Genomic DNA, 104,772 nt, shown 5'->3' on the forward strand with positions numbered 1-104,772 from the left:
CCATGCGGTTTGCGCGGAGCAGTCGTTTCGCTCGGTTCCGTGGCCGACCAGGAGCAGAGCGACATCGCGGGAGTCGGTGTTCCGGATCACCGCCAGGGCCTGCTCCACGATCGCATCCGCCATGCGCGGATGGCAGCCGGGCGGCTCGCAATAGCGGATCTCGAAGGAGCCCCGGCGCGTGACGGGCCCCCGCAACCCGAACTCGCGCGGCAGAACCTCTCGGGTAAAATAGCCATGGCTCAGAAAGTCGGGCACAAGGTAAATGCACTCCTCTTCCACTCCGTAAAGAACCGTCCGATAGGATGGCTCCTCTTTCCAGAAGCACTCGTAGACAGCCGCGAACGTGCCGGACAACCGCAGTGAAGCGGCATGCCGGTAGATCGGCAGGGCGGATTCAGGGCTGAACATCGATCCGTGGCCTGCCAGGATGAGCGCCCGATCGCGGAATTTGCTTACCTTCCGCATGCGGTTGTCCTCAGCGTCGAGTCCGCCATTTCGCACTTGCCCAGCAACCGAGGGGAACGTAGTCTGCCTATTGCTCGACAGGGGCTAAGACAGCGGTATGGCTCCCGACCGGCCAAGAAGAAGGAGGTAGAAATCATGATCGTCACGACGGCGGAACTCTTTCGTTGCGCTTACGGAAAGTACGCGATCGGCGCGTACAATATCAACAACATGGAGCAATCCCTCGGCCTCTTCCGAGGGGCTGTGCAGGCGCAGGCTCCGTTCATCATCCAAATCTCGAGAGGGGCCAGGAAGTATGCCGACAAACGGATGCTCGAGGCCATCATCCGAGCCTCCGAAAGCATCTACCCGGAGTGCATCTTCGCGGTCCACCTCGATCATGGCGACGAAGAGACTTGCTATGACTGCATCGACTCGGGCTTCTACAGCTCCGTCATGATCGATGCCTCGCACCACCCGTTCGAGGAGAACGTAGCCATCACGCGCCGTGTGGTCGAGCGCGCCCACGCCAAGGGTGTCAGTGTGGAGGCCGAGCTCGGGATGCTCGGCGGAGTGGAAGAGGACGTCAAGGTCGAGGAAGGGCACGCCTGCCTTACCGACCCGGACCAGGCAAAAATCTTCGTCGAGCAAACGGGTTGCGATTCTCTCGCCTGCGCCGTGGGCACCAGTCACGGTGCGTACAAGTTCAAGGGGAAGCAGTCGATCCATTTCGAGGTGTTGGAAGCGATCTCCAAGCGCCTTCCCGGTTTTCCGCTCGTAATGCATGGAAGCTCCAGCGTTCCCCAGGACGAAGTGCGGCGGATCAACGCAGCCGGCGGCAAGCTGGATCCGAGCGCATCCGGCGTCGATGAGAATGAATACCTTCCGGCGGCAAAGCGCGGAGTCACCAAAATCAACATCGATACCGACGGCCGCTTGGTCTGGATGCGCGTGCACCGCGAGTACTTGCGCGACCATCCGGAGGACTTCGACTTTCGCGGGCCGGGCCGCATCTTTATGGCGGAGTACGCGAACATGATCGCGCACAAGAGCGAAAAGCTCGGCTGCGCCCGCCAGCTCGAGCCGGTCCGTAAGGAGATTCTCGCCCAACGGGGTGCCAACGGGTAGACTTGTCGCCGGATCGGCGGTCTCCGATTTCTTTGCCCGGTGGTGCCCAGCCGCACAACCGATGAACGGGTATGGCAGCATCCGCGGGGTGCGCAGCCCTAGCGGCCATTTCTCACAAATTTCGTAGCCGAGGCGCCGCAAATGGGCTTGGGTGCGAGGCGGGCGCAGGTTTTCCACCGGAGCTGTATGAAGACATACTGCGAGGATGGAAAACCAAGCGGGAGCGAAGCAGACGAGCCCGTTTTGCAAGCCGTAGGAGAAAGCTTGTGAGAAATGGCCGCTAGGTGTTGGGGTTCGCATGATTACCTTCTAGAAAATCGCCGTCCGTTGCTGATCGGGCGTGCGGTGCTTCGGGAGGTTGTGGCAAGCTGGAAAGCCGAGGTAAAGATATGAGAATCACCCTGCACAAAAATGCGACGACTACGCCGGCGATCCGCACGGCGATTCAACGGGCGAAGGGCAGCGATTACGAGTTGGCGAGGCAGTTTCGCGTGACTCGGGAGACGATTCGTCGGTGGCGGAAGCGGGATTTTGTCGAGGATGCCAGCCACACCCCGCATCATCTTCCGACGACACTCAATCCGGGACAGGAAGAGCTGGTGATCTACTTGCGCACGCAGCTCCGGCTGCCGCTGGACGATCTGCTGGCCGTCATCCGCGAATTTATCGAACCCTCCATGACCCGCTCGGCCTTGGGCCGGCTCCTGCGGCGCCGAGGCCACTCCCGGCTGCCTCAACCGGAAAAACCGGCCAATCCCACTCAACCCTTTAAAGTTTACCTGCCGGGCTACTTTCATGTGGACCTCAAATACCTGCCCCAGATGGCCGACGAGACGTCTCGCCGTTATGTCTTCGTCGCCATCGATCGAGCCACCCGTTGGGTCTTCTTGGCGGTCAAGCGTGCAAAGACCCCAGCGGCCGCCCGCAGCTTTCTCCAGGCGCTGGCCAAGGCGGCACCCGTGAAAATCCGAACCATCCTCACCGATAACGGCAAGGAGTTCACCGATCGCGTCTTCGGCCAAGCAGCCAAGGATGCTACCGGAGCCCATGAGTTCGACGCGCTCTGCCAAGCATTGGGAATCGAGCACCGCCTGACCAAGCCAAAGTCGCCTCGCACCAATGGCATGGTGGAGCGCTTCAACGGAAGACTGGCGCAGATCCTCCGTACTCATCACTTCCAAAGCTCCCTCGACCTGAAAACCACGCTCCACCGCTACGCCTGGCTCTACAACGAACACCACCCTCAAAAATCGCTCAATCACCAAACCCCACTTCAGGCCCTAAAAACATGGCAACAATCCCATCCGCATCTCTTCCAAAAAGCAGTACGCAATCATGCGGGACCTGACAGCTAGGCATCGGGAACGTGCGCGCGGTCGATTCGAATATATCGGCGGTACCCGCGCCTCCGAGGCCGAAGTACGCCGCTCTCTCCGGAAGCTTTCGGGCTTCTGCCAATACCGTCGGTCCCCTGCTTACAGGCCAAGGATCTCTTCGTTTCGGATCGCCGTGCCGGGAGCGATCCCCGGAGCCGCTATCCCCCTTGCGAATCCTCACCGAGGGGGCAAACTGCATCCGCCTCGGATCCGTACTTCCTGCAGCTCTCCGGAACGGAGACCCCGGCAGTTGACCATTCTCACAGGGCCGGCGGTCGCCGCATACCGTTGCCATCTTCCTTCTTCGCTCAGGGGTAGCCCACGGCGCGGCTAGGAGTTGGCTACGTTTTGCCGGAGGGAGCCGGAGCGAGTAGTTTCGTTCGGGGGGCCTTCATGGAAGCACGTCTTTCCCAGTCTCTTCTCCGGGAGCCGGCCGCCCGGGAAGCGGAACGGCTGCTGCGCACCTGCGTTCATTGCGGTTTCTGCCTGCCGGCCTGCCCGACCTACGAGCTCTCCGGGGATGAGCTCGACAGCCCGCGAGGCCGCATCTATCTGATCAAGGAGGTGCTCGAGGGGCGCGGCGGAAAAATCGCCCGGCAGCACCTCGATCGTTGTCTTCTCTGCCGGGCCTGCGAACGTGCCTGCCCGTCCGGCGTCGAGTACAGCCGTCTGGCGGCCGTGACGCGGCGCCTTGTTGCGGCCGCAAGCCCCCGGAACCTAAAAGACTGGCTTCTCCGCCGGTTGATCGGCGCCGTTGTCCCGTATCCCTCGCGACTCTCCCGCGCGGTCGCGGTCGCGCGACTGCTTCGCCCGCTTCTTCCGGCGCCTTTCGCGGCTACGCTTCCGGCTCGCCCGGCGGCAACCGGCTTTCCTCGCCGTAGCCTACCGCACCCCAGGCGCATCCTACTCGTTCCCGGCTGCGCTCAATCGGTCTTCTCGCCCGCGACGCATCTCGCTTTAGCTCGTGTCTGCCACCGGCTCGGGATCGAGCCGGTTTTCTCCCCCGGTTCCGGCTGCTGCGGGGCCCTCTCCCACCACCTCGGCTTCGAGAAACGGGCTCTCGGCCAAATCCGGCGGAATCTCGACCTCTGGTGGCCGGAGCTGCAGGCGGGTGCTGAGGGGCTGATGATTCCCGCAAGCGCCTGCGCGCTCATGGTACGCGAGTATCCGGCCATTCTTGCAAGCGATGGACAGTACGCGGAGCGCGCGCGCCGGATTGCGGACGTGGTGAAAGATCCCGCCGAGCTGCTCCTTTCCGAAGGAGGGAGGCATCCGTTCCTCCCCCCAAAAAAGGCGGTCGCCTTCCACTGCCCGTGCACACAGCGGCCGGGAACGGTCGAAGCCCTGCTGCAGAAACTAGGCGTTCCCTTGATTCCGCAACAGCGATCGCCGGCTTGCTGCGGCGCCGCCGGAGCCTATGCGCTCTTGCAACCGAAGATCTCGAGCCGGTTGTTGGATTGGAAGGTATCCGCCTTGGAAGAGGGCGGGCCGACGGAGATTCTCACGGCCAACATCGGCTGCCAGCTCCATCTGGCCGGAAGGAGCCGGGTCCCGGTCCGCCACTGGGTCGAGCTGATCGACGAATGTCAGGCTGCGGGCCTCCGGCTAGAAACTCCTGCCGGCAATCGGACACAGCACAGCGGAGACTCGTCGGCGGAGCGCTTCCCGCCCTTTCCATGATCCCCCCTTTCCTTCGCTCGCTTCTCCGTCGGCGAGCCGCGCAGTCGAAGGCGGCGGGCGCTCCATGCGGCTTGACCGGTTCGCCGGAGCCTTCACTCCGACCGGAAGCCCTCTTGCGTCGATTGCGGACGAGTCTCTCCGGCTGTACGCTACTGACCGAGCCGGAGTCCTTGCGGCCGTACGAATGCGACGGCTTGACCGCCTATCGGCGGCTTCCTTTAGCGGTAGCGATTCCCGAATCGGTCGACCAAGTCCGAGAGATCCTCCGGGTTTGCCACGCTCTCCGGGTACCTGTGGTTCCCCGCGGGGCGGGCACCGGCTTGTCGGGCGGTGCCCTTCCGGATCGTTCCGGGCTGGTACTGAGCATGACACGCCTTCGCAGGATCCTTGCGATCGACCCCCTCAATCGGACGGCCCGAGTCGAGCCGGGTGTAACGAACCGGGCGATCTCGGAAGCCGCCTCGCCCTTCGGGCTCTTCTACGCTCCGGACCCCTCGTCGGATATCGCCTGCACCATCGGGGGCAACATCGCCGAAAATGCGGGCGGACTCCACTGCCTCAAGTACGGGCTGACCGTGCACAATGTCATCTCCGTCAAGATGCTGACCGCCGAGGGGGATCCGCTCGTGCTGGGAACGGAAGCTCTGGATTCCGCCGGCTTCGACCTTCTCGCTTTGTTTATCGGATCCGAGGGATTGCTCGGGGTCGTTGTGGAGGCGACGGTCCGGCTTCTGCCACGCCCTCCCTCGGCCCGTCTGGTCGTCGCCGGCTTTGCTTCCGTGGAAGCCGCCGCTGCGGCCGTGGGAAAGGTGATCGGAGAGGGATTCGTGCCGGCGGGCTTGGAGATGATGGACAATCTGGCGATCCGCGCGGCGGAAGCCTTCGTTCCTGCGGGCTATCCGGTCGAGGCGGCCGCCCTCCTGCTCTGCGAGTTCGACGGCCTGCCCCAGGAGGTGGACGAGCAGATCGCCCTCGCGGAAAGTCGGTTGCGGGAGAGCGGGGCTTTCTTCCTTCGTGTCTCCTCATCGGAGGAGGAGAGAATCTTGCTCTGGAAGGGAAGAAAGTCGGCGTTTCCGGCCGCAGGTCGGCTCGCTCCCGACTACTATTGCATGGACGGAACCATCCCGCGTCAAAGCCTTCCGGAAGCTCTCCGCCGCATTGGCCGACTTTCGAAAGAATTCGGGCTGCCGGTCGCCAACGTCTTTCACGCCGGAGACGGCAACCTCCACCCCCTGATCCTTTTTGATGCGAGCCGACCCATGGAGCTTCAGCATGCCGAGCGCCTAGGGCGCCAAATTCTAGAGATCTGCGTGGAGCTGGGAGGAACGATTACCGGGGAGCACGGCGTCGGCGTGGAAAAGCTCGACTCGATGTGCATCCAGTTCGGCCCGGCCGAACTGGCGCAGTTTCATCGCGTCAAAGAGGCGTTCGACCCCGAGGGAATCCTCAATCCGAGGAAAGCGATTCCGCTGCTTCATCGCTGTGCCGAGCTCGGCGCAATGCGTGTCCATCGCGGAAAGCCGCCCTTTCCGGAGATCCAACGGTATTGATGTCTGACCGCTCCCCTCTTTGCTTGCTGGTTTTCTCTTCCGGAGAAAAGAGGAGCCTCCTTCCTCTCCGGACGGATGCCGGCACACGCCAAGGCCGCTTGCGCGGAGCGGACGGCCGATCCCCGGGAGGGAAACGGTCATGATCGACCAAGATCGGGACCTTACGGATGTCTTGGTGGAGGAGGTGAGGAGCGCCCACGACTCCCGCACTCCGCTCTTTATCGTCGGCGGCGGGACCAAGGCTTTTCTGGGGCTCCCCGTTTCGGGTCGGCGCCTTGCTCTCGGAGAACACCGGGGCATTCTTCGCTACGAGCCCACCGAACTCGTCCTGACCGCCCGTGCCGGCACACCGATGAGTCGGATCCACCGCCTGCTGGCCGCCCAGGGCCAGTGGCTTCCCTTCGAACCCCCATCCTTGGGAGATTCGGCCACGCTCGGCGGAACCATCGCCTGCGGTCTATCCGGACCCGCGCGCCCCTTCAGCGGCGCGGCTCGGGACTTTGTCCTCGGCGTGCGGCTGCTCGACGGAAGGGGCCAAGCGCTCCGCTTCGGCGGCGAGGTCATCAAAAACGTGGCGGGATATGATGTTCCACGCCTGGTCACCGGAGCGCAGGGAACCCTGGGCATCTTGCTGGAAATCAGCCTTAAGGTGAGCCCCAGACCGCCCTTCTCCGAAACGCTCTCGCTGGAAGCAAAGCCGGAAGCGGCCATCCACTGGCTCTGCCGGCTCGCCGCGGAGCCCTTGCCCCTCAGCGCAGCCTGCTACGACGGAGAGCGGCTCTTCCTGCGCTTAAGCGGCTCAAAAGGGGGGGTACGCGCTGCCGCAAGCCGCATCGGAGGAGAGCGCCTGGCCGATCCGGATGCCTTTTGGCAGTCGGTTCGCGAGCGTACGCATCCATTTTTCCTCCGGCCCGGTCCGCTTTGGCGACTCTCCGTGCCTCCCGCAACCCTGCCGCCGGCGCCCGGAGAAGGTGTCCTCTTTCTCGACTGGGGCGGCGCCCAGCGCTGGTGGAAGGGATACCTCGAGCCCGCCGCCGTTTGGGAATGGACTCGTTCGCGCGGCGGACACGCGACTCTCCTCGAGGCGGGCGGATCCCGGCAGCAACCCCTTGAGCCGGCCCTACTCTCGCTTCACCGGAGGCTCAAGGCGGCCTTCGATCCTAACGGCATCCTCAACGCGGGACGCCTTTACCCGGAACTGTGATTAGCCCATGGTTCGCTTCGCGCCCGAATGGTGCGGATCGCCCGCAACTTGTCGAACGACACCGCTTGCGCCGAAGGGAGAACTCATGCCCCGGCACATCTTCTCTCTGGCTCGCTCCGGGCATGCGCCGGAGCCGCCTCCGACTTTCCGGCTTTCTACTTGACTCTTTTCCGGGTTCTGGGATCCTACTGAGGATCTGCGAGAGCGAGCCGGACAGCGAGGGTTGAACGTGCTCCTTTCAATCGCCATGGAAACGGCGATCGGGAGAGACCCGGCAGAAGTGATGTGTTTGCATTGAGGGAAGATTGCATGAACAGAAGACTGTATGTCGGGAACCTCCCTTTCTCTCATCGAGAGGAAGACGTTCGCGAGCTCTTTGGCCAGCACGGCAAGGTCACCGAGGTCAATTTGATCATTGACCGCATGACCGGCCAATCCCGCGGCTTCGCCTTCGTCACGATGGAAACGGCGGAAGAGGCGAAGGCGGCGATTGACAAGTTGCACGGAACGAAAGTAGAAGGCAGAAGCCTTGTTGTTAACGAAGCGAAGCCGAAGGAGGAACGGTTCGCTCCCTCCGGGTCCAGCTCGGGAGGTTTCCGCAAGCGGGATCGGCGCTAGCGGAATTTCCCATTCCAGTGTATAGAGAGTAGTCGCTCTTCTCGTGCTTCCCTTGTCGGCGGAGTCTGCGAGAGACGACGCCGCATCGGTGAAGGTATTATTTCTGGGTGACGTCGTCGGCGAAGCGGGACGGGAGGTTGTCCGCATCGCCGTTGCTCGCTTGCGCCAGGAACGGACGATCGACTTCGTCGTCGCCAACGGAGAGAACGCCGCCGGCGGCAGCGGCATCACCCCGAAGATTACCTATGAGCTTCTCCGTTACGGCGTGGACGTGATCACCTTGGGCGATCACGCCTGGGATCAGCGCGAAATCATTCCGTTTATGGCGGATGAGCCCCGTCTGCTCCGTCCTCTCAACTACCCGCCCAATACGCCGGGGAGCGGATCGATCGTCGTCCAGGGCAATGGAAAAAAGCTGGGCGTGATCTGCGTGCTCGGGCGAACATTTATGACGCCGCAAACGGACAACCCGTTTCTTGCGATCCGCCCTGCCTTGGAAGCGATGCGACGCGAAACCCCTTGCATCCTCGTGGACTTCCATTCGGAGGCGACCTCGGAAAAAATCGCCTTCGGCCGCTATCTCGACGGACAGGTTTCGGCCGTATTGGGAACACATACACATGTACAGACGGCGGACGGCACCATTCTTCCGGGTGGGACTGCCTACTTGACCGATGTCGGCTTCTGCGGCGCGCATGATTCGGTGATCGGGCGCGATGCGCATTCGGTCATCCAGCGGTACGTCACCCTCCTCCCCCAACGGTTCGGGCTGGCCACAAAGGGGCTTCAAGCGGACGGGGTCCTGCTCACATTGGAGGATTCCTCCGGCCGGGCGACCGCCCTCGAACCGATCCAGCTTCCGATTTAGCCAAGCCTATGCGGCTCGCCGCGTGGAGGCCGCCTCGGGGTTGCGCAATCCTCCTTTCTTGGTGGTGGTTCACCGCACCAGGATTGGATCCGGCCAGGGCTCAGCCTATCCGCCCACCCCCGGAGATTCCTCCGGTCGCCTCGATCGTCGATCGGATGGTGGAGAAGCAAGAGGCGCTGGCCCATGAGCTGAATGCCTACGAGTTCTTGGAAAAGATCGAGATCGACTCCCTCGGTCCCGACGACCGTCCGCGACGCCGATCGCACGTCGTGGTCCGGATCGGCCCCAACGCCCACGCCTTAATCCTCACCGATGCCCCCGGTGATGAGCAAGCCAAGCGCGCGACCGCGGAAGCGGAGGTCAAGCAGGCTCGGCGCGGGATTGAAACGGTATACTCGTTCCGCAAGGCGGTACCCCGGTTCCACGTGGAGCTCCTCGGCCATGGAGATTGGCAGGGAGAGCCTGCGTACCACCTCGCTTTTCGCGGCAAGCCCGACGAACCCTACCGGACTTCCCTGGAAAAGCTCCTCAATCATGTGCATGGAGAGATGCATATCAGCGCTCGTGACTACTCCATCCTGGCCGCGCAGGCCCATTTGGTCCGGCCCGTCAGCGTTGCCTGGTTCCTGGTCCGCTTCGAGCGTCTGGCTTTTTCGTATATTGCCCAGCGCATCCCTCTCGGCTACGTTCCCAAGACTGTCGTGTTCCATTATCGAGTTCGGATTCCGTTCGCCTCCCGCCACGAACGACAACGCATCGATCTTGTCGATTATCATCTCGCCCATCCCAACCGAACGTCATCGACCCCGTGATCCCAAGCACCCAACGATGCCAGACCGGAGGACGCCGCTGCCGCGTTTCCCCCGCGCCAGTCTACGGGCGGAAGCCTTCCCCGCCCAGGCATCGCATCAAGAACGGCCCCGGCTTGGCTGCGGCAACCTTGACGGTTCTCCTACTCCTTCACCCGCCCGCCGTGGAGAGCCGCCGCGCGGCGATGACACCTTTCGTAACGGAACGGCTGGCCCATTTTCTCAACACTTTGCCGGAGGGCAAGCAGCTCTTTGTCCGGAGCTACCTGGCCTTCGACTGCACGCATGACCTCGTCGGACCATCCGCGTGTGGAAACTGCAATTATTTCTTCGTCGTCGAACGCGGCAACGAGCGGCGAGGCAACCTTCTGTTCCGCATCAGCGGAAATGACGTCCGCTTTCTCCGCTACTTCTCCTTCTCCGCTCCTTACGCCGAGCTTCCCTGTATCGGCCTTTCCGAAGAAGAAGCTCTCTGCGTGGCTCTCCTCTGGGCGGAGCATGAGATAAGCAGCCAGGGGCGTGAGACTCTTCAGGCCACGATCGCGAACCGGCAATTTCCTTTGGCACCTCTGCAGAAAACCGCCTACCGCCTGCTGGGATTATCCTGTCCCTAGACCGCCACTTCTTGCTACGGTTCTCTTGATCCTCTTTCCCTATCGCCCTAACGTGAGGCGGCTGGTCGGTTGGTGAAGTGATGACGCCAAAACACGGAGCAGAGACGCCGCGCGTCGGCGCTTTCCGCTATCTATGAATCCTGACAGTGATCTTTGCGCACTCTCGGCGCGCTGCGCCCGTACGGCGATCGATGCCGCTCTGGTTGCCGGAGATCTGCTCCGGCGCAGCTTTGGACAACCGTTCGTCGTTTCCGAGGAGATGGCCTACGACATCAAGATCGAAACCGATCGACAGGCTCAGGAGTTGATCTGCCGCACGATCTTGCGCGATTTCCCCGACCATCGCATCGTGGGCGAAGAGGGGAATGCGGGAGCCGCTACTGGACCTGTCGAATGGATCGTCGATCCACTCGACGGAACGGTGAATTTTGCTCACGGAATTCCCCACTTTTGCACCTCGATCGCCGTGCGTCGGGAAGGAGAACTGCTCGCGGCCGTGATCTACGATCCGATTCGTCAGGAGCTTTTCACCGCCGAACGCGATCGCTCGCCCCGCCTCAACGGCAGGCCGATCCGCGCAAGCCGGCGAACCCGTCTTTCCGAGGCGATCTGCGTAGTCGGCTTTTCCCGAAGCCGCGCAGGCATCGAGCAGGGGCTGCGCCTTGTCCAATACCTCGTGCCGCGCGTCCGCAAGGTCCGGCTCACCGGTTCGGCAGCCCTCGATCTCGCCTACGTATCCGCCGGGAGGATCGACGCCTACTTGGAGCAGGAAATCCGCCTATGGGATATCGCTGCGGGGATACTGCTCCTGCAGGGAGCCGGAGGCCGCATTGACCAGTTCCCGAATCCCGGATCCGACACCTTCCGCGTCACGGCAACCAACGGTCTGATCGACCTCGGCGGCCCGGACAACGGTTGATCCTACGCGCTTTGGAGAAGGGCGCTCCGCTCGGCAAGCGAGCGCAGGAGATCCTTCCAAGAAGCGACGAAGGCGTCCGCCCCATCCCGCTGAAGCCGCTCGGCCAAAGCCGGCACATCGATTCCCGCTTCGCGGAATTCGGCAAGGACCGCGCTCGCATCCCCGCCGTCGGCCGGCAGGAGCTCACCGATCTCACCATGTTCCGCAAATGCCAAGAGGGTCTCCTCCGGCATCGTGTTGATGGTCTTCGGGGCAGCAAGCGCCCGGACATAGAGGATGTCGGACGCCTGCGGATCTTTGGTTCCTGTGCTGGCCCAGAGAAGCCGCTGCGGGCGCGCGCCCGCCGACTCGAGCGAGCGCCAGCGATCCGAAGCCAGAATTTCGCAATAGGCCTTATAGGTCTGCTTGGCGACAGCGATCCCAAGGCGGTTTCGCAGCCGCTCCGGCACCTTACCCATGATCGCCTTGTCCCAACGGCTGATGAAAACGGAGGCCACCGAAGAGACCGAACCCAGGTCGAGCCCAGCCGCCTTTCGCCGCTCCAAGCCCCTCATATAGGCGTCGGCCGCGGCCGTATAATGATCGGTGGAGAAAAGGAGCGTCACGTTAACCGGGACCCCTTCGGCTATCGCTCCTGCGATGGCGGGCAGCCCTTCCCGGGTGCCGGGAATCTTCACATAGAGGTTGGCACGCTCCGTGGCTTTGTAAATTCTCTTCGCCTCCTGCAGGGTGCGGTCCGCGTCGTAAGCCAAGAGCGGCGATACCTCTAGGGAAACCCAGCCGTCGATCCCTTGGGTCTCTCGGTAGATCGGCTCGAACAAGTCGGCCGCCCGGCGGAGATCCTCCATGGCCAGCGCAAAGAAAAGCGACTCTCCTTCGAGGCCGTGCGCAGCGTGCTCCTGAATCGCCTCGTCGTATCCATGCCCCTTCGCGATCGCGTGGTCGAAGATTGTCGGATTCGAGGTCAACCCAGTGACGGCATACTCCCGGATATACCGCTCGAGCCGCCCGTCATCGAGCATCTGTCGCGAGATATTATCGATCCAGAGACTTTGACCGAGATCGTGAAGTTTTTGCGTCGCCTTCATGGGTTTCTGGGGGGGGTTGCGGTTAGCCGCCTTCGGGCTCTAGCACAATACCCTAGGAGGTAGGCCACCTTTTTCGTACAAGCGGTAAAGCCGACCTAGGATGAAGCTACTCCCTCTCCCGGCAAACAGTCAAGTTCTTCATGGATCCCCCCGGCAAGGCCAACGACCAAGCTGGCCAGCTAAAGCTTCCAATAATGGGCGAAAATGCCGATGACCAAAATCGCCAGGACGTTGACGACTTTGATCATCGGATTGATGGCAGGCCCGGCCGTGTCCTTGTAGGGGTCGCCCACGGTGTCGCCTGTCACGGCCGCCGCATGCGCGTCCGACCCCTTGCCCCCGTAGTGGCCTTCCTCAATATATTTCTTGGCGTTGTCCCAGGCGCCGCCGCCCGAGGTCATGGAGAGCGCCACGAAGAGCCCGGTCACGATCGTGCCGATAAGAGCCCCGCCCAGGACGATCGGACCGAGCCCGGGGATCGCCGCGATGGCGATCACCAGGATCAGCGGAAGCAGCGCCGGAACGATCATTTCGCGCAGCGCGGCCTTGGTTACGATATCGACGCACCGCCCGTAGAGAGGCCGAGCCGTTCCCTGGAGCAGGCCGGGAATTTCCGCTATTTGCCTGCGAACTTCCTCCACCACCGCTCCGGCCGCGTTTCCGACCGCCGCCATGCTCCGCGCGGCAAACAGATAAGGGAGCAGAGCACCCAGGAATAGACCCACGATCACCTTGGGGTCCTGGAGCCGGAACTCCAAGCCTTCGGCAGCCGGCTGCGTGCTGTAATGACGGAGCTCTTCGACATAGGAGCCGAAAAGGACCAGGGCGGCCAATCCCGCCGAGCCGATCGCATAGCCTTTCGTGACGGCTTTCATGGTGTTGCCCACCGCGTCGAGCTCATCGGTGACCTGCCGCGCTTGCTTCGGCAGCCCGCTCATGACGGCGACGCCACCCGCATTGTCGGTGATCGGCCCGAAGCTATCCAACGAGATGATAATCCCCGCCATGCTCAACATGCAGCGGACCGCGATAGCCACGCCGTAGAGTTGGTCCAGCCAGAACGTCACGAGGACAGCAATGGCGATGAAGAGGACCGGAACGGCTGTCGCCTCCATCCCCAAGGCCAGCCCCGCGATGATGTTGGTTGCATGGCCGGTCTGGGAGGCTCGAGCGATCTTCTGCACCGGAGAACCGGTCATCTTCGTGTAGTAGTCGGTGATCATCACCATGGCGGCCGTCATCAGAACCCCGATCACCGAACAGCTATACTCTTGCGGCCACCGGTCGGGAAAAAGCAACCAGCAGAGCGGCAGGAAAAGAACGGCCGCCACGATTCCGTTGACAATGACCCCTTGAACCAGGGCCTTGCCGGCCGGCGCTTTGGAGAAGCTCACATAGGCGATCCCGCAAAGGGCCCCCAGGATCGTGATGCAGCCGACCAGAAAGGGATACATCATCGCGGCGGGCTTGCCGTCCAAGCTGATCGCCGCCACCAGAACCGCTCCGATCAGGCTCACCACGTAGGTCTCGAAAACGTCCGCCGCCATCCCCGCGCAGTCGCCCACGTTGTCGCCGACGTTATCCGCGATGGTGGCCGGATTGCGAGGGTCGTCCTCCTCCAGCCGCTGCTCGATCTTGCCCGTGAGATCGGCGCCCACGTCGGCCGCCTTGGTGTAGATCCCGCCTCCCAGGCGCGCGAAGACACTGATCAAGCTGGCGCCCAGAGCCAATCCCACGAGGGCGGAGACCGTCTCCCGTAGTCCTTGGTAGGAAACCGAAAGGAAATAGAACGCCCCGACCGAAAAGAGAGCGAGCCCGACGACGAGCAAGCCGGTGACCGCGCCGCCTCGGAACGCGGCATGCATAGCCGGCTCCGGCCCTACCGTGGCGGCCTGGGCGGTGCGCACATTGGCAAGGACGGCCACCCGCATCCCGATAAAGCCCGCCAAAAAGGAGCAACCTGCTCCCAGGAGAAATCCTCCTCCGGCCCACCAGCTCTTGAAGAAACCGATGAGAAGAAAAAGAACGATGGCGATTCCCGCCACCGTCCTCATCTGCCGGCTTAAGTAAGCCGCAGCTCCCTCTTGAATAGCGCCGGCGATCGCGCGCATCCGCTCGTTGCCGGGGTCCATGCCGTACACTTGCCAGGCTAACGCGAAGGCCGCGATCACCCCCAGCAAGGCGAAGCCGATGGAGAGCCCAAGGGCATGATCAATCAAGTACTGCTGCATGGGCCGCGATGGTAATGCTCCGCCCCCGAGAGAAAGCAATCCCGTTTTTTTTTCTCCGCCGCTTTTTCCTGGCCGTGGGCAGTGAGGGATTCGAACCCCCGACCCTCTCGGTGTAAGCGAGACGCTCTGCCTCTGAGCTAACTGCCCGCTCCGTCGCCGGAATCCATTACCCGCCAATGCCGGACACCGCCCCGGCCGCCAAGGTTAGAATCGGTTTCGCATAAAACCCGAAGAGAACGCTCGCCAGGTTCAACGCCAGAAGCAACGTCCGTGTCGCCGGATGGAGGACCACGGGTCCATGCTGGAGGGGATCGCACCAAAACATCGCCCGGATGACCGCTACGTAGTAGTAGATTCCCGTCGCTGCCGCAACCACTCCGATGATGACCAAGAGGTGAAGTCCGCTCTGCCAGGCGGCAAAAAAGACCAGCAGCTTGCCGAAGAACCCCATCAGCGGCGGAATCCCAGCGAGCGACACCATCGCCAACGCCATCGACCAAGCGAGAAGCGGGCTCCTTTGGGCGAGGCCGGAAAGATTGCTGATGGAATCGCCCGGTTTCTCCTGCTCCAGCAGCACCAGCACCAGGAACGCGGTAAAGGTCGCCACCAGATAGGCTGACAGATAGTAGAGCATCGAGACAAGCCCGAGGAAACTGTGCGATGCCATCCCCAGGAGGAGGAAGCCCGCGTGGCTGATGCTCGAATACCCGAGAAGACGCTTTATGTTCCGTTGCGGCAGCGCAGCCAAGTTCCCCAGAATAACGGAAAGAGCGGCCAGCAGGCTGACCAAGGGCACCCAATGGCTTCGGAGGCCGGCGTTCCAAAAGGGCAGGAGAAGGACCCGGATCAGCACCACGAAGCCCGCCGCCTTGGAGCCGACGGAGAGATAGGCGGTGATCGGGGTAGGTGCGCCTTGATAGACATCGGGGGCCCAGATATGGAAAGGGACCGCCGCCGCCTTGAAGCCCAATCCGACCAAGAGGAATGCCAGGCCGAGGAGAGCGGCCGGCCCTACGCCCTCGCTTTCCACAGCCCGAAGGATTCCATCGAACTGGGTCGAGCCGGTGGCGCCGAAGAGGTAGGCGATCCCCATGACAAGGAAAGCCGTCGCCAAGCCTCCGACGATGAGGAACTTCACGCCGGCTTCCAAGGAAGCGGCATCGGTTCGCCGATAGGCGACCAGGATGACGAGGGTCACAGTCACTAGCTCGAGCCCGACGAAGAGCAGGACCAAGTCGCGCACCGAGCAGAGTAGAGCCATGCCGGCCGTGCAAAAGAGCGGCAGCACGTAGAATTCCGCTCGCGCCGCCGGGATGTTCTCCTCCCCTTCCAGGCTAAGATAGGTGACGAGCATGCCGACCAGAAGGAAGAAGGCCTTTCCGGAAACCGCGAACCGATCCCAAGTGTAGAGCCCGTCCCAAATCACCCCCTCGGTCGCCGCAAAGGGCAGGAGGCAGAGCCCGGCAATCAAATAGACGGCGAGGACCAGGACCCCGATCGACTTGGATGGGAGCTTCAGCAGCGCCTCGGCGAGCAAGAGGCAAACCCCACCCGCCGCCAGAATTACTTCCGGCGCTGCGATGATCCATAATGCCTCGTGCATCCCGTCTCCTTCCGCTTTTTTCCCTTTCCCGCTGCCGCGCGTGGCTTTATCAGGGGGCGAGAACCCCGCGCACGCTGGACCCGACAACGTCAAGGAGCGTCCCGGGCCAGATTCCCAAAATCAATAGCGCGGCCATCAGCAGGGCGTAGGGAATCCGTTGCGCTCCTTCCACGTCAGCAGTCTCGCTCAGATGCGACGGCAGATCGCCGTAAAACACCGTCCGCACGGCCCGTAGCTGGTAGACGGCCGAGATGACGATCCCCCAGATCACCACCGCGGTGAGGAGCGGCTGGCTCCTCCACGAGCCGAAAAAGATCAAAAGCTCTCCCGGAAAATTCGCGAGTCCCGGAACACCGATCGAGGCGAAGGAGCCGACCAGAAAGGCGACGGCGACAAACGGCATTCGGCGGGCCAAGCCGCCCAACTCCGCAAAGCGGATCTCTCCTGCCCGCTCCCTCACTTCCCCGGCCACGGCGAAGAGGAGGGCGGCGCTTAGGCCGTGAGCGACCATCAGAAAGACCACCCCGCTCACCCCCAGGGTGTTCCAGCAAGCCAGCCCGAGAAAGAGGTACCCCATGTGCATCACGCTCGAAAATCCCAGCATCGCGGGAAGCTCCTTCTGTGCGATCGTCGTGAGCCCGATGAAGAGGATGTTGCCCAGAAGCAGGGCCAAGATCCAAGGCTTCCATGCCTCCGCCCCGCCGGGAAGCAGCGGCATCGCCACGCGCAGAAGACCGTAGAGCCCGAACTTTTTCAGGACCCCGGCGTGAAGCATGGCCGCCGACGCGGGAGCCGACGCATAACCGTAGGGCGCCCAGGAATGGAAGGGGAAGAGCGAGACCAGCGTGCCGAAGCCGACCGCCAGAAGGAGGAAGGGGACCAGCTGCTGGCTCGTTGCCAGCGGATTTTCCCGCAGGTAGCCGGTCAAGCGGGGAATGTCGAAGGTCCGCGCCTCCGCAGGCAGAGCCCCCAAAAGGGCAATGATCCCGGCCAGAAGGATCAGGCTTCCGAGCCCAAGATAGAGCGTCAACTGCAAGCTCACGAACTGCCGATTTTCCGCGCCCCAAATCCCGATGAGCAGAAACGTCGGGATCAAAGCGAACTCGTGAAAGGCGTAAAAGAAAAAGAGATCGAGGGAGGCGAAGGCGCCCAGCGCGCCAAGAGAGATGAGAAGGAGATAGCTATAGAACTCGCCGGCACGCTTGATCTTGGCGGGCGCTACCCATACCGCCGCCAGCGTCACCAGGGTCGTGAGCAGCACCAGAGGGAGGCTGATCCCATCAACGCCGACATGATACCGGATTTCCGGCAGCCCCCTCACCGCGATCCAGCTGTGATCCTCCACAAATTGGTACCCGCCGAGCCCCGCCGGAAATTGGGCATAGATCCAGAGGCTCAGGAGAAAGTTCACACCCCCGGCGAGCAGGGAGACCTTTTTGGGGGGAGCGCCGAGGAGAATCAACCCGATGGCCCCGGCTTCCACAAGGAGCAAGATCGTTAACGGTGACATGAGCGAGTGAGTCTCTGATGCTTCGATGATATCCGATCCGCAGGCCGACCTCCGTTAGCGACCGAAGAGCAATAGGAGAATCCCTCCCGCGCCGAGGGCGAAGAAAAAGGCATATTCCCGCAAGTTGCCCGCCTGGAGCAGGCGCAGCATCTCTCCTCCCAGACTGACCATAAAAGCCCCTCCGCGGACCAGGACAAACCCCACAATCCATTGATCCACCCAGGACAGGACCCTGGCGGATTCGTCCTGGAGCTTGAGTACGGTCCAGTCGTAGATCTCGTCGAAATAGAACTTCCTTTGAAAGACAGGAATCGCGATCCGCTCGCCGGTGGCTCGCCCATACGTGACGGCCCCGGCGGCGAAACCTAGGAGGACCGCGATCAAGGAGGCTGTCGGAACCAGAGAGTTTTCGGCCTGCGCCTGATGGCCCCCGAGGTACTCTTCGATCCCGAAAAAGGGATACCCGGCGATGACCGCCGGCACGGCCAGGATGACCAGAGGGAGGCCCATGACAAGGGGCGACTCCTTCGCATGCTCGGCCACCTCCGTCCGCGGCTTCCCCAGGAAAGACACCAGGGTGATCCGGGTCATGTAGAAGGCCGTCAGGCCCGCAGTGAAAGCCGCCATCCAGAATAAGATGGGTTGGCTGCGCGCCGCCGCCTGGAGAATGGCCTCCTTGCTGAAGAATCCCGACAAGCCCGGGATCCCCGCCAACGCGGCCGCCCCGATAATGAAGGTAAGGAACGTCAGCGGCATCTTTCGGCCGATCCCCCCCATTTTCCAGATGTCCTGCTCGTGATGGAGAGCGTGGAGCACCGAGCCTGCGCCCATGAACAGGAGGGCTTTGAAAAAGCCGTGCGTCGTCAAATGGAACATCGCCGCCGTGGTATCGGCGCATCCCACGGCGAGCACCATGTATCCAAGCTGCGACATCGTCGAATAGGCGAGCACCCGCTTGATGTCGTTCTGCTGCGTAGCGATCAAAGCCGCCACCAGCGCCGTCACTCCGCCGGTCCAGGCGATGACCGAAAGAGCCTCGGGGGAGAGCTCGAGGACAAAGAAGATGCGGCAGAGCATGTAAACGCCGGCTGCCACCATCGTGGCCGCATGGATAAGCGCAGAGACGGGAGTCGGGCCTTCCATCGCATCGGGAAGCCAGACATGCAGGGGTATTTGCGCCGATTTCCCGATGCAGCCGCAAAAGAGAAGGAGGGCCGCCGCCGTCGCCAGCGGATTCCCGGCCAGTCCGTGCGCTGCTCCGGGGTCGAAGGCGACGGTCCCGCAGGTCGCCCAGAAGGTCAAAATTCCCAGGAGGAATCCGAAGTCACCCACTCGGTTCGCCAGGAACGCCTTTCGGGCGGCATCCGCCGCCGAGTTCTTCTCGAACCAGAAGCCGATAAGCAGATAGGAGCTTACGCCCACGAGCTCCCAAAAGATGTACATCATGATGAAATTCGTCGAAACGACGATCCCGATCATGGAAGCCAAAAAAAGGGAGAGCTCGCCGAAGAACCGGGCCCTGCCCGGATCTTCCGCCATGTAGCCGATCGAATAGACGTGGATCAGAAAGGCGACCCCGGTCACCATAAGCAGCATCAGGCGCGCCAGCGGGTCGAGGGTCATTCCGATCTCGATTCGGAGCCCGGGCAGATCGATCCAGGAAAGCGCGGCGGGCGGCTCGACCTTCCCGAGGGCGATGCCCAAGGCGGTCAAGAAGGTGACCAAGCTCGCCGCAAGGGAAACGCCTTGGCTGAGCCGGGGATAGGGCCGGAGTGCAACCCAGACGAGCAACGCCGAAGCCAGGGGGGCCAGTAGAAGCAGCCACGCCATAAGCGATGGGAATCGGAGGATTAAAATTTCAGAGCGGTGATCTCTTCGGCCTTTGTCGTCCGCTTCATCCGGTAGAGGGATACGAGAAGCGCCAGACCGACGGCGACCTCGACGGCGGCCACGGTTATGACAAAAAAGACGAGCGCTTGCCCTTCGGAGTGCTGGGAAAACCGGCTGAAGGCCACCAGCGAGAGGTTTGCGGCGTTGAGCATGATCTCCAAGCACATGTACATAATGAGCAGATCCCTCCGTATGATGACCCCCGCCAAGCCGACGGCGAAGAGCAACCCGCTTAAGACCAGATAGTGACCAAGAGTAGGCGCGCCCATCTCCGCTTAACTCTCCTTTTTCTACACGTCCTTCTTGCTCAGCACGATCACCCCCACCATGGCGATCAGGAGAAGCAGGCCAACCGCCTCGAAGGGAAGCACATAGGCTCCGAAGAGCAGATGCCCGATGCTCGCCGCATCATTCCCTTCCGCGGCGCGCGCCCCGGTCGTCTCCCAAGCGGACGAGGGGATGGCCCTCCAGAAGCCCACCCCGAGGAGGACGAGAGTGAGCAGACCGGCCCCGACACCGAGCGGTCGGAGCGGAGCCTGCTCCTCGGACTTTAGATCGAGGAGCATGATGATGAAAAGGAAGAGCACCATGACGGCTCCCGCATAGACCCACACTTGGACCGCCGCGAGGAAGTAGGCCCCCAGGAGGCCGAAGAGTCCGGCCAGAGCGAGAATCATGGTGACCAAGCTCAACGCCGAAGCCACCGGGCTCCGGTTGAGGACAACCGCCGCCGCGCTCCCCAGGAGCACGATGGCCGCAAACCAAAACAAAAATCCTTCCATCGTTTCTTTCCGACTGTTCCGTGGTTAGCGACTCTCCACAGAAAAGCAAGAGTGATTCCGAAAAACCCTCCGCTTTCCAGGGATGCGCATTCGCCGCCGCATTCGGCCTATTTATCGGCCCACTTCCGGATCGGCAACGGCAGGATCCCCCCCATTTCATAAAGCTTGGCTTTATCATGGAGGAGCTCACTGCGGCTGCGGCCGTTGAGCGAGTAGTACTGCGGCAGGAGAAAAATCGCCTCCTCGGGGCAGACCTCCTCGCAGTAGCCGCAAAAGATACACCGCGTCATGTCGATCCAGAACTCCTCGGGAGCCTTCTCCACTTTGGCGTAAGGGGAATCTTCCGGGATCTCCCCCGGCACGATCCGAATGGCCCGAGGAGGACAGATGAACTCGCAGAGCTGGCAGCTCACGCATTTTTCCCGCCCCTCCTCGTCCTTCACCAATACCGGCGCCCCCCGGTATCCGGGCGGGATCGGAGGCCGCTCCTCGGGGTATTGCAGGGTGACGCGCGTTTTCCCCGTAAGCCGATCCACGAAGTGGCGCCATGTGACCTTCAATCCTTCCCAGAATCCGGGAAGAAAGAGCCGCTCCGCCCAAGACAGTTCCGGCCTCCGAACGACGATCATAGCCCTACTCTACCGGCAAACGCCCTTCTGTCAGACTTTTTTCTTTTCCTGCCGGACTAGACAGATCCATGATAAGGATATGAAGTATCGTCGTCTAGCGCAGACAGGACAAAACGTTTCCGAGGTCGGCTTCGGCGTCTGGACGCTTTCGACTGGCTGGTGGGGGAAATACACCGAAGAGGAAGCGCTCGCGTTTTTGCATCGGGCGCTCGACCTTGGAATTAACTTTTTCGATACGGCGGACGTCTACGGATACGGATACGGAGAAGAGCTGCTCGGGAAGGCTTTCGCCAAGGACCAACGGGAGGTGGTGATCGCGACCAAGGTCGGGTACGACTTCACGGGCAGCAACCGGGGTCACAGCCAGCGTGAGCTTCCCCACAATTTTTCCGAGCGCTTCCTCCGCCAGGCCGTAGAAAACTCCTTGCGTCGCCTCCGCCGGGAGACGATCGACAACCTTCAGCTTCACAACATCCGGATGGAGCACGTTGTAGACGACGATATCTGGGAGCTTCTCGAAGCGCTCCGCCGGGAAGGGAAAATCCGCTCCTATGGAATCGCGCTCGGGCCCGCGATCGGCTGGCTCTATGAAGGGATCGAGGCGCTTCGACGCCGTCGCCCGCACGTGGTCCAGCACATCTACAACCTCCTCGAGCCCTTCCCCGGCCGGCCGCTCATGGATGCGGCACCAGACGCGAGCCCCCGTTTTCTGGTGCGTGTTCCCCACTCGAGCGGACTGTTGGAAGGAAAATATACGGCTGCCACGACCTTCCCGAAGGGAGACCATCGGAATCATCGGCCGGCGCACTGGCTTCCGAACGGGCTGAAAAAGGTCGAGCAGCTTCGCTTTTTGGAACGACCCGGCAGGACATTGGGGCAAGCGGCTCTGCAATGGATTCTCCAAGAGCCGCGTGTCCTCTCTTGCTTGCCCAATATCTATACCATGGACCAGCTTGAGGAATTCGCCGGAGCTTCCGACGCTCCTCCCCTATCCCGGGCCGAGCTCGAACGCATCGACGCGCTTATCGCCGCCAACTTCGGGATGGAAGAGCCTCCGGAAGCCTACAAAGGCACGATGACCCCGGCGATGTCCGCATAGGCGTCCTATCCGACGGCTCCGGCTCGATTATCCCCTCGTCGGCGGCGTCGCCGCCGCCCTCTCTTCCGAGACCGCAGCCGGAGGCGCGTTCAAGCGTCGCTCCCGATGAGCGAAGTAGAGGTTCCGGATATAGGGGATCCAGGTGAAGAGGTAGGCGAAGACGAAGACCGAGTCTCTTCGGGAAAGCGCATAGATCAAGAGCAGCAATGACCCGCCCAGGCTGCAGTACCAAAAAGCCAACGGGACGACGACCGTTCGCTTCCGCTCCGTAGCCAGCCACTGAATGACGAAGCGTATAAAGAAGAGGAGGTTGCCTGTCCAGCCGACGACCTTCATCACACTCCAGTGCACTCCCAGCCAGGAGTTGTCCGCCAAGAAGAGCCCGCTCATTTCCCTTTTCCTTCCTTCTACCCGGCCTCTCGCCCTGGTTCGGGGCATCCCGCATCCAACGCCGCAGCCCGAAGCACTTCCTTTTCCCGCAAGGCGAATGCCTCATCAGGCACTACCGGGTCTAATCGTTCACTCCACGGATGCCTCACCGTTATCCAAGAGCGGCATCCGCCGAACCTGCGATCCCATGGACACGCCACTTTACTGCTCCGGAAGATCCGCAGCATCAACAGATGCAGCCCCTCTTTCTTCCCGAAGGCGAACCTCTCTCGAAGCAGCCCTTCCTCCCAGAGCTGAAAACCCGCAAGCCGGCGGACGGTCTCCCAATCGACCAAAAATCGGGACCAGAGCAGCTTGGCTACGAATTGCAGCTCCACCACCTCCTCCCTCTCCCCTCGTTCGTCCGGTGCCGCCAGGAAGCGAAATTCCGGACGGATCTTTTCGCGCTGCGCATGAAACCGAGTCGGGAAAAGCCAGAAATCGGGATAATCGGCTGCGAACCCGCGGCGTCCTTCGGCTATGCCGCCCTTCCGAAGGACGAAGATTTGCCATCCCTGCCCCAAAGCCTGAACGACCGGCGCCGCCTCTTTAAGAGCGGGCCATCCGCTTTTCCGAGCCGGGGGAATATCGTCGGCGGCCAAGGTCTCCTTCTCCTCCCTCCCTCAAGTTTTCTCCGGGAAAAGCCAGCGTGCGGCAACGATAAAAATAGAGCACGCCGGAGGCGAAGGTGGTCGCTACCGCCAGCCAGAGGAACACAGTCACAGGGACCTGCAACATCGCCCCGGCTGCTTGCCTCCCCCCCGCCAGTTCGGTCACGGTCATCTGCCCGAGCGCCAACAGAACGCAGAGCATTTGCGCCAGGGTCTTCCATTTCCCGGACGGTGAGGCCGCAAGAATCGCGCCTCGGGACGCCATCAATGCGCGCAGACCGGTAACCAAAAACTCCCGAGCGATGATGACGACAACGGCCCAGAGCGGAACCGCTCCCCGCTCTAGCAGAACCAAAAAGGCTGCGGAGATGAAAATCTTATCGGCGAGAGGATCGAGGAGCTTCCCCAAATCGCTGACGAGATTGTGCTTCCGCGCAATCCAACCGTCGACCCAGTCCGTGAGGCTGCCGATAGCGAAAAGACCCAGCGCCGTCGTGGCGGAGTAGGCCCAAGGCACGCTGACATCCGCGACGAAGAGGCCGCAAATGCAGAGCCGGGCCAGGCTGATCCGGTTCGGGAGATTCCAGTGTTTGGCCGTTGCCACCGCGTTACGCAGTAAGCCCCCGATGCACCTCCACGGGCAAGAGAAACCTGCCGCCGGGCGGACAAGAAAGAATTAGACGTCGCTCCCCGCCGACGTAAACTTCGATTTGGTGAAACGCGCGATCGTCTGGCTCGCCTGGTTGCTCGCCGCCGTTCCGGCATGGAGCATCGACGTGAACCCCAGCAAGAACACCCATCCGAACATCATCGACCAGACGCCGAGGCGGCATTGGAGTCTTTTTTCCTTTCGCTTCGGAGACCCGAAAAGGATCGAGAAGGCGAACCAGGTGAATGTGCGCAACTTGGAGGCACGTTTGCAGGTCGACCGGAATCCGTTTTCGCTCGCCATGCTGCATGATCGGCTCGACTCTGCTACCATACGGCTCACCTTCCAGGTGTTCAACAAGGGGAAGCGGACCTATTCATTGACCTTTCCCAACGCCCAACGCTACGATTTCGTCTTGCGGGACGCAGCCAACCAGCCGCTCTATGTCTGGTCGGCGGATAAAGAGTTTCTTCCTGTGGAAGGGATGTCGATGCTCGACCCGGGTGACTATCTGACGTTCACCGACGTCCTGCCGATCCAGGATCTCGACCGCCCGCTTTCTCCGGGAATCTATCGCATCGAGATGACGCTGGCCGGCTATCCGGGCGTCACGGCAGCCACCAACCTCACTGTGGTGCCTTAGCCGCCGACCCCGCCCCTTCCGTACATCCCCTCCCAGTGGGTCCGGCGGGAGTCGAACCCGCATCCAAGGGATTATGAGTCCCCTGCTCTACCTATTGAGCTACAGACCCTCTTGCGGGATCCCGCAAGGCCGGGCCGTTTAGTTCCTCTTCTCGGGCTCGGACCGCCGGCCTTCCCGCGTCTTAACGACCGTAATGGCGGCTCCCTCTTCTTTCGCCCGGTCGGGAGGGCTTAAGACCACCCGCTCCCCCGCCTGGATGCCGGACAGAATCTCTACTTTGTATCCGTCGTTGTTCCCAAGATCAACCTTCCGGAGATGACATCGATCGGACGCATCGACGACGACGACATAACGACCGTCGGCGCGCTCGAAGACCGTATTGACCGGCAGCGTGAAAGCTGCTCGACTGGGCACCTGGAAGCTGACCACTACGTAGAGCCCCGGCAAGAGCTTCTGATCGGGATTAGGCAAATCGACCTCGGTGAGCAGGGTGCGGGAGGCCGACTCGAGCCCCATCGCGGTGCGGACGACCAGACCATTCCGAATCTCGTTCGGCATTTCCGGGATCATCACCTTCGCCGCCATCCCCTCCTTGACCGCCAAGGCATAGGCCTGCGGGACAGCGACGTAGATGCGCAAAAGGGAAATTTCCGCTATCCGGAAGAGCTGCCGCAACGCCCCGAAGGGAAATTCGCCTTGGCCGGCGACCAGGGTTCCGACGTCGATGTTTCGAGCCGTGATCACTCCCGAAAAGGGGGCGGTGACCTTCTCGAACTTTTGCCATTCGAGCCACCGGTTGAGCTCCGCTATGGCGGCTTCATAGCCGGTACGCTGGACATCATATTCTTCCTGCGAGACGGCCCTGGTGCGCACGAGCGCCTTCCAGCGCTCGTAGTTGATTCGGGCGATATCGGCCTTCGCTCTCAGGTTGGATACCGTCTGGTCGACTTCCGGCGCGTCGATCTCGCAGAGCAGCTCGCCTTCCTGCACCCGCTCCCCGATATCATGGTACCATCTCTTGATATACCCGCTCACCCGTGCCCAGATCGGCGTTTCGTAAAAACCCTGCGTCGTGCCCGGCAACACCAAGGGGAAGGAAGCCGGCGTCGGTTCCGGGGTGACCAGTTCCACATAGATCTTTCTTCCCTCCGCGACGACTCGTTGGAGAGCCATCCATTGGATTCCCCGCTTCGCCATCCCGACTGCCAAGAGGAGAATCAAGAACGCGGCTGCGAGCCACCCGGGATGCCGCTTTCCTGCCAAGCGGACCACGAACTTGGCAACGCGGCCCCACACGGCCGGAAGCGCGCCCCGCCGCCAGGGGGGCATAAAGCGGAGGAGGATCCGCCGGGGGGAGGATGGGTCTTTTCGCAACGTGTCTCCTTTTTCCTATCGACCGCTTCTCGGCTTACGGCTTCTAATCGAAACGAACACGGCCGGCACGAAGATCAAGGTGCCGACGGTCGCCAGGGCTAGTCCTCCGATGACCGCACGCCCCAGGGGAGCGTACTGCTCTCCGCCCTCCGCCGCTCCCAGCGCCATCGGAAGCATCCCCACGATCATCGCACCGGCCGTCATCAGGACCGGCCGCAGCCGGATCCTCCCTGCTTCCACAGCCGCCTCGACCGCTGTCGATCCCTCGGCCATCCGCTGATTGGCAAAGGTGATCAACAGGATGCTGTTGGAGCTCGCCACCCCTACCGTCATCAGCGCGCCCATCAAGGCGGGAACGCTGAAGGTGGTGCCGGTCAAAAAGAGCATCCAGACAATGCCGCATGCTCCGATCGGCAACACCGAGAGGATGATGAAGGGCTCCCGCCAAGACTGGAAATTCGTGACCAGCAGCAAATAGACGAGCACGATGGCGAAAAGAACGCCGGATCCGAGCCGGGCGAACGCGTCCTGCATGCTGACTACCTGCCCCATGACCTCCGCGCGATAGAGAGGAGGGAGCTTCTGCCGCACGTCCCGCAGAAGCTTTTCGATATCCACCGCCACGCCTGCCAGGTCCCGGCCTTGGACGTTGGCCAAAACGTCGAAGACCGGCTTCATGGTCGAGCGGCTCATCATGGCCGGTTGGAGCGTTTCGGTCAGCCGGGCTACGTTGGCCAGCAGCTCGGCATTCTGCACGTTGCCGAGGAGCGTCTGCACCGAAGCGGCCGGGGGGACGGTCTCCGTCGTCGTGGGGGCCAGCGTCATGTTGAGAAGATCGTTGATCGAGGAGATCTTTCGCTGCTGGGTGAAGACCAGGAACGGATAGTTGATGGTCGTGCGCGGGTCGACCCAGTAGGTCGGGCTCACCATGAAGCTGCTGGAAAGATTGTTGAGCACGTTGTTGGTGATGTCCACCTGCTTGAGGCCCATTTCGACCGCGCGGACCCGATCAACTTCCAGATGCAGGGTGGGGTAATCGATCCGCTGGTGGATATGGACGTCGACCGCCCCGGGCACCGATCGAACCCGGTCCCGGATCTCGGCCGCAAGCTTGTAGGCGAGATCGAGATCCAAGCCGCTGACGTGGATATCGATTGGCGCGGCGATCCCGAAATTGAGCACTTCGTTGACCATGTCCGCGGGCTGGAAAAAGAAGTCGCAGCTGGGAAACCGCTTCGGAAGGAGATCCCGCAGGCGCTTGGCGTATCGGGCGGTCGGATGGTGGTGTTCCCGGAGCTGAATGAAGATCTCGCCGTCGAAGACCCCCTCGTTCATCGAATCCGAAAGGGCCAGCGTCGCCATGAAATAGATGGGAATTCCCATATTGTCGACTATCGTCTCTAGTTCTTCGGGAGGAATGACTTCTCGAATCACCTTCTCCACGTCGGCAAAAATGCTTTCGGTGACCTCGATCCGGGTTCCGGTCGGAGCATAGACATGAAGCCGCAAAATGCCCGCGTCGGCGACGGGGAAGAAGTCCCGGCCGATCCAGAGCGACGCGAAGAGGCTGAAGAGGAGCAGAACAGCCGTGGTTTCGAAAACGCGCCTACGATGAGCGAGAAGGAAACCGAGCAGTCGTGCATACCGTTCGCGGAACGCATCGAAGGCGCGATCGAAGGCCGCAATCCACCCCGCTCGGGCCGAATCCGGTCTTTTTTCCACGCTCGCCGACTCCTCGCGGAGCAGGAGCACCGCCATGGCGGGAACGAGGGTCCGCGAGAGAAAATAGGAAAAGAGCATCGCGAAGACGACGGCCAGCGCCATCGGGATGAACAGGAAACGGGGCGGGCCGTCGAGGAAGAGAACCGACGTGAAGACCACGCAAATCGACAGAGTGGCCATGAAGGCGGGCGCGGCGATCTCTTGGCTCCCATCGAGGATCGCCTGCCGGAACGGCTTGCCCAGCCGGAGATTGCGGTGAATGTTCTCGATCGCCACTGTCGCATCGTCCACCAAGATGCCGACGGCGAGGGCCAGTCCCCCGAGAGTCATCAGGTTGAGGGTATGCCCGAGGCTGCTGAGCACGAAGAGCGAGAGCAGAATGCACAAAGGTATGGAGGTCACGACGATCAAGGTGGTCCGGACGCTTCCCAAGAAGAGAAAGATCATGATTCCGGTGAGCAGAGCCGCGCTTGCGGCTTCGCTTACGACCCCTTGGATCGCCGCCGCCACGTAAACGGACTGGTCGAAAAGCTCTCGGATTTCGACTTCGGGGTTCGCCCGCCGGATCTCGGGCAAGAGCGACTTGATCTGATCGACGATCTGGATGGTGGACCCTCCTGCGATCTTGAGGGCCGTCATAAGGACTCCTCGGCGTCCGTTGAGACGCACCAGGCTCCACTGGGGCACGCCGCCGTCATGGACATTGGCCACGTCGCGTACGTAGACGACGCGGTCGTTGATGTTCTTCCGGACGATCGAGGTGTTGGGATCGGGAACGAGCTTTACGGGGAAGTTATTGACCTCGAAGATGTCCTTTGGAACGTTGTTGAGCGTGACGAAGTAGTCGCGATCCCCGATCTTAACATCGCCTGACGGGTAATCGATGATCTGCCCGTTGACGACGTTGAGCAGATCCTGGGCCGTCAAGCCCCGGGCCAAGAGCTGGTTGGGATCGCAATCGACGGTCATCCACCGGACGATCCCTCCCCATGGGGGAATGAGAAGGGTTCCCCGAACCGCGAGCAGATCGCGGCGGAGCTGCCAGACGGTGTAGTCGTAGAGTTTCGCTTCCGAAAGGACCGGGCTCGAAACGGCGATCTGCACAACCGGCACCGAGGAGGCATTGAAGCGAAAGATCAACGGAGGGGTCGTCCCTGGGGGCATCCGCTTGATGATCGGTTGGAGGACCGCCGTAATCTCGGCGACCGCCATGGAAATGTTGACGTTCGGCTGGAAATAGACCTTGGTGACCGAGAATCCGAAGAAGACGTTGGACTCGACCCGCTTGACGCCGTCGACAAAGTTCGCAATCTGGTAGTCGCTGAACGTCGTGATGTAGTTGGTCATATCCGTAGGCACCAAGCCCAGGTATTGCCAAGCGACGATCACGACCGGGATATCGATCTCCGGAAAGACGTCGGTGGGTGTTTTTTGGATCGCGAAAAACCCGAGAAAGACGATGAGGACCGCCAAGACAGCAACGGAATAGGGTTTCTTGAGGGCCGTGCGGACAAGCCACATATCCGACTCTATTGCGATCTTGCGATGGCACTCGCCTGATCCGAACGATGGTAGGCCAAGGCGGCGTCGGCAGCAACCGCCGATCTCACGCCGGTAAGCGTCCCTGTCGTCCTCCAGCTCCATGCGCCGCTCGACAGCCGGCCGGGAATCGGATAGAAGTTGGCTTCATGGCCGACCCCGAACCCGCTCCTACAGAGGACAAGCGGGCGAAATCGGAGCCCTTGGCTTGGCTGGACAAGTGGATCTCCCCGGAAGTCCTGCGGCTTGCGGCCGATTCGGCTCTGGATTGGCTTCACCGGCTCTACCCCTTCACCGGACATCTCGGAGTGGAGGTGGAATGGAAAAAGGAGCGATGCTGGTGGGTCGGGCTCGTCCCCGGCAAGAGCGAGATTTCCTATCTATGCGCCGGCGGGACCCTGCTCAACCACACGCGAAAGCCCATTCGGCTGCTCGACGTCCGGCTCGTCTCGTCCCGCGTCGGCGCGGATCTCTGCTATCGATCGATCCTCTCCTCGCCTACACCGGCTAATCGGGAGATCGAGGTTCCGCCGCAGGGAGCCGTCGATCTCTCCTTGGAAATGAGCTTGCGCGGGACGCCGCCGGCCGGAACTACCGATTTCTGGGTTGCCTTCTCCCTGCGAAGCGAAGGCAAGCTCCACGTGCCCGTCCACCTGGTTCTCCGTCCCCTTTCCGCGATTCTCAACGATGTGGAGCTGCCTCAGGAGCCCGGATTCCAAATTTCCGACCCGATTGAAAAGAATGCGACCTCGGTGCTCCAATTCGAGCTCGTCGAGCTCCGGTCCTGCGGCCCGGCACGGCTCGGCACCGTTTCCGCACCATCGGAAGAATCGGCCGACGGTTCGCTCGCGGAGCAGGACCGCCCTCGGGATTCCGCCCAGCACCGGGTTTCCTCTCCGAACGCGGACGCCCTCCTCCGTCTTTTTTCGCGACTCCCTTCCGATGAGGAGCGCGAGCGCCTCCGCGCCACTCTCTGCCAACGTCTCCAGGGGCCGCGAGGTTATGGGCCCGTCGCCTACCTGATTCTGCTGGTTTTGTTCCGGATGGGCTTTCTCTCCGAGGGGCTGAACGCCGCCCAATCCGGACTCGCAGCGGATTCACTGGCCCTTTTCGGCATCCGCCGTCTCCTGATGCTTTTGTTGAAGTGGGAGTGGCGCTCGTTCTCCGAGAGCCTGCTGGACGACGTGGAGCGCTTCGTCTGCCAGCTCGGGGATCCCTTTCGAACGACCGAGCGGATCGCTGCGATCCGCACCTTCCGCCTCTCGGCGCCGGAGTCCGCTCAACGGTAGCGCTCTACGGGAGGATCGGCCGATTGATTCCGCTTCGAGAGGCGGTGGGGGCGATAGCGCTGATCCTGTCGGTCTCTGCGGCGCGCGCGTCCGGCCCAGGCTGGATCGACCTCCTGACCGGCGATCCCGTTTCGGACGCCGGCCTGCTCTCCGAGCTGCGGAACGCCCGCATCCTCTACCTGGGCGAGGCCCACACGGTTCCCTCTCACCACCGGGTCGAGGAGCGTCTCCTCCGTTCGCTCGCCTCCGAGACACCCCCGCTCACGCTCTTTCTTGAAGCGCTCGAATCGAGGGATGCGCCCGCCCTCTCCCGCTTTGCAGCCGGAGAACTCTCCTTCGAGGAGCTGGCGCGAACGATCGACTGGCCGAGAAGGTGGAGCAACTTCCGGGATTACCGCGGCCTCTGCCTCTTGGCCCGGGAAAGGCACGTTCGAATTCTCGGCATGGACGGACCCTCCCTGCTTTTCCACCGGATCGCTCGACAGGGTTGGGCTTCCGTTTCTCCCGACGAGCGGAAGCAAATGAGTCTCACCGGAGTTCGTTTCGATCCGCTCTATCAGCGCCTGCTCCAGCTTTTCCTGCCTATCCATCCCGGCAAGGGCCGATCCTGGCAAGTCCGGGCCGCGGAGGCGCAGGAAGTGCGCGACGACTGGATGGCCGAGCACATCGTCCGATCCCTTCGAAAAACCGGCGTGAACCAGGCTCGCGCGCTGGTGATCTGCGGCGCGGGCCATCTCCGATTCGGCTTGGGGTTGCCGGAACACGTGGCCTCCCGCCTGCCGCTACCTCGGCGGATCCTTCTGCTGGCAGCCCCTGCAGAGCGACGGACGGCTTCCGGGGCCGACTCCGCCGGGAAGACCACCGGCGCGCCGTCCATTCCTCATGCTTCCTTTGAATTCGTCGCCCGGCCTCTTGCCGACTATCTCTGGCTTCCTCCCGACTCGTTCCCCGTCAAGGACGAGCCGGATCACGCCGGCGAATGCCCACTGGGCCGCCGGCAAAATTATTCCCAGAGGATGCCTCTCAGGGAAATCTCCCCGGAACCGAGCAGGCAGAAACCGCGCATCTACGGACGGCTTACACCGGACGCGTCTTCGGCAACCCGAATACGCGCATCCCGTCTTTCCATCGGCCCCGCTTCTTAAGAAGGCTGATCCGCTCAAAGCGTTTCAGAACGTTCCGCTTCGTGGCAAGCTGTGAACTCCTGCGAAGACTGCGATGTTGCGACATGTCCTTTGCCCTCAAAAAAGCCAGAGTGCCTACTTGTTGCAGGACCAAGCGCGCTTGTCACGAAAAACCTGCCTCCGCGCAAAGCCGGTGGCGACGGGCGCGGCGGAAGGATCGCGAACCCTCAAGGGCCCTTGCGGACGGAAGCTTTGGCCAAATGCTTCTGTCGGTGCGCGCGGCTCTGGTGAGGATGCTGCCGGTCCGGAACGTGGTGGCTGAGGGCATGGTGTCTGCGCACCGCAGAGGCGGCGGGCCTCCGTCGCGGGGCCGGTGAGGCCGGTTGCGGACGAGGACGGGCTTCGATTGGTAGCGCTTTAGGCGGAGGAAGCGGGGAAGGAGTTGCGACGGCCGGGAGGGTCGTCGCCGCAATAGCCGGGCGCGCCGCAGCCGTTGCCCCGGCGGTTCGAGAAGGGGGATACAGAGGTTCGCGCTGGATCAGGACAAGGCTTCCCACCGGCACGCAGTCGTAAAGCACGAGGACATCCCGGTTGCGCATGCGGATGCAGCCGTAGCTGGCGGGCCGGCCGATCAAGCTCTCCTGGTTTGTTCCGTGAATATAGATCCCACGGCTGTAAGCGTTGCGATTCTGCTCTTCCAGACCGCGAAGCCAGAGAATCCGGGTGAGCAGGCTATCGTGGTCGGATGCGCTTGCGCGCTTTAAATCGACCCGCTCCCCGGTATACTTGCGGTGGTAAAACTTACCTCCCAATGGGACCCCGTCGCCGATCTTGTTCTGGACGACGAACCGGCCGAGCGGCGTGCGGAAGCTGTTCGGCTGATCCCCCAATCCGAACCGGGAGGTAGATACCGGGAAGCGGTGCGTCGGAATCCCGTTTTTGACCACTTCGAGGGCCTGATCGTGCACGCTCACCCTCACGACCGTATCCGGCCTGTAGCTTGTGGTTCTTGTCGCGCAACCGGCAAGCAGAACCGCAAGGGTGCCGATGCAAAGCTTACCGCCCAGGCCGACACGTCGCATGAATTGCGGGAATTCTATACAGGGAGGACAGCCTCTCCGGAAAGCCTTTTTTCCGGGTCGTGCAGCGATCCGCCTGCAGGGGGGGAAGCCGCTTGAGCCTCAACAAGGCTATCGTCACGACAGCTTTCGCCCGGTACCCACGAAACGCCGTGGGCGTTACATGGGCGTTTCTCCAATGGGCTCTCGGCTTCCGGTCGCTCGGATGGGATACCTGGCTTGTCGAGGAGCTTCCGGCCTCGGCTTACGTCGACGCCGACGGGAACCGCGTTTCCTCCGACCGTGCCGTCAACGTGGTCCGGTGGCGGGAAGCGGTGGAAGAATTCGGCTGGAGCGGCAAAGCCACGCTTTTTCAAGAAGGAAAAGACGAAGAGTGGGAAGAGCTGCGCGATTTCGCACGAGAGGCCGATCTGATATTGAACATATCCGGGGTCTGCCGACGAAGAGACCTCCTGGCGCTGCCCAAACGGCGCATCTACCTCGATCTCGACCCGGGATTCACGTCGATCTGGACAAGAAAATACCGCTGCGATCTCGGCCTCGGCGGCCACGATCTTTTTTTTACCGTAGGGCTCCGGATGGACGCCCCTGGAGTCCGCGCCCCGAGGTTGGGCGTGCGCTGGCTGCCCACCTTGCCGCCTGTATCTCTCGACTATTGGAGTGGAGTTCCGGGCGGCGGAACGCATTGGACCACCGTCACTCATTGGCGTGCCTACCCGGAGATCCGTTGGGGCCGCTGGAATTTCACCAACAAGGCGCCGGAATGGGAAAAGTTCCTCGATCTGCCCCGGCTGGCCGGCGTTCCCTTCCGAATCGCTTCCGACTTGGCGGAGGACGATATCGCACAAAGGTTCCGTGCGGCGGGATGGGATCTGGTGCCCAGTCACGCGGTCGCGAGCGATTGGAGGCGGTACCGTGATTTCTTGGCCGGGAGCCGCGGAGAATTTTCCGTCGCCAAAGGAGGATATCGGATCTCCCGATGCGGCTGGTTCAGCGATCGGAGCGCCTGCTATCTTTCTCTTGCCAAGCCGGTGGTGCTCCAGGATACCGGCTGGAGCTTGCAGATCCCGTCCGGCCGCGGACTTCACTCCTTTTCCTCGATCGACGATGCGGTCCGGGCCATCGAAGCGGTCGAGGCCCATTACTTCGAGGAAGCGAAAGCGGCGCGCGCCTTTGCGGAAGAGAGGCTTGACGCTCGAAAAGTCGTCGGCGGCCTGCTGGAGCGGTTGTGATTTGCGGTTTCCTCGTTCCCGCTCTCGCGAGGGAACGGACAGCGCACGGACTCCCGATTGTCGGCGGCGGGAGAGATCGGGGCCCGGAGAGGAGGATCAAAGAACGGAACGACGGACTCCACGCGGACCCATCCCGAGCGGCCACCCGTAAGGTGCACTCGGACCCATCCGAGAAACGGTTTTCCGATCCGACCGAGTGCGGGCACGGTTACCGCCCTGCCGTGCGGTTGGGCATCCGTCGGCAATGCCTGGAGAAAAGCTCCTTCAGTCACGAGGCCCGCCCGAGGATCGCACAGCGGTCCGTACAGAGCTACCGCGCTCGCCGCTAATCCCGATAGCCCCAGGCCGCATGCCAGCAAGATCCGCCGAAGAGAACGCACCGGCGGAATCAAGCGATAGAGCGCGAGCAGGTGGAGCGCTCCACCGAGGCAGGCTGTCAAAAGAGCCGTTGCAAGAAGGATCTGCCATTCCGCGGGCGATCCGATGCCGATCCAGCGAATCCAGAGCGGTCCGCCCGCCAACGCCGAAAGCCTCTCGTCAACCTCCGGACAGCGGGAGAGGCCCAAGGCGAAGTTCCATCGGACGGCGGAATCGCGCGGCATGAGCAGAAAGGCGCCCGACCATTGGGCGAGGGCTTCGCTCCAGCGTCCTTCCTGGGCAAGCAGCGCCCCGAGATTGTTGCGAGCGATCCAGTCCGTCGGACAGCTTTGCAACCTGCGCTCCAGAAGCGCCCCGGATAGCGCCGATTTCCCCGCGCGCTCCGTCGGTGGATCGCCGATCCCCCAAGCCGAGAAAAGAAAGAGGCCCGAGAGCAGCAACAGAGGGAAGAAATGACGCAGGGCGAATGTTTTTTTCCACGGCGGTCGAGGAATGCGGAGGGCGCGGGCCAGCGCCTCGGAACGATCGACCCAATCGGGCGCAAGCTTCGCATCTTTTGCATAGAGATGGATCTCGGCCTCCCGCCAGAGCGCCGTCCAAGCCCTCTGCACCGTCGGGTCGGCCCGGGCGCGCTCCAGGGCGGCCTGCAGTTCCGCCGTTTCCGGGACAGCGGGAAGGACAAGCCAGGCATCCCGGGTCGCCGATTGCCACCGAAACAGTTGCTTCTGCCGCTCCTCCGGAGAGACGGATCGACGAATTTCCTGATGAATCCGCCGGAGACGCCGCAACCCGGCGCGTCGGCGTTCCAGCGGGTCGCCGAGCCGAGCGTGTCGGCGCGCCAGGAAGAGCCATAGACCGAAAAGCAGGACGCCCAGGCCGCCCGCCTCGACCAACAACCAGCTGTTCGTTATCGGAACCATGCCGCGGGCGGCGCCGGAAAGGGGTGCCTTCGGCATCCTGCTCCTTCCGGGCGCTTCGGCGGCCGGGAGGTTCCCCCGGGTCGAAGAGGAGCGTTCCGGCGGGGCGCCGGTTGCGCCCGCGGGCCCGGGCGTTACGTTTAAGACGGCGGGGGGGGTCAGAGCCGTCCGATACACTCCGGCCAGAGGGTCGAAGTAGGTGAACCGGTAAGGAGGAATCGTATATCGGCCGGGCCGATCGGCAACGAGGATCCGCTCCAGAATGAGGGCGGCGCAGAAGAGGGAGTCGGGATCGTTTTCCCGCCGGGGGGCCGGCTCGATCAGGCGCAGCCCGGAGGGGATCGCCGGGGGAGAGAGCTTCCAAGGAGACGTCCAGTTGCCCATTCCTTCGATGCGAAGAATCCAGGTGGCCGGTTCCCCGACCTGAACTTCGGAGGGCGAGATCCGGCTGGAGAGCCGGAAGGTGCCGACAGCCTGGCTGAACTCGCCGTCCGTCGGGGGGGGCAACGGCTTGACCCGGAAGGAGAAAGAGGAGGAATGGAGAATGAGCGGACGAATGATCGCTTGCGAGAAAAGTCCCTGGCCGAACTTTCCCGTTTCCATGGTCACGTGCTGGCTGACCGGGGGAAGGGAGATCGTACCGGGATTGAGGGCGATCGCGAGGGCCGAATAGCGGAGGCCGCTGAAAAAGCCTCCGCGCGATTCGCCGCTCACCCTATCCGGCCGACTCCAGCGGTCGACGAGCAGATCGGCCGGGGTCCACTCCGGTTGGCCCGTGATCTCGAGAAAAACGCCCGCATGCGCCAGAAGCCGATATTCGACGGGGAAGGGCTCCCCCTGCCACACCTCGTTTCGAAAGACGGTGAGCGACGCTTCCGCCGAAGAGCTGAAGGAGGGAGCCGAAGGCCGCCCTCCGGCCCAGAACGTCAGCGACGGCACGGAAGCCACCCCGCGATCGGTCTCCAGGGAAAACGAGGGCACCGTATACGCCCCGGCGCGCAGCGGCTGCACGGTGTAGATATAGGCGACACCGGCCTCGCCTCCATGCCCCCGCCCGACGCGAACCTCCCTCTTCGGGCCGCTGACCTCCAAATACGGGACGGCCGGAAGCTCGGGATCGGAAACGGGAACCCCGCCCTCGACAAACAGCTCCAGCCGACAGGGCGAATCGAGGCTCGCCTTGCCCTCGGGAGGGATCCAGTAAGCGCTTTGGCCGCAGAGCAGGGCGCCGGGAAAAAGGGCGGCGAGCACAAAAAAAACAAAAAGCCGCTTCACCGTCACCAATCCACCGGATCCGGCGGGGCATCCACCTGCTCCGCCTCTTTTTGCCGCATTCGTTCAAAGAGGAGCGCCGGGCGGTCGAGACGCTCCACCTGGCCTAGCCGCGCCCCGGCTCCGTTCCTGGTCTCCGAAGGCGACGGGCGGGCTAGCGGCTCCTCCCCTTCCTTGGAGGCCGGGGACGCCGGTGTGGATTTCCACTCCCTTTCCAAGGTGCCGCCGGCCGAGGGGCTGCGGCGCCCGCTCTCTTCGGGCCGGACCGGCCGACCGGCGGGCTGCGGGCGGAACCGGGATCGTTGAGCCGAAGGGGCACCTTGGCTGCGCGATAGAGAGGATACTTCCGGTGGGGCGTCCGGGGGCCGGGCGGCTTTCAGCAAAGCCAGTAAGTCGGTCCGGAGCTTCTCCCAAGGCAAAAGGCCGGGATCGAGCCGTTCCCCTCGATCGACCGCAGCCAAGCCATCCAGAATCACACCGGCAGAGAATCCTTCGCCCTCCCGGCTCCGGCACCAGGAGATCGTTTCCCGGGCGAGAGCTCCGTAGTCGGAGGCGGAAAGCCGATCCTTGCGCGCAAGGGACCGGACGCAGTCGACGAGAGAATTCCTTGTTTCCGCGTCGGGTGCGCGGGCTTGTCGGGAATGGGCAGGAGTGAAGCCGAGAAGCCCGAGAAGTCCCGCCAGCCCGAGAAGCGGGGCAACGGGAACTTTCGCTGCGGGAGAGCCGGGACGGACCGGCGAACGGACCCGAGGAACCGAACGAAAGGCCGGGAGTTCCCAAAGGATGGCCGCCGACCATAAAAGGACCGCGGGCAGCAGGAAATAGGCAAAACGCTCCGCGCGGCCGAGGGTCTTCTCCAAGCGCGATGGGTCCGCGGCCGCGTCGAAGCGGAAGACTTCGGACAAGGTAACCCACCTGTCCCCGCGAAAATAGTGCCCTCCGGTGGCCGAAGCCAAGGTGCGCAGCGATTCCGGCTCCAGGCGGGAAAGAACCGGATGCCCACTGTCGTCCTTGAGGAATCCTCCCTTGGGATCGGGAACCAACCCGCCCCGGTCCGTGCCCAGGCCGACGGCATAGACGCGCACTCCCTCGCCGAGCAGCCGCGGCAGCCGCTCCTTCCAGCCTCCTCCGTGATCTTCGCCGTCACTGAGGATGAGGAGAATCCGGTGCGTCGCGTCGCTCAGGGAAAAGGCATCGCCGGCCTCGTCGAGAAGCGCGGAGAAGTTGGTCCCCGCTTCCGGAAGACTGCCGGGGCCGAGCTCGCCCAGCAGGTCTTCGATTGCGGCATAGTCGCTGGTCAGAGGCACAGCAAGCTGAGCGGAGCTCGAAAAGACCAGCAGACCGATTCGTTGGCCCACGGCTTCCTGCAGAAACGTCCGAATCAAGAGCTTGGCCCGATCGAGCCTGGACGGAACCAGATCGGATGCGGTCATGCTCCGGGAGAGGTCCAAGGCGATGATCACGTCGGTCGACGGCCGAAGGAGTCGCCGATGGCTTTGCCCCCACTGCGGCCCGGCGAGCGCAGCCACCGACAAGAGGCCGGCGAGAATCAGCAGCCAAGGACGCCGATGCAAGACGCGCGGGCTGCTTTGTAGAGCCCATTGCCCTTCCATGGGAACCAAGTTCACGAAGAGCCTCCTCTCGGAAGGCCCCGCTTTCCACCGTCGGAAAAGCAGCACGGCGGCCGCCAGGAACGGAACCCCGAGGATGAGCCATGAAGGAGATCGCCACGTCATAACCGGCATAGCAGCTAACGCTCTCGGCAGGCGGAGGCGTTTTCGCCGGACGGCCCGCTTGCCTGCGAGCGCAAGAGCCGCCATCGCTTCAGACGATCGGCGATCTCCTTTTCCGCGCCGCGATCCGTAGGCTGATAGAAGCTGCCGGCGGCTACACCGTATCCTTGCGGGGCGATCGCTTCCGGATAGTCATGGCTGTATTGATAGCCGACACCGCGTCCGATCCGGACCGCTCCTGCGTAGTGGCTATCGCGCAGCGCCGCGGGGACCGGGATGGTCTCTCCTTTTTCGATCCTTTCCATCGCCCGGTTGATGGCCGCATACGCGGCGTTGCTTTTCGGGGCAGCTGCCAGGTAGACGGTCGCCTCCGCCAGCGGAATCCGGCCTTCGGGCATGCCGATCTGCTCGACGGCCTGCGAAGCGGCAACCGCCAGGGGGAGGGCCGAGGGATCGGCCAGTCCGATGTCTTCGGCTGCCAAGATGACGAGCCGTCGGGCCAGAAAGCGGGGATCCTCTCCGGCGACCAGCATCTTCGCCAGCCAGTAGAGGCTCGAATCCGGGTCTCCGCCTCGGACCGCCTTGATGAACGCCGAAATCGTATCGTAATGCTCATCCCCGTCTCGATCATAGCGGGGCATCTTCCGCCGGCAGGAGTCCTCGGCGGCGGCCAGATCGATCTCGATGATCCCTTGCCCGGAAGGGGGGGTTGTGAGAACAGCCACCTCCAGGGCGTTCAGAAGCCGTCGGGCGTCCCCTTCGGCCGCCGCGATCAGGTGCTTGCGGGCTTGCGGATCCAGGCGGCAGCGGAACCGGCCGAGGCCGCGCTCGGAATCTTCCAGAGCTCGCGCGAGGATGCGCTCCAGATGGTCCGCCGAAAGCGGGGCGAATTCGAAGACCTGGGAGCGGGATAGCAGCGGCGCGGTCAGCGCGAAGCATGGGTTGTGGGTCGTCGCGCCGATTAGGCGGATCATCCCCTCCTCCACCCCGGAAAGCAGGCTATCCTGCTGCGCTCGATTGAATCGATGGATCTCGTCCAAGAAAACGACAGTCGGCTCACCTCGCCGGGAATAGTGAGAGGAGGCTCGCTCCAGGATCTTGCGAAGCTCCGGGACACCGGAATCCGCCGCGTTCAGACGCGCGAAAGGCCGCTTCGACTGGATGGCGACGGCCTCGGCGAAAGACGTCTTCCCGCTGCCCGGAGGGCCGAAGAGAATCACCGAACCGAGCCGGTCCGCATCGACGAGCCGTCGGAGCGGCTTGCCGGGAGCAAGCAGGTGCTCTTGCCCGACGATCTCCTCCAACCTGCGCGGCCGAAGCCGGGCGGCCAAGGGAATGATTGTCGTGTCAGAGGATCGGGTGTCGGGCGCGATCGGAAAGAGTTCGTCCACTCTACAATGATACCTCACGTGGGTTGCGGCGACAAAGAAAGAGACTGGGCGGCACCCGGACGACAGGGAAGTCCCGGAGGCCCTATCGTACAATGACTCCCAACTCTACTCGGCGATTCCGGGCGTAGTCCGCCTCGGTGTGGCCGGGGGACACCGGCCGATCCTTGCCGTAACTGATCGTATGGAGGCGCTGAGGCGAGATGCCGAGACCGATGAGATATTCGCGGACGGCGAGCGCCCTCCGTTCTCCCAGGCCGCGATTGTATTCCTCCGTGCCCCGCTCGTCGCAATGACCCGCCAACAGAAGAGAACTCTCGGAGTTCTCGGTCATCCATTGCGCCGCCTTTTCCAGCTTGCCCCTTTCGCTGCTCGGGATCGCCGAGCTGTCAAAGGCGAAATAAACGGTCTCGGCGCGAAGCGGCGCATAGTTGACATCGGTTTCCGGATTGAAGTCCCCGCGATTCGGCAGCGGGGAGGTGGTCAGGGATTCCTCTTCCGGAGCGGGAGTTCCTCGGTCTTTCTTCGGTCTTGCGCAACCGGCTACACCGACGAGAAGCGCCAGGATCAGAAAGAGTTCGGGAGAGTCGATCGCGAGAAGGAGACGGCGGATGAAGAGGAAGGATTTCATCTGGGTTCAAGGGGAAACAGACGGCTCGCTGCAGCGGGACAGACCGTTGGGCAGGGCCGCGATCTGCTTGGTGACCGAATCGAGGAGATAGAGAGAACCGCCGTGAGCGAAGACCAGATGGCGGGAGTTTCTTGTCCAGGAAGGGTCTTGTCCGCCGCCGCTGGTGAGGAGCGTCGCGGTCGAGGAAGCGAGATCGTAAAGGCCGATTTGAAATTCTCCGGCGATCCGGGCGGCATAGGCAATCTTCTTTCCGTCCGGGGACCAATCCGGCTCCGAGCTGTAGGCGTTCCCGGTCAGCAGGCGGCGCGGCGATCCTCCTTGGGCGGAGATCACGAAGAGCTGGACACTTCCCCTTTCGTCCGAGGTATAGACAATCTCTTTTCCGTCGGGAGACCAGCTTGGAGAGGTGTTGGTCGCACGATTATGCGTCAATTGCCGGGGAGATCCCCCCTCGACGGGCATGAGATAGATTTCCGGATTCCCATCCTTGCTGAGCGTGAGCGCGAGCGTTAGATCGTCGGGCGAAAAAGCGGCGCCCGAGTTGATCCCAGGGAAGAAGGCCACCCGGCTACGCGTCCGTTTTTCGAGCTTCACGATGTACACATCCGGGTAGCCGCTGCGGTAAGAGGTATAGGCGAGCAGCGCGCCGTCGTGGCTCCAGCGGGGATGCGCGCTGATCGACCGATCGGCAGTAAGGCGCTGAACGTTCGCTCCATCGATGTCCATGATATAGAGTTCCTTGAACCCCGTGTCTTGCGAAATGAACGCGACGCGGCTGGTTGCGAAGCCGGAGACGCCCGTCGCCTGCTGCGTAATCATGTCGGCAAACTGATGCGCGATCGTACGCAGATCCCCCGTGAAAGTCCGTTCCGCCGGCGGCCCTTTCTGACGCCGGTCGATGATGCGGCCGGTCAGCGATCCGGAGCCCATCGCCGCCGTCGCTTCGAAGCGCGCATGCGCGCCGGAAGTCACTTGAATGAGAAGGGTTCGGATGAGATCGGCGCGGACGATGGCCTGAGCCCTGGCGCCCTCCGGCCCGCTGAACGGCAGCAGCTCGACGTCGACCTTCCCGCCGGTCACCTCCACCTGACTCCAGGACAAAGGCGGCGACCACGCTGCCAAGAGGAGGAACCAAGCGCCGAGAGCAAGCGGCAATCGCCGGGAACCGACCCGATCAGCGCACCATCCGGAAGGTAACCGTAACGATCTGCGGCACGTCCGAAGGACGAGGCTCCCCCAGCGCATCGACTCGATGGGCCGCTGCCAAAACGCTGCGGTCAAACTCCTCATTCCCGGACGAGCTGAGGAGGACAGGTTTAGAGATGCGGCCATCCTTGGCAACGAAAATCTGGACCTTGGCGACAAGGTTTTGGCCCGAGAGTTGAAGAGGCTGATCCCAGGCCGCGTAGAGCCGATCGCGAATCAGCGAGTAGTACCAGGCGGGACCGGATGAAGAAGGATCCGACGATAAGGATCCGGCTTCCTCGCCCTCGCCGGAGGGGCTCTTCCGCGCAGAGACCGGTATTGGCGACGATTCCGCGTGCCGCAGCTCGGCCGACGCCCGGGCAGGCGGCTCGTCCGCGGGGAGAGTGCGTGTGACCTCGTGCAGGTTGGGCCGAATCGAAGGCTTCCGGGACGGGCTGGCCTGCTTTCTTGACGCCGCGACCGGCAGAAGCTTCCCGGCGGCAGGAACCTTTCCCGCCGCGGAACCCCCTTTTGGGGCCGATTCCGAGCCGGATGCCGAAGAAAGCTCCGGTACCGGATGGCTCCGCACCGGTGTAGCCGAGCCCGGCCCTATATTGCCTGCGGAAACAGGGGAAAAGAAGTTCGGGGCGGGCGGGCGGCTCGCCGAGAACTTCGCGAGCAGGATGAAAAGCAACAGTGCGAGAAGGTGGCCGGCAGCAACCAGCAGATAGGTACGCCGGAAGGAACGGATCGGGAGGGACTCCCGTAGCGGAGTGGTTTCCTCACCGAAGATCGAATCGCGGGCCACGAGCCACCATTCTGAGCGCCACGGCCGAGCCGCGTCAAGGAGCGGAAGGAGGGCGTCCAGGTTTCCCCTCGGCATGCACAAGAGCCACTTGTGGCACCCCACCGGTTTGCAGCGCATCAAAGACCGCCACCAAGTCCTGGTATCGGAGATCGGGATCCGCCCGGACCGCGACCGCCAGATCCGGGTGAGCACGGAGCGCTTCTGCAATCTTAGCGGGGAGCTGGGCGCCGGTGATCGGTTCCTGATTCCAATACAGGGCCCCCGTTCTGGTGACCGTTACCGTCTGCACGAAGCGGGGATCGGGAGGGCGGCGATTGGCGGACGCTTGCGGCAGAGCGACATCGATGCTGTTTTCCAGGAGCGGGGTGGTGATCAAGAAGATCACCAGCAGGGTAAAAGCGAAATCGAGCATCGGGGTCAGGTTCAGCTCGGAGAACCCGCGCGTCGCCGATCGCTGGGAGAAGCGCTTCACCGTTCCGGTTCCAGGAACAAAAACTCGAGCTCGCTTTGGAGTTCCGCGGCGAAATTTTCCATGCGGATGACCTGCGAACGAATGGTCGCCACCAGGAAATTGTATGCGAAGAGAGCCGGAATCGCCACAAGAAGGCCGGTAACCGTGCAGATCAAAGAGCCGGAGACTCCCGGCGCCATCGCGGCAAGGGAGGCTTTGCCCGTGAGGGCAATGTCGCTGAAGGCATCCATGACTCCCCATACGGTTCCCAAAAGACCGAGAAAAGGCGCTCCGGAGGCGGCGGTGGCTAAAAGCACCATCTGTTCCTCCAGGCAGAGCCCCTGCGCGCCCAGCTCCCGTTCGATGGCTCCCTCCACCGCCTTCATCGCCGGCGGCTTCACCACGATCTCGGGAAGCCGCGTTTTCCAGGAGGACTCCCCGGCCGCGGAGAGGGACTGGACCTGTCGAACCAGCTCCCGGAAGGCGGCGGAATAGACGGCGTGCTCCGGAGAGCCTGGAAACCGCTCCCGGTTGACAAACGGGGCATAAATCGCATCGCCGCGCAGCCTTTGGAGAAAGCGCCGCGTCTGCCGACGCGCATAGCGAAGCTGGCCGAGCTTCACGAAGATGACCGTCCAGCTCAGCGAAGACGCGAGGAGGAGCAACAAAAGAATCAACTTGCTCGCCGAGGTCGACTTCTCAAAGGCGTAGACCAGGCCCCCGGCGGCAAAATAGTTGACCAAACCGAGGCTTTCCATAATCTGGATGGAGCATGCGCGTTTGACGTCTCGCCGTCAAACGGACCGAGCATGCTAACTGCGTCGCTCATGGCAGGATGGCAACTTCGGAAGAGATCGCCTAGTCTCGGGTCGCGCGGCAGGACCAGGCTCCGGCGGCCGGCTTTCGAAAACCGAACGATCGGCCGATCCCGCCTCTTCTTTCGGAAAGGCCGGCCGGATGGCTTGTGTGCGTAACGGAAGGGACCCTGCGAACTTGCAAAACGGAAGCTCCTGTCTACGGCGGTCCCGCTTCCGGGTTCGCTCCTCCCGATCTCTCTGCCAGCCCTGTCGTTCCCTTTTGCTGGTGGATCAGCGAGCGGCCCGCAAAAGCTGGGAGGAACGCTACCGGGTCGTCCTTCAGCGGCTCGGGCGGGTGCGCGAAAGAATCCGCACGTTTCTTTCCGAGGAGCGGGGTCGGTTCCGCTCCTGGATAGGAAGGCGCTTCCCCGGGCTGGCTCGGGAAATCGAGCAGGCGGAACGGAACCTGCACGCTCTGCGGCAACTCGTCTTCGAAGTCGAGTCATTAAGCTGGCTTAAAGGACATGGACTCGCCTTTGCCTACCGCAAGATTTTGGAGAAGCACTCCGCCGGGCGATCGGCGCGGAAGGCCGAGCCCATGAGGGATCCGCGGGAGGAGTCCCCCGACCCGGGCCTCCGGGATGCGGGGCAGGCCGAGGAAAGGAGGCGGCGGCTGAAAAAAGCCTATCGAACCCTGGCCAGAAGGCTCCATCCGGACCTCAACAGCGACGGAGACGGGAGACGCATCGAGCGGTGGAGAGCCGTCCAGCTCGCCTATCAGTCGGGCGATTTGGCGCTCTTGGAGGCCTTTTGCCTGGAAGACGACCACACCTTCATCCAAGACGAACCCCTTTCCCGGCTGGCGGAACGGGTGTCCCAGGAGCGGAAGACGCTGGCCCGGTACCTGCGCAAGCTCCGGAGCTATCGAAAGGATCCGGCGTGGGGCTGTCGGAAAGGTAGCTGGGAATCGACCGTAGGCCCGAAGGTGGAGGGCTGGCTGCGGGCGCGCTTGGCCGAGATGAGAAAGGAGACGCGCGAACTCAAGAACCGCATCCGGCAATGGCAGCAGGAGTCAGAGCGGATGTTCGCCCGCGGAGTCAAGCCGTGAACGAGCACGGATCGCGGACCTGGACGGAGAAGGAGCGCCCCTCCCCGACGGCGAGCCGGCCGCCGCAGGATGCCAAAAAGCGGTTGCGGATCGCCCTGCTGCTCTCTTCGCTCTGGTCGATTCTTCTGGCGGTTTTCGCCTACGAAGGATTCTTTTCCGATTGGGAGGACACGATCGCCCGCAAGCAAGACCTTTTCCCTTCCGAGTCGAAGAGCAGCCAGTTCGCCCTCATCGTCATCGACCATATTCCGGCGGACCGTCCTTGGCCTTGGCCCCGCCTCGAGTACGCCCTTTGTCTCCGGGGTCTGCTCGCGCAATTGCCCCAAAGCGTGGTCTTCGAAGTCCTCCTTAGCGAAAAGGGGACGAAAATGAGCTCCTTCGATCAGACTTTCGCCTCCCTCATCCGACGCATCAATCGTGTCTGTTTTGCCGCTGATGCTCTTCTGGCCGAGCAGCAGGGCGAGCCGCTCCCCGCAGGGGCGACACGCCTTCGAGGATTGCCGAACATCGATTATCTGACCGAATACCGCTCCGTCATCTGGCCGGGAGCGACGTTCGTCGGCGACTGCCCGGTGGGACTGGCCAATCTCGAAATCCCCTCCGGGGAAGTCCGCTCGCTCCCGCTTGTATTTCGGATCCAGGACGCGCTGGTCCCTTCGCTCTCCCTGCAAGCCGCCGCCGTCTTTCTGGGAGCCGATTTGCGCCAGACGACCGTCCGCCTGGGCCATGCCGTCATTCTTCGCGACCAGCAGGGAAAACGAATCCGCACGATTCCGATCGACGCCGATGGACGGACGGCCGTGCGTTATCGCCATTCCCCTGCTACGATCCCCAGAGTCGACTACGACAGTTACTTGGTGTACGCCAACCAGGCGGCCCACGGAGAGCCGACGAGCGACGAGCTTCCTTCCTTTCGCGGGCGGCAGGTCTGGATCGGAGTGACCGACGGAGATATCGCTCCGAAACTTTCCACGCCTGTCGGAAAGATGACGCCGGTGGAACTCCATATGCAAGTGGCCCGGCAGATCGTCGAGGGAGAATTTATTCGCCCGCTGCCCTGGTATCTCAGCGCGGCGCTCGCGTTTATCCTCTGCCTATGGGGAACGCGCCTTTTCGTCCGATTGCCCCCTCTCTGGGCCGTCACGATCATGGGGGCGGTCTTCGCGGGCGCCGCCGGGGTGTCCATCGCGAGCTTCCTTTTCCTGGGTCTGGCCTTTCCTCTTGTCACCCTCTTTTTCTCCCTCCTCGGCGCCATCATCTGCGGAACATCGGTTCGCCTCTGGAACTTTCCTTTCTCGGCACGAAAACCGCCGGTTGGGCGGTCACCGATCGTCGTCGAAGTCGCTCCGCCCGTGTCGCCATCCGGCCGCTCGTCTGAGCCGATCGAGGCGAAGCCGGCCTACTACCCTCCCGGCCCGGCCGGACAACCTCCCCCCCTTTCTCCTTCCTTGATCCGCCTGCAAGGCGCCTTGCAGCGGCTGGAAGAGCGCCGGCGGCGGGAAAGGTCGTCCGGCAACAACGGCCTCCCCGGTCATCCGTGAGCCGGGTGCTTCCGTGATCGCCGGCCCCGCACGGTGGAAACGGGGCAGGCTCCTTGAGTTCCCGGTCAGGCTCTTGCCTTGCCGCGGGGACGAGAGCATGGCAGGAATGCGGGAGGGGATGGAAAATCGAATGGATGGTCTTTCCGAGATCTTCGACGTCGTGGATGCCGACGATCGCGTCGTGGGCCAGGAACCGCGCCACCGGGTGCACCGTTTCGGCCTGCGCCATCGTGCGGTTCACGTGCTTCTCTTCAACACGCGCGGGGAGCTCTTTTTGCAAAAACGCTCGCTCTGGAAAGACCTCAACCCGGGCCTTTGGGACTCGTCATGCAGCGGGCACGTCCACGCGGGAGAATCCTACGAGGAAGCCGCCCGCAGAGAGTTGAGCGAGGAGCTCGGCTTGCGCGAGCCGATTCTGGTTCGACCCGTCGGCAAGCTCGCCGCCGGACAAGAGACCGGCAATGAATTCATCTGGGTTTATCAGGTGGAACGCGACGGCCCGTTCGCCCTGGATCCGGAAGAAATTTCCGAGGGTCGCTTCCTAGGGATACCCGCTCTGGAACTGGAGCTGGGGACGGTTCCGGATCTCTTTTCTCCGGCGTTCGTCTACCTGTGGAGTCGACTACGACACCGATTTCTCCTTCGCGGCGCGAGATAGGACCTTTCCGCGCGCGACCGGCGCCGAGCGCTGTTGTCCGGCTTTTTGCCCTTCCTTTCGCTTTCGCGTTGAGCGCTTGCGCGCCGCTTTATCTCCATTCCCCAAAGCCCCTCCTCTTCGATGTCGACCTCGATACCGAGATCCGGAGCCCGCCGCTCCAGTCCGGAGCTGCGGCTCCCGCCAATCTGCAGGAGAGAAGGCGAACGCACATGGCGGAGGTGCAAGCCTTGAAGAATGCCCGCATCATCGGCGAGACGAGCAACGGCTACCTCCAAATTGTGGCCGAACCGGCGGAAGCCGGCTATCGCTCCTACATCCATCGGATCGTCGAAGAAGAGAATCGAGCCCGCTACCTCCTATATGCAAGCGAGGCCAAGAAGCTCGGAGAAACCCTCTCCGGAGTGGAGGCACGCTACGCAGAACGGTGGCAAGATAACGCTTTTCCCGGAGAGCTGATCCAGAAGCCGGATGGCAGTTGGATCGCGAAGCCCGATCCGGCAGAAGGATAGCCTCCACCGCGGAATCACCGGAGGGCGGAGGGCACCTGGATGGTCGGATCCACCGCGTTGACTGCAGACGCGGAATCCGGCATCCGGACGCGATGGGAGGGAGCTCCGGGATGCTCCGGCGGCGGAGAGGCCGGACCGATCGGTTCCACCCGCTCGGGAACGAAAACAGCCAGAAACTCGTCGGTGTGGGGATCGTACACGGTGAAGGGAGCCAGATAGCCGCGGAGCCGATATTCGACGTCGTTGTCGGCCGGAGGCTTCTTCTTGAGCAGACGCCAGGGGGCCACTATGCCGCCGGGCGTCTCCTTCAACACCACCCACTTGGCCGCGGACCAGGGTTCATTGACACGCCGCACCCAACCCCAACCGCTCCCATCCTTGTCGTAGGTTCGGTGTCCGATGAACTCTTCTACCTGAACACCGGGAGGGGGAACAAGCGGTTCGGGAGCCTGCTGGGGAGGTGGCAACACCGGTTGCGCCGGCGCGACCGCTTCCGCGGGGGGTGCGGGAGCGGGGGCGGCATCCGGCCCGGCACCGGGCGAGCCACCTACCGGCGGCCGCTCTTCGCCGTGGACGGAAGCTAGGGAAAGGAAGCAAGCAGCCACTCCCGCCGCCAGGGAAAGTCTCGAAGCCATGCCCGCTATTGGGTCCATTTGGCGCCCTTCGACAGATAGGGCAGGCTGGCCGTTGCATAGTCCGTGCGCCCGACCGCCCCGACCATGGGAACTCCGAACCGACGCTTCCACCATTGTGCAAAATCCTCTCCGGAATGGCATCCCCAGCTTTTGACAACGGCGCTCCGGAGGAAGGCCTTCTTCTCGATCTTCCGCAGCTCCTTTTCATGGAGGCACTCCTTCGACATGTTGTCGAAGTAGGTGCTGTAATCGAACATCAAGCAGGCTCGATTGGAATGACCGAAATAATCGAGTCCCCCAATCGGCATCGTCTTCCGATCATGCCCGGCGTTTAGGTAGTTGATGAGCTGTTCGGTGGTGTCGAACCAGAACAGAGGGACCCCCAGGGCGTTTGCCTGATCGACGATGTTGGAGAGGATGTCGAGCTTCTCCTCCCGCCCGCGCGAGACATACGCGGGTCGATAGACGAGCCAAGTGAGGATAATGCCCGGCTTTCTTTCCGATTGCAATCGGAGCTGTTCGAGGCGCGCGACCGCCGCTCGGATGAAGTTGCCCCAGTACTTGTCATGAGAGTCGGACTTGCCGTGCTCGAAAAATCGGAGCGCCGGTCCGCCGCTGATCACGATCCATTCCTGTTGTGCGGGATCCCGCGCAAAAAGGGACGGGGATCCGCTCATCCATAGGAGAAGCGGCAGGAGCGCCAGTCCGAGCCGGCGAATCCTCCGGTTCCACCGCCGACGGAGAGGGAGAGCGGAGAAGGACCCAACCATCGCCCGGCTTCGCCTCAGGGAACGCGACCTTGGAAAAGCTCGGCGGGAATGAGATGACCGAGCTTGTCCACCTTGGCCTGAAGGTAGCGTCGATTGTAATGATTCGGCTTTCCGTGGAGGGGGATGCGCTCGACGATTTCCAAGCCGTAGCCTTCGATCCCGATCCTTTTGATCGGGTTGTTCGTCAAGAGCCGCAGCCGATGCGCGCCCAACGCGCGGAGAATCTGGCAGCCGATCCCGTAATCCCGGTTATCGGGAGCGAACGCAAGGGCCGCGTTGGCCTCCACAGTATCGAGCCCCGCCTCTTGGAGCTTGTAGCTTTTCAGCTTGTTCAGCAGCCCGATTCCCCTGCCCTCCTGCCGCAAATAGAGAAGCACGCCTTTCCCCTCCTGCTCGATCCGTGCCAAGGCGAGGGCCAATTGTTCCCCGCAGTCGCAGCGCAACGAATGAAAGACATCTCCGGTCAGGCATTGCGAGTGGACACGGGTCACCACGGCCTCGTCGGAAGACCAGCTTCCCTTCGTGAGTGCCAGCTGTTCATCGCCCGTCAAGACGTCGCGGAACGCGGTTAGAGAAAAATGGCCGAAGACAGTCGGGAGAGAGACCGTGATGACCTTTTCCACCAGGGATTCCGTCCGCAACCGATATGCGATCAGGTCCTTGATCGTCACGATCCGGAGCTGGAACTCGGCGGCGACACGCATCAGATCGGGCACCCGCGCCATTGTCCCGTCCGCGTTCAAAATTTCCACGAGCACGCCCGCCGGAAAGAGACCGGCCAAGCGCATGAGATCGACAGCCGCCTCGGTGTGGCCGGCGCGTCGAAGCACCCCCCCCTCGGCCGCACGCAGAGGGAAGATATGCCCTGGGCGGCAAAAATGAGCCGGGCCCGCATGGATATCCGCCAAGGCACGCACCGTCCGGGCACGGTCGGCTGCCGAGATGCCGGTGCTGGTGCCGATCGTGTAATCGACAGAAACCGTAAAAGGGGTGCCCTGGAGAGCCGTGTTCTGCTGCGGGGATACCATCCAAGGCAGGTTGAGCTCGTCTGCCCGTTGATTCGTGATCGGGACACAAATCAGCCCCCGTCCATGCTGCGCCATGAAGTTGATCGTCTCCGGCGTGCAAAGCTCCGCCGAAGCGACGAAGTCCCCTTCGTTCTCCCGCTCCTCGTTGTCGACGACGATCACGATCTTGCCTTGGCGAAGATCGGCGAGCGCTTCTTCGATCGAAGAAAATGAGGAGCTGGTCATAGCAGAAGCGCCTGCCCGGATGGCACCGCCCGAAGATCGGACAAAGAGTTTCCGAACCAGACAGCGGAAGCGGCACCCATGGCAAGAAGGCCCCTTTGAGAGGTTGCCTACTATATAGCGGAAGAGTATCCTCGGGGCAAATTGATGCGTACGCTTTCGCTCCTGTCCGCCTGTTTCTTGTCCTTGTGGGCAGCGTTTCCCGCACCGGGCCGAGCTCAAGGTTCATGGGAGCGGGATTTTGCGCGGATCGCCGTGCAGGATCATGGCAGAAGGAAGCCGCTGACCAGCTTCGCTACCGAAAGCGTTCTCTTCCTCTCCGGCAGGCCGAGCATCGTTCTGCCCGATCGCGGCGGCAAGATGGGTTCGCTCGCCGTGCTGCTCGCGCTCTGGCTTTCCCCAGATGGATGGGAAAAGGAACCCATCCTTCTGATCAGCGAACCGAGCCTCCGCGAGGCGCTTGGCCTTCCGTCCTCCCGCACCCGCTTTTCGTATGAGGAATTGAGGAACAATCCGGCGCTGCGGGAGATGGCTCTTCGCCTGGGAGCCAGGGGAACGGGGGACCCGACGGAGGATCCGGCCAAAGCGCAGCGGGATCGGGCGGTTCGCGGCTTGACGGAACGCATCGATCTTTTCTCCCGCCTCGTCACCGGCCGCGCGCTACGCATCGTTCCGCCGCCGCCGGGAACGGAGGGCCGATGGCTCACCCTCTCCGAAGCAAAAGCGGCCTATCCTCCGGAGGCGGCGTCCAAGCTTGACGGCGCTTGGGAAGCGATGCGAACCGCTTTTCTGGCAGGCAAGAACGAGGAGGCGGGTGCCGCCGCCGTCCGCCTTGCGGAGGAGATAAGAAGTTTGAACCCCGGCGCGTATCCGGATGCCGCGAAGCTCCTCTTCGAGCAACGCTATCACGAGCTCCAGCCGTGGCGGTGGGCGTGGATCTGCTACGGCGCGGCGGCGATCTGCCTCGCCCTGACCAGCGGCTGGGGTCGGCGGATCGGCTACGGGATCGGATGGGGCTTGGCCCTGACCGGGTTCCTCTTCCAGGCTTACGGGTTCTACTGCCGGATCGTGCTCGCCGGCAGGCCTCCGGTCACGAACATGTATGAATCGGTGATCTGGGTGGCCTTCGGAGTCGTCCTTTTCGCGCTTGTCCTCGAAGCCGTCTACCGCTCTCGCTATATTCTGCTGGCCGCGCTTCCGATAGCAGTCCTCTGCCTTCTCTTCGTCCAAACCCAGCCGTTGATTTTCGATCCCTCTCTGCAGCCGTTGGTGCCGGTTCTTCGGAACAACTTCTGGCTGACCGTCCACGTCTTGACCGTCACGCTGAGCTATGCGGCCTTCGGCCTGGCGCTCGGATTGGGGGATCTCTATCTCTGGCGATGGCTGCGGCGGGGGCCGGACGGCCGAAGCGTCGATCCGCTTCTCCGGCAATATATTTACCGCTCTCTGCAAATCGGGGTCTTCTTCCTCGCTTCCGGAGTGGTGCTCGGAGCGGTTTGGGCCAATTATTCTTGGGGGCGCTTTTGGGATTGGGATCCGAAGGAAACCTGGGCGCTCGTCGCCCTTCTCTGCTACCTGGCCCTGCTCCATGGTTCGATCGCCGGCTGGTGGGGAGAATTCGGCCTCGCCCTGGGTGCGGTGCTCTGCTTTCTCAGCGTTCTGATGGCTTGGTACGGAGTCAACTTTGTGCTCGGCAAGGGATTGCACAGTTATGGCTTCGGCAGCGGGGCGGTCGGCCCGGTGGCGGCTTTTGCACTCGCGGAGCTTCTTTTCGCCGCCTGGTGCGGTTGGGTCCGGCGAAAGCGTCGAGCCAGGGAGGGAATGCCGATCGCCCCTTCCCCGGCCTCGCGGGCCGGACGTTAGAGAGGCTCCGCGCTCCATTCCCGCCGCCACCGCTCGATTTCGGCCCGCACGAAGCTCGGGCGGGACGACCCTTCGGTACGTCTCTTGGCGATCGCTGCCGTCGGGTTCCAAAGCTGCGCCCACTCGGCGGGAAGATCCGGGTGGAGCGGGGCGACATCCTCGGGAGCAAGCTCGGATAGGGCAACGTTTCGCGACTCGGCCAGCGCAACCAGCCGTCCCACCGCGTGGTGGGCGTCGCGAAAAGCGACGCCGTGGTTGACGAGCCAATCGACCAAATCGGTGGCGAGCAGCGCGGGATCGGACGAAGCCCGATTGCACCGGTCTCGATGTACGACGATTCCGGGAATGAGCGCGGCCAGGATCTGCAGGGAGCCGAGGATGGTGTCGGCGCTATCGAACATGGGCTCCTTGTCCTCTTGAAGATCGCGATTGTAGGTGAGCGGGAGCCCCTTGAGCAGGGTCAGCAGCGAGAGAAGGTTGCCGGAAAGCCGGGCCGCTTTCCCGCGGATAAGCTCCAGGACGTCCGGATTCCGCTTTTGCGGCATCAGGCTCGATCCGGTGGTGAATGCTTCGGGAAGCGACACGAATCCGAACTCGCTGGTCGACCAGAGGATCAAATCCTCCGCAAACCGGGAGAGATGGGTTCCCAGGAGAGCGAGAGCGGCCAGGTACTCCACCGCGAAATCACGATCGCTTACCGCGTCCATCGAGTTGCGGGCCACCTGCGAAAAATGGAGTAGCTCCGCGACGCGCCGCCGATCGAGAGGGAGGGTACTGCCCGCCAGCGCACCGCTCCCGAGGGGAAGCACATCCGCCCTCCGGCGGGCATCGCGCAAGCGGTCCGAGTCACGGGAGAGCATCTCGACGTAAGCAAGCAGATGATGGGCGAGGAGAACGGGTTGCGCTCGCTGAAGATGTGTATATCCCGGGATGAGCACATCGCTGTCCCGCTCGGCCCAATCGAGAAGAGCCTGCTGGACGGCACGAATCGCCTTGCGATCCTTGTCGATCTCATCCTTTACCCAAAGCCGCAACGACGTGGCCACCTGATCGTTGCGACTCCGTCCCGTGTGCAGCTTGGCGCCGGCGGGCGTTCGGGCGGTCAAGGCCCGCTCGATGTTCATGTGAAGATCCTCCCAATCGATCGACCAAGGGAAAGCGCCCTGTTCGATCTCCTGTTCGATCTGCCGCAACCCACGCACGATCTCATCCCGCTCCTGGATGCTGAGCAGCCCCGCTTCCTGCAGCATCGTCGCGTGGGCGATGCTCCCACGAATATCCTGCCGGTAGAGACGGCGATCAAAACTAACAGACTCGGAAAAGCGTTTGAGAAGGGCGTCGGGCTTATCGTGAAACCGGCCTCCCCATGGCGGAATTGCGGGATTCATAAGGAACGGTTCTAGGCTTTTTCCCGGGAAGCCCGCGCGTTCGGAGCCATGGCGCGTATAAGGGCTTCGGTTTCCGCCCCGGAAAGAAGCCGGTATTGGCCTGCGCGGAGCGAGCCCAGGAGGAGCGGGCCATAGGCAATGCGCACCAGTCGAGTCACCGGAAAGCCGATAGCAGCGAACATCAACCGGATTTGACGCTTGAGCCCCTGATGGAGCACCACACGGACGCGCCGAGGTCCCAGAACCCGGAAGGAATCGATCCTTGCGGTCCGGCCCTCGATGCAGCGACCACGGAGAAGGGTGGCGATACGGCAGGCCTCCAAGGGACGATCGCTTTCCACCTCGTACACCTTGGGAATCTTATAGCGCGGGTGCGCCAACCGCTCGATGAGGAGCCCATCGTTCGTAAAGAGCAGCAGTCCTTCGCTCTCCCGATCCAAGCGACCCACATAACGGAGATTTCTCCACCGTGTCGGCAGGAGATCGTATACGGTTGGACGTCCACGAGGGTCCAAGCTGGTACAGAGAAATCCCTTCGGTTTATGCAGAAGGACGGTCAAGCCGGCGGAGGGGCGAAGCGGCCGGCCGTCGAGCGCGACGGCATCCGTTGCGGAGACTTGGAAGGCGAGGCGACCGGCGGGGAGGCCGTTTACGGTCACCCTTCCCTCCAGGATGAGCCGTTCTACGCCTCGGCGGGATCCGAGACCGCAGCGAGCTAGGTATTGGTTGAGGCGCACGGGAGAGTCTGATGCTGGAGACGGATTTCTCCGTCTCTCCGGACGGCCTGCCACCCGCCGGTCAGGGAATATTGCCTTCCCTCGCGGCCTCCGGAAGCGAGTCCCCGGACAGCTTCGACATCGGACAGGGAAATGTCACGAATGCCTTGACGGCGTAGCCAATGATGCACTATCCGCCGCTGCCGACCGATTGGAGAATTCCGTAGGTCTCCGACGGAGAGGCCGGTTCCTTCGGCCGCTTGACGAACCAGCTCCGTCATCCATTCCTCTTCTGCGATGCGAACCCGACAGAAGCGAAGCAGAGATTGCCGGACGTGAGGCGAGAAGCGCTCTTCAAGAAAAGGGAGCAGCTCGTGACGAATCCGGTTTCGAAGATAGCGCCTGTCATCATTCGAGCGATCCTCCCGCCAGCGAAGTCCGCGAGCTTGGGCGTGCTCCCGGAGCCGGCTGCGATCGAGCCAGAGAAAAGGACGGTGGAGACGAAAGCCGTCGCGCACTTCCGCCTCCCGCATCCCGCGCGCCAGCGAACCGGCGCCGCGCAGAAGCTGCAGGAGCAACGTTTCCACTTGATCATCCGCGTGGTGCGCCAAGGCCAGATCGTGAACCCCCGAGATCTGGGCCGCCCGGGCGAAGAACTCGTACCGCCGCTTCCGCGCCGACGTCTCTGTCGCGGCGTCCGCAGGCGCACTCCTCTCCTCCAAGTACTCGAGCCCGTACGATGCGGCCAGCTCCCGGACGAAGACCGCATCCTCCACACTCTCGGGACGCCAACCGTGATCGAAATGCACGACCGTAGGACGTTTGCCGGTGAGAACCAGCGCATCGAGGAGCACACACGAATCGAGCCCACCGGAAACGGCGGCCAGAAGCCGAATCGGGAGTTCGGCGACGGCCGAGCATGTCGCATGGAGAGCCGGGAGAGGGAGGGATGCCGAGTTCACCCTAACGGCGAAAGGATAGGCAGTGTCGCGAAGGGTCGCAAGAGCCGAAGTCGACCTCGGATTCCCTCTCCGCAAAGAGGAGATCAGGAGCCGGGAGGCGGCGCCGAACCTTCGCCGAGCGAAAGAAGATAAGAGTAGGGATAGATGCCCGTTGCGTGGCCGTCGGCCCAGACGATCTGGAGAGCATATCCTCCGACCGGCTGGAGCGAGCGGACGATGAAGCTCGCGGGCGAGTAGGTCTTCGGCTTAGGAGCATACGCCGTCGTCGCCGTGCTTTCCCCTTGGCAGAGAGCGCAGGGACAGTGGCGGCGGAGATCCTCCAGCGGGAGGTAGCTCTCCCTTCCGTCTCGCCACCGGATCGCTAACTGAGATCCGATGACTTGCGCATCGGCCAGATCTAGGGAAGCGGGCACGGGACGGAAACCAAGCCTAACCCGGGCGATGGCGACGCTTGACCTTGAGCTGCGCGAGCGAGCGAGCCAGCAGGGCCGCCGTGGCCGCTTGCTCCTCCTCTCCTAGCTCCTTCTGGCGCAAGGCCTGCTGAGCCCGCGCCACGGCTTCGGCTACTTTAGCCTCCTCGATCTCTTCCTCGTAGAGCGCCATGTCGCAGAGAATGATGAGCCGTTCTGCCGAGATCTTGGCGAACCCTTCGCCGATGGCCATGATCTTGCGCGCCCCCCCCGCTTGCAGGACCAGCTCCCCTGGCACGACGCGCGTGATAAGCGGTTCGTGGTTCGGATAGACGCCCATTTCCCCTTCCTCTCCAGGAAAGGTCGCCATGTCCACGTCTTGGGCCAGTCGCACTCCCTCCGGCGTGACAATCTCCACATGGAGTTGGCTCATTTGCTGCTACCGACGACCTGATCGATCGTTCCTTTCATGTAGAAGTTCCCTTCGGGCACATCGTCGTACTTCCCGTCAAGAATCTCGCGGAATCCACGGATGGTTTCGGCCACCGGCACGTATTCCCCCTTGGTCCCGGTGAAAACCTCGGCTACGTGGAAGGGCTGGCTCAGGAAGCGTTGGATCTTGCGGGCGCGATAGACCGTCAGCTTGTCCTCGGGCGAAAGCTCGTCCATCCCGAGAATCGCGATGATGTCCTGAAGATCCTTGTACCGCTGCAGGACGCGCTGCACGCCGCGAGCCACGCTGTAATGCTCCTCTCCCACGACATCGGGCGCCAGGGCCTTCGAGGTGGAAGCGAGCGGGTCGACCGCCGGGTAAATCCCCTGCTCGGCGATCGACCGCTCCAGCACGATCGTGGAGTCGAGATGCGCAAAAGTGTTGGCCGGCGCCGGATCGGTGAGATCGTCAGCCGGAACGTAGACGGCTTGGAAGGAGGTGATCGAGCCGGTGCGCGTCGAGGTAATCCGCTCCTGCAGCGCGCCCATTTCCGATGCCAGGGTCGGCTGATAGCCAACCGCGCTCGGCGTTCGCCCGAGAAGGGCGGACACCTCGGAGCCGGCTTGGGAAAAGCGGAAGATGTTGTCGATGAAAAGCAGAACGTCCTGTTTCATCTCGTCCCGGAAGTACTCGGCCATGGCGAGCGCAGAAAGGGCGACACGGAGGCGTGCGCCCGGCGGCTCATTCATCTGTCCGTAAACCAATGCCACCTTGGATTCGGAGAGGTTTTCCAGGTTGATGACCTTGGCTTCCGCCATCTCGTTATACAGGTCATTCCCTTCGCGCGTCCGTTCTCCTACCCCTGCGAAAACCGAAAACCCTCCGTGCGCCTTGGCGATGTTGTTGATCAACTCCATGATCACGACCGTCTTGCCGACTCCGGCCCCGCCGAAGGCGCCCGCCTTTCCTCCTCGGAGGAAGGGACAGATCAGATCGATGACCTTGATTCCCGTTTCGAGGATCGAGGCCTTGGTGTTTTGAGCGGCCAGCTCGGGTGCTTTCCGATGGATTGGGTAACGTTTGGTGGCGGGGACGGGACCCCGTTCATCGACCGGATCGCCCAGGACGTTGAACACCCGACCGAGCACCTGGGGACCGACCGGAACCGAAATGGGCCCCCCGGTATCCTCCGCCTCTATCCCCCGGCGGAGCCCGTCGGTGCTCGACATCGCTAATGCACGCACCCAGCCTTCCCCTAGATGTTGTTGCGTCTCGAGCGTTAGCTCGACCGGCTTCCCCTCCCTTTCGAAGCGGACCCTCAGGGCGTTATAGATCGCCGGAAGGCTTTCTTCCGGGAATTCCAGATCGACGACCGGACCGATGATTTGGACGATTTTGCCTTTACTCATGAACGACTCCTCCTATCCGCATGCGGCTCATTCGAGCGCGCTCTGTGCGGTGGCGATTTCCAGTATTTCCCGGGTAATACCCTCTTGACGCGCCTTGTTGTACTCGAGCGTCAAATCGCCGACGAGTTCCTGGGCGTTTTCGGTGGCGTTCTTCATCGCGATCATGCGGGCGCTGTGCTCTGACGCCAGGCTATCCAGCAGAGCCTGATAGATGTTCCAATCGACGAAGAACGGCAGGAGCCGATCCAGCAGCTCCTCGGGAGAAGGCTCGAAGTTGTCCGGAACCGCGGGTGCTGCCGGCTGCTCTCCCGGCGCTAGGTGCTCGGGCGCAACCGGCACCAGAGGACGGATTACGGTCGTCTGCACCAGAGCGTTGACGAAGTGGGTATGAGCGACGTCGATCGCATCGATCTCGCCCTCCGAGAACTTCTGCAGGAGAAACCGGCTGATCCGTTTGCCGTCCCGGAAGGTCAGGTTGTCCCGCAGCTCGAAGTCGGCCAGCAGCGTCTCCTTGCCGGCGCCGGGAAGCCCGGCGAGGAAGCCCCTGGCCTTTCGGCCGACGCTCACATAGACGCGGTCGGCCGAGTGTCGGCGGAAGATCTCGCGGAAGAGGTTCGTGTTGAGGGCCCCGCAGAGACCTTTATCCGTCGAGATCACGAGCATCGCCCGGCGGCGCACCGGCCGCGGATTGAGCAACGGGTGCCGTAGTTGCCCGGCCTGGGGGACGAGACTTTGCGCGATCTCCTCCAGGAGCTTTTGATACGGTCTCCCCTCGAGCGCCCGGAGCTGCGCACGGCGCATCTTGGACGCAGCAACCATTTGCATCGCCTTGGTGATCTGCGCTGTGTTCTTGACCGACCGGATTCTCCGGCGGATTTCGCGGGTGCTGGCCATGACGGAGGAGCGAGTAGCTTAACCGGCCTGCGCCGTGTAGGTCTGCGTGAAGTTTTCGAACGCCGACCGGAGCGATTTTGTGAGTTCCTCGTCGAGAACGCCCTTAGTGCGGATCTCGTCGAGGATGCCCGGGTAGCGGCTCTGCAGGAATTGGACCAGCTTCTCCTGGAAGGCCTTGATTTGGGGGACGGGAACGGCGTCAAAGAAGTTGTTCTGGACTCCCCAAAGCGTCGCTACCTGAACCTCCATCGGGACCGGATTGTATTGCGGTTGCTTGAAGATCTCCACGATGCGCGCGCCGCGATCGAGCTTGGCCTTAGTCGCCGGATCGAGATCCGAAGCAAACTGCGCGAAAGCGGCCAGCTCCCGGAACTGGGCGAGCTCGAGCTTTACTTTTCCGGCCACCTGCCGGATCGCCTTCACTTGAGCGGCGGATCCGACGCGGGAGACGGAAAGCCCGACGTTGATCGCCGGTCGGATTCCCTGATAGAAGAGATCGGTCTCGAGATAGATCTGCCCGTCGGTGATCGAGATGACGTTCGTCGGAATATAGGCCGACACATCCCCGGCCTGAGTCTCGATGATCGGGAGCGCCGTCAAGCTCCCGTTGCCGTAGCGCTCGCCGAGCCGTGCCGCGCGCTCCAACAGCCGGGAATGGAGGTAGAAGACGTCGCCGGGATAGGCTTCGCGTCCCGAAGGCCGCTTGAGCACGAGCGAAAGCTGGCGATAAGCGGCGGCATGCTTGGAGAGGTCATCAAAAACGACCAGCGCGTCCATTCCGTTTTCCATGAACCACTCGCCGATCGCCGCGCCCGCGAACGGAGCCAAATATTGGAGCGTGACCGGATCCGAAGCGCCGGCCACAACGACGATCGTGTTCGCAAGCGCGTCATGGGCTTCGAGCACGTCGAGGACCCGGGCAACATTGGCGTTCTTTTGGGCGATCGCGACATAAATCGAGTAGAGCGGCCGATAATCGGGATTCCCCTCGTTGGCTCGATTAATGCGCGCTTGGTTGATGATGGTATCCACGGCGATGGTGGTCTTCCCGGTCGCACGATCCCCGATAATCAGCTCGCGCTGGCCCCGGCCGATGGGGATCATGGTGTCGATGGCGGCGATCCCTGTTTGCACCGGCTGACTGACCGAGCGGCGCTGGATGATCCCCGGCGCGATACGCTCCATCGGATAGGAAACAGACGATTCGACCGGACCCTTTTCATCGAGCGGTTGACCCAGGGGGCTGATCACCCTTCCCAAAAGCCCCTTGCCCACCGGGATCCGCAGAAGGGTTCCCGTGGAGCGCACCAGATCGCCTTCGCGAATCTGCGTGAAGTCGCCCAGAATGACTCCTCCGACCTCTGTCTCTTCCAGGTTGAGCGCCAACGCGCGGATCGGCTGGCCGAAAGAGTCGCGGCGATCGGGGAATTCGAGCACCTCATTCATGCCCACGTTTCCGAGGCCTTCGATCTTGACCACACCGTCCCCGGTCTCTCGGACGGTGCCCACATCCGTTTTGGCAACCTCTCGCCGTAGCGCGGCGATCCGACTTTCTATCTCTTCCAGTAGGGTGCTCATCGTAGTGAAGCAAGAGGGGTTGAAAAAAGAAGCGATTCTTAGCCTATCGTGGCCTCCAACGTTTGCAACTTCTGGGAGATCGATCCGTCCCAGACTGTGCTCCCTTTCCGGATGCGAATGCCTCCGATCAGGGCCGGCTGCACCGAATAGCGCTTGTCGAGCGCCGACCCGTACCGCGCTTCTAGAGCCGCGAACAAGGAGGCCCCTTGGTCGGGCAGAGGGACCGCGCTCTCAATCGAAAAGGTTTTTTCCGAGACTTGATGGGCGACGAGCTGGCGCAGCCGATGGGCGATCGACAAATAGCCGCGGGGCTTTTGGTCGAAGAGCGCCGCCACGATCCGGCGCACCCTGCCAGGATCGAGGGCTTCTCCATCGAAACAGAGCCGGAAGAGAGCCTTAGCCTGGCGCCGCGCTTGACGAGTGATCTTCACGTCGAATGGATCAGTTCCGTTGGGACTCGGAAGCGGCGTCGAAATCGGCCGGCGCCAGGGCGGGAAGCTGTGCCAAGGTCTCCGCACGCAGCCGCTCCTGATCTTCCGCGGTTAGTATCTTTCCGGAGACCTTGGCGGTCAGAGCGATCACGAGCTTCCCTACCTCCCGCCGAAAAACAGCGCGGCTCTGTTGTTGCTCCTGCTCCGCACGCGCGCGTGCCTTCGCCAGCACGCGTTCCGCCTCCTTCGCCGCTTCCTTGAGAAGTTTTTCCCTTTGGAGCTTGGCCGCTTGCTCGGCTTCGGCGACGATCTGGGCAGCCCGCTCGTTCGCCTGGTGGAGGATTTGGCGCCGCGCTTCTTCCGCCGCTGCGAGCTCCTTCTGAATGCGCTCGGCGTTCTGCAGGCTCTCGGCAATGCGCGCTCGGCGCTCCTCGAGAATCCGCAGAACCGGCCGATAGGCGAACCGGTTCAAGACCCAGAGCACGATGGCAAAGTTGATCGTCTGGGCGATAAACCGGGGCCAGTCGATTCCGAGTTGAACGAGTGCGTCGCCCATGAAGCATTACCTTCCCACAACGAAAAAGACCAGGATGGCGAGACCTTCGGAAAGCGCCATGCCCAGCAGTGCCGTCGTAAAGACGAGCCCGAAAGAGCCAGGATTTCGGCCGATGGCCCCGGCGGCTCCCAACGCAGCGAGGCCGACGCCGATGGCGCCGCCCGTAGCCGCAAGACCCACAGCGATATTTCCGCTCATTTCCCCAAGGAACATCATACTTCTGACTCTCCTAGATAATTTTGGTGGCTGGTTTTCACTGGTTTTGGTTTCGAGCCGACACCGCGGCTGGAAAGCATCTCACTTGGGCGACCCCTCGTGCGAGCAAAGAGTACCCGTAAAGACGATCGCAAGCAGGGTGAAAATGAGGGCCTGGATCAGGGCGACCGCGAATTCGAAGAAGTAGAAGGGAACAGCCGCGAGCCCGCCGAGTATGCCGGTCATGAGCATGAGCACCGATTCGCCTCCGTATACGTTCCCATAAAGCCGCATGGCCAAAGCGATCGCCCGGATGACGATGGAAAGAGCTTCCATCAGCCCCACGGCAAAGAAGAGCACGGCGAGCGGAATGAGTATCCATCCCTTCATTCCGCCCTTCACTCCGAAAATATGCACCAGAAGTCCCCAAGGCCCGTGGTGGTATTTCAAAGCCCAGTAGAGGCTGGCGAAGAAGTAGATCACGGCCATCGCGCTCGTCATGTTCGCGTCGGAGGTCGGCGGCCGCAAGAGCGAGACATGAGGATGCTCGACGGAGTACGGCAGGGGAGAGCCCGGCTTTACTGTACCGAAGCCGATCGTGCCCACGCCAGGAAGCAATCCGGTCAGATTGGAGACGGCGATGAAGATGAAGTAGGTGGCGACGAGGGGAAAGCACCAATCGGCGACCTTAGGCTCGAGCAGGCCGCGCGTGAGGTTTTCCAAGCCTTCGACGGCGGCCTCGATCGCGTTCTGCAGCCCCGAGGGCACCATCTCCAACCGCGCGGTTCCCAGACGAATGACCAAGAAAAGAAGCAGAAGAATCACCCAGCTGTGGACCATCGAGGCCGTGATCGGGAGCGGTCCGACGTGGAAAAGTGTCGGGGCTGCCGGATGAACGAGTGGGGCATGGTTGGCGGACTCGGCCGTCGCTAGGAAAAACATTGAGCTTCCTCCTGTAGTGGAGGCAGGCGGTCGATGCAAAGAAAAAAAAACGAGACAAAATCGACCAGCGGACGACAAGAGCCGGCTCGACCTTCCTACGCCTCGGCGGAAGGATCGAAGGAGGAGAGCTCGACCGCAACCAGCCGGTCGATCAGCTCCGTGGAGACACCTGTGGAGCGGGAAAGCACGATCAAATAGTGGCGCAGATAGCTTTCCGCCGTCAGGGCCTGCGCGGTGGCGGCCAGGCGGTGGAAGGCCTCCATGAGGCGTGCCGCCTCGTGCGGTAGGAGCCTCAGGGTCTCCAGCAGCTCGCCTTGGAGGGCGTTGAGCAACCAGCCCCACATGCCGATCATCATCGGGTTGGTGACGTTCTGGCGAATGTGGACGAGGCCGACCGCCGCCTGCCACTGCCAGTACCGGGCGTCGAACGGCCCTTGGAGCGTGCGGCTCCACCAGCGGCGCAGCGCCTTCTCCCTTTCCGAACGTTCTCCCGTGCTCAGGATCCGCGCCGTTTCGGGATGCCCGAACAGAACGTCGTAGAAACCCCGGATCAGCCGCTCTTCGAGCTCCGCGAGGCTCGGTGCAAAGCGGATGAGCAGCGCCTCGTCCTCGGCCGTGAAGCGCGCGGCGGGAGGCATCTGCGCAAGTATCCTTTCGGTGACTTCAGCAATGGTGGACATGGCTTTTCTGGTTTGTCTCTAGGCGGGACTCTATTTGACGGCGGGCGAACCGGTCGGAAGACGAGGCGCGGGCTACCGCTGCTGAAGGATTTGCGCGATCTCGGACGCCCCTTCCCGGGCCTCCAGGTGAATCAGCCCGACGTTGGCTCCGGGCCGAGCGACGACCCCCAAGACGGCCTTGGGGCCGGCTGAATAGATATACATCTGCCCCAGGAGCCCGGAAACGCTCGTCTCCCGGAACTCGCCGCCTCCGAAGGTCTCGCAGATGCGCCGCCCGAGGCCCAGGGCGGTCGCCGCCATGGCCGCCAATCGGTTCGCGTCCCCGGAGTTCAGCGAGTGGGCAACGGGCAGCCCGTCGGTCGTGGCCACCAGCGCCGCGCTTAGCTCCGGCACCGCCGTCCGCATGCGGGTCAAAACGACGTTCAATTCATCGGCAACAGCCATCTCCTCCTCCCTTTTTCCATTGGTGTTCTTCGATCCACGGACCCGATCCAACGAACCTGGGTCACAAAAGCGCCAAGCTAAACGTTCGTTGAGCCTTTAAGCAAGCCAATATGCAACCAACGTCCGGCAAGCGCATTCCCCGACACGTCTCGGCTCCGGATTGGTGCGAGGGACCTCCGGGCCGAAAAAGGGCCGGCCGACCGGATGACAAAGAGCGGGCAAGCCTCGCCAAGCCCCAGGGAGAAGTCGCTAGGTTGCCCGTATCCGACCGCGGCGCAAGTGCAAGAGACGGTGGTCCGGAACTCCGCAGTCGCCGGGCCTGCGCGTCCCGGGGTGCGAAGCCGCGGAGCAGCCGAAGACCCTCGATCCGGCTACGCCTCGGCCGAGGGATCGAAGGAGGAGAGCTCGACCGCAACCAGCCGGTCGATCAGCTCCGAAGAGACTCCCGTGGAATGAGAAACCGCAATCAGGTAGTGGCGCAGATAGCTTTCCTTTCCGCCGTCAGGGCCTGCGCGGTGGCGGCCAGGCGGTGGAAGGCCTCCATGAGGCGTGCCGCCTCGTGCGGTAGGAGCCTCAGGGTCTCCAGCAGCTCGCCTTGGAGGGCGTTGAGCAGCCACCCCCACATGCCGATCATCATCGGGTTGGTCACATTCCTCCGAAGATCGACGAGGCCGACCGCCGCCTGCCACTGCCAGTACCGGGCGTCGAACGGCCCTTGGAGCGTGCGGCTCCACCAGCGGCGCAGCGCCTTCTCCCTTTCCGAGCGTTCCCCCGTGCTCAGGATCCGCGCCGTTTCGGGATGCCCGAACAGAACGTCGTAGAAACCCCGGATCAGCCGCTCTTCGAGCTCCGCCAGGCTCGGTGCAAAGCGGGTGAGCAGAGCCTCATCCTCCGCCGTGAAGCGGACGGCCTGCGGAAGCTGCGACAAGACCTCCTCGGTGATTTCCGCAACGCTCCACGACATTTTTCCCCGTTGTTTCCCGCCGGCTATCGCTGCTGCAGAATCCGGGCGACCTCGGAAGCCGCATCGCGTGCTTCCAGATGAATGAGCCCCACGTTGGCGCCGACCCGGGCGACGACTCCCAACACCGCCTTGGGACCGGCCGAATAGATATACATCTGTCCTTGATCCCCGGAAACGCTCGTCTCCCGGAACTCGCCGCCTCCGAAGGTCTCGCAGATGCGCCGCCCGAGGCCCAGGGCGGTCGCCGCCATGGCCGCCAGTCGGTTCGCGTCCCCGGAGTTCAGCGAGTGGGCAACGGGCAACCCGTCGGTGGTAGCCACCAGCGCCGCGCTCAACTCCGGCACCGCGGCGCGCATCCGGCCCAAAACAGCATTCAATTCATCGGCAAGAGCCATCTCCTCCTCCCTTTTTCAACTTCTCTCCTCCCAGAAGGATCGATCGGGCATTGCCCGAATGGTTCCAGAAGCTTGCATTGGACGGAAGCGCGTTGTTTTTGGCAAGCCAAATCTGGGCGCACGGGCATCCTCCTCCGGATCACCCGCCATCGATCAATTCGAAAAGGCGCACCAGCAGCTCGGTAGCGCTCTCGAGATTGGTAGCATCAATCGGCACGACCGCCGCCGGATCCAGATCCAAGTAGGAGGCCACCTCCTTGCACTTCCAGCAGTTCGGATGATCCTGATGCGTAATTCCCAGGACCAGAGGGACCGGATTCCGCGAGATCAAAAAGTCATAGATGCGACGAGCTTGCGGAAACTGCGCGGCATCCTTTCCGGAAACGAGTAGGAGCAATCCCAAGCAGCCCTCAAGGAGGATTTCCCACGCAAAGTCGAACCGGTCCTGACCGGGAGCGCCGAACAGGTGGATGGCATATCGGTCCAAGTGGAGCTGGCCGAAATCCATGGCCACGGTGGTCGCGCGATTCGCTGTCGAGCAGGGGACGTCGGTGTTCACGACCGGAGACTGGCTGAGAGTCCGGATGAGGGTGGTCTTGCCGGCACCCGACGGTCCGGCTACGAGGATCTTGATTGCGGTTTCATTCATACATCTTTTCGAGGATCTTCCGCAGTCCGGCCGCCATCCGCGCCAGCAGCCCCGGTCGGGGTGCTTTGGGCTGTTGCGAGATCTCCGGCGTCTGCGCCGGATGAGGAGGCGAGGCGGCCGGTGCCGGAGGAGGGCAGGGCGGCGGCGGAACCAGCTCGCGAACCGGCGCCGGCGTCACCTCGGCCGGCAGGGGATCGGCCGGAACGGGGAGAGGCTCGGAGGCGGGAAGCGCGCGCTCCGGAGAGCCCGCGGCCGCCGGCGGCGAGACCGCTCGCACCGGGACGATGACGCCCAGGAGGCGCAGCTTGAAAAGATCAAGAAGCACTTGCCGCAACGGCAGACCCAGCGCGTCGGCGATCTCGTCGCCCGAGGTCCCGGAACGAAAGAGCCGTTCCGCGCCGACCCAGAAGGCGAGCAGGTCTTCGGTCAGCCACGGCATGACTTCGGCCCCGGCGCGGAAGCGGGTGCCCGGATGCGGGAAATAGCGAGCGTATCGCTCCGGAGAAGCGATCGCAGCCAAGGCGGACAAAAGGATGCGGTCGACGGGAATGCTCAGCGGGCCGGGGAGTTCGCCCGCGCGAGCCTCTTCGAAGTCGAAGGCGGCCGATTCGTTGTCCGAAAGCCGCCGGATTACCGCGTGGAGCGCAAGAGCATCCGGGATGGGCAGCCCGCTCTCGAAGGCGGAAACGAGCTTCCCCGCCGAGAAGCCGAACGAGAAATGATCACCGGCGGTCTTGTCGAGAATCTGGAGATTTCCGGTTTGATCGCGCAGCAGACGCAGAAGTTCGGGGAACGGCAGTTCCTTCAGAGTGCCGGAGAGAGGCATGGCGAATCGATTCTAATTCTCGACGGAAGTCGCCCTATGTTCCTCTTGCCCCCCAAGCGCGGAGGCGTCGCCTGACGCTCGGCCGGCTCGAAGCGCGGAAACCCAGCAGGACTCCCCACTCCGACTCAGTCCATCTTTTGGCATGACGCTCCTTCTCCGGCAAGCGGAAAGAGGGTTTATGACACGATAGACTTCCTTCTAGTCCGCCCGTTCATTAGCCTATGCCGATGGATCATCTTCTCGGGGAAGAGGCCCGCCGGATCGTGCGCCGGGCGCTGGAAGAGGACTTGAGCCAAGGAGACGCAACCTCGAGCGGTTTTCTTCCGAAAGGGCTCTTTTGCCGGGCGGAGATTTTCGCCAAGGAGAACGGGATCGTCTGTGGGCTGCCGGTGGTGCGGGTGGTTTTCCGAGAGGTCTCCTCCGGCGATCTGCAGGTCGAATCGCGATGCGAGGAGGGCGCCTATGTCCAGGCCGGCACGACCGTCCTATCGGTATCCGGCCCGGCTGCCGAGATCCTCGCCGGGGAACGGACCGCGCTCAACTTCCTCCAACATCTCTCCGGCGTCGCCAGCCTCACGCGGACCTTCCTCGAGAAGATTCAGGGGACGGACGTTCAGCTTTTGGACACAAGAAAAACCCTACCGGGCTTGCGATCGTTGGAAAAGTACGCGGTCCGTTGCGCGGGAGGCGCAAACCATCGCTTTTCGCTCGGGGATCACGTTCTCCTGAAGGGAAACCACTTGGCCCTGCTCAAGACCGCTTTCCCCGACTCATGGACGACGGAGCTAGGCTTGCGGGCGGAAAAGATCCGCCGCCTGCGGCCGCTCGTCCGGATCGAAGTGGAGGCGCAAAGCCTGGAAGAGGTAGCAGAGCTGCGTTTCCTTCCTCTGGATCTCTTGTTGCTCGACAACATGGGCATCGAAGAGATCCGCCGGGCGGTCGAGCTGGTCGACGGGCGTATGCGGCTCGAAGCTTCCGGCGGAATCACCTTGGAGAACGTTCGCGGCGTCGCGGAAACCGGAATCGATTTTATTTCGGTCGGAGCGCTGACGCACAGTGCCAAGGCGATGGATTTTTCCCTGCGGGTTACTCTATAGTTGGCCGTTACCTTCTGCTCCGCAGCTCATGCATTCTCCAACCCGGCAACTCGTCATCCACCGCAGAGGGCCGATCGAATGCCGTGTCCGAGTGCCCGCGACGACCACCAATTTCGGTCCGGGCTTCGATACGTTCGGGGCCGCGTTGCGCTTGTACAACTGGACAACGCTCCGAATCGGAGGCGAGGCGTCCCCCGGGGGCCTACCTCGCATGGTACAAGAGGCGGCGGAGGCGTTCGCCCAAGAGGCGGGCGTACGCCTGCCCGCCTTCGATTGGAAGATTTCCGGAGATGTCCCCAGCGCCAGAGGCTTGGGGAGCAGCGCGACCGTGCGGGTAGGGGTGCTGGTGGGGTTGAACGAGATCGCCGGCCGGCCCATTCCGCCCGAGCGGCTGATCGCGCTCGGCAGCGCGCTCGAGGGCCATCCGGACAACGTGTGCGCGGCTCTTCTCGGAGGGTTTACGATCGCCAGCGACGGCGGGCGGACCCGCGTGCCGCTCGGGAAGCGGCTCGAGTTCGTGGCCTTCATTCCGGAATCGGAGATGGAAACCGAATGGGCCCGTTCTGTCCTTCCCCACACCATCCCGCTACGAGACGCGGTCTGGAATCTGCAACGCGCCTCCCGGATCGCCGCCTGCGTCTGCTTGCGCCGATACGAAGAGCTGACGGGGCTCTTCGAAGACCGTTGGCATCAACCCGCACGGGTCAAGCGGATCGCGGCGTGGAACCGGATGCGGGAGAGCGCCTACGGAGCCGGAGCGGTCGGATTTTACCTCAGCGGAGCCGGTTCGACCCTAATGGCGTTGGCAACGAGTCGGGGAGCCGATGTGGCCGCAGCGATGGCGCGGGCCGCGGCCGAGGCCGGGCTCAAAGGGAGTTGTCTGCGGATCCAGGGGGAAAATCGAGGGGCAAAGGCGTGGTTGCGGACTCCCAGGCTCCTCACGCCGGGAGGGCAGAAGCATGGTTCTTAGGCGATCGCTTCGTCTCGGCCTGATTTTGGGAGCGGTCGGCATTCTTTCTTGGGAAGCCGCCGTAGCGCAAGACGAGGAGTTTTTGCGGCAGTTGCCGGAGGAACCGGCGGAGCCGGCCAACGTAGAAAAGGAGCGGCCGGGGGAAAAGGGGCCGGGGGATCGAACCGGAGAGCGCATTCAGCATGGGAAATATCTCGTTGAGGCGGTAGCCCTTTGCGGGGAGTGCCACACCCCCCGCAACGAGCGGGGGGAGTTGTTGCGGGACAAGTGGTTGCAAGGAGGGGTGGTCCCGGGGCTGAATGCGGAAAATGCGGGATCGCTTGCGCTGAACGCTCCCCCCATCGCGGGCCTCCCGGAGGGATGGAGCCAGGCGGATATGGTTCAATTCCTTGAGACCGGCATGACACCGGCCGGCAAATATTCGCGGCCGCCGATGCCGCCCTACCGGATGAGCCATGCGGACGCCCTGGCCATCACGCTCTACTTGCAAGGGCTCAAAAGCAACCAGCCGGCTCCGCAGGCCGCCGCTCCTCCGTAGAACAGCCTTATCGATGCGCCAAGGCGCAAAGGTGCGCGTGGATGGAGCGGCCTAGGGCATCGATGTTGTACCCTCCTTCCAAAACGGAAACCAGCTTGCCGCCGCAGTGCCGTTCGGCGACGCCTCGGATGCGGGCGGTCATTTCCGCAAACCCCTCTTCACTGAGGCGAAGATCCCCCAAAGGGTCGTCCCGGTGCGCATCGAATCCCGCCGAGACGAGAACGAAGTCGGGCCGGAACGCGTCGGCGGCGGGGACAACCTTCTCCTCGAAGGCCGCCCTGTACTCGGCGTCAACCGATCCGGCCTTCATGGGCAGGTTCAGCGTAAAGCCTTCCCCGCCCGCTTTGCCTCGTTCGGCCGCGCTGCCGGTACCGGGGTAGAACGGATATTGATGAAGGCTGATGAAAAAAACGGAGGAGTCCGCCTCGAAGATCTCCTGCGTGCCGTTCCCATGGTGAAGATCCCAGTCGAGAATCAGGATACGCCGACAGCCATGCTGCTTCTGAGCGTACCGAGCTGCGATCGCAACGGTATTGAAGAGGCAGAACCCCATGGGAGCGCCGGGTCGCGCGTGGTGGCCGGGCGGACGGACGAGCGCGAAGGCGTTCGCTGCTTCTCCGGAAGCGACCAGGTCGACGGCCGTCGTGGCCGCCCCGACCGCCAACAGAGCGACGTCAAACGAATGCGCCCCCGCATACGTATCCCCCTCATCGAGAAGCACCAGCCCGTCGCGCGAGGCATTTTCGATCCGGCGGATCAGGGCCTCGGTATGGACGGATCGGAGCAGCTCCCGCGCCCCCGGCGCAGGCTCGACCCAGCGGATGCTCTTGGGAAGGGATGCGCGCAACCGGGGGAGCGTTGCCGAGATCCGCTCGGGACTCTCGGGATGGCCGCGCGGGGTGGGGTGCCGCGCGAAGTCGGGATGAGTGATGAGCAGGGTGGGAGGTGGCATAAAAGGCAACCGTTTCCTGTACGAGGCTCTTCCAACGAGCGAAAAGGCCCGTCTTTTTTGCGCCGCACGGGGCATAGATCCAAGAACATTTTGCTTGGGCCGCTTCCGGGCCGAGCGAAGCCCCGAGTCAACCATACGATTGACTTGGCGAGGAGTCCGTTGGAATAGGGAAGAGATGACACAAAGAGAAGTCCGCCTCGGCCATTCCCCGGATTCAGACGATGCTTTCCTGTTTTGCGCCTTGGTAACCGGAAAGCTCTCCGGCGGGACTCTCCGCTTCCGCCAGGAAGTGACGGACATTGAAAGCCTCAATGAGCTGGCGAGGAAGGGGGCGATCGATCTGACCGCGATCTCCATTCACGCCTACGGGTTTCTGCGGCAGGCCTACTGGCTGCTGCCGTGCGGTGGAAGCATGGGCGAGGGCTACGGGCCCCGGGTTGTCTCGGCGCGCTCAATGGGTCCGGCGGAGTTGGCCCGCGCCCGCATCGCGATTCCCGGGCTGCGGACGAGCGCGGTGTTGGCCTTAAGCCTCTATCTTGGACTTCGTCCCGAGCAGCTTCGCCTGGAAGTCTGTCCCTTTGATCGCATTCTGGAAGCCGTGCGCTCGGGAGAGGTGCAGGCGGGCCTGGTGATCCACGAAGGGCAGCTTACCTATGCGGACGGCGGCCTCTGCCTTTGCGTCGATCTCGGCCGCTGGTGGAAAGAAGAGACGGGGCTCCCCCTCCCATTGGGCGGCAACGCCCTGCGCAAAGACCTGGGCGTCGATATCGCCCGGGAATGCACGCGGCTGCTCCGGGAGAGCATCCGGTGGGGCCTGGACCACCGGAGCGAGGCCTTGGAGTATGCGGCCCGCTTTTCTCGAGGACTGAGCCCGGAGAGGGTCGACGAGTTTGTCGGCATGTACGCGAATGAACGCACCTTCGACTACGGCCCCGACGGTCGGCGGGCGATTGAAGAGTTTTTACGGCGGGGCCGGATGTTGGGAATGTTGCCCTCCGGCGTCGGCGTCGATTGGGCGCCGGAATAGGGCTCACCGAGGCTTTGCGCTTTGTCGAGCAAGGTGCCGATTCGCTTCCGGCGGAGGCGGCGACGCTATCGTCTTCGTCCGGAATGTGGTAATAGCTAGACAGCATGCGCTGCCCGAAGTGTTCGGGAATTGGGCGAATCTGGATGCCGGATCGAAGGGACCGGTGGACGCGGATGAATGACCAGCAGGAACGACTCCGTATTGCAGGCCGGGAGTTTACTTCCCGTCTGCTGATCGGCACCGGAAAATTCGGTTCTCACGCGCTCATGGCGGAGGCCCTGGAGGCGAGTGGGACCGAAATCTTGACCGTGGCATTGCGCCGGGCGGAAATTGGGGAGGTCCGCCCGGAAGAGAACATTCTCTCTTACCTTGATCCGCAGCGATACCTGATCGTGCCGAACACGAGCGGGGCTGCCAATGCGGAAGAGGCGGTGCGGTTGGCTCGTCTGGGCGCCGCTGCCGGAATGTCGCGCTGGGTGAAGCTCGAGATCCACCCGGAGAGCCGCTATCTCCTGCCGGATCCCGTGGAAACCCTGCTGGCGGCCGAACAGCTTGTGCGCGAGGGTTTCGTTGTTCTCGCCTACATCAATGCCGATCCGGTGTTGGCGAAGCGGCTGGAGGAGGTGGGCGTCGGGGCGGTCATGCCGCTGGGTTCCCCGATCGGCTCGATGCGGGGCTTGGAGACCCGGGCACAACTCGAGATCATCATCGAGCAGGCGAGCATCCCCGTGATCATCGATGCGGGGCTGGGCGCCCCATCCCATGCGGCCGCCGCCATGGAGATCGGAGCCGACGGAGTGCTGGTGAACACGGCGATCGCTGTCGCCGACGACCCGTGTGCCCTGGCACGCGCTTTTCGAATGGCCGTCGAAGCCGGGCGGATCGCCTACCGCTCCGGCCGGCCACAGCGGCACTCCCGAGCGGTTCCAACCAGTCCTCTTACCGCCTTTCTCTGACCGAAAATCGCCGTGTGTGCCGGCGAGCGACTCGATTCCGCTCAGGTCGGGTGGCGACGGTGTGTAGCGCGGCCCGAACCGAAGCGATACGCATAGGCCCGGGTCAGCTCCGCGCCGAGGAAGAAAATCTGGGCCGAATAGTAGATCCAGAGGAGCAGGACAAGAAGAGAACCGACGGCACCGTAAAGCGAGGCGATCGAACTATGACTCATGAAGAAGTTCAGGCCCGAGCGCCCCACCTCAAACAAGAGAGCGGTGCCGATCCCTCCGAAAAATGCCTCTTTCCAGGTGACCGGTCCCTGCGGCAGCACACGAAAGAGAACAGCGAAGAGGAGCACCACGACCAGGAACGACGTCAGCACGCGAGCAACATCGTAGAACGCGGGATACCAGGAAAAGGCGCTCGCCAGCGGCTCAGAGAAAGCATCCATGGTCGTGACCGCAAGCGGGGCGACGAGCAGAAGCATGCCTACTACCGCGACCATGGCGAAAGAGACCGCTCGATCCCAGATTAGCGCGAGAAGAGGTCCTTCCGCCCTTTCCGTCACCCCCCAGATCGTGTTGAGGGAATCCCGCAGCTCCACGAAAACGCCCGAAGCGCCGAAGAGCAGAGAAATGGTTGCCGTCAAGGCGGCAGGCGTACCGGGATGAGGCGGCCAAGCGGTCGCCAGAATCATCTGCACGGCCGATGCCATGGGAGTTCCGCCGAGATCGTGGAGCGCTTGCGTAAGATAAGACTGCGCCTCTTTCCTACTGAAGAGAATGCTCGTGAACGAAAGAAGGAGAAGGATCATCGGGGCGATCGAAAAGATCGTATAGCAGGCGAGTGCCGCCCCCATCTTGGGAGCTTTATGCCGAAGCCAGCCCTTCCACGCGTCCGCGAGGAGGAACTGAGCACGAAGAAAAACGCGGCGTATCCGCCGCCGCACCTTTCCCGGGAGAGGACCGTGGGTGCGGGTGCCGGAGTGCGGAAAGAGGAAGGAGGGCAGGGCGCGCCCGTTTTTAGGCAGCATGTCTCCCGCGATTTCCGCGCAAGGGGAACAGGCGCCCCCTGCGGCTCCGCTCCGCTCGATCCTCCATCCTTGTTCTCTCCACGAATGTTTCCGGCGAAGATGCCGCGATTTGCCTCGCACCCATGCCGCCTACGGCTTTCTTTGAATCACCGACGGGCGGCGGACGCCAGTTCATCCGGCGGGAGCCGACGTATCGACGATGCACGGCATCGGTCCATCCACCAAACGGCCGGAGAGGGCAGGAGCTCCGCGTCCTCCATGCGCCGCCCTGGCGCAAGGATCGCTTCCCCGGCGCCTTGGCACAGAGATCCGGCGGCAAGGTGGAGGTAGGCTAGCCGCTATGGCGGAGAGGATCTTCGAATCGGGTGTAGAGCGCATTGAAACGAATGTCGATCTTGTCGGTCGGCCCGTTTCTCTGTTTGGCCACGTGGAGCGTATAGGGAATTTCCGCGGGAGAAACCTCCTCTTCGGAATCGGGACGATGGAGCAGCAAGACCACATCCGCGTCCTGCTCGATCGCACCGGACTCGCGGAGGTGGTGGAGCGCCGGCTCCGCCTTGCCCTCTTCCACCCGCCGGTTGAGCTGAGCAAGGACGATTACCGGGATGTCGAGCTCCTTGGCTAGCGCCTTGAGGCCCCGCGAAATCTCCGCAATCTCGACTTGGCGATTCTCCCTCGCCTGAGGCGAATCCGACCGGAGAAGCTGGAGATAGTCGACGATCAGCAGCTCGATCTTGTATTGATCCTTCATCCGGCGTGCCTTCGCGCGAAGCTGGTGGATGGTCAGGCCGCTCGAGTCATCTAGATAGAGGGGCCATTCCTGGGCGTCGGCCGAGATGCGACGCAGCTTCTCGAGCGCGGAATCGTCAAGCTCGCCGCGCCGGATCTTCTGGAGGCTTTCGCTGGCCACGGAAGCGAGGAGGCGGAGCATGATCTGCGGATTAGTCATTTCGAGAGAAAAGAACCCGACCGCGTGCCCGGGCTGCACCCAGGCATCCTTTTCGACGTCGTATCGTTGACGAATCGCCTGCCGCGCGAAGGTAAGGCCGAGAGCGGTCTTCCCAACTCCGGGCCGAGCGGCCAAAACCACCATGTCCCCTTTCTGCCAGCCTGTCGTCAGCATATCGAGCTCGTAAAAGCCCGTCGGGATACCGAAGAGCTTCCCCTTGCGCCGATGGAAGGAGTCGACAAGCTCGAGGGCGCGGCGAAGTTCGATGGAGACCGGAACGCTCGAACGGGTCAGCGAGAGGTTTGTCACGCGAAAGATCTCCCGCTCGGCATGGTCGAGCACCGCACTCGTCGGCTGGGGTTCGTCGACGATGCGCTGGACGATGCTGCAGCAGGCTTGATGGAGGTGGCGAAGAAGGCTTTTGTCTTTGACCAGCTGGATGTAGGTGCCAATGTTGAGATGGCTCGAAAAGGACGTGGCCAGCTCGGCGAGGATCGCGGGACTGCCTACCTGGGCCGCCAGATTGCTGTCGACGAGGTTTTGATGAACAGTAAGCACATCGATCGCCTGGTGGCGCGCGTCCATCGATCGAAGGAGGTCGAAGAGCACGCGGTGGGCGGGGACGAAGAAATCGTCGGATGATAGAGTCTCGAAAGCTTGATTGAGCACGAGCTCCGGGTGCACAAGCAGCGAGCCGAGAACGGCGCGCTCCGCTTCGGCGCTATAGAGGGCGGCAGGGAGGGCCGAGTCCGGCGGAGGCAGCTTGCCGGTCGCGCTGGGTTGGGACACAAAAGCAGGATAGCAAAAGGTCGGGGCGCCGCCGAAAGCGAAACTTTTGGGGAAGCGGAAATCGATGCGTTGGCCCAAGGAATACGATGTGATTGTGGTCGGCGGCGGGCACGCAGGCGTGGAAGCGGCCTTGGCGGCCGCACGAATGGGGTGCGAGGCGCTTCTGCTGACCCTGCAGCTCGACACGATTGGCCAGATGTCCTGCAATCCCTCGATCGGAGGGGTGGCGAAGGGAATTTTAGTACGGGAGATCGACGCGCTGGGCGGCGTCATGGCGCAAAACGCGGACGCCACCGGCATCCAATTCCGGATGCTCAACCGCCGGAAGGGCCCGAGCGTGCAGGCTCCGCGCGCCCAGTGCGACAAGAAAGCCTATCAATTCCGCCTCAAGGCGCTCTGCGAATCGATGCCGGGCTTGGACATCCAGCAGGGCTCGGTCGCCAGGCTTTGCGTCAAGGACGATGCCGTGGAAGGGCTGCTGACCGACCTTGGAGTCGAGTTTCGGGCGAAGGCGATCGTTATCACTACGGGAACGTTTCTTCGCGGGTTGATTCACGTCGGATCAGAGCAACGCCCGGGCGGGAGAGCGGGTGAGGGGAGCAGCGGATTGTCGCTCGAGCTCAAGAGGCTGGGATTCGAGATCGGACGACTGAAGACCGGAACCCCGCCCCGCGTCAACGGGCGGACGATCGACTTCCAAGCTTGCGAGCGGCAGCCCGGGGATGTCCCCCCGCCGATCTTTTCACTTTTCCCCGAGGAGCTGCAGAGAAGGGAAGGGGATCCCTTTACTCTCAACTGGTGGGACGGCCGCCTGTTCCACGTGGAACAATTGCCCTGCTGGATCACCTACACGACGCCGGAGACGCATCGATTGATCCGGGACAACCTCCATCTCTCGGCCGTCTATTCGGGGAGCATCGAGGGCGTAGGTCCTCGCTACTGCCCTTCGATCGAGGACAAGGTCGTCCGCTTCGCCGAGCGTGAGCGTCACCAGATCTTTCTAGAACCCGAGGGAAGGCAGACCCAGGAGTTCTATGTCAATGGCTGTTCGACCAGCCTTCCCTTTGACATCCAATGCGCCTTCCTCCGCACGATCCCCGGCCTCGAGAATGCCCATATCCTGCGCCCCGGATACGCGGTGGAGTATGACTACTGTCCGGCGACACAACTTTTCCCCTCTCTGGAGACCAAGCGAATCCGAAGCCTCTTCCTAGCCGGGCAGATCAACGGGACATCCGGCTACGAGGAAGCCGCCGCCCAAGGAATCCTCGCTGGAATCAACGCCGCCCGCGCCGCACGGGGAGATCCTCCGGTCGTGCTCCGCCGCGACCAAGCCTACATCGGAGTCCTGATCGACGATTTGGTGACCCGTCCGATCCGGGAGCCCTATCGCATGTTCACCGCGCGAGCGGAGCATCGGCTCGTTTTGCGCCACGATAACGCCGATGTCCGCCTCTCCGAAATCGGCTGCTCCGTCGGATCTCTTCCGCCGTACCGGCGCAAGCTGTGGTTTGCGAAGAAGCGGCGCATCGAAGAGGTGACCAGAGCTTTAGCCGAAGCCAAAACGGAAGGCGGCTCCCTCTTCGAACGCCTTCGGCGCCCGGATTTTCGCTGGGCCGACCTCCCGGAACCCTTTCGGAGCGTGGAACCGGACATCGCCGCACATCTCGAGTGCGAAATCAAATACGCGGGCTACATTGTTCGCGAACGGGCCCAGATCGAGCGCCTTCGGTCGATGGAAGAGACCCTTCTCCCCCCCTGGCTCGATTTCCAAACCATCCTCGGCCTCAAACAGGAGGCGCGGGAAAAATTGCAACAGATCCGCCCGTCAACCCTGGGACAAGCCGCCCGGATTCCCGGAGTCAACCCAGCCGACCTAGCCGTCCTGATGGTCGCTCTCAAGAAAGGGAATCCCAACCCGGTTTCCCAAGCGTCGGAAAGCCCTCCCGAGGACAAGCGATGACCGCGACTTCCCGCTACCGGCTCTTCCTGGATTCCCTCCGTCGGCAGATCCCGGAGCTCCCTCCGGATCAAGCCCTTCTCCGGATGCGTGAGGGACCGGCCATCTCCATCGACCTGCGCCAACCCCGCGAATGGACCGCGGGACACCTCCCAAGGGCGATCAACCTGCAGCTCGACCGTCTCCCCGAGGAAGTGGATTCCCGAATCCCGGACGCTGCGGTCCCCATCCTCTGCTATAGCCGCGTCGGCAATCGATCTCTGCTCGCCGCGGACCTCCTTGTGCGCATGGGCTTCCCCACCGTCTACTCCCTGGCCGGAGGTTGGCAGGCATGGCTCCAGGCGGCTCTGCCGGTCGAAGCCGGCAGCTATCCCCCTTGCCGTCCGCCTGACGAACGCCTGGCCGGGGTCGCGCAGCTCCCCCACCTCATCGATTCGATCCGCCGCCTAGCCGCAGGTCTGGCACCCTCGATCGCTTCCTTCTTGGACAAGGAGGATCGCGCGGTCATGGAATTTCTCTGCGTCGATCCCCAGACGATGGAGCAAGTCGTCCTTTCCTCCGGCTCGGATGCCGAGGTCGTGGCGCTCCTCAAACGAATCCTCGGTCCCTCCTGGCCGACCGATCATGCGATTCGTGAATTCAACCAGCGGATCTTGCAACGCCGCAAGCGTGCAGAGCCGACCCACCCCTCGTAAAGCATCTATGGGGCGCCGGCTCCGGGGCGGATCTCCCAACCCACCGCTCCGGGCAGGAGCGAAGCGATGCGAGACAACCGCCCTCCCCTATCCCCCATCCCGCAATGCCCGAATCGTCCCACGCCGGCCATCCGCGCCCCGCTTTTCCTGCCCGCGCTCACCTTCGCCGGCGGATGCACCTGGGGCTTCGGCTCCCCTGCTCTTTTCTGGCCGGCCCTCGCGATGGTCTTCCTCCTGGGCGTTCTCTGGCTTCGCTCCCGGCGAGAGACGGGCTCCCTCCTCTCTTTTCTCGGGATAGTCCTCTTTCTCGGCGTCGGCAGCGCTGCCTTCCACAAAGGATGGCGCCCCGCCGACGACCTTCGCCGCCTCCCTCGCTCCAAGTTCCAACCCGACTGCCGCTGGGAGGGGACGATCCAAAGCGTGCCCCTCGAAAAGGAACGGGAAGGCTCCCCCGCTGCGACGGCGATTCTCGGCATACGCCGAGCATGGCTCTCCGGAGCCTGGCGCCCCGCTTCCGGCCGAGTGCTTCTCGAAGTTCGCTCCGGTCCCGGCGCCCGGATCGTCCTAGGACAGCGCCTTTCCGTCCGCGGAGGGCTCAGGCGTCCCGGTGCACCGCGCAACCCCGGAGAGCCGGATTGGCGGGAGATCCTGTCGGTCCATCGCATCGCCTACCGCTTGCCGGCCTCTTGGCGCGACATCGTGCCCCTGGACACCGGCAGTTGGACCGGTCGGAGCATCGCCGCAGCGCGGCGTTGGGCTCGGCGCCTCCTGCAGGCGGGCATCGAAAGCGACCCCCAAGCCGTCGCTCTCCTTTCCGGAATGATCTACGGCCAAACCGGGGGATTGCCCGCAAAAACCGAAGAAGAGTTTCGCCTCGCCGGCGCCTATCACGTCTTCGCCGTGAGTGGCCAGAACGTCACGGCCGTCCTGGCCGTAGGTCTGGCTCTGTACGAGGCAGGAAGAATCTCCCGATGGAGATGGGGTTGTGCTCTCTTGCCCGTCGTCGCCTTCTATGCGCTTCTCTCCGGCGGTTCGGCCAGCGCGGCACGAGCGGCCTTCCTCTCCGCCCTCGTCCTGGTGGCATGGCTCGTCCGCCGGCCCATCCGGCTCTTGAACCTTTGGGCGGCCGCCCTTCTCCTTTTCCTCGGCCTCGATCCCCTCTCCGTCCGGGACGTGAGCCTCCAACTCTCCTTTGGAGTCGTCCTGGCTCTCCTACTGCTCGGGCCGCCCCTCGCCGCATGGATGTCAGCCCCCTTCCGACCGGATCCGTTCATCCCGCGCACCCTTCTTCCCCGGCGGGCGCGCCTGATCGAAGCCTTGGGCGGAGGAGCAGCCCTCCTCCTGGCCTCGTCTCTCGCGGCATCCATGGGCGCCCTCCCTTTCGAGATCCTCCATTTCCATTTCGTCAGCCTCATTGGCCCCTTCGCCAACCTGCTCATCGTGCCGCTGGCCGAGCTCATCATGACTGTGGGCGTTCTTTCTCTCTCCCTCGGTAGCCTCTGTCCGCTCTTCGCCGTGCTCCTCAACAACGCGAACTGGCTTTTTGCCCATCTGCTCCTCGCCACGGTCTCTTTCGCATCCCACCTGCCTGCCGCCGGCATCGCCGCCCCGGATCCCCGCGCGCTTCTCTCCCGGTCCTCCGCCCTCCAGCTTTTCTTCCCCGCCATCCCCCTGGGGTCGGCTTGCCTCATCCGCTCCGAAGGCAAGGTCTTTCTGGTTTGTGAAAGCCAAAGAAGCGTCTGCCTCGCCCGAGTCGAGCCGATCCGCCGCTTCTACGGGTGGAACTGGCTCGACGGAGAGCTTCGACAAGAGGGGGAGACCTGGCTGGCTGCCCCGCGAAGGCCGTGGGGCACCGACCCGCCCCTCGCCCCCTTCGAGCAGCTCCATCCGACGGGGTCTCTCCGCCTGGAGCCCGGATTCGATTCCTACCCGACCCGATATTGGGTGACTCCTCGCCCGGTCTTGCTGATCGCGGCGACCGGCTACCCCGTTCTGGTTCTCGGTGTTTCGCCCTCCAGAGGAGAGATTCCCCCGGCGATGATGGATCTCTCCCTGACGCCGCGCGCGGATAGGCCCGCGCAACGCCTGCGCCTCATCCTCAGACCGGACGGAGCCTGGCTCGCTGAGGACGGCTCACCACACCCTCCGGTAATTGTGCGTAGCCTGGGAAACTCCGCCGTCGAGGTCCGCCTCTACCCTCGCCATGTTGCCTTTCGTCCGTATCGAGGAAGGCCCGTCTTCTATCCCGCTGCCGCTCCACAAGGCGACGGGGCCGCCAACCAAATCCCCTCCTCTCCGGAAGGAGTCGTCCAGTAGCAGAGGGGGTCGAAACGGCTCGCACGCAGAAGCCGGTCCAGCTCTTCCCGGGCGAACCGGCAGCTCGAGAAGAGCCGGAGGTTCTCCCCGCCCCCGACCCGTACCGATGAGCCGTCTTCCAAGGGCACCTCTCGGCTCCTTTTCCAACGAACCGTTGCCTCATACCGGATACATCCCTTCCCCTCGACCATCCTCATGCGGTAGTCCTCCACCAGATCGCTGATTCCCCAATCGCGGAGGAGCTCGGTCAACCAGAGACGCGTCGGGCGGTTCGCGTATTGCGTCAGGATCCGCGCCGCCGATTCCCGATAGCCTGGCGCACGCTCCGCCGCAACCGGAACGAGGTTGGTCCCCAACAGGAGTAGGTCCCGAGGAAAAAGCTGCGCACGCAGCGCTCGCAAAAAGCTTTCCGCAGAGAGGTTGGGAAGCAAGCCGAATGCGGTAACCAGCCGCGGCTCTCCCTCGCCGCGTCCGATCCGCTCGAGCAGGTCCGGCAGAAGGACGTCGGCCAAGACAAGGCGGGCTCCCCCTCCGCCGCCGCGGCTGACCCTTCCCGCTTCGAGCAAGAGGGAAAGACTTCCGTCGACGCAGATCCAATCCGGCTTCCACGATCGAGCCCGCAGCTCCGTGTAGACGACCAGGTCCTTCTCCCCGGTCCCACAACCCAAGGAGATCAGCTGGCCCGGCCCTTCCGCGAGAAGTGCGACCGCCTCTCGCGCCGCTCGCCGGTAGAATTCTCTCCCCTCGCTCCCGGCAAAAGGAGAATAGCGGCGGAAGAGGGCTATCCAGAGATTGGCCTGGCGTGCCGTCGCGTAGTGAAAAGCAGGAGCAATTTCCCCGTTCTCCAGGGAAGAGCGCTTCGCGGCCATCCAAGCCGACGGCAGATGCGACTCGGCGACCTCAATACCGGTGAACCCGTTTTTCATGGCCCTTTTCCGCTTTTTCTCTTTATAAGAAGCTGCGCAGGAGAATGGAACCACCGCAACGCAAAAAAGTGGCGCTTGTCACCGGAGCCGGACGTGGGCTCGGGGCCTATCTGGCCCGCAAACTCGGCCGGGATGGATGGTCGGTCGCCGTCCACTACCATTCCAGCCGGGAGGGCGCTTGCGAGGTTGTCGAGGAACTACGGGCCGAAGGCGGCGATGCCGAGGCATTTCAAGCCGACCTCGTCCGCCAAGCCGAAGCGGAATCTCTGCTCGAAGCCGTGAAAAAGCGCTTCGGCTCCTTGCGCCTCTTGATCAACAACTCCGGAGTCTATCCTCCGGTCGGGCTCCTCCAAACTCGGGAAGAAGACTGGCAGCTCGGCTGGCAGACCACCGCGACGGCGACGCTCTTTACGACTCTGGCCGCGCTCCCGTTGCTCCGATCATCCGGGGCGGGACGAATCGTGAACATCGGCGACTCGGCTTGCGACCGGCTTGGCGCGCGCGAGATGGCCCTGGGATATCACATCGGAAAGATCGGTGTCTACCTGCTCTCCCGCTCCTTTGCCCGCGAAGAGGCCCGCCACGGGCTTACCGTAAACGTCGTCTCTCCCGGATACCTCGCCGAAAGCGTCAACCTCCCCCCGCTCTCCAAGATCCCCGCGGGCCGCTTCGGCACTCATGAGGATCTCTGGACCGCCATCCGGTTCCTCATCGACGAGAAAAGCGGCTACGTGACCGGCTCCCATATCGTGGTCAGCGGCGGATGGAATCTGCGATAGGCGCTCTCTTATGTTCACCGGCATCGTCGAATCCGTGGGGCGCGTCGAGGAACCCCCGACAGCCGATCATCCCGCACTCTGGATCGACGCCGGAGCGCTCGCCGAGGGGCTCCGCCCGGGAGATAGCGTGGCGGTCAACGGCTGTTGTCTGACGGTGACGGCCCGCCAAGGGGGGCTCCTACGGTTCGACACGCTCGAGGAGACGCGGAAGCGATCCAATATCGGCCTCTTGGCCAAGGAGGATCTGGTAAATTTGGAACGTCCGGTTGCGGTCGGCTCCCGGATCAACGGCCATTTCGTAACCGGGCACGTTGATGGATTGTCGCGCCTCCTGGAGATTCACGACCGGGGCTCCGAGCATGAGCTCTGGCTGGAACGCCCCGCGCCATGGGAGGCGCTGATCGTGCCCAAGGGGAGTGTGGCCGTCGACGGCATCAGCCTGACTGTCGGCTCCGCCAGGGAAGACCGGTTCTCGGTCTGGATTACGCCCTTCACCTGGCAGGCGACCAACCTTCGGACCAAGCGGCCAGGCGATCTTCTCAACATCGAGGTGGATATCCTCGCCCGCTATGTCGCCGCCCAGAGGGGAAGGCCGCTCTCCGCAGGCGCTTGAGCCCGTTCGGGGCCGTGCCGGCTACCGACTCGTCAGCCAGCGAAGAAGCTCCTTTTGGACGTGGAGACGATTTTCCGCCTGATCGAAGATATCTTGAGCCCTCTCGTCGAAGAGTCCTCCCTCGATCTCCTTTCCCCGGTACGCGGGCAAGCAGTGAAGCACCAACGCGCCGGGATTCGCCCGCTCCACAAGCCGGCGATTGAGCTGATAAGGCGCAAAGGCTCTTTCCCGAAGAACGCCTTCTTCTTCTTTCCCCATGGAAATCCAGACATCCGTGTAGAGCAGGTCCGCCCCGCGGGCCGCCTCCTCGGAAGATTCGGTCTGCACGACCCACGCGTTCTCCACGTCGCAGAAATAGTCACGCGGAGCACCTATGCGGAGGTGAAACCGGAAAATCGGTGCCGCCAGCGCCCACGACCGAGCCACATTGCAGGAACCATCTCCCAGGAAGGCGACCGTCTTGCCTGCGAGCGGGCCCCGTTTCTCCTCGAAGGTAAAGATATCCGCCAGCACCTGGCAGGGATGCTCCTGATCGGTCAGCGCGTTCACCGTGGGTATCCCACCCGAACGCGCAAAGGCCTCAAGCTCCGCCTGAGCAAAGGTACGGATCACGGCACCATCGACCATCCGACCCAACACCCGCGCCGTGTCGTCCATGGGTTCCCCCCGGCTCAGCTGCAGCTCGGCGGCACTCAGAAAGATCGCGGAACCGCCCAGCTGCCGGATAGCGATCTCGAAGGAGACGCGGGTCCGAGTGGACGGTTTCCGGAAGAGAAGCGCCCACACTTTGCCTTGCAACGGCAGGTCGCCGACCCTTCCCCGGCTCCGCTTCTCGAGCTTCACTCGCTCGAAAAGAGCGCGTGCCTCCGTTTCATCGATATCCGTAACGGATAGGAAATGCCGGGGATCAACGGAAGAGGCCATGATCTGGTTGCAAACGGGTCATACTACGCGGGTGGCCCATAACCCTCGTTCTCCCCCCGCTGAGCCTCCGCTTCGTTGGCAGCACGGAGGATCGCGATCGCCTCCGAGATCTCCTCGGAGGAGACATTGAGTGGGGGGAGAAGCCGGATCACGCGATCCCCGGCAGGCGCGACGAGAAATCCTCGAGCCAATAGATCTTCGGCCACGGCACGCGCGCTGCGCCGAACGCGCACTCCCAGCAGCCCTCCCAGCCCGGAAACCGATTCGATCCATCCATGATCCGGAGAAGCCATCGCCTGCACCTCCCTGCTGAGCCGCTCTCCCTTTTCCCGGATCTCCTGGCCCAGTCCCTCCGCTTCCATGTAGCGCAGAACCGCAGCGGCAACCGTGCAGGCCAGCGGCGATCCGCCGAAGGTCGATGCATGAGAACCCGGCCCGAGCAGATCCCCATACGGATCCCGGATCCAGGTAGCCCCGATCGGGAACCCTGCCGCCAGCCCTTTTGCCATGGCAACCCCGTCCGGCAGAAAGCCGGCCTCCTCTTCGCAACCCTCCATGAGCCGCTGAAAGGCCAAAAACCGGCCCGAACGGAAGGCCCCGGTTTGTACCTCATCGAAAAAGAGAAGGAGACCGTGCCGGTCGCAGATCCGGCGCAAGCCCCGTAGATACGCCCCCGTCGCCGCGCGCACTCCGCCCTCGCCCTGGATCGGCTCGACGAGAATGGCCGCCGTCGCCGGCCCGACCGAACGCTCCATCTCCGCCAGGTCGAGGAAGGGCACATGCCGAAACCCGGGGACCGCGGGACCGAATCCCCGTCTCACTTTCTCCTGCCCGGTCGCCGCCATGGCCGCCAGCGTTCGGCCATGGAACGAACCTTCTACGGTCAAGATTTCGAAGGCACCCCGCGCTTCCCCGAAGCGCCTGGCGAGCTTGAAGAGGCATTCATTCGCTTCCGCTCCGCTGTTCGAAAAAAACACCTTTCCCGGCCCGATCCAATGCACGAGGATCTCAGCTAGTTCCGCCCCCGCCCGGTGATAGTAGAGGTTGGAACAGTGAACCAACCGCGCGGCCGCCTCTTCCAGGGCCTTAGCCAAGACGGGGCTCGCATGGCCCAAGCCGTTCACGGCGATCCCGCCGCAAAAATCGAGGTAGCGGCGACCTTCGACATCCCAAATATAGGAACCTTTCCCTCGCGCGAAGGCGACCGGGAAGCGGGCGTAGGAAGGGACCAGATACCGCCGATACCTCTCCAGGATCTCCTCCGTAGCCTGGTTGGATCTAGAAGTGGTCATGAGACAAAAACCGGCCGAAGATGCGCTGCCGCAACCAGCCCCCTCACAGGATCAATTCCGTGCCGATCCCGGAGTCGGTGAATACTTCCAGGAGCAGCGCATGAGGGATCCGCCCATCCAGGAGGTGGACTTTGCCGACTCCCGAATGAAGCGCTCTCAAAGCCGATTCGATCTTAGGCAACATCCCCCCTTGCAAGACCCCACGTTCCCGGAGCACGGCTACGTCCTTGGGAGTCAACACAGAGATCGTCGATTTGGGATCCTGCGGATCTCGCAGTACGCCGTCGACGTCCGTCAGATAGACCAGCTTTTCGGCCCGCAAGGCCCCGGCCAGAAAGCCTGCCGCCGTATCCGCGTTGATGTTGTACAAGTGCCCGTCTTCACCTCGTCCCAAGGGGGAGACCACCGGGATGACGCGCTTGGCCATCAGCGATTGAATCGCTTGCCCGTCTACGGAAATGGGTTCTCCTACGAATCCCAAGGGCCTTTTCGCCTCGGAACTACCCGTCGCTGCCAGCGGCTTTACGGTGAACACCTCTTGACCGAGAACTTGCCGCGCCGCTCCTCCCAGGCTCTCCAGTATTTCCACGATTGCGGGGCCCACCTCCGTTGCGAGGACTCGTTCGATAATCCGCATGGTCGGCGCATCCGTGACCCGCAGCCCGTCGACGAAGGACCAAGAAATGCCCGCTTCCTTCAAGGCCCTGCCGATCGCTGGCCCTCCACCGTGGATCAACACCACTTGAATTCCGACCGCCTCGAGCAGAACCAGATCCCGAAGCGTCTGCCGGACCAGTTCCGTGTCGTCCATGACGGCACCACCGTACTTGACGACAAAGGAGGCGTCTCGAAAGCGCTGCACGTACGGGAGCGCTTCCAGAAAAATCTTGGCCTTATCCGCAGGTGTCATGGAATCACTCGCAGAGCGGCGGGCGCGACTACCCTAGTGCGGCAGTCCACTTCCCACAAGAAAAAGCGCTGGTCTACTCCCCCTTGTTAAGGCGGACGTATCGTTCCGTGAGGTCGGTCGTCAGGAGCCGGAAGTGCCCCGAGCCGATCCCCAGATCGATAAGAATCGTGAATTGCGGGGAGCGGATCGCCTCCCGCACGAGGCGAGCCGGAGTGCGGGCGCGCACCCCGCCCGCCACCGCCTGCACCCCGTTATAGAATACATCCACCCGGTTCCCTTCCACGGCCGCTCCCGAGTAGCCGATCGCCGCGAGGATCCGCCCCCAATTCGGATCTTCTCCGTGCCAGGAACATTTCACCAGAAGCGAACGGGCCACCGCCCGGGCCGCCCTTTCCGCATCCTCTTCGTCGGAAGCACCCTGCACCAGGACCTCGACCACTTTGGAGATTCCCTCGCCGTCCTCCACGATCATGCGCGCCAACCGGCCCGTGAGCAAGGAGAGGGCGGATTGGAAGAGCCGAAACTCGCTGCTGTCCAGAGTCAGGGTATGGTTGCGCGCCAAACCGTTGGCGAACAGCAGAACCGTGTCGTTCGTCGAGCAATCGCCATCGATGCTGATCCGATTGAAGCTTTCGGCCACCGCCCGACGGGCGGCTACGGCGAAGGCATCCCCCGCAATATCCGCATCAGTGGTGACGATGCAGAGCATCGTCGCCAGCCGCGGCTCGATCATTCCTGCACCCTTTGCCATGCCGCCCAGGAAGAGTTCCTGCTCACCCAAGTGGATCCGCAGCCCCATCTCCTTGGGGCAGGTGTCCGTGGTGAGAATTCCCAGCGCCGCATCCTTGCCGCCCTGCGGGCTCAACCGCTCCAGAGCCATATCGATACCCCTGCGCACCTTCGCCATCGGAAGCGGGACCCCGATGCGACCCGTGGAGCAGACAAAGACCTCCTCCGCAGGACAGCCGATTCCCGACGCCACCCGGTTAACCATTTCGGCGGCATTGGCCATTCCTACCGATCCGGTGCAGGCATTGGCATTCCCGGAGTTGATGACGACCGCCCGCCCAGTCCCAAGCGCCGCGTGTCGCCGCGATAGCACCACCGGCGCCGCCGGCAACCGGTTCTGGGTGAAGAACCCCACCACCCGCCCGGCCCGCTCGGAGCAGATCAGCGACAAATCCTTCTTCCCGCCCGGCTTGATCCCACAGCCCACCCCGGAAGCGAGAAATCCTCTCGGGGTCGTCACACCTCCCCCTTCCACAAGGACGATGTCTTCCTTCACGGCAAAAGGCCCTCCTCCTCGGGCAGCCCGAGCCGCAGATTCATCCCCTGCACCGCTTGGCCGGCGGCCCCTTTCCCGAGGTTGTCGATCGCACAGAAGACGAATAGCCGGCGTCTAGCCTCATCGCATTGGACTGCGAGATCCGCGCGATTGGTCCGCACGACGTCGCGGACCGCGGGAAACGCCCCTGGCGGCAGGATGCGAACGAACGGATCGCCCGCGTAGCGGGAAAGATAATGGGCCTGCGCCTCGGCCGCTCCGATGCCGTTCCGTAACGGGCAGACGACCGTCGAAAGAATGCCTCGGGAGAGAGGGATAAGATGGGGAACGAAGACAAGCTCGACCTTCCGCCCCGCTAACCGATCCAGCTCCTGCTCGATTTCGGCCATGTGGCGGTGCCTCGGCACTCCGTAAGGACGGGCGTTCTCGCTCATCTCGCTAAAGAGCAGCGCCACCTCCGGCTTCTTGCCCGCCCCCGATGTGCCGCTGAGAGAACTGGCTACGATGTGGCCCTCGCCGACCCAATCGGCGGCCAAGGCAGGGTAGAGAGCCAGAAGAATGCTGGTAGGATAACAGCCCGGCACCGCAAGCAGATCCGCCCTCCGGATCTCCTCCCGATGGAGTTCCGGAAGCGCATAGACCGCCTTCGAAAGAAGGGCGGGTGCCGGGTGCACCCAACCGTAATCCATCTCGTAATGGCGCGGATTGCGCAAGCGAAAGTCCGCGCTCAGATCGATCACAATCTTGCCCGCTTCCCGAAGCGCGATCGCATATTTAGCAGCCGCCCCATGGGGCAGCGCCAAGAAAACCACGTCGGCCTCGTTCAGCCGGGATGCTACCGGCTCCTCGAACACGAGTCCACCGGCCGAATCGGGCAGCCCGGAGATTACCTCGGCCGCCCGTTTACCCCGGTGCATCCGGGAGGTCAAAAGCGTGAGAGAAATCCCCGGGTGGCGAGACAGGAGGCGCACCAGTTCCTCCCCCACGTAGCCCGCCGCACCCACCACGCCGACTCGACACGAACCCATGATGCCATCCGTTTCGCGATCGCGGGTAGAGCGCTGCGCCAGGTACGGCCGGCGACGGCGGACCGCGCTACCGCTTGGAGAACTGAAACCGCTTCCGGGCACCCGGTTGACCCGACTTCTTCCTCTCTTTCATCCGTGGATCTCGGGTGAGGAGGGATGCCCCCTTAAGCTTCGGGCGGACCTCCGGCTGCCAGCGGACCAGCGCCCGGCTTAGGGCCAAGCTCAAGGCTTCCGCTTGCCCGCACAAGCCGCCGCCACGGACGCGCGCCTCGAAGTCGAATTTCTTGAGTGCTTCGCTGATCTCCAGCGGCTTGTAGACCGCCAGCCGTTGGGTGATCTCCGGAAAGTAGTCGTCGAGCGACCGCTGGTTCACCAGGAATGTTCCTGTCCCCGGATGCAGCCGCACCGAAGCCACCGCCGTCTTCCGGCGCCCTGTCGCCCTCCATTCGCTCTGCGTCGTCATAGCGTAGTCGTTGTCTTCTCGCACCTTCTCAGGGGCTTGGGCACGGCGACCGGATGCTGGGCCTCGTGGGGATGTTCCGATCCTCCGTAGACGTGAAGCTTCCGAAATATCCTTCTCCCCAAACGGTTGTGCGGGATCATGCCCTTCACGGCGTGCTCGATCAAAAATTCCGGCTTCCTCTCCCGGACCCGCTGAACCGTCTCGGAGTGATGGCCACCGATAAACCCGGAGTACCGCATGAAGGTCTTCGTCCCCTCCTTCTTGCCGGTGAAGATCGCCCGCGCCGCATTGATGACCACGACGTGGTCGCCGGTATCGACATGGGGGGTATATTGGGCCTTATGCTTACCGCGGAGCAAGACGGCCGCTTGCACGGCCACCCGGCCTACCGGCTGCCCCGCCGCATCGATTACATACCAAGAGCGCCGAACATCGGCGGGTTTTGCACTGAAGGTTTTCACGGGAAGGGAAAGCTTAGGGAGTGGAGCATGCCTTGTCAAGGCCAGGCGAGACCGCATTTTTCCAAAGTCCGGCCTCGACCGAGGCCAGCTGCGGGTTTATTAATTAAGCCTTCTTTTTGCCTCCAGGAGTAAAGGAAGCCGGGAGGATCCGACCGCCCTGGACGCGACGAATCATGAGCCGCATCGACTTGGTCAACAGGCCGCCCGATGGTGACCTCGCGCTTTCGCCCGAGGTGGCCGAAGGGGGTTACAAGAACGGCGCCGACGCCGTGGTCGCTGCGCTGGAAAACGCGGGGATCGATACCGTTTTTGCCTATCCCGGCGGGGCGAGCATGCTCCTTCACCAGTCGCTCACTCGCTCCCGAAAGATTCGGACTATTTTGCCGCGTCACGAGCAGGGCGGGGCCTTCATGGCCGAGGGATATGCCCGTGCCAGCGGGAAAGTGGGCGTCTGCATGGCGACCAGCGGTCCCGGCGCCACGAACCTCGTGACGGGGATCGCGGATGCCTATATGGACTCCGTGCCGCTCGTTGCCATTACCGGCCAGGTGATGCGGGAGATGATCGGCCGCGGAGCTTTTCAGGAAACCGACGTTTTCGGGATAACCCTGCCGATCGTCAAGCACAGCTATCTGGTCATTTCCGCGGACGACATCCCGGCAATCGTCCGAGAGGCGGTTCTGCTCGCGCGGACGGGAAGACCCGGTCCCGTTCTTCTGGACATTCCCAAGGACGTTCAGCAAGCCCCCGTCCGCCCGAAGCCCCCCGAGGGAAATTTCGGCGGCTGCAAACCGGTGCCCCGCGCTTCCGACGCGGAGCTCGAAGCGATCCTGCTCGCTCTGAAAACGGCGGAACGTCCCCTGCTCTACGTCGGGGGGGGGATCATCTCGGGCGAGGCGTGCGATGCATTGCGCCGCTTTGCCGAAGCGACCCATGTCCCGGTGACGACAACCCTCATGGGACTCGGCTGCTTCCCCGAAACACACGAGCTTTCCCTCCGATGGCTGGGCATGCACGGAACGGTCTACGCCAACTACGCGGCCGACGCCTGCGATCTTCTGTTGGCCATGGGCGTCCGCTTCGATGACCGGGTAACCGGCAACGTGGATGAGTTTGCGAAACGCGCCAAGATCGTCCACCTGGACGTCGACAGCTCCGAACTCAACAAGAACAAGAGAGCGCACCTGCCGATTCTCGGCGATGTCCGGGACGCCCTGGAACGGCTCAACGCTATGCTCGAGGCCGAGCGGCGCCCGCAAAAGCCTTACAAGGCCTGGCACGCGCAAATCGCCGAGTGGAAGGCACGTTATCCCTTTTCCTACCGCGCTGTCCCCGGCGCCATACTGCCGCAGCAAGTGGTCGAGGAGCTTTTCCGTCTTACGAAGGGCGAGGCGATTATTACCACGGGCGTGGGACAACACCAGATGTGGGCGGCTCAGTTCTACCAATTCATCCGGCCCCGCAGTTTTCTCTCCTCCTCAGGACTGGGCAGCATGGGCTTCGGATTCCCCGCGGCCTTGGGAGCCAAGGTGGCGTTTCCGAACCGCCAAGTGATCGATATCGACGGCGACGGGAGCTTTTTGATGAACATCCAGGAGCTCGCCACCGCCGTCACGGAGAACATTCCGGCGAAGGCGGTCATCTTGAACAACCAGCATCTGGGCATGGTCGTGCAGTGGGAGGATCGCTTCTTCTCCGGGAATCGCGCCCACACGTTCCTGGGCGATCCGCGGAACGTGGGGCGCCATTACCCGAGCTACCGGAAGATCTGCGAGGGCTTCGGCGTTCCCGCGGAGGAGGTTCGCAAGCCCGAAGAGCTCCGTCCCGCCCTCGAGCGTCTCTTGTCGGCCGAGACCCCCTATGTCGTCGATGTTCATGTGCCCTATACCGAACACGTCTTGCCGATGATCCCCGCGGGGATGACCGTTCACGACATCATCCTGGACAGCCTTCCGGACGACAAGGATCCGGCTGCCGGCGAGCGCGGAAGAGCCCCATAGCCCGGACGACCCCCATGACGCGAGCGACCTCATGGGTGCGCAGAAGATCGGTTTGGCCCAACAAGGCGAGCACCGCGAAAAACGGCTCCGCGCAGCGGACCTCTTCCTCGAAACATTCAAAGGCGTGCGGGAGCGCGTGGCACACTGGATAGCCCAGCTGGTGGAGGCGAAAGGTCCCCAGGAAAATCTCCATCTGCCGCTGGATCCTCACCGCTCCGTCTTGTAAGTTCGGATAGTAAAAGCCCAGGCCGGGATCGATCCAGAGCCTGCGTACCCCGGCTCTTTCCGCAAGGCGGCAGCGCTCTTCGAAGTAGGGCAGCAGGTCGCCGATCGGATCGTCCGAGAGGCGGATCGCGCGGGGATCGCGCACGTGAGCTCCTTCCACAAAATTAAGGATCAAACCCGCATCCTCTTTCGCCACGAGGGGAAGCAGCTCTTCCCAGCCCTCGCTGCCGGTGAAGTTGATCACGGCCGCCCCCGCACGAAGCGCGGCCCGCGCGACCAGCGGGTGATAGGTTTCGACTGAAACCAAGAGTTGCCGAGCGACGAGGCCTTCTACTACCGGTGTCAACTTGCGAATCTGCTCTTCGGGCCCCACCCGGGCCGCGTAGTCGAGGGACGACTCCGTCCCGACGTCCAGCAGCGCCGCTCCGGCATCGGCCAGGAGCTGCCCGCGCCGGACGGCGGCCTCGGGCGTGAGGGCCACACTTTCGCGATACCAGGAATCGGGGGAGAGATTGATGACCCCCATGAGCTGGGGGAAGGCGGACGCCTCCCGGTCTCCGAAGTTCCGGCCCCGAAGCTCGAACGCGCGCGGTTGCCGCTCGAGCAGAGGGGCGTATCGGTCAGCCAGCTCGTGGAGATAGCGCAACGTCAGCACTTTCGACCCTCGGTCAGATCCCTGTCAGAGGACTCCCTTTGTGCTCGGAATGTCGAGGATGCGGCCGTCTCGTTCCACACTCATCGCCAGCGCCCGCGCGAGCCCCTTAAAGGAGGCTTCCAATAGGTGGTGCGGGTCGCGGGCTGCGCGAACCTCGAGATGGAGCGTGAGCGTTCCGTGGACCGTCAGCGCACGCAGGAATTCCTCAAGGAGCTGCGCGGGAAATGTGCCTGCATGAAGCAGAGCGAGGGGGAGGAGCTCAGGGGTCCGCAACGCCAGAAACGGTCTGCCGCTCACGTCGATCGCTACCTCCACCAACGCCTCGTCCATCGGCACCAAGGCGAAACCGTAGCGGCGAATCCCCTTCTTGTCGCCGAGGGCTTCCCGCAGGGCCTGCCCGAGGCAGATGCCGACATCCTCCACGGTATGATGGAAGTCCACCTCGCGGTCGCCACGCGCGCGCACCTGGAGATCGAACAGCCCGTGGCGGGCGAACAGCTCGAGCATATGGTCGAAAAAGGGGATGCCCGTCCCCGCTTCGCCCTTTCCGGACCCATCCAGGTCGAGCCAGAGAGAGATTTGGGTCTCCTCCGTCGAGCGCTCCACGCTCGCCGTGCGGTGGGATGCCATGCCCATTCCTTAGCAGAAGCCGCTTTCCCTCGCAAAGAACAATGCCTTCCCGGGGCGAGCGCAGCACGGTCCAGATCTAATCGCCTGCGGCGCGGCCTTGGAATCGGTCCCCTGCTCCGCTAAGGTAAGCGGCCGGATGGGTCCCGCGGAAGAAGAAGCGGTTCGGAACGAGCGGGTGCTCGCGGCCGCCGTCGGCCGTCGCTGGCTCGAGGAGAGCCGACTTCCGGCGCTGCGCGCCGCCTTGGCCGCCCTCCCCGGGGCGGACGCAGCGGATCTGCTCCTTGAGCAGGGAATCATTGATTCGGCCCAGAGGGATTGGTTGCGGCGGGAACACGCGGGCCGACAGCAGCAGCGGTACGAAGAACCTTTCGTGAATTTATGCCTAAGGGAAGCCGCCCGGCAGGAATGCTCGGATCTCCATCTGGTGCCGGATCGTCCCCCTCTTTGCCGTCGCCACGGGCTGCTGGGAAGCCTCGGCGAAGGGTGGAGCGCGGTCTCCGGCCGGCAGATCGAGGAAATCGTCGAACGGATCGTCCCAGCAGGCGCGCGACGAGCGGTCGTTCGTCGCGGGTGGCTTACTCTCCCCTATGACGGAGGAGGATATCGGACTCGGCTCACCGTCGGCCGGGATGCCGCCGGCTATTTTCTTAGCTTTCGCCTACCCTTTCCTTGTTCTTTAGAACTGGACGCTCTCGGAATCAAAGAAGCGCGCACCCTGGTCGCGATCCGTGCCGGACTGATCCTCGTCACCGGCGGCCCCGGCCAAGGAAAGTCGACACTCCTCGCGGCACTCGCCCGGGAAGTTCGCCGTTCGCGTCCCGGACGCACTGTCCTTCTCGGGGATCCGCCGGAGCCCGCTTGGGAGGAAGATGGCTTTCGAACGGTCCGCATCGCGCACTGCGAGCGCTGCGCAGACGACGGGAAAGTGCTTCGCGCCGCCTTCTCGTTGGACCCGGACCTCTTGCTTCTCGACGCTCCCTTGGCGGTGTGCGCTCTCCCGCGCTTGGTGGAGGAAACGGCGCGCAGCGGCGCTCTGGTGATGGCGACGCTGGGTCTTCGCGGGGTCGCCGAGGTGCTGCGGACACTCTGCACCGAGATGCCCCGGCGGGCAAGCCGGTCCTTGCTCGCCTGCACCCTTCGGGCCGTGGTCGCCCTCGAGCTGGTCCCCGCGGCGACGGGGAAGGGGCGCGTGGCAGCGACCGAGATCTTTCAGAACGTCCCGGAGGCCGCCGCAGCCTTACTAGCGGTAGAGCCGGAGGGGATCCAGCGCGTCCTCGGCGCGGGCGCAGGAGCACACTTCCAGCCTATCGACGACTCCCTATGGCGGCTTTTCCAGCAAGGCCGCGTCACGATGGAGGCGGCCTATGCGCGCTGCCGGCATCGGGCCCAATGGGTAGCCAGGATGCACGCGCCGACCTCGCCCGCATCCCGTGAATGATCTTGACGAGATTCTCGCATCGGCCTTGGCCAGGGGTGCCACCGCCGTCCACCTTTACGAAGGGGAAGCCCCTGCAGTCCGGGTACAGGGGCGGCTGGCGCCCTTGCCCTTTCCCCCGGTTTGTTCCGAGCAAGTGATGCGGTGGCTCCAATCCCTCGCCGGAAGGGAAGGTTGGCGCGAGGCCGAGCACGCAGGGAGCGGCCCCACGATCCTCCACGCCGGACCTGGCGGCATCGCCTTCCGCGGCCGCTTCTGCGCGGGGCGCCCGACGGCGGGCTTGGTTCTCTTCCCCCTTCTTTCTCCGCCCCCCTTCGAGCCACGTACCGCTCCCCACCCACTCAGGCATTTGGGCGACTTTCGCGGGCTGGTCCTGCTCGCAGGAGGCGTCGCCGGGGGAAAGACGACTTTGCTTGCAAGCCTGATCGCATGGTTGGGCGACACACGGTCCTGGCGCATCCTCGCGCTCGAGGAAGAGCCCGCCCGCTTTTCCTACCCGTTCGGCCGAAGCTGGATCAATCGTTGGCAGGCACCGCGGGACTCCTCCGCCATGGCGGCCGCTCTCGGCTCTCCGCTCGCCCGCGATGCGGATATGGTGGCCATCGATTCGTTGGGCGGGGCCGCGGCGATCGCCGCAGCCCTCGATTTGGCCGAATCCGGAAAGCTCGTGCTCGCAACCTATGAGGCTGAGGGAGCCTCGGCCGCGGTCGCGAGCTTGGTGCACACCCTGCAGCAAAGCCAAAAGGACAGAGACGCAGAACGTCTGGCGGCAACCCTCCGGCTGGTTGTATCCACAACCCTTCCGCTGCGCCTCGACGGAAAAGGGTTCGCTGTCCTCTACGAAACGCTTCCTGTCCATCGGGCCGTCGCAGCGGCGATTCGTGACGGAGCGATCGGCGCGCTGGAAGACTTCGTCCAAGTCGGGTTGGACGGAAGCAAGCACATCGACGACGCGCTCTGGGAGCTCTGTCAATCGGGAACCATCGAGCCCGAGGAGGCCTTTCGACACGCGCGGGAGAAGGAGCGCTTCCTGGAGCGGCTCGATGCGGATCCGACGATCCGCCTCATGCCGAAAGAATAAGGGGCAGCCGCCCGCCCTCGGAGTGGCAGGATTCGAACCTGCGACTTCTTGCTCCCAAAGCAAGCGCTCTGACCAGGCTGAGCTACACTCCGGTTTGCCTGTCCCCGCCTCCCTTCGGGGGATCCCGACGGCGCTTCCCAACCGACGACTATCCTAGCCGCAGGCTAAAAAAAGACAAATTGCCGCCACCCGCCTTTTTTGGCATGTTGACCTCCGGACAAAGTGTAGCATTTTCTCCGGCAAGGATAGAGGGGTTCCGGAGATGCGAGCTCGGCACGGTTTTTGCTCCATGGGGACAGAAGGAAGGGAAACGACGTCGGAATCATGAGCCTCCACATCCGCGACCTGCACGCTAGGATAGCCGAACGGGAAATCCTTCGAGGCATCACCCTCGAGATCCGGCCCGGAGAGACTCATGCCATCATGGGCCCGAACGGCTCGGGAAAGAGCACGCTGGCCAAGGTGTTGGCCGGGCATCCCGATTACGAGGTGACTCAGGGGACCGTCTCCTTAGACGGCGTTCCGTTGCTCGACCGGGAGCCCGATGAGCGCGCCCGGATGGGGCTTTTCCTCGCCTTTCAGTATCCTTGCGAAATCCCGGGGGTGAGCATCGCCAACTTTCTGCGGGCGGCGGCCCAGGCACGCCTCCCTGAAGGGAAGGCCCTTTCGGTGACTGAATTTTATCAAAAGCTCTACCACGAAATGGATGCTCTGGGGATTCCGCGTTCGTTCAGCTCGCGTGCCTTGAACGCCGGTTTTTCGGGCGGCGAGAAGAAGCGTGCGGAGATCCTGCAAATGGCCATGCTTCGTCCCCGCTACGGCATCCTGGACGAGACGGACAGCGGCCTCGACATCGATGCGCTTAAGGTCGTCGCTGATGGCGTCAATCGCCTGCGCGGCCCCGACGTGGGCTTTTTGATCATCACGCACTATCAACGGCTCCTCGGGTACATAGCGCCGGATTTTGTCCACGTCATGGTCGCCGGACGAATCGTCCAGAGTGGCGGGCCCGAACTGGCCTTGGAGCTGGAACGCCACGGCTATGCGGCCTTGGAGGAACGATACGGGTCTCCGCAGCTATCTCCCCTGGCGCAGACCGGAGCCTAGGCGTAGGTTAATAAAGACATGAAATCAGAAGGAGATTGCACCATGAGCCAACAGCAAGCGCTGGCCGGCACCGACTTGCTCCCGCTCGACCGCAGCGTGGGTGACTTTCATTACGATGTAAAGTATGCGTACGACGCCGGGATCGGGCTTTCCGAGCGGACGATCGACTACATCTGCGAGGCCAAAGGAGATCCGGAATGGCTCCGCGGTTTCCGCAAGCGGGCATTGGAAATCTTTCTTCGGATGCCTTTGCCCACCCATTGGGCTAGCAAGCAATTGGAGGCCATTGACTTCTCGCAAATCCGATACTATCTGGCCCATGCGCAGCGGCCGAGCCGGTCATGGGAAGAGGTTCCGGAGGAGATGAAGCGCACCTTCGAACGCCTCGGGGTGCCGGAGCAAGAGCGCAAGTTTTTGGCAGGAGTCGAGGCGCAGTTCGACAGCGAAGCCGCCTATTCCAACATGAAAGAGGCGCTTCGCAGTCAAGGAGTCATCTTCGTCGGAAGCACCGAAGGCCTCCACGAATACCCGGAAATCTTTCGCAAATGGTTCGGCAAGGTCATCCCGCCGGGAGACAACAAATTTGCCGCGCTTAACAGCGCCGTGTTCAGCGGCGGAAGCTTCATCTATGTCCCTCCCGGGGTCAAGGTGAGCCATCCGCTGCAAGCCTACTTCCGGATCAATGCGGAAAGCTTCGGGCAGTTCGAGCGCACTCTGATCATCGCCGACGAAGGGGCAGAGGTGACTTACATGGAGGGCTGCACCGCGCCGCGCTTCGACTCGACAACTCTTCATAGCGCGGTCGTGGAGCTGGTCGCGCTTCCCGGGGCCAAGATCCAGTACATCACGGTGCAAAATTGGAGTCCGAACGTCTTCAATCTCGTCACCAAGAGAGGAATGGCCATGGAAAACGCGGAGATCCGCTGGATCGACTGCAACATCGGTTCCCGTCTGACCATGAAGTATCCTGCCGTTATTCTCCGCGGCCGCAGGGCGCGCGGGGAAGTGCTGAGCATTGCGCTGGCCAACAGCGGCCAGCATCAGGATACCGGAGCGAAGATGATCCATCTCGCCGACGAGACGACCAGCAACATCGTGGCCAAGAGCATCAGCATCGGCGAAGGACGCTCGAGCTACCGCGGCCAGGTGACGATCCCTAGTTCCCTAAAGGGGTGCAAGAACAATACCGAATGCGACGCGCTTCTAATCAACACAACTTCCCGCACAGACACCTATCCGGCCATCACGGTCCGCGGGAACCGGAGTGCGGTTCAACACGAAGCTAGCGTCAGCAAGATCAGCGCCGAACAGATCTTCTACATGCAGCAGCGGGGACTTCCGGAGTCCGAAGCCATGAGCTTGAGCGTCAATGGCTTCATCAACGATCTCGTTCGGGAGTTTCCGATGGAATACAGCGTGGAGCTCAAGCGGCTCATCGATCTGGAGATGGAAGGTTCTGTAGGCTGACCAACGGCGCGGAGGAGACGTGGAGCTGCCAAAACGATGGATCGCCGAAGCCCCGGACGGGATAACCAAGCTGGCTGCGCTTCCCGCCTGGTGGAGAGAAATTCAAGATGCGGCTTGGCTCGAGTATGAGCGGCTGCCCATGCCGAGCCGAAAGGATGAGCGCTGGCGTTTCAGCGACCTGAGCAAGATCGCCCTCAACGGCTGCACGTCGGGCGTTCCCGTCTCCGGCAAAGCGCGCGCCGAGATCGAAGGGCATTTTTCCCGCCGCAAGGAGCCCGCGTTGCTCTTCGCCAATGATGCTCTCCTTTTTTCGCGCGGTCTGCCCCCCGACGCCAGGGCCAAGGGGGTCATCTTCGCTCCGCTCCTCGAAGCCGCGGCCCGGGAGCCGGATCTCGTCCGCACCCACCTCTTTGGGGAGCGCGTCGGCCTGGGAGCGGAAAAGCTCGAATCCCTCCATCGCGCCTGCTCCACGGCGGGCGCCATCCTCTTCGTGCCTGCCGGGGTGGAGCTGGCGGAGCCGGTCGACCTCTCTTTTTGGCTGACCGAGGCCCAGGCTGCGAGCTTCCCCCATGTTCTGGTCATCCTCCAAGAGAATGCTCGCGCCCGGGTCGACCTTCGCTTTGCTTCCAGCAACCCTAGAGGCGGCTTTGCCTGCTCCGTCCAGGAGATCTTCGTGGGACCGGGAGCCAAGCTCGATCTGTTGACCCATCGAAATTGGGCCGAGGGAGTCTGCTCGTTCGACCTAGCCTACGTACGCCTCTCCCGCGATGCGAGCGCCACGACCCTTCAGGTCAATCAAGGGGGAAGCTACACTAGAACCGAGAGCCGGAGCCGTTTGCTCGGCCCCGGCGCCCGGAGCGTCATGCTTTCGGCCACCCTGGCCCGCGGTCGGCAGGAATTCGACCAACGGTCCTTACAAGAACATGCCGCGCCCGACACGAAGAGCGACCTCCTCTACAAAAGCGCCTTGTACGACGCCTCCCGGACGATCTTCGCCGGTATGATCGATGTCGATCCGGCGGCGCAACGGACCGACGCCTATCAGAGCAACCGAAATCTGATCCTGAGTCCTGATGCCGAAGCCAACTCGCTGCCCGGCTTGGAGATTATGGCCAACGACGTTCGCTGCACCCACGGGTCGACGATCGGCCGAATTGATCCGGAGGAGCTCTTCTACTGCCGTCAACGCGGGATTCCGTTAGCCGCCGCTCAACGGCTTTTCGCACTCGGTTTTTTAACGGATGTCTTTGACCGTCTAGAAGACGAGCAAGCGAAGAGTTCCCTGCTCGAGGAGCTGGAAACATCCCTTCGGTAGGCGTATCCTGCGGTCGGCCTGTTGCCAATCCCGAGCCCTTTTTCTTGGGGCTTGCGCACAGCCGGTCGAGAAGATAGCGTAGCAGCGTCGGAGATCGACACGCTGGCCGCCGGTCAAGGCGCAACGGAAGAAACAGGGGAAATTATGGCACAAGACACGGTCATCCTAACTCGGTCGGTCGACGCGGTGCAGATCCCTAGCGGCGCGCCGATCCGGTTGGAAAAAGATCGGCCGGTCGTGATCACACAGTCGCTAGGAGGTGCATATACGCTCCTGTATGACTCTCGGTGTCTGGTTCGGCTGGACGCAAAGGATGCCGATGCGATCGGCCAAGTCCCTCCTGCAACCGGCTCATCATCCGAGCCGACACCGGGCGCGCACGTCGACGAGGAAATGGTTTACAGCCAGCTCCGGCAGGTCTTCGACCCGGAGATCCCGGTCAACATCGTCGATTTGGGATTGATCTACGATTGTCAGGTTTTGCCTCGCGAGGAGGGAACTTTTGCGGTCGTCGTCAAAATGACCCTCACCGCTCCCGGTTGCGGCATGGGCGTAGTGATCGCGCGGGATGCCGAATCGCGCATCCGCCAAATTCCGAACGTGACGGAAGCCCGCGTCGAACTCGTTTGGGACCCGCCCTGGAATCCCAGTATGATCAGCGAGCAGGGCAAGATGCAGCTCGGGCTCGTGTAATCCGGCCCGTCCCTTCCAACCGCGCTACGATTCGCGCAGGGATCCGAACCGGAGCTTTAGTGGCTCACCACGGTCGAAGTCGATCCGGCGGCCCAGGCCGTGACCCCCCGCGCCAGGATTTCGCCGTATTCGGCGAAGAGGCTTCGATAAGGCCGCCCGCCGATGATCCGTGTTCCCTCATAATCGCCGGCGATGATTCGGTCGTAGGTGTCCTGGGCGTTCATGTAGGGCCCTTCGATAAAGACGACCGGTCCGCGGTAGATCCGATTTGCCAGGAGATTCCGCGCGAACACGTAGGGGCTCGGTCCCACCCGGCGCGCCGCAGCCCAATTCGAATAGTTTTCCGGCGGAAAGTTCCATGTCGCTTCCATCTGCTTGGCGATTGATTCCGCCACGTCCGCTTCCGGAATCCCTGTACGTGAGAGCAGCTTGAAGAGAAAATCCCACTTCTGGTCGTCGTATCTCAGCTCTTCTTCGGAGTAGTTGCCATGGACGAACGCGACAAGCCGGCTTTGCGGAATGAGTTCGGCGCGGGTCGGATGGCTCGACCACTTGTCCGCGTTAAAATGGATGCAAAGCGTCAAATCCGGATTGAGCTTCGCCACCACTTCGGCACGCGCGCGAATTTCGGCGTTTCGATAAAAAAGTCGCTCCTCTTCCCGGACGATCCGTCGCTCCAACTCCGGGGAGAAGCTCGCAGGCAGGACGGACGGCCCGCCCGATGGAAACAGGGAGACGAGAGCTTCCTCGCGCAGGTCGGAAGGGCGAACCGTCGTTACGGGCTCGAATAGCCGCTTGGTCCAGACCACCGTCGCACCCGCGCTCTCCAGGAGCTTGGCCGCGTGCCTGGCGGCGAGCATATTGAGGCTCGCCTCGATGACAGGAGGATCAGAGCCGATCTGAAAGAATCGCTCTTCCATCTTCGCCCAACGACCCCCGATGTGTCCGGGATCTAGGCAGATGACCAATCCACGCAGAGGTTTCGTGCTCGATGTTCCGCCTTTGGCGAGCCTCCAGCCGCTCACCGACGTTGCGCGCAGCGGCAGTTGCGAGTCGACATCCGGGGCCAAGCGAAGCCGATAAAGGAGGCGGCTGTGTTCCTTGTCTGCGAATAAGGTGACCTCGTTGCCGTTAATGATCGTGAACTTCCAAAAGGAGCCATCCGGGCTGAAGAGCGTGTTGACCCAGTGAACGAACTCTTCCCTCGTCATCGTCTCCTGGAAGGCGTCCAGGGCGCTCCAGTCGGGCTCGGGCGCAAGCGGGCTCAGCTCCGCCCGCGACGATAGCGGAGAGAGGCATGCGATCATGACGATCCCGGCCACGGCCAGGCGCCCCCCGATCCCCTCCATTGTCCCGATCTCCATCCAGAAAGTCCGCTCGGCATCCGCGAGAATCGCCTCGCACGCATGGGCGTCCGCGGCTTCTGGCGGCTACGTCGCCCCCGTCGCTCGCTCCGGCTTCAGACGCAGCTCGAGAATCTTGCCGGAAACGGCGCCCACGCGCGCTACGCCTATGTCCGCCTCAAAACCTCGCCGGTCTGCGTAGAAGCGCATTTCCCAAACCGGCTCCGTATCGCTTCCTCTGCGCTCGAGCGCGAAGAGAACCGAACTGAGTCTGGCCTTCCCGGCGGCTCCGGTTTTGAGGATAACCTGAAGGGCGCGGTCGGAGTCAACCTTTAACTCGCTCGGGTTGAAAGCTTCGGATTCCTTGTAGCCAATTATGCCCCGCCATCCGATCTCGACCGCCTCCTCGCGCACATCACGCACTTGGCCGCCGATGACCGTCACCCGCTTGATGTGCTTCCATCCGCCGGGGTTCCAGTAGAGGAACTCCCAAGCTGTCGGGGTGAGGGCGGTTGGGCTGCGCGGGCCGATAATAGCCAGCATCTTCCCCTGGGATCCCTCGGGCGCGTACTGCCGTGCTACCGCCAGCGCCGAAAAGGCCGTGGGCGTTGCCTCCCTACTGCGCGTCGCCCCGTGCGCCAGCTTGGCGAAGCAATCTATGTGTCCCAGCAGAACACAGGTGGCGATCAGGATAAGGCGTCGCTTCATAGCATCTGCCCAATACCCGAAGGCCAACACTTTCGCAAACCTCCTGTCCAATCCGCATCTCTTGCCGCCTCTCTGCCGCCCGCGGCCACGGGGCTTCGGCGGCAAAGTTTATGAGAGATGGGGAACCCGCCTCCCCCGGGACGGCCGAAGTTTCTCGCTTGCCAACGGGGCGGGTACGGGGGTACCGAAGCTCTACCCGACGGATCGGTTGGCCGGCGGCAAGCGGCAAGCTTTCGGCGCGGGGACTCCGAGAAGGCAACAAGATGGCGACAGTTCTTGTTACCGGCGGCACCGGCTTCGTCGGGAGTCACTTAGTCCGCCGCCTCGTCGAGCTCGGATACCATGTCCGAGTCCTTACGCGCGCGGGCGGAACAACAAAAAGAACGCTCCCCTCGGTTCGCTGCACGCTCGTCGAAGGCGATCCCCTCGACCCCGATGTCTGCCGCCGCGCTACTTTGGGAACCGATGCGGTCATCCATCTGATAGGAATCTTGAAGGAGAGCCGCAACATCTCCTACCGAGAAGCACACGTTCAAACCACGCGGCTCCTCTTATCGGCCGCCAAGGGAAACGGGGTGCGCCGATGGCTCCACATGAGCGCCTTGGGCTCCCGGCCTTACGCTCCCTCCCGTTACCACCAGACGAAGTGGACGGCGGAAGAACTCGTGCGCGCCAGCGAGCTTCACTGGACGATCTTCCGCCCCTCGGTCATTTACGGACCTGGCGATCATTTCTTGACCGTCTTCCGCAACCTGCTCTCCCGGCCTCTGTTCCGCTATTTCAGCATCCTTCCCCTCCCAGGCGGCGGAGCGAGCCCGCTGCAGCCGGTGGCTGTAGAAGACGTCGTCACCGCATTCACCCGGGCGTTGGTGCTTCCGCAAACGATCGGAAAGGAATATGTGCTCAGCGGCCCGGACCGAGTGACCCTGGCGGAGATCTGCTCCCTTCTCCTGGAAAGCGAACAGCGGCCGATCTGCCGCAGCCCCTCCCGCGCTCGGATCGCCGCACGCCTCCTCCTCTTCGCGGCGATCTTCGCCCTTTTTCCCGCCTCGGCCCTCCTCGGGCTGGCCGGCGGCCTTTCTCCGGAAGGGTGGGGCATCCTACTCGCCTCCTGGGGCGGGATGGGCCTGCTCAGCCTGCGGTCGCGGCCCGTCCTCCTCCTTCCCATTCCCTGGCCGCTCGCCCGCACATTGGCCCGCTTCGCCGAGGGCCTTCCGTCCCCGCTGCCGATCGGGCGCGAGCCCCTTCTCATGCTCGAAGAGGGGAACATCGGGGATGCAACCCTTGCGGCGAAGGATCTCGGCATCGAGTTCCTGCCCTTCCGCGAAGGTCTATCCCGCTTTCTTCTGAGCGAAGGAGCAAGCTTCTACCCGTGAGACGACCTTACGGAATCGCCTAATCGTCTCCTCGATCTCTTCCGAACCGATTCCCGGTCCGATGGAAAACCTGACCATCGAGCGGGCTTCCGCCTCGCTCGCTCCCATCGCCAGGAGCACCGGAGAGGGGCGGAGGGCGCCGGAGGAGCATGCGGACCCCCCGGACACGGCGATTCCTTCTAAGTCAAGAGCGATCCGGAGGCTCTCCCCGTCCAACTGCGAGAAGCTGACGGCTAGGGTGTTTGTCAATCTCTGGCTCGGGTGGCCCCATCTCCGGATGCCAGGAAGATCGGCGATCCCCTGCCAGAGCCTTTCCGTCAGTTCCCATTGGCGGATCGATCCGGCCTTCCGCTCTTCCTCCGCCCAAGCTAGGGCTTCCGCCATTCCGACGATCGCCGCCACGTTTTCCGTGCCCGGCCAACGGCCTCCCTCCTGCTCTCCGCCGAAGATGACGCGGTCGAGGTGAAGGCCGCTGCGGACGTACAGGACGGCCGCACCCAGCGGACCGCCGAATTTGTGGGCAGCCAAGCTGGCGGACGAGACACCCCATTCCGAAAAGCAGAGATCTTCCTTTCCGGCGCTCTGGACGACGTCGCTATGCAATACGACCCCCCTTTCGGCGCAGATCCGCCCGATCTTCCGCATCGGTTGACGGGTGCCTACCTCGTTGCTGGCCGAAAGAATGGAGACAAGAATCGTCTCCGGCCGCAGGATCGCCGCCAACGCCTCGGGATCGACCATTCCGAACCGATCGACAGGCGCCCGCGACACCAAGAAGCCTTCCCTCTCTAGGTAGGCCATTGATTGGGACACCGCGGGATGTTCGATCGCCGAGCAGATCAGATGATTGCCCTTGCCCCGGAGCGCACGCGCCAGGCCGAGGATACCGAGAGAGTTGCTCTGGCTGCCGCTCGATACGAAAACGATCTCCCGCGGCTTCACCCGCAGCAGCGCGGCAATTCGCTCCCGAGCAAGATCGATCGCGGCGCGCGCCCGTCTCCCTTCCGCATGCTGGCTCGAGGGATTGCCCCGCAGGTCCAGATAGGGCTCCATCGCCGCTCGGGCGCGAAAATCCAACGGCGCAGTCGCATTGTAGTCGAGATAGATCCGCTTCATGCGCCTGCTGCGGTCCCGGGGTCCGATCCGCGCTTCCGCACTTGCGTTTCCTGTTGGACCAACGTCACTACGGAGTAGGGCGGCACGGCTTCGGTGAGCCAGACGTTTCCGCCGATCACGCTATGTGCCCCGATCACTGTCTCTCCTCCGAGGATGGTCGCGCCGGGATAGATGGTCACATAATCCTCGATGGTCGGATGTCTCTTGGTTCCTTGCAGTTTTCTGCCGCCGGCCGTCGACCGCGCTCCGAGGGTCACGCCATGGTAGATCTTTACGGCCCTGCCGATCCGGCAAGTCTGCCCGATCACGATGCCCGTTCCGTGATCGATGAAAAAATACGGACCGATTTCCGCACCCGGATGGATATCGATCCCGGTCCGGCCATGCGCCCACTCGGTCATCATCCGCGGCAACAGCGGCACGCCGCGCAGGTAAAGGAGGTGGGCCAACCGGTAGGTGGCGATCGCTTCCACTCCGGGATAGGCCAGGAGGACTTCCTCTGGGCTTGCCGCAGCCGGATCGCCGGAAAATGTCGCCTCCACGTCGGTGGCCAGTTGCTCTCGGGTTTCGGGAAGTCGGGCCAAAAACCAACGTGCCACCTCCTCGTCCTCCCCGGCAGCTTCCGCCTTGGGACCCAAGCTCTTCCGAAGCTGCTCGGTCAGGCTGCGATGGAGGCGCGCCAGCCGCTCCTCGACGAAGTTGGAGAGGTCGCGGGAGGAGCGGGGAGGAGGAGAATGGAAGCCCGGGAAGAGGAGCGCGAGCAGATCTTCCATCATCCGGGCGACCGCAGGCTTGGAAGGAAGATTGGACCGATCGGCCCGATTGATTCCGCCATCCTTTTCGTAGGACCTGAGCAGCGCTTCGGAAATTTCCGGAAGTGGCATCACCGACCGGACGAGTCTTGGCTCGCCCCTCCCACCGATCTTCTCCTCAGGGTCCATGCCCGGCGGACTGGATAGAGCGAATCCTCGGACATCGTGCGCGAGAAGCCAGGGTTGTCGATCCTTCTCTTCTCCCCTATATCCTATATCAGAGCATTCCCCTATATGCCCGACGCCGCAAGTCCAATCTGGCACCTTCCCACACTTCCGGAAGTGCTCCCCTGGCCCAAGTCGTATGCGGTTCTGGGCCTTCCGATCTCCCATTCCTTGTCCCCGGCCATCCATCAAGCCGCGTTCGCCGCCGTCGGCTGGCCCGGAGGATACGGCCGTCTCGAGGTGGACACCGCCGGGCTCGCCGCCGCCGTCGATCGGCTGAAAACGATCGGCTTTTCCGGATGGAACTGCACGGCTCCCCTCAAGCAGGAGATGTATCGGCTCTGCCAGCGGCGAGCGACGAGCGCCATCCGGCTCGGCTCGGTCAATACGGTGCTGCACGAGAACGGGGTTCTCGAGGGTTACAACACCGACGGACGAGGGTGGGTGCTCGCGGTAGAGGAAGCCTTTTCGGTCTCCCTCCGCGATTTGCGTATTCTCTTCCTGGGGCTTGGCGGCGCGGGGGCCGCGCTCGCGCGCCAAGCGTCTTGGGAAGGTTGCCCTCTTCTTCTCCTCGCGAACCGCACGGCTTCCAAGGCTTCTTCGCTCGCTGCCGAACTGGAACAACGCTCACGGATCACCGTCGTACCTTGGGAGAAAGCCGCCCTTGCGGAAGCGGCTGCGAACGCCGACTTGATCGTCTCGTCGGTCGCCGAGGATCCTCTTTTCTTGCAGGATCCTGGATTTCTGGATCGGCTCTTCGGTCCCAAGAATTTTGTTTTGGATCTTCGTTACTGGCCGACCAAGCTGCCCCTGCTCGAAGCCGCGCGGGAAAGGGGTGCTCGAGCGGCGAACGGGCTCGGAATGCTCCTTCACCAGGCAGCCCTGGCTTTCGAACTCTGGACATCTACGCCCGCTCCCATCTCCGTCATGCGCGAGGCCCTCGTCGCCGTCACCTCGGCCGGATACCGCGAAACGCCCTCCCGGTGAGAGAGAGCGGAGGCCTGACTCGTCGTCGGGCTCCGTTGCGATATCTCCTGTCCGTTTCCGATGCATCAGGAGCACCAAAATTTCCGTCGTCAATTCAAAGGGAAAAAAGTTTGCGTGTTCGGGAGATTGCCTTGTGCGACGCCTTTCCGCTGCCTACGATCAAATTTTCCAGCAGGGAAGAGAAGGACAGCTTATCTCAGGATGGTAAATAACCG

At 62.9% G+C, this 104,772-nt stretch carries 101 protein-coding genes and 3 tRNA genes (1 of these 104 only partly in view); 39 read left to right on the forward strand and 65 right to left on the reverse strand.

Annotation, left to right across the window (positions count from 1 at the left end; genetic code table 11):
- Positions 1 to 465: the 5' portion of a CbiX/SirB N-terminal domain-containing protein gene (locus MTHMO_RS10235; protein ID WP_202214680.1), read on the reverse strand. Its footprint begins 339 nt before the window's first position; only the first 465 of its 804 coding nucleotides appear in the window; the start codon lies at positions 463 to 465; the stop codon falls past the left edge of the window.
- Between the two features lie 135 nt (positions 466 to 600).
- On the opposite strand from MTHMO_RS10235, the gene MTHMO_RS10240 reads away from it, so the two are divergent.
- From MTHMO_RS10240 to MTHMO_RS10285, 10 genes are all read left to right on the forward strand, one after another.
- Entirely contained in the window at positions 601 to 1,572 is a 972-nt protein-coding gene (locus MTHMO_RS10240) for a ketose-bisphosphate aldolase (RefSeq protein WP_202214681.1), read from the forward strand.
- Positions 1,573 to 1,961: 389 nt separating this feature from the next.
- Complete coding sequence (locus MTHMO_RS10245; RefSeq protein WP_202214682.1) at positions 1,962 to 2,927, forward strand: IS481 family transposase; 966 nt, start codon at positions 1,962 to 1,964, stop codon at positions 2,925 to 2,927.
- Between the two features lie 414 nt (positions 2,928 to 3,341).
- On the forward strand, positions 3,342 to 4,628 hold the full coding sequence (gene glcF / locus MTHMO_RS10250; protein WP_202214683.1) for a glycolate oxidase subunit GlcF: 1,287 nt from the start codon (positions 3,342 to 3,344) through the stop codon (positions 4,626 to 4,628).
- Entirely contained in the window at positions 4,625 to 6,178 is a 1,554-nt protein-coding gene (locus MTHMO_RS10255; RefSeq protein ID WP_202214684.1) for an FAD-linked oxidase C-terminal domain-containing protein, read from the forward strand. The genes glcF and MTHMO_RS10255 overlap by 4 nt, the downstream gene beginning before the upstream one ends.
- Positions 6,179 to 6,317: 139 nt before the next feature.
- Positions 6,318 to 7,382 (forward strand): glycolate oxidase subunit GlcE, encoded by a 1,065-nt coding sequence (gene glcE, locus MTHMO_RS10260; RefSeq protein WP_202214685.1) that lies wholly within the window; start codon positions 6,318 to 6,320, stop codon positions 7,380 to 7,382.
- Positions 7,383 to 7,691: 309 nt separating this feature from the next.
- Positions 7,692 to 8,000: an RNA-binding protein gene (locus MTHMO_RS10265; protein ID WP_202214686.1), complete on the forward strand. Its 309-nt coding sequence runs from the start codon at positions 7,692 to 7,694 to the stop codon at positions 7,998 to 8,000.
- A gap of 88 nt (positions 8,001 to 8,088) precedes the next feature.
- Entirely contained in the window at positions 8,089 to 8,868 is a 780-nt protein-coding gene (locus tag MTHMO_RS10270) for a TIGR00282 family metallophosphoesterase (protein WP_202214687.1), read from the forward strand.
- Between the two features lie 83 nt (positions 8,869 to 8,951).
- On the forward strand, positions 8,952 to 9,680 hold the full coding sequence (locus MTHMO_RS10275; RefSeq protein WP_202214688.1) for a hypothetical protein: 729 nt from the start codon (positions 8,952 to 8,954) through the stop codon (positions 9,678 to 9,680).
- 182 nt (positions 9,681 to 9,862) lie between these two features.
- On the forward strand, positions 9,863 to 10,291 hold the full coding sequence (locus MTHMO_RS10280) for a hypothetical protein (RefSeq protein WP_202214689.1): 429 nt from the start codon (positions 9,863 to 9,865) through the stop codon (positions 10,289 to 10,291).
- 133 nt (positions 10,292 to 10,424) lie between these two features.
- A complete protein-coding gene (locus MTHMO_RS10285; protein WP_202214690.1) occupies positions 10,425 to 11,210 on the forward strand; it encodes an inositol monophosphatase family protein in 786 nt (261 codons plus the stop codon).
- A 2-nt stretch (positions 11,211 to 11,212) separates the two neighbouring features.
- On the opposite strand, the gene tal is transcribed toward MTHMO_RS10285, so the two are convergent.
- The 9 genes from tal to MTHMO_RS10330 all read right to left on the reverse strand — a co-directional run bounded on the left by tal (position 11,213) and on the right by MTHMO_RS10330 (position 20,943).
- Positions 11,213 to 12,298 (reverse strand): transaldolase, encoded by a 1,086-nt coding sequence (gene tal, locus MTHMO_RS10290; protein WP_202214691.1) that lies wholly within the window; start codon positions 12,296 to 12,298, stop codon positions 11,213 to 11,215.
- A gap of 179 nt (positions 12,299 to 12,477) precedes the next feature.
- Positions 12,478 to 14,517 carry a sodium-translocating pyrophosphatase gene (locus MTHMO_RS10295; protein WP_202214921.1) on the reverse strand — a complete coding sequence of 680 codons (2,040 nt, stop codon included), beginning with the start codon at positions 14,515 to 14,517 and terminating at the stop codon, positions 12,478 to 12,480.
- Between the two features lie 87 nt (positions 14,518 to 14,604).
- A tRNA-Val gene (locus tag MTHMO_RS10300) sits at positions 14,605 to 14,676 on the reverse strand.
- A gap of 19 nt (positions 14,677 to 14,695) precedes the next feature.
- A complete protein-coding gene (locus MTHMO_RS10305; protein WP_202214692.1) occupies positions 14,696 to 16,132 on the reverse strand; it encodes an NADH-quinone oxidoreductase subunit N in 1,437 nt (478 codons plus the stop codon).
- A gap of 49 nt (positions 16,133 to 16,181) precedes the next feature.
- On the reverse strand, positions 16,182 to 17,642 hold the full coding sequence (locus MTHMO_RS10310) for a NuoM family protein (protein WP_202214693.1): 1,461 nt from the start codon (positions 17,640 to 17,642) through the stop codon (positions 16,182 to 16,184).
- A gap of 54 nt (positions 17,643 to 17,696) precedes the next feature.
- Positions 17,697 to 19,472: an NADH-quinone oxidoreductase subunit L gene (nuoL, locus tag MTHMO_RS10315; protein WP_202214694.1), complete on the reverse strand. Its 1,776-nt coding sequence runs from the start codon at positions 19,470 to 19,472 to the stop codon at positions 17,697 to 17,699.
- Positions 19,473 to 19,492: 20 nt separating this feature from the next.
- A complete protein-coding gene (nuoK, locus tag MTHMO_RS10320; protein ID WP_202214695.1) occupies positions 19,493 to 19,801 on the reverse strand; it encodes an NADH-quinone oxidoreductase subunit NuoK in 309 nt (102 codons plus the stop codon).
- 21 nt (positions 19,802 to 19,822) lie between these two features.
- Positions 19,823 to 20,314, reverse strand: coding sequence for an NADH-quinone oxidoreductase subunit J (locus MTHMO_RS10325; RefSeq protein ID WP_202214696.1), 492 nt, complete (start codon positions 20,312 to 20,314; stop codon positions 19,823 to 19,825).
- A 107-nt stretch (positions 20,315 to 20,421) separates the two neighbouring features.
- Positions 20,422 to 20,943, reverse strand: a complete 522-nt coding sequence (locus MTHMO_RS10330) for an NADH-quinone oxidoreductase subunit I (RefSeq protein WP_202214697.1) — start codon at positions 20,941 to 20,943, stop codon at positions 20,422 to 20,424.
- Positions 20,944 to 21,022: 79 nt separating this feature from the next.
- Here MTHMO_RS10330 and MTHMO_RS10335 point away from each other — a divergent pair, with 79 nt between their 5' ends.
- Positions 21,023 to 22,042 (forward strand): aldo/keto reductase, encoded by a 1,020-nt coding sequence (locus tag MTHMO_RS10335; protein ID WP_202214698.1) that lies wholly within the window; start codon positions 21,023 to 21,025, stop codon positions 22,040 to 22,042.
- 27 nt (positions 22,043 to 22,069) lie between these two features.
- Here MTHMO_RS10335 and MTHMO_RS10340 read toward each other — a convergent pair whose 3' ends face one another.
- The 3 genes from MTHMO_RS10340 to pgsA are packed head-to-tail and all read right to left on the reverse strand — an operon-like array spanning position 22,070 to position 23,686.
- Complete coding sequence (locus MTHMO_RS10340; protein WP_202214699.1) at positions 22,070 to 22,432, reverse strand: lipid-A-disaccharide synthase N-terminal domain-containing protein; 363 nt, start codon at positions 22,430 to 22,432, stop codon at positions 22,070 to 22,072.
- A gap of 17 nt (positions 22,433 to 22,449) precedes the next feature.
- Positions 22,450 to 23,073 (reverse strand): DUF1802 family protein, encoded by a 624-nt coding sequence (locus tag MTHMO_RS10345; protein WP_202214700.1) that lies wholly within the window; start codon positions 23,071 to 23,073, stop codon positions 22,450 to 22,452.
- Positions 23,021 to 23,686: a CDP-diacylglycerol--glycerol-3-phosphate 3-phosphatidyltransferase gene (pgsA, locus tag MTHMO_RS10350; RefSeq protein ID WP_202214701.1), complete on the reverse strand. Its 666-nt coding sequence runs from the start codon at positions 23,684 to 23,686 to the stop codon at positions 23,021 to 23,023. Before pgsA ends, MTHMO_RS10345 begins: the two co-directional genes overlap by 53 nt.
- Positions 23,687 to 23,795: 109 nt before the next feature.
- Between pgsA and MTHMO_RS10355 the strand changes: the two genes are divergently transcribed.
- The gene (locus tag MTHMO_RS10355) at positions 23,796 to 24,374 is read left to right on the forward strand and encodes a BsuPI-related putative proteinase inhibitor (RefSeq protein WP_202214702.1); all 579 of its coding nucleotides are present in this window, start codon (positions 23,796 to 23,798) and stop codon (positions 24,372 to 24,374) included.
- Positions 24,375 to 24,410: 36 nt separating this feature from the next.
- Here MTHMO_RS10355 and MTHMO_RS10360 read toward each other — a convergent pair.
- The 3 genes from MTHMO_RS10360 to MTHMO_RS10370 all read right to left on the reverse strand — a co-directional run bounded on the left by MTHMO_RS10360 (position 24,411) and on the right by MTHMO_RS10370 (position 28,991).
- Positions 24,411 to 24,483, reverse strand: a tRNA-Ile gene (locus MTHMO_RS10360).
- 29 nt (positions 24,484 to 24,512) lie between these two features.
- Positions 24,513 to 25,748: an efflux RND transporter periplasmic adaptor subunit gene (locus MTHMO_RS10365; protein WP_202214703.1), complete on the reverse strand. Its 1,236-nt coding sequence runs from the start codon at positions 25,746 to 25,748 to the stop codon at positions 24,513 to 24,515.
- Between the two features lie 15 nt (positions 25,749 to 25,763).
- Positions 25,764 to 28,991, reverse strand: a complete 3,228-nt coding sequence (locus tag MTHMO_RS10370; RefSeq protein ID WP_202214704.1) for an efflux RND transporter permease subunit — start codon at positions 28,989 to 28,991, stop codon at positions 25,764 to 25,766.
- A gap of 167 nt (positions 28,992 to 29,158) precedes the next feature.
- Between MTHMO_RS10370 and MTHMO_RS10375 the strand changes: the two genes are divergently transcribed.
- Complete coding sequence (locus MTHMO_RS10375; protein WP_202214705.1) at positions 29,159 to 30,298, forward strand: hypothetical protein; 1,140 nt, start codon at positions 29,159 to 29,161, stop codon at positions 30,296 to 30,298.
- Between the two features lie 23 nt (positions 30,299 to 30,321).
- Positions 30,322 to 31,443 carry a ChaN family lipoprotein gene (locus MTHMO_RS10380; protein ID WP_202214706.1) on the forward strand — a complete coding sequence of 374 codons (1,122 nt, stop codon included), beginning with the start codon at positions 30,322 to 30,324 and terminating at the stop codon, positions 31,441 to 31,443.
- Here MTHMO_RS10380 and MTHMO_RS10385 read toward each other — a convergent pair.
- Positions 31,376 to 31,528: a small basic protein gene (locus tag MTHMO_RS10385; protein ID WP_202214707.1), complete on the reverse strand. Its 153-nt coding sequence runs from the start codon at positions 31,526 to 31,528 to the stop codon at positions 31,376 to 31,378. The genes MTHMO_RS10380 and MTHMO_RS10385 overlap by 68 nt on opposite strands.
- A 121-nt stretch (positions 31,529 to 31,649) precedes the next feature.
- On the reverse strand, positions 31,650 to 32,402 hold the full coding sequence (locus MTHMO_RS11155; RefSeq protein ID WP_305061210.1) for a L,D-transpeptidase family protein: 753 nt from the start codon (positions 32,400 to 32,402) through the stop codon (positions 31,650 to 31,652).
- 251 nt (positions 32,403 to 32,653) lie between these two features.
- Between MTHMO_RS11155 and MTHMO_RS10395 the strand changes: the two genes are divergently transcribed.
- Positions 32,654 to 33,733: a hypothetical protein gene (locus tag MTHMO_RS10395; RefSeq protein ID WP_202214709.1), complete on the forward strand. Its 1,080-nt coding sequence runs from the start codon at positions 32,654 to 32,656 to the stop codon at positions 33,731 to 33,733.
- Here MTHMO_RS10395 and MTHMO_RS10400 read toward each other — a convergent pair.
- The 8 genes from MTHMO_RS10400 to MTHMO_RS10435 form a co-directional block, all read right to left on the reverse strand.
- Positions 33,643 to 36,303: a BatD family protein gene (locus MTHMO_RS10400; RefSeq protein WP_202214710.1), complete on the reverse strand. Its 2,661-nt coding sequence runs from the start codon at positions 36,301 to 36,303 to the stop codon at positions 33,643 to 33,645. The two genes, MTHMO_RS10395 and MTHMO_RS10400, sit on opposite strands and share 91 nt — an antisense overlap.
- A 2-nt stretch (positions 36,304 to 36,305) precedes the next feature.
- On the reverse strand, positions 36,306 to 38,036 hold the full coding sequence (locus MTHMO_RS10405) for a VWA domain-containing protein (RefSeq protein WP_202214711.1): 1,731 nt from the start codon (positions 38,034 to 38,036) through the stop codon (positions 36,306 to 36,308).
- 14 nt (positions 38,037 to 38,050) lie between these two features.
- Entirely contained in the window at positions 38,051 to 39,424 is a 1,374-nt protein-coding gene (locus MTHMO_RS10410; protein WP_237394899.1) for a replication-associated recombination protein A, read from the reverse strand.
- Positions 39,425 to 39,506: 82 nt separating this feature from the next.
- Positions 39,507 to 40,052, reverse strand: coding sequence for an OmpA family protein (locus MTHMO_RS10415; RefSeq protein ID WP_202214712.1), 546 nt, complete (start codon positions 40,050 to 40,052; stop codon positions 39,507 to 39,509).
- 6 nt (positions 40,053 to 40,058) lie between these two features.
- Positions 40,059 to 41,153: a biopolymer transporter Tol gene (locus MTHMO_RS10420; protein ID WP_237394900.1), complete on the reverse strand. Its 1,095-nt coding sequence runs from the start codon at positions 41,151 to 41,153 to the stop codon at positions 40,059 to 40,061.
- Between the two features lie 73 nt (positions 41,154 to 41,226).
- The gene (locus tag MTHMO_RS10425) at positions 41,227 to 42,045 is read right to left on the reverse strand and encodes an energy transducer TonB (RefSeq protein ID WP_202214713.1); all 819 of its coding nucleotides are present in this window, start codon (positions 42,043 to 42,045) and stop codon (positions 41,227 to 41,229) included.
- 34 nt (positions 42,046 to 42,079) lie between these two features.
- Positions 42,080 to 42,517, reverse strand: a complete 438-nt coding sequence (locus tag MTHMO_RS10430) for a biopolymer transporter ExbD (RefSeq protein ID WP_202214714.1) — start codon at positions 42,515 to 42,517, stop codon at positions 42,080 to 42,082.
- Positions 42,514 to 43,254, reverse strand: a complete 741-nt coding sequence (locus tag MTHMO_RS10435) for a MotA/TolQ/ExbB proton channel family protein (RefSeq protein ID WP_202214715.1) — start codon at positions 43,252 to 43,254, stop codon at positions 42,514 to 42,516. Before MTHMO_RS10435 ends, MTHMO_RS10430 begins: the two co-directional genes overlap by 4 nt.
- A 325-nt stretch (positions 43,255 to 43,579) precedes the next feature.
- On the opposite strand from MTHMO_RS10435, the gene MTHMO_RS10440 reads away from it, so the two are divergent.
- From MTHMO_RS10440 to MTHMO_RS10455, 4 genes are all read left to right on the forward strand, one after another.
- Entirely contained in the window at positions 43,580 to 44,401 is an 822-nt protein-coding gene (locus MTHMO_RS10440; protein WP_202214716.1) for a J domain-containing protein, read from the forward strand.
- Positions 44,398 to 45,942, forward strand: a complete 1,545-nt coding sequence (locus MTHMO_RS10445) for a CHASE2 domain-containing protein (RefSeq protein ID WP_202214717.1) — start codon at positions 44,398 to 44,400, stop codon at positions 45,940 to 45,942. The genes MTHMO_RS10440 and MTHMO_RS10445 overlap by 4 nt, the downstream gene beginning before the upstream one ends.
- Before the next feature lie 130 nt (positions 45,943 to 46,072).
- Positions 46,073 to 46,600: an NUDIX domain-containing protein gene (locus MTHMO_RS10450; RefSeq protein WP_237394901.1), complete on the forward strand. Its 528-nt coding sequence runs from the start codon at positions 46,073 to 46,075 to the stop codon at positions 46,598 to 46,600.
- Between the two features lie 68 nt (positions 46,601 to 46,668).
- Positions 46,669 to 47,109: a DUF1318 domain-containing protein gene (locus MTHMO_RS10455; protein WP_202214719.1), complete on the forward strand. Its 441-nt coding sequence runs from the start codon at positions 46,669 to 46,671 to the stop codon at positions 47,107 to 47,109.
- Between the two features lie 14 nt (positions 47,110 to 47,123).
- On the opposite strand, the gene MTHMO_RS10460 is transcribed toward MTHMO_RS10455, so the two are convergent.
- The 3 genes from MTHMO_RS10460 to MTHMO_RS10470 form a co-directional block, all read right to left on the reverse strand.
- Positions 47,124 to 47,744, reverse strand: coding sequence for a hypothetical protein (locus tag MTHMO_RS10460; protein WP_202214720.1), 621 nt, complete (start codon positions 47,742 to 47,744; stop codon positions 47,124 to 47,126).
- A 5-nt stretch (positions 47,745 to 47,749) separates the two neighbouring features.
- Complete coding sequence (locus MTHMO_RS10465) at positions 47,750 to 48,421, reverse strand: hypothetical protein (protein WP_202214721.1); 672 nt, start codon at positions 48,419 to 48,421, stop codon at positions 47,750 to 47,752.
- A gap of 107 nt (positions 48,422 to 48,528) precedes the next feature.
- The gene (locus MTHMO_RS10470) at positions 48,529 to 49,767 is read right to left on the reverse strand and encodes a bifunctional 3,4-dihydroxy-2-butanone-4-phosphate synthase/GTP cyclohydrolase II (RefSeq protein WP_202214722.1); all 1,239 of its coding nucleotides are present in this window, start codon (positions 49,765 to 49,767) and stop codon (positions 48,529 to 48,531) included.
- Between the two features lie 252 nt (positions 49,768 to 50,019).
- Here MTHMO_RS10470 and MTHMO_RS10475 point away from each other — a divergent pair, with 252 nt between their 5' ends.
- On the forward strand, positions 50,020 to 51,627 hold the full coding sequence (locus tag MTHMO_RS10475) for a cytochrome c biogenesis protein (RefSeq protein ID WP_237394902.1): 1,608 nt from the start codon (positions 50,020 to 50,022) through the stop codon (positions 51,625 to 51,627).
- Here the strand turns inward: MTHMO_RS10475 and argH are convergent.
- The 18 genes from argH to MTHMO_RS10565 form a co-directional block, all read right to left on the reverse strand.
- Positions 51,624 to 53,015: an argininosuccinate lyase gene (gene argH, locus MTHMO_RS10480; protein WP_202214724.1), complete on the reverse strand. Its 1,392-nt coding sequence runs from the start codon at positions 53,013 to 53,015 to the stop codon at positions 51,624 to 51,626. The genes MTHMO_RS10475 and argH overlap by 4 nt on opposite strands.
- A gap of 11 nt (positions 53,016 to 53,026) precedes the next feature.
- On the reverse strand, positions 53,027 to 53,806 hold the full coding sequence (locus tag MTHMO_RS10485) for a pseudouridine synthase (protein ID WP_370568342.1): 780 nt from the start codon (positions 53,804 to 53,806) through the stop codon (positions 53,027 to 53,029).
- Complete coding sequence (tilS, locus tag MTHMO_RS10490; RefSeq protein ID WP_202214726.1) at positions 53,731 to 54,693, reverse strand: tRNA lysidine(34) synthetase TilS; 963 nt, start codon at positions 54,691 to 54,693, stop codon at positions 53,731 to 53,733. The genes MTHMO_RS10485 and tilS overlap by 76 nt, the downstream gene beginning before the upstream one ends.
- Before the next feature lie 83 nt (positions 54,694 to 54,776).
- Entirely contained in the window at positions 54,777 to 55,106 is a 330-nt protein-coding gene (locus tag MTHMO_RS10495) for a DUF971 domain-containing protein (protein WP_237394903.1), read from the reverse strand.
- 16 nt (positions 55,107 to 55,122) lie between these two features.
- Positions 55,123 to 55,536, reverse strand: coding sequence for an ATP synthase F1 subunit epsilon (gene atpC / locus MTHMO_RS10500; protein WP_202214727.1), 414 nt, complete (start codon positions 55,534 to 55,536; stop codon positions 55,123 to 55,125).
- Complete coding sequence (gene atpD, locus MTHMO_RS10505; protein ID WP_202214728.1) at positions 55,533 to 56,945, reverse strand: F0F1 ATP synthase subunit beta; 1,413 nt, start codon at positions 56,943 to 56,945, stop codon at positions 55,533 to 55,535. The genes atpC and atpD overlap by 4 nt, the downstream gene beginning before the upstream one ends.
- 27 nt (positions 56,946 to 56,972) lie before the next feature.
- Complete coding sequence (gene atpG / locus MTHMO_RS10510) at positions 56,973 to 57,839, reverse strand: ATP synthase F1 subunit gamma (RefSeq protein ID WP_202214729.1); 867 nt, start codon at positions 57,837 to 57,839, stop codon at positions 56,973 to 56,975.
- Positions 57,840 to 57,857: 18 nt separating this feature from the next.
- Positions 57,858 to 59,417: a F0F1 ATP synthase subunit alpha gene (gene atpA / locus MTHMO_RS10515; protein ID WP_202214730.1), complete on the reverse strand. Its 1,560-nt coding sequence runs from the start codon at positions 59,415 to 59,417 to the stop codon at positions 57,858 to 57,860.
- Between the two features lie 38 nt (positions 59,418 to 59,455).
- On the reverse strand, positions 59,456 to 59,848 hold the full coding sequence (locus MTHMO_RS10520; protein WP_202214731.1) for a F0F1 ATP synthase subunit delta: 393 nt from the start codon (positions 59,846 to 59,848) through the stop codon (positions 59,456 to 59,458).
- Between the two features lie 10 nt (positions 59,849 to 59,858).
- Positions 59,859 to 60,404 (reverse strand): F0F1 ATP synthase subunit B, encoded by a 546-nt coding sequence (gene atpF, locus MTHMO_RS10525; RefSeq protein ID WP_202214732.1) that lies wholly within the window; start codon positions 60,402 to 60,404, stop codon positions 59,859 to 59,861.
- 6 nt (positions 60,405 to 60,410) lie between these two features.
- Positions 60,411 to 60,602 carry an ATPase gene (locus tag MTHMO_RS10530; protein ID WP_370568344.1) on the reverse strand — a complete coding sequence of 64 codons (192 nt, stop codon included), beginning with the start codon at positions 60,600 to 60,602 and terminating at the stop codon, positions 60,411 to 60,413.
- A gap of 99 nt (positions 60,603 to 60,701) precedes the next feature.
- Entirely contained in the window at positions 60,702 to 61,541 is an 840-nt protein-coding gene (locus MTHMO_RS10535) for a F0F1 ATP synthase subunit A (protein ID WP_202214734.1), read from the reverse strand.
- A 95-nt stretch (positions 61,542 to 61,636) separates the two neighbouring features.
- A complete protein-coding gene (locus MTHMO_RS10540; protein ID WP_202214735.1) occupies positions 61,637 to 62,221 on the reverse strand; it encodes a protoglobin domain-containing protein in 585 nt (194 codons plus the stop codon).
- A gap of 72 nt (positions 62,222 to 62,293) precedes the next feature.
- Positions 62,294 to 62,665, reverse strand: coding sequence for a roadblock/LC7 domain-containing protein (locus MTHMO_RS10545; RefSeq protein WP_202214736.1), 372 nt, complete (start codon positions 62,663 to 62,665; stop codon positions 62,294 to 62,296).
- Positions 62,666 to 63,131: 466 nt separating this feature from the next.
- On the reverse strand, positions 63,132 to 63,629 hold the full coding sequence (locus tag MTHMO_RS10550; protein WP_237394904.1) for a protoglobin domain-containing protein: 498 nt from the start codon (positions 63,627 to 63,629) through the stop codon (positions 63,132 to 63,134).
- A 23-nt stretch (positions 63,630 to 63,652) separates the two neighbouring features.
- The gene (locus tag MTHMO_RS10555; RefSeq protein WP_202214737.1) at positions 63,653 to 64,024 is read right to left on the reverse strand and encodes a roadblock/LC7 domain-containing protein; all 372 of its coding nucleotides are present in this window, start codon (positions 64,022 to 64,024) and stop codon (positions 63,653 to 63,655) included.
- 139 nt (positions 64,025 to 64,163) lie between these two features.
- Entirely contained in the window at positions 64,164 to 64,673 is a 510-nt protein-coding gene (locus MTHMO_RS10560; protein ID WP_202214738.1) for an ATP/GTP-binding protein, read from the reverse strand.
- The gene (locus MTHMO_RS10565; RefSeq protein ID WP_202214739.1) at positions 64,666 to 65,499 is read right to left on the reverse strand and encodes a DUF4388 domain-containing protein; all 834 of its coding nucleotides are present in this window, start codon (positions 65,497 to 65,499) and stop codon (positions 64,666 to 64,668) included. The genes MTHMO_RS10560 and MTHMO_RS10565 overlap by 8 nt, the downstream gene beginning before the upstream one ends.
- 227 nt (positions 65,500 to 65,726) lie before the next feature.
- Between MTHMO_RS10565 and nadC the strand changes: the two genes are divergently transcribed.
- From nadC to MTHMO_RS10580, 3 genes are read left to right on the forward strand one after another with little or no spacing between them, the layout of a single operon-like run.
- Entirely contained in the window at positions 65,727 to 66,596 is an 870-nt protein-coding gene (gene nadC / locus MTHMO_RS10570; RefSeq protein WP_202214740.1) for a carboxylating nicotinate-nucleotide diphosphorylase, read from the forward strand.
- 28 nt (positions 66,597 to 66,624) lie between these two features.
- A complete protein-coding gene (thrB, locus tag MTHMO_RS10575; RefSeq protein WP_202214741.1) occupies positions 66,625 to 67,566 on the forward strand; it encodes a homoserine kinase in 942 nt (313 codons plus the stop codon).
- Positions 67,556 to 68,104 carry a cytochrome C gene (locus MTHMO_RS10580; protein ID WP_202214742.1) on the forward strand — a complete coding sequence of 183 codons (549 nt, stop codon included), beginning with the start codon at positions 67,556 to 67,558 and terminating at the stop codon, positions 68,102 to 68,104. Before thrB ends, MTHMO_RS10580 begins: the two co-directional genes overlap by 11 nt.
- Before the next feature lie 7 nt (positions 68,105 to 68,111).
- Here the strand turns inward: MTHMO_RS10580 and MTHMO_RS10585 are convergent, their stop codons facing one another.
- Complete coding sequence (locus MTHMO_RS10585; RefSeq protein ID WP_202214743.1) at positions 68,112 to 69,056, reverse strand: histone deacetylase; 945 nt, start codon at positions 69,054 to 69,056, stop codon at positions 68,112 to 68,114.
- A gap of 175 nt (positions 69,057 to 69,231) precedes the next feature.
- Here MTHMO_RS10585 and MTHMO_RS10590 point away from each other — a divergent pair, with 175 nt between their 5' ends.
- Positions 69,232 to 70,083, forward strand: coding sequence for a menaquinone biosynthesis family protein (locus tag MTHMO_RS10590; protein WP_202214744.1), 852 nt, complete (start codon positions 69,232 to 69,234; stop codon positions 70,081 to 70,083).
- Positions 70,084 to 70,226: 143 nt separating this feature from the next.
- Positions 70,227 to 71,039 (forward strand): thiazole synthase, encoded by an 813-nt coding sequence (locus MTHMO_RS10595; RefSeq protein ID WP_370568348.1) that lies wholly within the window; start codon positions 70,227 to 70,229, stop codon positions 71,037 to 71,039.
- 41 nt (positions 71,040 to 71,080) lie between these two features.
- Here the strand turns inward: MTHMO_RS10595 and MTHMO_RS10600 are convergent, their stop codons facing one another.
- Together MTHMO_RS10600 and dnaB are read right to left on the reverse strand one after the other, a co-directional pair.
- A complete protein-coding gene (locus MTHMO_RS10600; RefSeq protein ID WP_255535430.1) occupies positions 71,081 to 72,052 on the reverse strand; it encodes a YihY/virulence factor BrkB family protein in 972 nt (323 codons plus the stop codon).
- Positions 72,053 to 72,383: 331 nt separating this feature from the next.
- The gene (gene dnaB / locus MTHMO_RS10605) at positions 72,384 to 73,790 is read right to left on the reverse strand and encodes a replicative DNA helicase (RefSeq protein WP_237394905.1); all 1,407 of its coding nucleotides are present in this window, start codon (positions 73,788 to 73,790) and stop codon (positions 72,384 to 72,386) included.
- A 64-nt stretch (positions 73,791 to 73,854) separates the two neighbouring features.
- Here dnaB and mnmG point away from each other — a divergent pair, with 64 nt between their 5' ends.
- The 3 genes from mnmG to MTHMO_RS10620 all read left to right on the forward strand — a co-directional run bounded on the left by mnmG (position 73,855) and on the right by MTHMO_RS10620 (position 78,761).
- A complete protein-coding gene (gene mnmG / locus MTHMO_RS10610; protein ID WP_202214746.1) occupies positions 73,855 to 75,753 on the forward strand; it encodes a tRNA uridine-5-carboxymethylaminomethyl(34) synthesis enzyme MnmG in 1,899 nt (632 codons plus the stop codon).
- Positions 75,750 to 76,445, forward strand: coding sequence for a rhodanese-like domain-containing protein (locus tag MTHMO_RS10615; RefSeq protein ID WP_202214747.1), 696 nt, complete (start codon positions 75,750 to 75,752; stop codon positions 76,443 to 76,445). The genes mnmG and MTHMO_RS10615 overlap by 4 nt, the downstream gene beginning before the upstream one ends.
- Positions 76,446 to 76,511: 66 nt before the next feature.
- Positions 76,512 to 78,761: a ComEC family competence protein gene (locus MTHMO_RS10620; RefSeq protein WP_202214748.1), complete on the forward strand. Its 2,250-nt coding sequence runs from the start codon at positions 76,512 to 76,514 to the stop codon at positions 78,759 to 78,761.
- Here MTHMO_RS10620 and MTHMO_RS10625 read toward each other — a convergent pair.
- Positions 78,686 to 79,687, reverse strand: coding sequence for an L-histidine N(alpha)-methyltransferase (locus tag MTHMO_RS10625; RefSeq protein ID WP_202214749.1), 1,002 nt, complete (start codon positions 79,685 to 79,687; stop codon positions 78,686 to 78,688). The genes MTHMO_RS10620 and MTHMO_RS10625 overlap by 76 nt on opposite strands.
- 44 nt (positions 79,688 to 79,731) lie before the next feature.
- On the opposite strand from MTHMO_RS10625, the gene MTHMO_RS10630 reads away from it, so the two are divergent.
- Positions 79,732 to 80,466: an SDR family NAD(P)-dependent oxidoreductase gene (locus tag MTHMO_RS10630; protein ID WP_202214750.1), complete on the forward strand. Its 735-nt coding sequence runs from the start codon at positions 79,732 to 79,734 to the stop codon at positions 80,464 to 80,466.
- A gap of 10 nt (positions 80,467 to 80,476) precedes the next feature.
- Positions 80,477 to 81,079, forward strand: a complete 603-nt coding sequence (locus MTHMO_RS10635; protein WP_202214751.1) for a riboflavin synthase — start codon at positions 80,477 to 80,479, stop codon at positions 81,077 to 81,079.
- Between the two features lie 21 nt (positions 81,080 to 81,100).
- Here the strand turns inward: MTHMO_RS10635 and argF are convergent, their stop codons facing one another.
- The 7 genes from argF to rplM form a co-directional block, all read right to left on the reverse strand.
- Positions 81,101 to 82,003, reverse strand: coding sequence for an ornithine carbamoyltransferase (argF, locus tag MTHMO_RS10640; protein WP_202214752.1), 903 nt, complete (start codon positions 82,001 to 82,003; stop codon positions 81,101 to 81,103).
- Positions 82,004 to 82,026: 23 nt separating this feature from the next.
- Complete coding sequence (locus MTHMO_RS10645; RefSeq protein WP_237394906.1) at positions 82,027 to 83,295, reverse strand: aspartate aminotransferase family protein; 1,269 nt, start codon at positions 83,293 to 83,295, stop codon at positions 82,027 to 82,029.
- Positions 83,296 to 83,338: 43 nt separating this feature from the next.
- On the reverse strand, positions 83,339 to 84,205 hold the full coding sequence (gene argB, locus MTHMO_RS10650) for an acetylglutamate kinase (RefSeq protein ID WP_202214753.1): 867 nt from the start codon (positions 84,203 to 84,205) through the stop codon (positions 83,339 to 83,341).
- Positions 84,206 to 84,278: 73 nt separating this feature from the next.
- Positions 84,279 to 85,490, reverse strand: coding sequence for a bifunctional glutamate N-acetyltransferase/amino-acid acetyltransferase ArgJ (gene argJ, locus MTHMO_RS10655; RefSeq protein ID WP_202214754.1), 1,212 nt, complete (start codon positions 85,488 to 85,490; stop codon positions 84,279 to 84,281).
- Complete coding sequence (gene argC, locus MTHMO_RS10660) at positions 85,487 to 86,518, reverse strand: N-acetyl-gamma-glutamyl-phosphate reductase (protein WP_202214755.1); 1,032 nt, start codon at positions 86,516 to 86,518, stop codon at positions 85,487 to 85,489. The genes argJ and argC overlap by 4 nt, the downstream gene beginning before the upstream one ends.
- A gap of 67 nt (positions 86,519 to 86,585) precedes the next feature.
- On the reverse strand, positions 86,586 to 86,981 hold the full coding sequence (gene rpsI, locus MTHMO_RS10665; RefSeq protein ID WP_202214756.1) for a 30S ribosomal protein S9: 396 nt from the start codon (positions 86,979 to 86,981) through the stop codon (positions 86,586 to 86,588).
- Positions 86,978 to 87,442 (reverse strand): 50S ribosomal protein L13, encoded by a 465-nt coding sequence (rplM, locus tag MTHMO_RS10670; RefSeq protein ID WP_237394907.1) that lies wholly within the window; start codon positions 87,440 to 87,442, stop codon positions 86,978 to 86,980. Before rplM ends, rpsI begins: the two co-directional genes overlap by 4 nt.
- 173 nt (positions 87,443 to 87,615) lie before the next feature.
- Between rplM and ilvB the strand changes: the two genes are divergently transcribed.
- Positions 87,616 to 89,442 (forward strand): biosynthetic-type acetolactate synthase large subunit, encoded by a 1,827-nt coding sequence (ilvB, locus tag MTHMO_RS10675; protein WP_202214758.1) that lies wholly within the window; start codon positions 87,616 to 87,618, stop codon positions 89,440 to 89,442.
- Here ilvB and MTHMO_RS10680 read toward each other — a convergent pair.
- Both MTHMO_RS10680 and hisB read right to left on the reverse strand, forming a co-directional pair.
- Positions 89,378 to 90,322: a dihydropteroate synthase gene (locus MTHMO_RS10680; protein ID WP_202214759.1), complete on the reverse strand. Its 945-nt coding sequence runs from the start codon at positions 90,320 to 90,322 to the stop codon at positions 89,378 to 89,380. The two genes, ilvB and MTHMO_RS10680, sit on opposite strands and share 65 nt — an antisense overlap.
- 24 nt (positions 90,323 to 90,346) lie before the next feature.
- A complete protein-coding gene (gene hisB / locus MTHMO_RS10685) occupies positions 90,347 to 90,952 on the reverse strand; it encodes an imidazoleglycerol-phosphate dehydratase HisB (protein ID WP_202214760.1) in 606 nt (201 codons plus the stop codon).
- 136 nt (positions 90,953 to 91,088) lie between these two features.
- Between hisB and MTHMO_RS10690 the strand changes: the two genes are divergently transcribed.
- Complete coding sequence (locus tag MTHMO_RS10690; protein ID WP_202214761.1) at positions 91,089 to 92,390, forward strand: ATPase, T2SS/T4P/T4SS family; 1,302 nt, start codon at positions 91,089 to 91,091, stop codon at positions 92,388 to 92,390.
- The gene (locus MTHMO_RS10695; RefSeq protein ID WP_202214762.1) at positions 92,383 to 93,468 is read left to right on the forward strand and encodes an ATPase, T2SS/T4P/T4SS family; all 1,086 of its coding nucleotides are present in this window, start codon (positions 92,383 to 92,385) and stop codon (positions 93,466 to 93,468) included. Before MTHMO_RS10690 ends, MTHMO_RS10695 begins: the two co-directional genes overlap by 8 nt.
- Before the next feature lie 17 nt (positions 93,469 to 93,485).
- Here the strand turns inward: MTHMO_RS10695 and MTHMO_RS10700 are convergent.
- Positions 93,486 to 93,560 (reverse strand) — tRNA-Pro (locus MTHMO_RS10700).
- 232 nt (positions 93,561 to 93,792) lie between these two features.
- Between MTHMO_RS10700 and sufC the strand changes: the two genes are divergently transcribed.
- The 4 genes from sufC (at position 93,793) to sufT (ending at position 98,050) form a co-directional block, all read left to right on the forward strand.
- Positions 93,793 to 94,575: a Fe-S cluster assembly ATPase SufC gene (gene sufC / locus MTHMO_RS10705; protein ID WP_202214763.1), complete on the forward strand. Its 783-nt coding sequence runs from the start codon at positions 93,793 to 93,795 to the stop codon at positions 94,573 to 94,575.
- A 42-nt stretch (positions 94,576 to 94,617) separates the two neighbouring features.
- A complete protein-coding gene (gene sufB, locus MTHMO_RS10710; protein WP_202214764.1) occupies positions 94,618 to 96,042 on the forward strand; it encodes a Fe-S cluster assembly protein SufB in 1,425 nt (474 codons plus the stop codon).
- A gap of 19 nt (positions 96,043 to 96,061) precedes the next feature.
- Positions 96,062 to 97,357: a Fe-S cluster assembly protein SufD gene (gene sufD, locus MTHMO_RS10715; protein WP_202214765.1), complete on the forward strand. Its 1,296-nt coding sequence runs from the start codon at positions 96,062 to 96,064 to the stop codon at positions 97,355 to 97,357.
- Between the two features lie 144 nt (positions 97,358 to 97,501).
- Entirely contained in the window at positions 97,502 to 98,050 is a 549-nt protein-coding gene (gene sufT / locus MTHMO_RS10720) for a putative Fe-S cluster assembly protein SufT (protein ID WP_202214766.1), read from the forward strand.
- A gap of 56 nt (positions 98,051 to 98,106) precedes the next feature.
- Here the strand turns inward: sufT and MTHMO_RS10725 are convergent, their stop codons facing one another.
- Both MTHMO_RS10725 and MTHMO_RS10730 read right to left on the reverse strand, forming a co-directional pair.
- Positions 98,107 to 99,414 (reverse strand): N-acetylmuramoyl-L-alanine amidase, encoded by a 1,308-nt coding sequence (locus MTHMO_RS10725; RefSeq protein WP_237394908.1) that lies wholly within the window; start codon positions 99,412 to 99,414, stop codon positions 98,107 to 98,109.
- 66 nt (positions 99,415 to 99,480) lie between these two features.
- Positions 99,481 to 100,101 carry a hypothetical protein gene (locus tag MTHMO_RS10730; RefSeq protein WP_202214767.1) on the reverse strand — a complete coding sequence of 207 codons (621 nt, stop codon included), beginning with the start codon at positions 100,099 to 100,101 and terminating at the stop codon, positions 99,481 to 99,483.
- A gap of 263 nt (positions 100,102 to 100,364) precedes the next feature.
- Between MTHMO_RS10730 and MTHMO_RS10735 the strand changes: the two genes are divergently transcribed.
- Complete coding sequence (locus MTHMO_RS10735) at positions 100,365 to 101,477, forward strand: complex I NDUFA9 subunit family protein (protein ID WP_202214768.1); 1,113 nt, start codon at positions 100,365 to 100,367, stop codon at positions 101,475 to 101,477.
- Here MTHMO_RS10735 and MTHMO_RS10740 read toward each other — a convergent pair.
- Positions 101,433 to 102,593, reverse strand: coding sequence for a cysteine desulfurase family protein (locus MTHMO_RS10740; RefSeq protein ID WP_202214769.1), 1,161 nt, complete (start codon positions 102,591 to 102,593; stop codon positions 101,433 to 101,435). The genes MTHMO_RS10735 and MTHMO_RS10740 overlap by 45 nt on opposite strands.
- Entirely contained in the window at positions 102,590 to 103,477 is an 888-nt protein-coding gene (gene epsC, locus MTHMO_RS10745) for a serine O-acetyltransferase EpsC (protein ID WP_202214770.1), read from the reverse strand. The genes MTHMO_RS10740 and epsC overlap by 4 nt, the downstream gene beginning before the upstream one ends.
- Before the next feature lie 162 nt (positions 103,478 to 103,639).
- Between epsC and MTHMO_RS10750 the strand changes: the two genes are divergently transcribed.
- Positions 103,640 to 104,557, forward strand: coding sequence for a shikimate dehydrogenase (locus MTHMO_RS10750; RefSeq protein ID WP_202214771.1), 918 nt, complete (start codon positions 103,640 to 103,642; stop codon positions 104,555 to 104,557).
- The last annotated feature ends 215 nt before the right edge of the window (positions 104,558 to 104,772 follow it).

It is taken from the genome of Methylacidimicrobium sp. AP8, assembly GCF_903064525.1.
Classification (GTDB): domain Bacteria; phylum Verrucomicrobiota; class Verrucomicrobiia; order Methylacidiphilales; family Methylacidiphilaceae; genus Methylacidimicrobium.

Bases quoted from the DNA above. Each gene is read 5' to 3' on its own strand.
- MTHMO_RS10240 (WP_202214681.1), top strand. From the start codon at position 601: ATGATCGTCACGACGGCGGAACTCTTTCGTTGCGCTTACGGAAAGTAC.
- MTHMO_RS10435 (WP_202214715.1), bottom strand. From the start codon at position 43,254: ATGGAAAGCCTCGGTTTGGTCAACTATTTTGCCGCCGGGGGCCTGGTC.
- argB (WP_202214753.1), bottom strand. From the start codon at position 84,205: ATGACACCTGCGGATAAGGCCAAGATTTTTCTGGAAGCGCTCCCGTAC.
- MTHMO_RS10335 (WP_202214698.1), top strand. From the start codon at position 21,023: ATGAAGTATCGTCGTCTAGCGCAGACAGGACAAAACGTTTCCGAGGTC.
- atpF (WP_202214732.1), bottom strand. From the start codon at position 60,404: ATGGGCGACGCACTCGTTCAACTCGGAATCGACTGGCCCCGGTTTATC.
- MTHMO_RS10725 (WP_237394908.1), bottom strand. From the start codon at position 99,414: ATGGAGATCGGGACAATGGAGGGGATCGGGGGGCGCCTGGCCGTGGCC.
- MTHMO_RS10255 (WP_202214684.1), top strand. From the start codon at position 4,625: ATGATCCCCCCTTTCCTTCGCTCGCTTCTCCGTCGGCGAGCCGCGCAG.
- MTHMO_RS10550 (WP_237394904.1), bottom strand. From the start codon at position 63,629: ATGTCGTGGAGCGTTGCGGAAATCACCGAGGAGGTCTTGTCGCAGCTT.
- hisB (WP_202214760.1), bottom strand. From the start codon at position 90,952: ATGGCATCCCACCGCACGGCGAGCGTGGAGCGCTCGACGGAGGAGACC.
- rpsI (WP_202214756.1), bottom strand. From the start codon at position 86,981: ATGACGACGCAGAGCGAATGGAGGGCGACAGGGCGCCGGAAGACGGCG.
- MTHMO_RS10615 (WP_202214747.1), top strand. From the start codon at position 75,750: ATGACCGCGACTTCCCGCTACCGGCTCTTCCTGGATTCCCTCCGTCGG.
- MTHMO_RS10595 (WP_370568348.1), top strand. From the start codon at position 70,227: ATGCCGGATCGAAGGGACCGGTGGACGCGGATGAATGACCAGCAGGAA.
- argH (WP_202214724.1), bottom strand. From the start codon at position 53,015: ATGAATCCCGCAATTCCGCCATGGGGAGGCCGGTTTCACGATAAGCCC.
- MTHMO_RS10280 (WP_202214689.1), top strand. From the start codon at position 9,863: ATGACACCTTTCGTAACGGAACGGCTGGCCCATTTTCTCAACACTTTG.
- MTHMO_RS10385 (WP_202214707.1), bottom strand. From the start codon at position 31,528: ATGTCGCAACATCGCAGTCTTCGCAGGAGTTCACAGCTTGCCACGAAG.
- MTHMO_RS10690 (WP_202214761.1), top strand. From the start codon at position 91,089: ATGGGTCCCGCGGAAGAAGAAGCGGTTCGGAACGAGCGGGTGCTCGCG.
- argC (WP_202214755.1), bottom strand. From the start codon at position 86,518: ATGGGTTCGTGTCGAGTCGGCGTGGTGGGTGCGGCGGGCTACGTGGGG.
- thrB (WP_202214741.1), top strand. From the start codon at position 66,625: ATGCATTCTCCAACCCGGCAACTCGTCATCCACCGCAGAGGGCCGATC.
- atpG (WP_202214729.1), bottom strand. From the start codon at position 57,839: ATGGCCAGCACCCGCGAAATCCGCCGGAGAATCCGGTCGGTCAAGAAC.
- sufT (WP_202214766.1), top strand. From the start codon at position 97,502: ATGGCACAAGACACGGTCATCCTAACTCGGTCGGTCGACGCGGTGCAG.
- MTHMO_RS10285 (WP_202214690.1), top strand. From the start codon at position 10,425: ATGAATCCTGACAGTGATCTTTGCGCACTCTCGGCGCGCTGCGCCCGT.
- MTHMO_RS10590 (WP_202214744.1), top strand. From the start codon at position 69,232: ATGACACAAAGAGAAGTCCGCCTCGGCCATTCCCCGGATTCAGACGAT.
- MTHMO_RS10580 (WP_202214742.1), top strand. From the start codon at position 67,556: ATGGTTCTTAGGCGATCGCTTCGTCTCGGCCTGATTTTGGGAGCGGTC.
- glcF (WP_202214683.1), top strand. From the start codon at position 3,342: ATGGAAGCACGTCTTTCCCAGTCTCTTCTCCGGGAGCCGGCCGCCCGG.
- ilvB (WP_202214758.1), top strand. From the start codon at position 87,616: ATGAGCCGCATCGACTTGGTCAACAGGCCGCCCGATGGTGACCTCGCG.
- MTHMO_RS10645 (WP_237394906.1), bottom strand. From the start codon at position 83,295: ATGACCACTTCTAGATCCAACCAGGCTACGGAGGAGATCCTGGAGAGG.
- MTHMO_RS10465 (WP_202214721.1), bottom strand. From the start codon at position 48,421: ATGAGCGGATCCCCGTCCCTTTTTGCGCGGGATCCCGCACAACAGGAA.
- MTHMO_RS10370 (WP_202214704.1), bottom strand. From the start codon at position 28,991: ATGTGGCTTGTCCGCACGGCCCTCAAGAAACCCTATTCCGTTGCTGTC.
- mnmG (WP_202214746.1), top strand. From the start codon at position 73,855: ATGCGTTGGCCCAAGGAATACGATGTGATTGTGGTCGGCGGCGGGCAC.
- MTHMO_RS10585 (WP_202214743.1), bottom strand. From the start codon at position 69,056: ATGCCACCTCCCACCCTGCTCATCACTCATCCCGACTTCGCGCGGCAC.
- MTHMO_RS10750 (WP_202214771.1), top strand. From the start codon at position 103,640: ATGCCCGACGCCGCAAGTCCAATCTGGCACCTTCCCACACTTCCGGAA.
- MTHMO_RS10450 (WP_237394901.1), top strand. From the start codon at position 46,073: ATGGATGGTCTTTCCGAGATCTTCGACGTCGTGGATGCCGACGATCGC.
- MTHMO_RS10555 (WP_202214737.1), bottom strand. From the start codon at position 64,024: ATGGCTCTTGCCGATGAATTGAATGCTGTTTTGGGCCGGATGCGCGCC.
- MTHMO_RS10635 (WP_202214751.1), top strand. From the start codon at position 80,477: ATGTTCACCGGCATCGTCGAATCCGTGGGGCGCGTCGAGGAACCCCCG.
- MTHMO_RS10305 (WP_202214692.1), bottom strand. From the start codon at position 16,132: ATGCACGAGGCATTATGGATCATCGCAGCGCCGGAAGTAATTCTGGCG.
- MTHMO_RS10735 (WP_202214768.1), top strand. From the start codon at position 100,365: ATGGCGACAGTTCTTGTTACCGGCGGCACCGGCTTCGTCGGGAGTCAC.
- MTHMO_RS10470 (WP_202214722.1), bottom strand. From the start codon at position 49,767: ATGACCAGCTCCTCATTTTCTTCGATCGAAGAAGCGCTCGCCGATCTT.
- epsC (WP_202214770.1), bottom strand. From the start codon at position 103,477: ATGCCACTTCCGGAAATTTCCGAAGCGCTGCTCAGGTCCTACGAAAAG.
- MTHMO_RS10740 (WP_202214769.1), bottom strand. From the start codon at position 102,593: ATGAAGCGGATCTATCTCGACTACAATGCGACTGCGCCGTTGGATTTT.
- nadC (WP_202214740.1), top strand. From the start codon at position 65,727: ATGGATCATCTTCTCGGGGAAGAGGCCCGCCGGATCGTGCGCCGGGCG.
- argF (WP_202214752.1), bottom strand. From the start codon at position 82,003: ATGGCCTCTTCCGTTGATCCCCGGCATTTCCTATCCGTTACGGATATC.
- atpA (WP_202214730.1), bottom strand. From the start codon at position 59,417: ATGAGCACCCTACTGGAAGAGATAGAAAGTCGGATCGCCGCGCTACGG.
- nuoL (WP_202214694.1), bottom strand. From the start codon at position 19,472: ATGGCGTGGCTGCTTCTACTGGCCCCCCTGGCTTCGGCGTTGCTCGTC.
- MTHMO_RS10620 (WP_202214748.1), top strand. From the start codon at position 76,512: ATGCGAGACAACCGCCCTCCCCTATCCCCCATCCCGCAATGCCCGAAT.
- MTHMO_RS10245 (WP_202214682.1), top strand. From the start codon at position 1,962: ATGAGAATCACCCTGCACAAAAATGCGACGACTACGCCGGCGATCCGC.
- MTHMO_RS10545 (WP_202214736.1), bottom strand. From the start codon at position 62,665: ATGGCTGTTGCCGATGAATTGAACGTCGTTTTGACCCGCATGCGGACG.
- MTHMO_RS10730 (WP_202214767.1), bottom strand. From the start codon at position 100,101: ATGAAGCGACGCCTTATCCTGATCGCCACCTGTGTTCTGCTGGGACAC.
- glcE (WP_202214685.1), top strand. From the start codon at position 6,318: ATGATCGACCAAGATCGGGACCTTACGGATGTCTTGGTGGAGGAGGTG.
- tal (WP_202214691.1), bottom strand. From the start codon at position 12,298: ATGAAGGCGACGCAAAAACTTCACGATCTCGGTCAAAGTCTCTGGATC.
- MTHMO_RS10325 (WP_202214696.1), bottom strand. From the start codon at position 20,314: ATGGAAGGATTTTTGTTTTGGTTTGCGGCCATCGTGCTCCTGGGGAGC.
- MTHMO_RS10460 (WP_202214720.1), bottom strand. From the start codon at position 47,744: ATGGCTTCGAGACTTTCCCTGGCGGCGGGAGTGGCTGCTTGCTTCCTT.
- MTHMO_RS10630 (WP_202214750.1), top strand. From the start codon at position 79,732: ATGGAACCACCGCAACGCAAAAAAGTGGCGCTTGTCACCGGAGCCGGA.
- sufB (WP_202214764.1), top strand. From the start codon at position 94,618: ATGAGCCAACAGCAAGCGCTGGCCGGCACCGACTTGCTCCCGCTCGAC.
- MTHMO_RS10405 (WP_202214711.1), bottom strand. From the start codon at position 38,036: ATGACGTGGCGATCTCCTTCATGGCTCATCCTCGGGGTTCCGTTCCTG.
- MTHMO_RS10560 (WP_202214738.1), bottom strand. From the start codon at position 64,673: ATGAATGAAACCGCAATCAAGATCCTCGTAGCCGGACCGTCGGGTGCC.
- MTHMO_RS10330 (WP_202214697.1), bottom strand. From the start codon at position 20,943: ATGATCGTCGTTCGGAGGCCGGAACTGTCTTGGGCGGAGCGGCTCTTT.
- MTHMO_RS10530 (WP_370568344.1), bottom strand. From the start codon at position 60,602: ATGAGCGGAAATATCGCTGTGGGTCTTGCGGCTACGGGCGGCGCCATC.
- MTHMO_RS10540 (WP_202214735.1), bottom strand. From the start codon at position 62,221: ATGTCCACCATTGCTGAAGTCACCGAAAGGATACTTGCGCAGATGCCT.
- nuoK (WP_202214695.1), bottom strand. From the start codon at position 19,801: ATGGGCGCGCCTACTCTTGGTCACTATCTGGTCTTAAGCGGGTTGCTC.
- MTHMO_RS10265 (WP_202214686.1), top strand. From the start codon at position 7,692: ATGAACAGAAGACTGTATGTCGGGAACCTCCCTTTCTCTCATCGAGAG.
- MTHMO_RS10625 (WP_202214749.1), bottom strand. From the start codon at position 79,687: ATGAAAAACGGGTTCACCGGTATTGAGGTCGCCGAGTCGCATCTGCCG.
- atpD (WP_202214728.1), bottom strand. From the start codon at position 56,945: ATGAGTAAAGGCAAAATCGTCCAAATCATCGGTCCGGTCGTCGATCTG.
- sufC (WP_202214763.1), top strand. From the start codon at position 93,793: ATGAGCCTCCACATCCGCGACCTGCACGCTAGGATAGCCGAACGGGAA.
- MTHMO_RS10535 (WP_202214734.1), bottom strand. From the start codon at position 61,541: ATGTTTTTCCTAGCGACGGCCGAGTCCGCCAACCATGCCCCACTCGTT.
- MTHMO_RS10565 (WP_202214739.1), bottom strand. From the start codon at position 65,499: ATGCCTCTCTCCGGCACTCTGAAGGAACTGCCGTTCCCCGAACTTCTG.
- MTHMO_RS10340 (WP_202214699.1), bottom strand. From the start codon at position 22,432: ATGAGCGGGCTCTTCTTGGCGGACAACTCCTGGCTGGGAGTGCACTGG.
- atpC (WP_202214727.1), bottom strand. From the start codon at position 55,536: ATGAGCCAACTCCATGTGGAGATTGTCACGCCGGAGGGAGTGCGACTG.
- MTHMO_RS10375 (WP_202214705.1), top strand. From the start codon at position 29,159: ATGGCCGACCCCGAACCCGCTCCTACAGAGGACAAGCGGGCGAAATCG.
- MTHMO_RS10600 (WP_255535430.1), bottom strand. From the start codon at position 72,052: ATGCTGCCTAAAAACGGGCGCGCCCTGCCCTCCTTCCTCTTTCCGCAC.
- MTHMO_RS10310 (WP_202214693.1), bottom strand. From the start codon at position 17,642: ATGTCACCGTTAACGATCTTGCTCCTTGTGGAAGCCGGGGCCATCGGG.
- MTHMO_RS10415 (WP_202214712.1), bottom strand. From the start codon at position 40,052: ATGAAATCCTTCCTCTTCATCCGCCGTCTCCTTCTCGCGATCGACTCT.